This is a genomic window from Vibrio sp. B1REV9 (genome assembly GCF_905175395.2).
GTDB classification, from domain to species: Bacteria; Pseudomonadota; Gammaproteobacteria; order Enterobacterales; family Vibrionaceae; genus Vibrio; species Vibrio alfacsensis.
Genome location: NZ_HG992745.1, coordinates 1,613,320 through 1,728,662, shown reverse-complemented (window position 1 = coordinate 1,728,662; position 115,343 = coordinate 1,613,320). Strand labels below are relative to the sequence as shown.

General features: G+C 44.1%; 105 protein-coding genes, 2 pseudogenes, 1 riboswitch and 1 other annotated feature (2 of these 109 only partly in view). Of the genes and pseudogenes, 47 read left to right on the top strand and 60 right to left on the bottom strand.

The window, feature by feature from the left end; genetic code table 11:
• Together ushA and KHN78_RS13470 are read left to right on the top strand one after the other, a co-directional pair.
• Nucleotides 1-367, top strand: the 3' portion of a protein-coding gene (ushA, locus tag KHN78_RS13475) for a bifunctional UDP-sugar hydrolase/5'-nucleotidase UshA (RefSeq protein ID WP_211916414.1). Its footprint begins 1,337 nt before the window's first position; only the last 367 of its 1,704 coding nucleotides appear in the window; its start codon lies beyond the left edge, outside the window; its stop codon occupies nucleotides 365-367.
• Between the two features lie 485 nt (nucleotides 368-852).
• Entirely contained in the window at nucleotides 853-1,074 is a 222-nt protein-coding gene (locus tag KHN78_RS13470) for a hypothetical protein (RefSeq protein WP_211916413.1), read from the top strand.
• Between the two features lie 233 nt (nucleotides 1,075-1,307).
• Here KHN78_RS13470 and KHN78_RS13465 read toward each other — a convergent pair whose 3' ends face one another.
• Nucleotides 1,308-1,556 carry a DUF1289 domain-containing protein gene (locus tag KHN78_RS13465; protein WP_211916412.1) on the bottom strand — a complete coding sequence of 83 codons (249 nt, stop codon included), beginning with the start codon at nucleotides 1,554-1,556 and terminating at the stop codon, nucleotides 1,308-1,310.
• Nucleotides 1,557-1,775: 219 nt separating this feature from the next.
• Between KHN78_RS13465 and KHN78_RS13460 the strand changes: the two genes are divergently transcribed.
• Complete coding sequence (locus KHN78_RS13460) at nucleotides 1,776-2,222, top strand: META domain-containing protein (protein WP_211916411.1); 447 nt, start codon at nucleotides 1,776-1,778, stop codon at nucleotides 2,220-2,222.
• Between the two features lie 53 nt (nucleotides 2,223-2,275).
• Here the strand turns inward: KHN78_RS13460 and KHN78_RS13455 are convergent, their stop codons facing one another.
• The gene (locus KHN78_RS13455) at nucleotides 2,276-2,878 is read right to left on the bottom strand and encodes a response regulator transcription factor (protein WP_211916410.1); all 603 of its coding nucleotides are present in this window, start codon (nucleotides 2,876-2,878) and stop codon (nucleotides 2,276-2,278) included.
• Nucleotides 2,868-4,673: a sensor histidine kinase gene (locus KHN78_RS13450; protein ID WP_211916409.1), complete on the bottom strand. Its 1,806-nt coding sequence runs from the start codon at nucleotides 4,671-4,673 to the stop codon at nucleotides 2,868-2,870. The genes KHN78_RS13455 and KHN78_RS13450 overlap by 11 nt, the downstream gene beginning before the upstream one ends.
• A 309-nt stretch (nucleotides 4,674-4,982) precedes the next feature.
• Here KHN78_RS13450 and KHN78_RS13445 point away from each other — a divergent pair, with 309 nt between their 5' ends.
• The 12 genes from KHN78_RS13445 to KHN78_RS13390 all read left to right on the top strand — a co-directional run bounded on the left by KHN78_RS13445 (nucleotide 4,983) and on the right by KHN78_RS13390 (nucleotide 19,085).
• A complete protein-coding gene (locus KHN78_RS13445) occupies nucleotides 4,983-5,966 on the top strand; it encodes a sulfurtransferase (protein WP_211916408.1) in 984 nt (327 codons plus the stop codon).
• Between the two features lie 21 nt (nucleotides 5,967-5,987).
• On the top strand, nucleotides 5,988-7,784 hold the full coding sequence (locus tag KHN78_RS13440) for an FAD-dependent oxidoreductase (protein ID WP_211916407.1): 1,797 nt from the start codon (nucleotides 5,988-5,990) through the stop codon (nucleotides 7,782-7,784).
• On the top strand, nucleotides 7,781-8,551 hold the full coding sequence (locus tag KHN78_RS13435) for a (Fe-S)-binding protein (RefSeq protein ID WP_128810678.1): 771 nt from the start codon (nucleotides 7,781-7,783) through the stop codon (nucleotides 8,549-8,551). Before KHN78_RS13440 ends, KHN78_RS13435 begins: the two co-directional genes overlap by 4 nt.
• Nucleotides 8,552-8,576: 25 nt before the next feature.
• Nucleotides 8,577-9,254: a TVP38/TMEM64 family protein gene (locus KHN78_RS13430; RefSeq protein WP_211916406.1), complete on the top strand. Its 678-nt coding sequence runs from the start codon at nucleotides 8,577-8,579 to the stop codon at nucleotides 9,252-9,254.
• A gap of 378 nt (nucleotides 9,255-9,632) precedes the next feature.
• Nucleotides 9,633-10,793 carry an ABC transporter substrate-binding protein gene (locus KHN78_RS13425; RefSeq protein ID WP_211916405.1) on the top strand — a complete coding sequence of 387 codons (1,161 nt, stop codon included), beginning with the start codon at nucleotides 9,633-9,635 and terminating at the stop codon, nucleotides 10,791-10,793.
• Between the two features lie 9 nt (nucleotides 10,794-10,802).
• On the top strand, nucleotides 10,803-12,512 hold the full coding sequence (locus KHN78_RS13420; protein WP_211916404.1) for an ABC transporter permease: 1,710 nt from the start codon (nucleotides 10,803-10,805) through the stop codon (nucleotides 12,510-12,512).
• Complete coding sequence (locus KHN78_RS13415) at nucleotides 12,478-13,125, top strand: ATP-binding cassette domain-containing protein (protein ID WP_211916403.1); 648 nt, start codon at nucleotides 12,478-12,480, stop codon at nucleotides 13,123-13,125. The genes KHN78_RS13420 and KHN78_RS13415 overlap by 35 nt, the downstream gene beginning before the upstream one ends.
• Nucleotides 13,118-13,729, top strand: a complete 612-nt coding sequence (locus KHN78_RS13410) for a CDP-alcohol phosphatidyltransferase family protein (protein ID WP_211916402.1) — start codon at nucleotides 13,118-13,120, stop codon at nucleotides 13,727-13,729. Before KHN78_RS13415 ends, KHN78_RS13410 begins: the two co-directional genes overlap by 8 nt.
• Nucleotides 13,730-13,934: 205 nt before the next feature.
• The gene (locus tag KHN78_RS13405; RefSeq protein ID WP_211916401.1) at nucleotides 13,935-14,411 is read left to right on the top strand and encodes a glycine zipper 2TM domain-containing protein; all 477 of its coding nucleotides are present in this window, start codon (nucleotides 13,935-13,937) and stop codon (nucleotides 14,409-14,411) included.
• Between the two features lie 180 nt (nucleotides 14,412-14,591).
• Nucleotides 14,592-16,118: a nitric oxide reductase transcriptional regulator NorR gene (gene norR, locus KHN78_RS13400; RefSeq protein WP_211916400.1), complete on the top strand. Its 1,527-nt coding sequence runs from the start codon at nucleotides 14,592-14,594 to the stop codon at nucleotides 16,116-16,118.
• A gap of 177 nt (nucleotides 16,119-16,295) precedes the next feature.
• The gene (gene hcp / locus KHN78_RS13395) at nucleotides 16,296-17,957 is read left to right on the top strand and encodes a hydroxylamine reductase (protein WP_211916399.1); all 1,662 of its coding nucleotides are present in this window, start codon (nucleotides 16,296-16,298) and stop codon (nucleotides 17,955-17,957) included.
• 84 nt (nucleotides 17,958-18,041) lie between these two features.
• Entirely contained in the window at nucleotides 18,042-19,085 is a 1,044-nt protein-coding gene (locus tag KHN78_RS13390) for a hybrid-cluster NAD(P)-dependent oxidoreductase (RefSeq protein WP_211916398.1), read from the top strand.
• Nucleotides 19,086-19,218: 133 nt separating this feature from the next.
• Here KHN78_RS13390 and KHN78_RS13385 read toward each other — a convergent pair whose 3' ends face one another.
• The 4 genes from KHN78_RS13385 to KHN78_RS13370 form a co-directional block, all read right to left on the bottom strand.
• Complete coding sequence (locus KHN78_RS13385) at nucleotides 19,219-20,151, bottom strand: class I SAM-dependent methyltransferase (RefSeq protein ID WP_211916397.1); 933 nt, start codon at nucleotides 20,149-20,151, stop codon at nucleotides 19,219-19,221.
• A 70-nt stretch (nucleotides 20,152-20,221) separates the two neighbouring features.
• Entirely contained in the window at nucleotides 20,222-20,914 is a 693-nt protein-coding gene (locus tag KHN78_RS13380; protein WP_211916396.1) for a TIGR01621 family pseudouridine synthase, read from the bottom strand.
• Between the two features lie 49 nt (nucleotides 20,915-20,963).
• Nucleotides 20,964-22,577: a methyl-accepting chemotaxis protein gene (locus tag KHN78_RS13375; protein WP_211916395.1), complete on the bottom strand. Its 1,614-nt coding sequence runs from the start codon at nucleotides 22,575-22,577 to the stop codon at nucleotides 20,964-20,966.
• A gap of 228 nt (nucleotides 22,578-22,805) precedes the next feature.
• The gene (locus KHN78_RS13370) at nucleotides 22,806-24,236 is read right to left on the bottom strand and encodes a sodium-dependent transporter (RefSeq protein WP_211916394.1); all 1,431 of its coding nucleotides are present in this window, start codon (nucleotides 24,234-24,236) and stop codon (nucleotides 22,806-22,808) included.
• 373 nt (nucleotides 24,237-24,609) lie between these two features.
• On the opposite strand from KHN78_RS13370, the gene cls reads away from it, so the two are divergent.
• On the top strand, nucleotides 24,610-26,064 hold the full coding sequence (gene cls / locus KHN78_RS13365) for a cardiolipin synthase (RefSeq protein WP_211916393.1): 1,455 nt from the start codon (nucleotides 24,610-24,612) through the stop codon (nucleotides 26,062-26,064).
• Nucleotides 26,065-26,250: 186 nt separating this feature from the next.
• Complete coding sequence (locus KHN78_RS13360) at nucleotides 26,251-27,456, top strand: cystathionine beta-lyase (protein ID WP_211916392.1); 1,206 nt, start codon at nucleotides 26,251-26,253, stop codon at nucleotides 27,454-27,456.
• A 59-nt stretch (nucleotides 27,457-27,515) separates the two neighbouring features.
• Here the strand turns inward: KHN78_RS13360 and KHN78_RS13355 are convergent, their stop codons facing one another.
• From KHN78_RS13355 to pspA, 7 genes are all read right to left on the bottom strand, one after another.
• Nucleotides 27,516-28,052 (bottom strand): DNA-3-methyladenine glycosylase I, encoded by a 537-nt coding sequence (locus tag KHN78_RS13355; RefSeq protein WP_211916391.1) that lies wholly within the window; start codon nucleotides 28,050-28,052, stop codon nucleotides 27,516-27,518.
• Between the two features lie 96 nt (nucleotides 28,053-28,148).
• Entirely contained in the window at nucleotides 28,149-31,253 is a 3,105-nt protein-coding gene (gene vmeI, locus KHN78_RS13350) for an efflux RND transporter permease subunit VmeI (protein WP_211916390.1), read from the bottom strand.
• The gene (locus KHN78_RS13345) at nucleotides 31,250-32,335 is read right to left on the bottom strand and encodes an efflux RND transporter periplasmic adaptor subunit (RefSeq protein WP_211916389.1); all 1,086 of its coding nucleotides are present in this window, start codon (nucleotides 32,333-32,335) and stop codon (nucleotides 31,250-31,252) included. Before KHN78_RS13345 ends, vmeI begins: the two co-directional genes overlap by 4 nt.
• Before the next feature lies 1 nt (nucleotide 32,336).
• Nucleotides 32,337-33,368, bottom strand: coding sequence for an efflux RND transporter periplasmic adaptor subunit (locus KHN78_RS13340; protein ID WP_211916388.1), 1,032 nt, complete (start codon nucleotides 33,366-33,368; stop codon nucleotides 32,337-32,339).
• A gap of 208 nt (nucleotides 33,369-33,576) precedes the next feature.
• Nucleotides 33,577-33,966, bottom strand: coding sequence for an envelope stress response membrane protein PspC (gene pspC, locus KHN78_RS13335; protein WP_211916387.1), 390 nt, complete (start codon nucleotides 33,964-33,966; stop codon nucleotides 33,577-33,579).
• Complete coding sequence (pspB, locus tag KHN78_RS13330; protein ID WP_211916386.1) at nucleotides 33,959-34,192, bottom strand: envelope stress response membrane protein PspB; 234 nt, start codon at nucleotides 34,190-34,192, stop codon at nucleotides 33,959-33,961. The genes pspC and pspB overlap by 8 nt, the downstream gene beginning before the upstream one ends.
• A gap of 14 nt (nucleotides 34,193-34,206) precedes the next feature.
• Nucleotides 34,207-34,878 carry a phage shock protein PspA gene (gene pspA, locus KHN78_RS13325; protein ID WP_128810658.1) on the bottom strand — a complete coding sequence of 224 codons (672 nt, stop codon included), beginning with the start codon at nucleotides 34,876-34,878 and terminating at the stop codon, nucleotides 34,207-34,209.
• A 229-nt stretch (nucleotides 34,879-35,107) separates the two neighbouring features.
• Here pspA and pspF point away from each other — a divergent pair, with 229 nt between their 5' ends.
• The 6 genes and pseudogenes from pspF (at nucleotide 35,108) to KHN78_RS13295 (ending at nucleotide 41,548) form a co-directional block, all read left to right on the top strand.
• A complete protein-coding gene (pspF, locus tag KHN78_RS13320; RefSeq protein ID WP_211916385.1) occupies nucleotides 35,108-36,118 on the top strand; it encodes a phage shock protein operon transcriptional activator in 1,011 nt (336 codons plus the stop codon).
• 198 nt (nucleotides 36,119-36,316) lie between these two features.
• A pseudogene (locus KHN78_RS13315) lies at nucleotides 36,317-37,938 on the top strand (ABC transporter substrate-binding protein).
• On the top strand, nucleotides 37,938-38,900 hold the full coding sequence (locus KHN78_RS13310; RefSeq protein ID WP_211916384.1) for an ABC transporter permease: 963 nt from the start codon (nucleotides 37,938-37,940) through the stop codon (nucleotides 38,898-38,900). Before KHN78_RS13315 ends, KHN78_RS13310 begins: the two are co-directional and overlap by 1 nt.
• Nucleotides 38,887-39,774 (top strand): putrescine export ABC transporter permease SapC, encoded by an 888-nt coding sequence (sapC, locus tag KHN78_RS13305; protein ID WP_211916383.1) that lies wholly within the window; start codon nucleotides 38,887-38,889, stop codon nucleotides 39,772-39,774. The genes KHN78_RS13310 and sapC overlap by 14 nt, the downstream gene beginning before the upstream one ends.
• Nucleotides 39,774-40,769 (top strand): oligopeptide/dipeptide ABC transporter ATP-binding protein, encoded by a 996-nt coding sequence (locus tag KHN78_RS13300; protein ID WP_128810654.1) that lies wholly within the window; start codon nucleotides 39,774-39,776, stop codon nucleotides 40,767-40,769. Before sapC ends, KHN78_RS13300 begins: the two co-directional genes overlap by 1 nt.
• Nucleotides 40,766-41,548: an ATP-binding cassette domain-containing protein gene (locus tag KHN78_RS13295; RefSeq protein WP_128810653.1), complete on the top strand. Its 783-nt coding sequence runs from the start codon at nucleotides 40,766-40,768 to the stop codon at nucleotides 41,546-41,548. Before KHN78_RS13300 ends, KHN78_RS13295 begins: the two co-directional genes overlap by 4 nt.
• Nucleotides 41,549-41,713: 165 nt before the next feature.
• Here KHN78_RS13295 and KHN78_RS13290 read toward each other — a convergent pair whose 3' ends face one another.
• Both KHN78_RS13290 and KHN78_RS13285 read right to left on the bottom strand, forming a co-directional pair.
• On the bottom strand, nucleotides 41,714-42,103 hold the full coding sequence (locus KHN78_RS13290) for a DUF2750 domain-containing protein (RefSeq protein ID WP_211916382.1): 390 nt from the start codon (nucleotides 42,101-42,103) through the stop codon (nucleotides 41,714-41,716).
• A 75-nt stretch (nucleotides 42,104-42,178) separates the two neighbouring features.
• A complete protein-coding gene (locus KHN78_RS13285) occupies nucleotides 42,179-43,084 on the bottom strand; it encodes a manganese-dependent inorganic pyrophosphatase (protein ID WP_211916381.1) in 906 nt (301 codons plus the stop codon).
• Nucleotides 43,085-43,291: 207 nt separating this feature from the next.
• Here KHN78_RS13285 and KHN78_RS13280 point away from each other — a divergent pair, with 207 nt between their 5' ends.
• Entirely contained in the window at nucleotides 43,292-44,506 is a 1,215-nt protein-coding gene (locus tag KHN78_RS13280) for a putative manganese transporter (RefSeq protein ID WP_211916380.1), read from the top strand.
• Nucleotides 44,507-44,577: 71 nt separating this feature from the next.
• On the opposite strand, the gene KHN78_RS13275 is transcribed toward KHN78_RS13280, so the two are convergent.
• The 4 genes from KHN78_RS13275 to torE form a co-directional block, all read right to left on the bottom strand.
• Nucleotides 44,578-46,317, bottom strand: coding sequence for a glycoside hydrolase family 36 protein (locus KHN78_RS13275; RefSeq protein ID WP_211916379.1), 1,740 nt, complete (start codon nucleotides 46,315-46,317; stop codon nucleotides 44,578-44,580).
• A gap of 201 nt (nucleotides 46,318-46,518) precedes the next feature.
• A complete protein-coding gene (gene torA, locus KHN78_RS13270) occupies nucleotides 46,519-48,981 on the bottom strand; it encodes a trimethylamine-N-oxide reductase TorA (RefSeq protein ID WP_211916378.1) in 2,463 nt (820 codons plus the stop codon).
• A gap of 26 nt (nucleotides 48,982-49,007) precedes the next feature.
• Complete coding sequence (torC, locus tag KHN78_RS13265; RefSeq protein ID WP_211916377.1) at nucleotides 49,008-50,192, bottom strand: pentaheme c-type cytochrome TorC; 1,185 nt, start codon at nucleotides 50,190-50,192, stop codon at nucleotides 49,008-49,010.
• Nucleotides 50,193-50,242: 50 nt separating this feature from the next.
• Complete coding sequence (gene torE, locus KHN78_RS13260; RefSeq protein WP_005450728.1) at nucleotides 50,243-50,422, bottom strand: trimethylamine N-oxide reductase system protein TorE; 180 nt, start codon at nucleotides 50,420-50,422, stop codon at nucleotides 50,243-50,245.
• 462 nt (nucleotides 50,423-50,884) lie between these two features.
• Between torE and KHN78_RS13255 the strand changes: the two genes are divergently transcribed.
• Complete coding sequence (locus KHN78_RS13255; RefSeq protein ID WP_211916376.1) at nucleotides 50,885-51,697, top strand: ABC transporter permease; 813 nt, start codon at nucleotides 50,885-50,887, stop codon at nucleotides 51,695-51,697.
• Between the two features lie 230 nt (nucleotides 51,698-51,927).
• The gene (locus tag KHN78_RS13250; protein ID WP_211916375.1) at nucleotides 51,928-52,065 is read left to right on the top strand and encodes a hypothetical protein; all 138 of its coding nucleotides are present in this window, start codon (nucleotides 51,928-51,930) and stop codon (nucleotides 52,063-52,065) included.
• A 157-nt stretch (nucleotides 52,066-52,222) separates the two neighbouring features.
• Here the strand turns inward: KHN78_RS13250 and focA are convergent, their stop codons facing one another.
• Nucleotides 52,223-53,083 (bottom strand): formate transporter FocA, encoded by an 861-nt coding sequence (focA, locus tag KHN78_RS13245; protein ID WP_128810647.1) that lies wholly within the window; start codon nucleotides 53,081-53,083, stop codon nucleotides 52,223-52,225.
• 431 nt (nucleotides 53,084-53,514) lie between these two features.
• On the opposite strand from focA, the gene KHN78_RS13240 reads away from it, so the two are divergent.
• Entirely contained in the window at nucleotides 53,515-53,748 is a 234-nt protein-coding gene (locus tag KHN78_RS13240; RefSeq protein ID WP_128810646.1) for a TIGR02647 family protein, read from the top strand.
• Between the two features lie 130 nt (nucleotides 53,749-53,878).
• Here the strand turns inward: KHN78_RS13240 and KHN78_RS13235 are convergent, their stop codons facing one another.
• Complete coding sequence (locus KHN78_RS13235) at nucleotides 53,879-54,301, bottom strand: PACE efflux transporter (protein ID WP_128810645.1); 423 nt, start codon at nucleotides 54,299-54,301, stop codon at nucleotides 53,879-53,881.
• 88 nt (nucleotides 54,302-54,389) lie between these two features.
• Here KHN78_RS13235 and KHN78_RS13230 point away from each other — a divergent pair, with 88 nt between their 5' ends.
• From KHN78_RS13230 to KHN78_RS13220, 3 genes are read left to right on the top strand one after another with little or no spacing between them, the layout of a single operon-like run.
• Nucleotides 54,390-55,262, top strand: a complete 873-nt coding sequence (locus KHN78_RS13230) for a LysR family transcriptional regulator (RefSeq protein ID WP_211916374.1) — start codon at nucleotides 54,390-54,392, stop codon at nucleotides 55,260-55,262.
• Nucleotides 55,263-55,290: 28 nt separating this feature from the next.
• Nucleotides 55,291-56,118, top strand: a complete 828-nt coding sequence (locus KHN78_RS13225; protein ID WP_211916373.1) for an NAD(P)H-binding protein — start codon at nucleotides 55,291-55,293, stop codon at nucleotides 56,116-56,118.
• Nucleotides 56,115-56,753, top strand: coding sequence for a YdcF family protein (locus KHN78_RS13220; RefSeq protein WP_211916372.1), 639 nt, complete (start codon nucleotides 56,115-56,117; stop codon nucleotides 56,751-56,753). Before KHN78_RS13225 ends, KHN78_RS13220 begins: the two co-directional genes overlap by 4 nt.
• Nucleotides 56,754-56,926: 173 nt before the next feature.
• Here the strand turns inward: KHN78_RS13220 and KHN78_RS13215 are convergent, their stop codons facing one another.
• On the bottom strand, nucleotides 56,927-57,505 hold the full coding sequence (locus KHN78_RS13215; protein WP_211916371.1) for a thymidine kinase: 579 nt from the start codon (nucleotides 57,503-57,505) through the stop codon (nucleotides 56,927-56,929).
• An 87-nt stretch (nucleotides 57,506-57,592) separates the two neighbouring features.
• Nucleotides 57,593-58,975, bottom strand: coding sequence for a cysteine--tRNA ligase (gene cysS, locus KHN78_RS13210; RefSeq protein WP_211916370.1), 1,383 nt, complete (start codon nucleotides 58,973-58,975; stop codon nucleotides 57,593-57,595).
• Between the two features lie 204 nt (nucleotides 58,976-59,179).
• Here cysS and KHN78_RS13205 point away from each other — a divergent pair, with 204 nt between their 5' ends.
• The 4 genes from KHN78_RS13205 to KHN78_RS13190 all read left to right on the top strand — a co-directional run bounded on the left by KHN78_RS13205 (nucleotide 59,180) and on the right by KHN78_RS13190 (nucleotide 62,355).
• Nucleotides 59,180-59,674: a peptidylprolyl isomerase gene (locus tag KHN78_RS13205; RefSeq protein WP_128810641.1), complete on the top strand. Its 495-nt coding sequence runs from the start codon at nucleotides 59,180-59,182 to the stop codon at nucleotides 59,672-59,674.
• Nucleotides 59,675-59,735: 61 nt separating this feature from the next.
• On the top strand, nucleotides 59,736-60,473 hold the full coding sequence (gene lpxH, locus KHN78_RS13200) for a UDP-2,3-diacylglucosamine diphosphatase (RefSeq protein WP_128810640.1): 738 nt from the start codon (nucleotides 59,736-59,738) through the stop codon (nucleotides 60,471-60,473).
• Between the two features lie 100 nt (nucleotides 60,474-60,573).
• Complete coding sequence (locus KHN78_RS13195) at nucleotides 60,574-61,788, top strand: EAL and HDOD domain-containing protein (protein WP_211916369.1); 1,215 nt, start codon at nucleotides 60,574-60,576, stop codon at nucleotides 61,786-61,788.
• Nucleotides 61,789-61,839: 51 nt separating this feature from the next.
• On the top strand, nucleotides 61,840-62,355 hold the full coding sequence (locus KHN78_RS13190) for a YchJ family protein (protein ID WP_211916368.1): 516 nt from the start codon (nucleotides 61,840-61,842) through the stop codon (nucleotides 62,353-62,355).
• Nucleotides 62,356-62,745: 390 nt separating this feature from the next.
• Here the strand turns inward: KHN78_RS13190 and hisIE are convergent, their stop codons facing one another.
• From hisIE to tet(35), 9 genes are all read right to left on the bottom strand, one after another.
• Nucleotides 62,746-63,381, bottom strand: a complete 636-nt coding sequence (gene hisIE / locus KHN78_RS13185; protein ID WP_128810638.1) for a bifunctional phosphoribosyl-AMP cyclohydrolase/phosphoribosyl-ATP diphosphatase HisIE — start codon at nucleotides 63,379-63,381, stop codon at nucleotides 62,746-62,748.
• Entirely contained in the window at nucleotides 63,378-64,151 is a 774-nt protein-coding gene (gene hisF / locus KHN78_RS13180; protein ID WP_004749837.1) for an imidazole glycerol phosphate synthase subunit HisF, read from the bottom strand. The genes hisIE and hisF overlap by 4 nt, the downstream gene beginning before the upstream one ends.
• The gene (gene hisA, locus KHN78_RS13175; RefSeq protein ID WP_211916367.1) at nucleotides 64,133-64,870 is read right to left on the bottom strand and encodes a 1-(5-phosphoribosyl)-5-[(5-phosphoribosylamino)methylideneamino]imidazole-4-carboxamide isomerase; all 738 of its coding nucleotides are present in this window, start codon (nucleotides 64,868-64,870) and stop codon (nucleotides 64,133-64,135) included. Before hisA ends, hisF begins: the two co-directional genes overlap by 19 nt.
• Before the next feature lie 12 nt (nucleotides 64,871-64,882).
• Entirely contained in the window at nucleotides 64,883-65,497 is a 615-nt protein-coding gene (gene hisH / locus KHN78_RS13170) for an imidazole glycerol phosphate synthase subunit HisH (protein ID WP_211916366.1), read from the bottom strand.
• Between the two features lie 26 nt (nucleotides 65,498-65,523).
• The gene (gene hisB, locus KHN78_RS13165) at nucleotides 65,524-66,597 is read right to left on the bottom strand and encodes a bifunctional histidinol-phosphatase/imidazoleglycerol-phosphate dehydratase HisB (protein ID WP_211916365.1); all 1,074 of its coding nucleotides are present in this window, start codon (nucleotides 66,595-66,597) and stop codon (nucleotides 65,524-65,526) included.
• A 70-nt stretch (nucleotides 66,598-66,667) separates the two neighbouring features.
• On the bottom strand, nucleotides 66,668-67,708 hold the full coding sequence (gene hisC, locus KHN78_RS13160) for a histidinol-phosphate transaminase (RefSeq protein WP_211916364.1): 1,041 nt from the start codon (nucleotides 67,706-67,708) through the stop codon (nucleotides 66,668-66,670).
• A gap of 12 nt (nucleotides 67,709-67,720) precedes the next feature.
• Complete coding sequence (gene hisD, locus KHN78_RS13155) at nucleotides 67,721-69,049, bottom strand: histidinol dehydrogenase (RefSeq protein ID WP_211916363.1); 1,329 nt, start codon at nucleotides 69,047-69,049, stop codon at nucleotides 67,721-67,723.
• A gap of 5 nt (nucleotides 69,050-69,054) precedes the next feature.
• Nucleotides 69,055-69,951, bottom strand: coding sequence for an ATP phosphoribosyltransferase (gene hisG / locus KHN78_RS13150; protein WP_211916362.1), 897 nt, complete (start codon nucleotides 69,949-69,951; stop codon nucleotides 69,055-69,057).
• Between the two features lie 52 nt (nucleotides 69,952-70,003).
• Nucleotides 70,004-70,141, bottom strand: a sequence feature (His leader region).
• Between the two features lie 181 nt (nucleotides 70,142-70,322).
• The gene (gene tet(35), locus KHN78_RS13145; RefSeq protein WP_211916361.1) at nucleotides 70,323-71,924 is read right to left on the bottom strand and encodes a tetracycline efflux Na+/H+ antiporter family transporter Tet(35); all 1,602 of its coding nucleotides are present in this window, start codon (nucleotides 71,922-71,924) and stop codon (nucleotides 70,323-70,325) included.
• A 109-nt stretch (nucleotides 71,925-72,033) separates the two neighbouring features.
• A riboswitch (Lysine riboswitch) is annotated at nucleotides 72,034-72,214 on the bottom strand.
• 808 nt (nucleotides 72,215-73,022) lie between these two features.
• On the opposite strand from tet(35), the gene KHN78_RS13140 reads away from it, so the two are divergent.
• Nucleotides 73,023-73,430 carry an H-NS family nucleoid-associated regulatory protein gene (locus KHN78_RS13140; RefSeq protein WP_211916360.1) on the top strand — a complete coding sequence of 136 codons (408 nt, stop codon included), beginning with the start codon at nucleotides 73,023-73,025 and terminating at the stop codon, nucleotides 73,428-73,430.
• A gap of 301 nt (nucleotides 73,431-73,731) precedes the next feature.
• Here KHN78_RS13140 and KHN78_RS13135 read toward each other — a convergent pair whose 3' ends face one another.
• Both KHN78_RS13135 and KHN78_RS13130 read right to left on the bottom strand, forming a co-directional pair.
• Nucleotides 73,732-75,036 (bottom strand): inosine/guanosine kinase, encoded by a 1,305-nt coding sequence (locus KHN78_RS13135; protein WP_211916359.1) that lies wholly within the window; start codon nucleotides 75,034-75,036, stop codon nucleotides 73,732-73,734.
• A 117-nt stretch (nucleotides 75,037-75,153) separates the two neighbouring features.
• Nucleotides 75,154-75,423 carry a hypothetical protein gene (locus KHN78_RS13130; RefSeq protein WP_211916358.1) on the bottom strand — a complete coding sequence of 90 codons (270 nt, stop codon included), beginning with the start codon at nucleotides 75,421-75,423 and terminating at the stop codon, nucleotides 75,154-75,156.
• Nucleotides 75,424-75,611: 188 nt separating this feature from the next.
• Between KHN78_RS13130 and mnmA the strand changes: the two genes are divergently transcribed.
• The 3 genes from mnmA to purB all read left to right on the top strand — a co-directional run bounded on the left by mnmA (nucleotide 75,612) and on the right by purB (nucleotide 78,887).
• On the top strand, nucleotides 75,612-76,736 hold the full coding sequence (gene mnmA / locus KHN78_RS13125) for a tRNA 2-thiouridine(34) synthase MnmA (RefSeq protein WP_211916357.1): 1,125 nt from the start codon (nucleotides 75,612-75,614) through the stop codon (nucleotides 76,734-76,736).
• Between the two features lie 10 nt (nucleotides 76,737-76,746).
• Nucleotides 76,747-77,364, top strand: coding sequence for a high frequency lysogenization protein HflD (hflD, locus tag KHN78_RS13120; RefSeq protein ID WP_128810630.1), 618 nt, complete (start codon nucleotides 76,747-76,749; stop codon nucleotides 77,362-77,364).
• Nucleotides 77,365-77,516: 152 nt separating this feature from the next.
• Nucleotides 77,517-78,887, top strand: coding sequence for an adenylosuccinate lyase (gene purB / locus KHN78_RS13115; RefSeq protein WP_211916356.1), 1,371 nt, complete (start codon nucleotides 77,517-77,519; stop codon nucleotides 78,885-78,887).
• Nucleotides 78,888-78,977: 90 nt separating this feature from the next.
• On the opposite strand, the gene KHN78_RS13110 is transcribed toward purB, so the two are convergent.
• From KHN78_RS13110 to htpX, 9 genes are all read right to left on the bottom strand, one after another.
• Nucleotides 78,978-79,499, bottom strand: coding sequence for a DUF3833 domain-containing protein (locus KHN78_RS13110; RefSeq protein ID WP_211916551.1), 522 nt, complete (start codon nucleotides 79,497-79,499; stop codon nucleotides 78,978-78,980).
• 14 nt (nucleotides 79,500-79,513) lie between these two features.
• Entirely contained in the window at nucleotides 79,514-80,110 is a 597-nt protein-coding gene (locus KHN78_RS13105) for a chalcone isomerase family protein (RefSeq protein WP_211916355.1), read from the bottom strand.
• The gene (locus KHN78_RS13100; RefSeq protein ID WP_211916354.1) at nucleotides 80,070-80,582 is read right to left on the bottom strand and encodes a DUF2878 domain-containing protein; all 513 of its coding nucleotides are present in this window, start codon (nucleotides 80,580-80,582) and stop codon (nucleotides 80,070-80,072) included. Before KHN78_RS13100 ends, KHN78_RS13105 begins: the two co-directional genes overlap by 41 nt.
• Nucleotides 80,583-80,587: 5 nt before the next feature.
• Nucleotides 80,588-81,844 (bottom strand): SAM-dependent methyltransferase, encoded by a 1,257-nt coding sequence (locus KHN78_RS13095; protein WP_211916353.1) that lies wholly within the window; start codon nucleotides 81,842-81,844, stop codon nucleotides 80,588-80,590.
• Nucleotides 81,838-82,656, bottom strand: coding sequence for a DUF1365 domain-containing protein (locus tag KHN78_RS13090; RefSeq protein WP_211916352.1), 819 nt, complete (start codon nucleotides 82,654-82,656; stop codon nucleotides 81,838-81,840). The genes KHN78_RS13095 and KHN78_RS13090 overlap by 7 nt, the downstream gene beginning before the upstream one ends.
• A 1-nt stretch (nucleotide 82,657) precedes the next feature.
• A complete protein-coding gene (locus tag KHN78_RS13085) occupies nucleotides 82,658-83,968 on the bottom strand; it encodes an NAD(P)/FAD-dependent oxidoreductase (RefSeq protein WP_211916351.1) in 1,311 nt (436 codons plus the stop codon).
• Between the two features lie 11 nt (nucleotides 83,969-83,979).
• Nucleotides 83,980-84,705 (bottom strand): SDR family oxidoreductase, encoded by a 726-nt coding sequence (locus KHN78_RS13080; protein ID WP_211916350.1) that lies wholly within the window; start codon nucleotides 84,703-84,705, stop codon nucleotides 83,980-83,982.
• Entirely contained in the window at nucleotides 84,702-85,121 is a 420-nt protein-coding gene (locus tag KHN78_RS13075) for a nuclear transport factor 2 family protein (RefSeq protein ID WP_211916349.1), read from the bottom strand. The genes KHN78_RS13080 and KHN78_RS13075 overlap by 4 nt, the downstream gene beginning before the upstream one ends.
• Nucleotides 85,122-85,347: 226 nt before the next feature.
• Entirely contained in the window at nucleotides 85,348-86,217 is an 870-nt protein-coding gene (htpX, locus tag KHN78_RS13070) for a protease HtpX (RefSeq protein WP_128810625.1), read from the bottom strand.
• Nucleotides 86,218-86,521: 304 nt separating this feature from the next.
• On the opposite strand from htpX, the gene KHN78_RS13065 reads away from it, so the two are divergent.
• The gene (locus KHN78_RS13065) at nucleotides 86,522-86,689 is read left to right on the top strand and encodes a hypothetical protein (protein ID WP_010449198.1); all 168 of its coding nucleotides are present in this window, start codon (nucleotides 86,522-86,524) and stop codon (nucleotides 86,687-86,689) included.
• 95 nt (nucleotides 86,690-86,784) lie between these two features.
• On the opposite strand, the gene bioD is transcribed toward KHN78_RS13065, so the two are convergent.
• From bioD to bioB, 4 genes are read right to left on the bottom strand one after another with little or no spacing between them, the layout of a single operon-like run.
• Complete coding sequence (gene bioD / locus KHN78_RS13060; RefSeq protein WP_211916348.1) at nucleotides 86,785-87,468, bottom strand: dethiobiotin synthase; 684 nt, start codon at nucleotides 87,466-87,468, stop codon at nucleotides 86,785-86,787.
• Entirely contained in the window at nucleotides 87,465-88,271 is an 807-nt protein-coding gene (bioC, locus tag KHN78_RS13055; protein WP_211916347.1) for a malonyl-ACP O-methyltransferase BioC, read from the bottom strand. The genes bioD and bioC overlap by 4 nt, the downstream gene beginning before the upstream one ends.
• Nucleotides 88,271-89,422, bottom strand: coding sequence for an 8-amino-7-oxononanoate synthase (gene bioF, locus KHN78_RS13050; protein WP_211916550.1), 1,152 nt, complete (start codon nucleotides 89,420-89,422; stop codon nucleotides 88,271-88,273). Before bioF ends, bioC begins: the two co-directional genes overlap by 1 nt.
• Nucleotides 89,409-90,461 (bottom strand): biotin synthase BioB, encoded by a 1,053-nt coding sequence (gene bioB / locus KHN78_RS13045; RefSeq protein ID WP_211916346.1) that lies wholly within the window; start codon nucleotides 90,459-90,461, stop codon nucleotides 89,409-89,411. The genes bioF and bioB overlap by 14 nt, the downstream gene beginning before the upstream one ends.
• Nucleotides 90,462-90,590: 129 nt before the next feature.
• Between bioB and bioA the strand changes: the two genes are divergently transcribed.
• On the top strand, nucleotides 90,591-91,868 hold the full coding sequence (bioA, locus tag KHN78_RS13040; RefSeq protein WP_211916345.1) for an adenosylmethionine--8-amino-7-oxononanoate transaminase: 1,278 nt from the start codon (nucleotides 90,591-90,593) through the stop codon (nucleotides 91,866-91,868).
• Nucleotides 91,869-91,987: 119 nt separating this feature from the next.
• On the opposite strand, the gene KHN78_RS13035 is transcribed toward bioA, so the two are convergent.
• The 6 genes and pseudogenes from KHN78_RS13035 to lrp all read right to left on the bottom strand — a co-directional run bounded on the left by KHN78_RS13035 (nucleotide 91,988) and on the right by lrp (nucleotide 99,810).
• Nucleotides 91,988-92,254 carry a DksA/TraR family C4-type zinc finger protein gene (locus tag KHN78_RS13035; RefSeq protein WP_211916344.1) on the bottom strand — a complete coding sequence of 89 codons (267 nt, stop codon included), beginning with the start codon at nucleotides 92,252-92,254 and terminating at the stop codon, nucleotides 91,988-91,990.
• 196 nt (nucleotides 92,255-92,450) lie between these two features.
• A pseudogene (gene serS / locus KHN78_RS13030) lies at nucleotides 92,451-93,757 on the bottom strand (serine--tRNA ligase).
• A gap of 90 nt (nucleotides 93,758-93,847) precedes the next feature.
• Nucleotides 93,848-95,203: a replication-associated recombination protein A gene (locus tag KHN78_RS13025; RefSeq protein WP_317984248.1), complete on the bottom strand. Its 1,356-nt coding sequence runs from the start codon at nucleotides 95,201-95,203 to the stop codon at nucleotides 93,848-93,850.
• Nucleotides 95,204-95,830, bottom strand: a complete 627-nt coding sequence (lolA, locus tag KHN78_RS13020; protein WP_211916342.1) for an outer membrane lipoprotein chaperone LolA — start codon at nucleotides 95,828-95,830, stop codon at nucleotides 95,204-95,206.
• A gap of 73 nt (nucleotides 95,831-95,903) precedes the next feature.
• Entirely contained in the window at nucleotides 95,904-99,164 is a 3,261-nt protein-coding gene (locus tag KHN78_RS13015) for a DNA translocase FtsK 4TM domain-containing protein (RefSeq protein ID WP_211916341.1), read from the bottom strand.
• 151 nt (nucleotides 99,165-99,315) lie between these two features.
• Entirely contained in the window at nucleotides 99,316-99,810 is a 495-nt protein-coding gene (gene lrp, locus KHN78_RS13010) for a leucine-responsive transcriptional regulator Lrp (RefSeq protein WP_005437169.1), read from the bottom strand.
• A 156-nt stretch (nucleotides 99,811-99,966) separates the two neighbouring features.
• Between lrp and ald the strand changes: the two genes are divergently transcribed.
• Nucleotides 99,967-101,091, top strand: coding sequence for an alanine dehydrogenase (gene ald, locus KHN78_RS13005; protein ID WP_211916340.1), 1,125 nt, complete (start codon nucleotides 99,967-99,969; stop codon nucleotides 101,089-101,091).
• A gap of 92 nt (nucleotides 101,092-101,183) precedes the next feature.
• Here ald and KHN78_RS13000 read toward each other — a convergent pair whose 3' ends face one another.
• Nucleotides 101,184-102,380: a methyltransferase gene (locus tag KHN78_RS13000; protein ID WP_211916339.1), complete on the bottom strand. Its 1,197-nt coding sequence runs from the start codon at nucleotides 102,378-102,380 to the stop codon at nucleotides 101,184-101,186.
• Nucleotides 102,381-102,436: 56 nt separating this feature from the next.
• Nucleotides 102,437-103,411 (bottom strand): HTH-type transcriptional regulator CysB, encoded by a 975-nt coding sequence (cysB, locus tag KHN78_RS12995; RefSeq protein ID WP_128810614.1) that lies wholly within the window; start codon nucleotides 103,409-103,411, stop codon nucleotides 102,437-102,439.
• A 346-nt stretch (nucleotides 103,412-103,757) separates the two neighbouring features.
• Here cysB and KHN78_RS12990 point away from each other — a divergent pair, with 346 nt between their 5' ends.
• The 5 genes from KHN78_RS12990 to KHN78_RS12970 all read left to right on the top strand — a co-directional run bounded on the left by KHN78_RS12990 (nucleotide 103,758) and on the right by KHN78_RS12970 (nucleotide 108,659).
• Nucleotides 103,758-104,522, top strand: coding sequence for a DNA repair protein (locus tag KHN78_RS12990; protein WP_211916338.1), 765 nt, complete (start codon nucleotides 103,758-103,760; stop codon nucleotides 104,520-104,522).
• A gap of 133 nt (nucleotides 104,523-104,655) precedes the next feature.
• Nucleotides 104,656-105,426: a tRNA isopentenyl-2-thiomethyl-A-37 hydroxylase MiaE gene (miaE, locus tag KHN78_RS12985; protein WP_211916337.1), complete on the top strand. Its 771-nt coding sequence runs from the start codon at nucleotides 104,656-104,658 to the stop codon at nucleotides 105,424-105,426.
• Nucleotides 105,427-105,934: 508 nt separating this feature from the next.
• A complete protein-coding gene (locus tag KHN78_RS12980; RefSeq protein ID WP_211916336.1) occupies nucleotides 105,935-106,405 on the top strand; it encodes a YhcH/YjgK/YiaL family protein in 471 nt (156 codons plus the stop codon).
• 338 nt (nucleotides 106,406-106,743) lie between these two features.
• On the top strand, nucleotides 106,744-107,463 hold the full coding sequence (locus KHN78_RS12975) for a FadR/GntR family transcriptional regulator (RefSeq protein ID WP_211916335.1): 720 nt from the start codon (nucleotides 106,744-106,746) through the stop codon (nucleotides 107,461-107,463).
• A gap of 317 nt (nucleotides 107,464-107,780) precedes the next feature.
• Complete coding sequence (locus KHN78_RS12970; protein ID WP_211916334.1) at nucleotides 107,781-108,659, top strand: DMT family transporter; 879 nt, start codon at nucleotides 107,781-107,783, stop codon at nucleotides 108,657-108,659.
• Nucleotides 108,660-108,717: 58 nt separating this feature from the next.
• Here the strand turns inward: KHN78_RS12970 and KHN78_RS12965 are convergent, their stop codons facing one another.
• From KHN78_RS12965 to KHN78_RS12955, 3 genes are all read right to left on the bottom strand, one after another.
• A complete protein-coding gene (locus KHN78_RS12965; protein ID WP_211916333.1) occupies nucleotides 108,718-109,170 on the bottom strand; it encodes a MarR family winged helix-turn-helix transcriptional regulator in 453 nt (150 codons plus the stop codon).
• 219 nt (nucleotides 109,171-109,389) lie between these two features.
• Nucleotides 109,390-112,551: an efflux RND transporter permease subunit gene (locus KHN78_RS12960; RefSeq protein ID WP_211916332.1), complete on the bottom strand. Its 3,162-nt coding sequence runs from the start codon at nucleotides 112,549-112,551 to the stop codon at nucleotides 109,390-109,392.
• A gap of 2 nt (nucleotides 112,552-112,553) precedes the next feature.
• The gene (locus tag KHN78_RS12955) at nucleotides 112,554-113,690 is read right to left on the bottom strand and encodes an efflux RND transporter periplasmic adaptor subunit (RefSeq protein WP_211916331.1); all 1,137 of its coding nucleotides are present in this window, start codon (nucleotides 113,688-113,690) and stop codon (nucleotides 112,554-112,556) included.
• Nucleotides 113,691-114,144: 454 nt separating this feature from the next.
• Between KHN78_RS12955 and KHN78_RS12950 the strand changes: the two genes are divergently transcribed.
• Nucleotides 114,145-114,768 (top strand): transcriptional regulator, encoded by a 624-nt coding sequence (locus KHN78_RS12950; RefSeq protein WP_211916330.1) that lies wholly within the window; start codon nucleotides 114,145-114,147, stop codon nucleotides 114,766-114,768.
• Between the two features lie 469 nt (nucleotides 114,769-115,237).
• On the opposite strand, the gene KHN78_RS12945 is transcribed toward KHN78_RS12950, so the two are convergent.
• Nucleotides 115,238-115,343, bottom strand: partial view of a methyl-accepting chemotaxis protein gene (locus tag KHN78_RS12945; protein WP_211916329.1) — the 3' portion only. 1,532 nt of this gene lie beyond the right edge of the window; 106 of the gene's 1,638 nt are visible here — the last part of the coding sequence; its start codon lies off the right edge, out of view; the stop codon is at nucleotides 115,238-115,240.

The window sequence follows — 115,343 nt, the reverse complement described above, 5'->3', positions numbered from 1 at the left end:
CGTTCAGTATTTAAATGTTGTCGCAAACAAGCAAATCGATTCTGGTGCTTACGCTCAGTTTGCAGGATTAAACATGACGGTCGATTGTAAGGCGATGACGGTTGATATTCACCAGATCAACGGTAAAGCTTTCGATACCAATGCGATCTACAAATTTACGGTACCAAGCTACAATGCTGGCGGTGGTGATGGCTATCCTAAACTCGATGCAGTCGATACCGGTAACGTTGATGCTGCTGTATTAAAAGACTACATGGAAGCGCTCAGTGTCATCAACGTGGCAAACTACGAGCCACAAGGTGAAGTCGTTTACACCAATACTGATGATGGTAATCTTGGTGGCTGCAAAGTTAACGTAGCACCTTAAGAACATATCGTTCTTGTTTCAATAAACTATTGAGAATCAGCGGAGCTTTAACAGCTCCGTTTTTTTATGGTCACGTCTTTAAACCAAATAACCCCTCACTCGCGTTGCAATTTACAACTCCGCCTAAGTACGCAAATCATTGGCTAAACAGACTAATGATTTCCCTCTATTCGCTAACTCTCTGAAAACAAACCACAGCAATAAAGAGTTCAAAAAATGTTCATTTGTACTGTTGACGGTGATGTGCTTGAGTTCTATGTTTGATAAAGCCTTTCACAAAGACACATTCATTTTCGGCTTTTTATTTTTTTCCTGGGACGAGAATATGACTATGAAAGGTAGAAATGGCGTCGTAAGCACTGCTCTCACACAATTTGTCTTTTAGACTTCAAACGAAGACGCGGCACCTCAACGTGTACGTCAATGAGCAGCGATCTGAGCGCCACTGTGTTCAAACTGCTGCCATCGAGTTCTGGAGGCCAAAAATGAAACGAGCCAGCAATAGCTACCGCCTACAAATGATTAAAGAAGTGGTAACACGTAGAGAGCGTGAAGCCTGTACCGACCCTATGGCAAAATACATTCACAAACTGATGGATGAACGGCCAACAAGCACGCTAGAGGTGGAGCAAAACCACCGATTTTCAGGCAACCATTTCGACGAACAAGCTGGAGGCTGGGTTAGCGATCTTTGGTCAATGAAATGAATGGTCAACGAAATAAGGCCGAGACCTAATTTAGGCATATATCGGCACGAATATCCCGGCTGCCAGAGCTCGCTCCAAGAGCCGGGGTTCTCCTAATATTTATATTACCTTAAGCGTTTGCATTGTCTTACTCATTTATATAGGAATTAAGGCACTAAAAAATCAGCGATATAGCCTAGCCATTACACTAATAGAAAAAAGACGATAAACCGCTGCCATAAAATGCGATACGTTTAAAACAAGTCTTGTTGAGGAGAAGTCGACTCTTCTGGTGCTTGCGGTTTCACTTTTCCAGCGAGCATTTTTCGTCGATATCTTTGACGACATAATTTAATCACATGCAACTGCTGTGCAGAGCTAAAACTCAACCAGTTAAACCGCTCTTCTCTTTTGCGCATGCATCCCTTGCAGTAACCCTTTTCGTCTGAGGTGCATACACCAACACAAGGGCTTGGGACATGAAAAAACTCCAATTGTTCCATGCTAAAACCATTCTATAATTAATCTATCGTCAACCGATACTTTGATAATCGGATAACTGTAAGAAAGTTCAACGTTTTCGGTAGATATCAATATCGGTGATGAGATCTCTGTTATAAAATACGCCGTGTCAAAAAACATACGAAACCATAACCGTATACTGACAAAAACAGTGTTTTATTACTTATACTTACCACGTTACTAAAAACGGAGTCTAATACATGAAGCTTAGCCTAAAAACGTTAGTCGCAGCTATTTCACTACCAATTCTAATGACAGCATGCGCTAGCAACGGTGACGATGTGAAAGATATTACCGCTAAAGACTTGCAGCATCACAACTGGGAGTTGATTAAAATTGATGGCAAAAGCATCGCTATTGAAGATGCTGAATATGGCCCACGTCTAGAGTTAGGTGAGAATCTAACTGCAAACGGAAATGCTGGCTGCAATGAGTTCTTTGGCCAAGCTGAGCTGAAAGGCAATCAACTGCGCATCGAGAAAATGGGCATGACCATGAAGATGTGTATGGATGATCAAATGAAAGTTGAGAAAGTGATGGCAGATACCCTAACTCAGTGGAGCGATATTACACTGACCAATGAGGGACTTGTGCTAAAAAATGCTGACCACACACTTACTTTCGTATTACGTGACTGGGTAAACTAAGCGCTGACCCGTTCTGATATTAAAAAAGCAGCCAAATATGGCTGCTTTTTTGTTTATGCATCAATAAGATGCCCGACTTTACGTATCAGCGCGGCAACATTATCAGCACTCAATTTCTTCATTACGTTTGAACGATGTACTTCAATCGTTCGTAGTGAAACACACAATTGATTCGCCATTTCCTGATTTTTCATGCCTTTAACAACCAAGTTAAGCACTTCTTGCTCGCGCTTGGTCAAACCCTGTAGTGCTTGTTTTGCTCTTAACTTATCAAAGCAGTTTAACGATTTCTGCATAGCGACATCTATAGCAGCAACGATCGCATTACCATCGACGGGTTTTTGAAAAAAGTCTACCGCTCCATCTTTCAAAGCTTCTACCGCCATAGGAATATCACCGTGCCCTGTTAAGTAGATCACGCTGATTGGGCTAAACTGTTCATTCATGCTCTTATGTACGTCTTGACCACGTAATTCAGGCATACGACTATCAAGCAAAACACAACCGGACTGTGACAAATCTGCACTGTTTAAAAATTCCGTACCACTCGAGTACGTTTGCACGTTATACCCATACCCCTCTAGCATAAACGCCATGGACTCTAATACGGGTTGCTCATCATCAACAATATATAATGGACAAAGGTTACGACTCATGACAAGTCTCCTGATAAGGTAAAATAATGGTCACTTGGCAACCTGTAGGATCAACGGTTCTAAAACGAAGACTGCCATTGTGGGCATCAATGACATCACGGCAAATTGCTAACCCCAACCCAAGGCCATTTTCTTTGGTGGTATAGAACGCCTGATCAAGGGGGATCTCCTGCCCCTGAATGCCGATACCATTATCAGCAACATCGATAATAACCATTTCATCACAATAGCTTACGTGTAGGTCAACGAACAAATTTTTGCGTTTTGGCACATGACTGAGACAAGCATCTTTGGCGTTATTGAGTACATTTAACATCACCTGTTGCAATCCCGTCACATCCGCATAGATTGGCTGTGGCTCGCCGGAATACATCACGCCAAGTTGAATACGGTGGCGTTGAAACTCGTAATCGACTAACTTCATTGATTCGGCGATTAAACTCGGTAAGTCGACCCATTTTTTCTCAATCGGATTCCTATGAATTAGACTTCGCAAACGCTGAATAATGTCACTTGCGGATGTCACCTGCTGCTGAATTTTCTCTAAGATCGGCAACATTTCTTCCGTTGTTGCCCCTCTCTCCATACGCACTTTTGCGCCTTGGCTGTAGTTCTTTATTGCCGCCAGAGGTTGGTTGATCTCATGAGCTATGCTGCTGCCTAGCTCCCCAACAATGGTGATACGTTGAGCGTGTTCTAACATCGTGCTTTTTCGACGTAAGTTGTTCATTGTCTTTTTCAGCGCTTCACGGCTTCGCTTAAAGCGCCATTGCAACCAAAAGTGATAGCCAGTGAGTAATAGAATGGTAACGAGCGAAGCCATCGCGATTGCCTGATTTTTGTATAACCAATCTTTCGCTTTCTGACTCAACGACTCTTGAAGTGGGTGCATATCAAGATGCTTGTACACTTTGTCGAAAGTAACACTCGCGGCCGGCAGCATCCACCCTACATTGTTCGCAGCGACAGCTGCTGGATGATCTTTCGGCATCACAAATAGAGTTTGAGCTACCATCTGCCCAACCTCTGGTGGCACTCGTTCTGTCATTGCCATTGTCCAGTTTGGGTATAATGGCGTACTCACGGCACAAACTGAATTTGATGGTCGCTGCTCGTTAAGTACTCGCAAATTATGCAATTGAATATGCCCCTCTTTAGCCATATTTTCTAACGTACACGCAGGAACGATCGCGACGTCTAGATCGCTTTCAACCACATCTAAAATCAACTGATCGGTTGGCGGACCTGTAAATTGAATTTTCTCAAAAAATGAAGAGTTAAAATAACCGAGTTTATCGAGCTCATATCGCAAGGCAAGAAAACCACCAAAAGCCTTTTCAGAGACGGCTGCGACCCTCGCCTCATGAATATCTTTTAAGGTTTTGAAAGGAGACTCTCGACGCACCACTACAACAGAAGCTATCGATTTGTTTGATTCACCACTGTACGCCGTTTTTTGGGTTGCTAACCAGTTAATCGGATACTCACGAGCGAGTTTGGTCGCTTGGCCTGGACTCGTAAGAATAAAGTCTAACCTGCCGTGCAAGAACGCATGTTCTAACTGGTCAAAATCATAAGTATGTAAGTTAAATTGATAGCCTGGATTCTTTATTGCCAACCAATCCAATGTCGGCTCCCAGGCTTGCCTTGCGTGTGCATGCCCTCTCAATGCCAACACGCCGACTTCATAGTCTTTTCTTTGGTTTGTAGGCTCGTTCGCAAATGACACATAAGAGAACACTGCTGAAATAATAAAAATAAACAGTTTTATTTTTTGAGAATGGTTATTAATCACTTACGAAATAATATTAAAAATTGTTTGTAGCACATTTTACCATCACTCCCCCCAATAAGTTTGTTGCTTTAGATCAAGTTGGCTTCATTATTGTGGAAAACCACAATACCCCCTAAGTGTCAATTTACTCAAAATACTTACCAATTAAGGGCTAGATGAAAATTCACTCGTTTAAGAGTGTTAATGCACCATGAACACTTATGAAAAATTACTAAGTTTATGTGTCTTCTTCCTAGCTTCAATCAGATTCTAACTGCCGAGCTAAGTGACTCGTCAGCAAAACTTTAAATTAAAATATGGAAGCAACTCATGAAAAAGTCGACTATTGCGTTGGGTGTACTTGCGGCTGTCGCAGCCGTTGGTTACTCAACGTACAATACGATGTTCTCTGCTGAGGCTGTCACTGTGGATGCTGCTGCACAAGAGCAAAAGTTCACAGAATACGCTCACCCAGAACATTTCATTTCAGCTCAACAGTTAAAATCACTGATGGACAGTGACCAAGACGTTGTCGTCATCGGTGCGCTAAACCCTATCAAACCGGATAGCCCTATTTCTGGTTCTTACACTATGTGGCGCAACGATTACTCTGCAACGGAAGGTGTTTACGACTTTGAAGGCATGAGCAACAGCGTTGAAGAAATGGAAACCATCCTTGGTAGCTTCGGGGCAACTGCAGATAGCACGATCGTGGTTTACGCTGCAGGTTCTCATCACGATGCTGCTCGCCTTTACTGGCAAATCTACAACTTAGGCCATGACGACATTCGTTACCTAGATGGTGGTTTAAATGCTTGGTTGGGTGCAGGTTTCCCTACTGGTTCCGCAAATCCAAGCGTTGCTGCTACCCAATACGACGCGCCAAACGCGAAACAAGAAAACAATGCACTAGCAACGCTAGACATGGTTATTGCAGCGCAAAACAACCCTGACTGGGTAATCCTAGATACTCGCGGTAATGACGAGTTCAACGGTGAGGTGGCAGTTTCTGGCGCATTCGGCCCTGGTACAATCCCGGGCAGTGTTCACATCAACTGGACCAAAGCGTTAAACGAAGACACCACGCTAAAATCAGCAGAAGAGCTGCAAGCTCTATACGGTGACATCATTAAAGGCAAGAAAGTCATTGCTTACTGCCAATCTGGTGTTCGCTCTGCCCACACCACTATGATTCTCACTGAAGTATTAGGCGCAGAAGGCGTCTACAACTACGACGGCTCATGGATCGAGTACAGCCACGCTCACTACGAGCAGAAGAATCCTGAAGTGAACGTTATCAACGGCAAGAGCTAATAAAAACGGAAATAGCAGTCAATGAACAATGTAATTTTTAGCCAAAAGTTATACGACACCGCCCAGATGATCGTCGATGGTTGTATGGGTGATGCCGATCCTGCATGTCAAACCGCATGTCCAATGCACACTGATGTAAAACAATACGTTCGCATGGCGGGTGAAGGCGACTTTCAAGGTGCGTTAGATCTTATCCGAACCAAACTATTCCTACCTCAAACGCTTGGCCGTATTTGTGCACACCCTTGTGAAGCGGCTTGTCGTCGTAACACAGAGTTCGGTCAGCCGATCAGTGTTGCGGGTATCAAACGTTTTGTTGCTGAGAAGTTAGATAACCAAGACCATTGGGATCTTAACATCGCTCCACTAACCAACAAGCACATCGCTATCATTGGTGCAGGCCCTGCTGGTGCTCAAGCAGCAATTGAGCTTCGTCGCCAAGGCCACGAAGTAACGATCTACGAAAAGTTAGACGTATACGGCGGTATGATGCGCGTGGGTATTCCTGAATATCGTCTACCTCGCGATGTGATCGACTTCGAATACAGCTACTTAGGCATGTTAGGCATTAAGACCCGTTTTGGCGTTGAGATCGGCAAAGACATCAGTTTTGAAGCGCTGCGCAGCGATCACGATGCGGTGATTCTTGCTCATGGCGCACACGTCGGTTCAATCATTCCACTGCCAGGCCACGATAACGATGGCGTATTCTCTGCGGTTGAATACTTGAAAGAGATTTCTGAAACTCGTCAATTCCCTCGCGCTGGTAAACGCGTGATGGTTATCGGTGGTGGTGACGTAGCGATGGACTGTGCGCGCTCTTCTTGGCGCATTGGCGCAAGCGAAGTGTACCAATGTTCTCTAGAGAGCATGGAAAACCTACCGGCTAGCCAAATCGAAATCGAAGAATCGCTAGAAGAAAATGTAGTGTTTAACGCAGGCTGGGGCCCAGTTTCTATCGAACACGAAAACGGCAAAGTGACTGGCATCACAATTAAGAAAGTGTTGTCTATCTTTGACGAGCAAGGCAACTTTGCACCTCAATACAGCGACGAGACTAAGACTATTGCAGTGGATACAGTAGTATTCGCAACAGGTCAAATCGTCGCTGACATTACCGATGGCGCACTAGAGCAAACTCGTGGTGGTCGTTATGTTGTCGACAAACAAACTCTGGCTTCTAGCCTTGAAGACGTATTCGTAGCAGGTGATGCTTGTGGCGGTAACATCGTAATTGAAGCGATGGCACTAGGCCGTAAAGCAGCAATGAGTGTAGAGCGTTTCCTAACGTCTCGCCCACTGACTGAAGGTCGCGATTTCGAGCAAGAATACAGCTACCCATCTCGTCTAGATGTACCACTTCCAAAAGGTACAGTAGATACCCCTCGCCTACACGGTGAATTACGTGACGCTGAAGAGCGTAAGCAAGATTTTGCACAAGTGGATTTAGGCTTCACTGAAGATCAAATCAAACAAGAAGCATCTCGCTGTCTGCAATGTAGCTGCAAGCTATGTATGACAGAGTGCATCATGATGAATGATTTCGGTGACTGTCCGAAGACCATTTTCTCAGACTTCATTGATAACAAATCAATGGATCCACTGATGGCTTACTCATGTAATGCCTGTGACCAGTGCACCATTGTGTGTCCAAAAGACTTCCCAATGAAAGAAATGTTCCTCGGCTCTCGTGCTGATTTTGTTAAGGCAAACAATGGTGAATCACCGATGCCGGGTCACAAAGCGATCAACATGCACCAAAAACTGGGCTTCTCAAAACTCTTCACTATGGCAAAACGAGCGGTATCAACAAAATGAGTAATAAAGTATTTATGCCAGGATGCAGCTTACCATCCTACTCACCAGAAGGCGTAGCAGCAATCGCAAGCTACCTCAAAGAAGTATTCCCAGAGATGGGCGCGGTACAAAAGTGCTGTGGTAAGCCAACGGCAGCTATCGGTCAGACTGAGAAGTTCAAAGAGCGTTACGGTCAGCTTCAGGCAGACTTCGACAAGCTAGATGCACAAGAAGTGATTGTGGCATGTCAAAGCTGCTACGGCATGATCAAAAAATCTGGCGGTTCTCAAAAACCCGTTTCACTATGGAAGCTACTTCCTGAAATTGGTCTACCAGAAGAACTACGTGGCAAAGCAAAAAACAGTGATGTGGTATTCACCATTCATGACTCTTGCTCAACTCGCTACGAGAAAGAGCTGCAAGACGGTATCCGTTGGATCTTAAACGAGCTTGGCTACAAGACTTCCGAGCCAGAACACACACGCGAAAACACACGCTGTTGTGGTTTTGGTGGCATGGTTGTACCAGCAAACCCAGATGTAGCAACACGCGTAATCAAACGTCGTGTTGAAGAATTTGAAACAGACTACGTAGTGGTTTACTGCTCAGCATGCCGTGCATCGATGATGGGCGTTGGCACAAAATCTTGGCACATTCTTGATCTGATGTTTGGTCCAGTGATCATGCAAGGTGATGAGCCACCAGTAAACGTACTAGCAAGCCCTGTTAAAGCTTGGTTCAACCGCTACAAATCAAAAGCGGGTCTAATCAAGTGTATGTCTGTGTGATAACGGTTTAAGTGAAGATAATATAATGAAATTCGTAAAATTTGGTCTAATTGCAGCAGTCATCGCACTGACGCTATTTGCTGCAAAGCAAACTGGTATTCTTGAAATCATCACGGATATCAAAAGTCTACAAGAGTGGATCGCAAGCTTCGGTGTGTGGGGTTACGCAGTATTCGTAGCAGCATTCGTGTTTGCATGTGTGTTCCTACTACCGGGTAGTGCGTTCACCATTGTAGCGGGCATCGTATTTGGTCCTATCAAAGGCGGTGTATTAGCGCTGTTTTCTGCGACGCTTGGTGCAGTGGTAGCATTCATTGTGGCACGTTTCCTACTACGTAACACAATCATGAAAAAATTTGGTGATAATCCAATCTTCAAAAAGATCGATGACGGCGTTGCAGCAAACGGTACCAGCTTCTTGATCCTAACGCGTCTTGTTCCTGTATTCCCATTCAGTCTACAGAACTATGCTTACGGTCTAACAAGCCTAAACCTTGGTACTTACGCTTTGGTTTCTCTACTAACCATGGCACCAGGTGCATTTATCTTTGCATACATGGCGGGTGACATTGCCACCAATGGTGTCTCTGCGATGCTGCTTGTTAAGTTTGCCGCGGCAGGTCTAATTCTGTTTGGTATGTCTCTAATTCCAAAATACATCGCGAAGAAAAAAGGCATCAACATGGAAGAATTGGCTAAGTAATCCGGTCTATCCATATTGAATCGTTAAGAGTGCGGCTTATCGGGAGACGCACTCTTTTTCTTTTATGGCCTAACTGACACAGAGATAAGATTCCATGCCGACCAAAGGGAAATGCCCTGATTAAACTTCACACCAGTTTTGATTAAGTTTAAGTCTAAAATAGAGCATTGATTGGGAGTACTTCACAAGGCGTGAAATTCCCTAAATCTATTGTCAAATTCGAATTGATAATAGAACCAGATAGATTACTATCCACCATGAGGGAAAGGGGCGTCTATACTGTTAATTCACTATGTTAATGGCCAAAAACAAACGATTCGTAACGCATAGAAAACCAAAGCTCCAAAATAATTACAAAGATTAAAATACGGATTACGCATGAAAAAGCTACTTAGTACCATTGGCATTTTAGCCACCACTTTTGCCGCTTCTTCTTTTGCCACCACATCTGCGGTAGAGAGTTGGCAAAAAATCGAGCAACAAGCGGATGGGCAGACGATTTACTTCCACGCTTGGGGTGGAAGCCAAGAAATCAACCGCTACATCCAATGGGCAGGAAAAGAGCTAAAGTCTCGTTATAATGTGACGCTTAATCATGTAAAAGTCACCGACATTTCTGAAACCACTACACGTCTCATTGCAGAAAAAGCCGCAGGAAAAAACAGTGGCGGCAGTGTCGACATGGTTTGGATCAATGGTGAAAACTTCAAATCAATGAAAGACAACCAGCTATTGTTTGGCCCTTTCGTAAACGATTTACCAAGCTGGCAGTACGTCGATAAAAGCTTACCGGTTGATGTGGACTTCTCAGAACCAACAGATGGTCTAGAAGCGCCTTGGGGTGTTGGTCAACTGGTGTTTATCCACGACGAAGAAACACTGAATAATCCTCCACGTTCTTTCTCAGAAATGCTGAGTTACGCCAAAGCGTTTCCAAACCGCTTAACCTACCCGCGTCCACCTGAGTTTCACGGAACTAGCTTTATTAAAGCATTACTGATGGAAGTGACAAACAACGCAACAGAACTTCAACAACCCGTGACAAAAGAGGTATTTACTCAAGTCACGCAACCACTTTGGCGCTATTTAGATGAGTTCCATCGTGTGGCATGGCGCGGTGGTAAACAATTTCCTGCTGGAACGGCAGAGAGCGTGCAATTGCTGGATGATGGACAAATTGATCTTGCTGTGACATTCAACCCAAATGCGGTGTTTTCTGCACAATCAAGCGGCAACCTTGCTGAAAGCACTAAAGCATACGCAATGGATGCTGGTGCACTATCGAATATCCACTTTTTAGCGATTCCATGGAATGCAAATGCAAGTGCGGGTGCACAAGTTGCGATAAACTTTTTATTAAGCCCTGAAGCGCAATCTCGCAAAGGTGACATCAACATCTGGGGTGATCCTTCGGTGCTAAACAGCCAGTACTTAACCGGTACGGCGAAGAATACACAACAATTTAAATCTATCGCAGAGCCTCACCCAAGTTGGCAGGCAGCGCTAGAAAAAGAATGGTTGAAACGCTACGGGAATTAATACAAGCACATGTTAAGAGCGCTGTATCTAGTTATTATCGCAGTATGTATTTTACCGACTATCCCTGGTTTACTCGGGGTAGTCGTTTCTGCGCTCGGTTACGTACCGCCTATCGGTTTGAACCACTTCTCTCTAGATGGCTTCAATGCTGTCTTTGATTGGGAAGGCGTTTGGACGTCAATTAGCCTGACTTTTTATTCTGCTATTTTTAGTAGCTATCTGGCTTGCTTGATCACGTTTGCGATTTTACAAGCTTCTTGGGGCAGCAAATTTTGGCGTAAAATTGAAGTCAGCCTTTCTCCACTTCTTGCGATGCCTCACGTGGCTTTCGCGATTGGTTTTGCGTTCCTATTTGCTCCGACAGGCATGGGGATACGTGCACTCAATCAATTGTTTGGATATGATCCAAACGCGCAAACCGTTAACGACTTAGCGTTGCTGATTAAAGATCCTCATGCGCTTGGCCTTATCGTTATGCTTGCTTTTAAAGAAGTGCCTTTTCTACTTCTGATGAGCATCCCTATTCTTCAGCATTTGAAAGTTGAAAAAATAGAAAAAGTCAGCCATTCCATGGGCTACACTTCTGCACAAGCCTGGTGGAAGTGCGTGTTCCCACAATGGTTTGCAAAGCTACGCTTTCCTATGCTTGCTGTCATCGCTTACAGCTTATCCGTTGTTGATGTCGCACTGATAATCGGCCCGACAAATCCTCCAACGTTTGCGGTGCTTGTTTGGCAATGGTTCAACGATCCAGATCTTTCATTACTACCTAGAGCCGCCGCAGGTGCCGTGGTGCTCTTTGCAATCGCCAGCATTTTGATTGCTCTTGCTCGTGCAATTGAATGGAGTATCACAAAAGGCTTTAAACGTTGGCAGTATTCGGGCCGTAGCGGTTTTGCTCTACCAGGAAAAACGCTGTTTTCAGTCATTGCCCTACTCGCCATTTTGATGGTGCCATTAATGGCTATTTGGAGTTTTGCGCAACGATGGCGTTTCCCTGATTTGCTCCCAAGCCGTTATAGCTTGCGTTTTTGGGAATACGAATGGCAGAGTATTCTTGGCACGCTGGAGCAAAGCATGATAATTGCCATTATCTGCGCGTCTATTGCTCTTATTCTTGCACTGATTGCACACGAATACCGATTACGTTATCGCTGGCAGATCCCGGGGTATATCATTGCTGTGCCCATGTTGATCCCACAACTGTCAGTGCTGTTTGGCATGCAAGTCGCAACACTTTACCTTAACAGCAACGCTCATTTTTTCTGGGTATGCTGGGCGCATATATTCTTTGCGTTCCCATTTGTCTATCTATCGCTAGATGGTCCTTGGCGCAGTTTTGATAATGGGTTAACGCGCGTTGCTTTAAGTTTAGGTAAATCCCCATTGCAAGCTTGGTTCAAAGTGAAGTTGCCGATTCTACTGCCTGCCATCGCTTTTGCTTGGGCAGTGGGCGTGAGTGTCAGCTTAGCGCAGTACTTACCTACGCTCGTATTGGGGGCCGGCCGTATTAGCACCATCACCACCGAAGCGGTTGCCCTTTCCAGTGGCTTTGACCGCCGAGTCACCGCAATTTATGCGATTTGGCAAGCTCTGTTGCCGTTACTGTTCTTTTCATTTGCGATTCTACTTAGCCGTTTACACGTCAAGTATCGCCGGTTATCTATTAAAGGTTTACTACCGAATGAGTCTTTGTCTCGAAAACCTCGCCATCCGTAAAACCAATGGCGACACGCTCTTCTCTTCATTCACAATGACGGTAGAGAAAGGTGAAATTGTTACCCTGATGGGGCCAAGTGGCTGCGGAAAATCCACATTATTGGACGCGATAGCCGGGCACTTATCTACCGAGTTCGACTATTCAGGCTCTATTACACTAAACCATCAAAAACTCGATTCCTTACCTGCTCACAAACGTCAGGTTGGGATTCTGTTTCAAGATGATTTGCTCTTCCCGCACTTAACGGTATGGGAAAACCTCGCCTTTGCAGTACCAAATAGTGTGAAAGGAGCGGAACGTAAAGCACAAGCAATGCTCGCATTAAAACACATCTCGCTGACGAAACTGGCCGATTCATTTCCAGACCAAATATCTGGTGGTCAGCGTGCCCGCATTGCATTAACTCGAATGTTATTAGCCAAACCGAAAGTCGCATTGTTGGATGAGCCCTACAGCAAGTTAGATAAAGACTTGCGCGTGCAATTTAGAAACTGGGTTGTCGAGCAACTTCAACAAGCGAACATCCCCGCGTTGATGGTAACGCACGATGAGGAAGACATTCCTGAGGGTAGTCGCTGTCTTACATGGCCTTGGGAGGCATGCCATGCTTGATAGTTTCAGCATTAAAGTTATCCGTTGGCCATTAACGCAAAGTGCAAAGCTACTCGATAAGTGTGGTGTGACCGCCAATCAAACAACAATATTTGGGTTTGTACTCGGTTGTTTGGCGTTTCCAGCTCTTATCGGCGAGCAATATTTACAAGCAATGGTTTTCATTCTGCTCAACCGGATTTGTGATGGTTTAGATGGTGCCCTTGCTCGGATTCAAGGCATTACTGATGCTGGCGGCTTCCTTGATATCAGTTTGGATTTCCTGTTTTACTCTTTGATTCCTTTTGGTTTTATCCTGGCAAATCCAGACCAAAATGCCATTGCTGGTGCTTTTTTGATTTTCTCTTTTGTCGGCACAGGTAGTAGCTTTCTTGCTTTTGCAATCATGGCAGGAAAACGTGGTATTGATAACCCAGTGTATAAGAACAAATCGCTCTACTACATGAGTGGTTTAACGGAGGGAACGGAGACCATAGGCTGTTTCATCTTGTTCTGCTTGCTCCCGCAATATTTCGATACCATCGCGTATATTTTTGGCGCAGCATGCTGGTTTACAACGTTTACCCGTATTTATTCTGGCTTTCATACTTTGAATACACAATAAAAACCCACCGGCCCCTCATTTTAAGGTGCTTTAAACAAACAATAAACAGGGGTCTATTTGAGCCCTCCTAATTGTCGCTAACTCAATGAAATTTCTGCTGTGATATTTGGGAGTCAACACCTAATATCACAGCAGAATATCCGAAGCGCTTCTATACTGTTCAGAAAACACACTGTTCAATTAAGCAAACATGCTTGGAGGCGACATGACACAGCACGTCAATCTGCATTTCATCCTATTTCTTTCCATTGCAACACTTGCCGGGTGCACCTCGCCGAACCCATACGGTGATGCCTATGGCTCACAAGAAACCCGCACCGTTCAACAGGTTTACTACGGCACTATTGATAAAGTCGCTCCTGTCACCATTGACGCATCAACACAAACCAATGCGATTGGTACTATTGCAGGCGCAGCCATTGGGGGTATTTTGGGGTCAAAAATCGGTGGCGGTTCAGGCTCAGACATCGCTGCCATTGGCGGTGGCTTGCTTGGTGGTTACGCAGGTAGCGAGGTCGCAGAGAAAGCGGGTAAACGTAACGGTGTAAACCTGACCATTCGCTTAGAAGACGGTAAAATTATCTCCATTGTACAAGAAGCGGACCCGAATATGATTTTCCAACCAGGACAAGCCGTGCAAGTTAACGTCAGTGGTGATACAGCAAGAGTGGTTCCTCGTTAAGCCTAAACTGAATGATGTTTAATACGTTTCACTTCATGAGACCAGCAGTCTGAGAATTGGCATGATTTTTTGCCTTTGAGATTGCTGGTCGTCCTTAATACAACACTTTATAAAATTATCGATGTAAAAATTACATCACCCTGTTAATATGAACGCCGGTTTCACTAACAGTACAGCGTTATGCCTCCAATGATCGATCAAGTCTTGCTTAATATCGCCTTAAACTTGAGCTCTAACCTCTCCCATGAACAACAATATCAAGCGATTATCGATGGCGTGTCCACCGTATTTCCTTGTGACGCAAGTTGCTTGTTTATTTTTGATAAAGACGGATTCCTAACGCCTGTTGCTGTACAAGGTTTATCTAAATCGGTACTAGGTCGCCGATACTTCCCCAAAGCCCATCCTAGATTGGAAACCATCATTCAAACCCGAGAACCCGTTCGTTTCGATTCTGACTGTCCGCTTCCCGATCCTTTTGACGGCGCTCTCATGGCGGAAGATCAATGTATTGATGTTCATGATTGCATGGGGTTCAGTTTATATGTGGATGGTCAACTCGTTGGTGCATTAACGATGGATGCACTCGCTATTGGTGCGTTTAACAATATCGACCCTGTTGCCATTGAAACCTTTGCCGCACTCACTGCCGCGACACTGAGAAACATCGCACAACTCAGAGCTCTCAAAGCACAAAATCAAAAGCAAAAGAATGTCACTCAGACGTTGATCCAACAAGCTCGTTCACAGCACGGAGAAATGATTGGCTTCAGTCCGCAAATCAACCAATTACGAAATAACATCGCAACGGTAGCGCAATCTGACTATGCGGTGCTGATTACTGGTGAAACGGGCACCGGGAAAGAGTTGGTAGCACATTCTGTTCATGCTCAATCCCACCGCTGTGATAAGCCTATGATTTATGTTAACTGCGCCGCCCTACCTGAGGGACTTGCTGAAAGTGAGCTATTTGGCCATGTAAAAGGTGCGTTTACCGGAGCAAACAGTCACCGTGCTGGTAAATTTGAGCTTGCGGATGGCGGGACAATTTTCCTCGATGAAGTAGGTGAATTGCCGTTGATTTTGCAAGCAAAGCTATTGCGTGTAATCCAACAAGGTGAGCTACAACGCGTGGGCAGTGATAAGCATTTAATGGTCAACGTACGTATTATCGCGGCGACCAACCGTCAGCTAGAAAACGAAGTTGAGTCAGGTTCCTTTCGTGCGGACTTGTTCCACCGTTTGAATGTATTCCCCATTCGCGTCCCTTCGCTTCGATCTCGTGAGGGCGATATTCCTGTTTTAGCGGGCTATTTACTCGAGAAAGTGCGCCAACAATTTAATGCACCAAATCTACATGTTCATCCTAAGGTATTACTGCAGTTAGAGTCCTTACCTTGGTTGGGAAATATTCGAGAACTTGAACACACGCTAACACGAGCTGCGCTGCATGCCATTCAACAAGGAGCAAGCACGATCATGTTGAACCATTTTGATGCTTCGCTTACCTTTGATGATGTCAAAAGCACATCACAATATCTACCCAAAGAAAGTCAATCAATGCGTGAGTTGGTAGAGCACTATCAGCGTGATTTAATTGAGCATGCTTTAAGCCAGTCTGGTGGAGTTTGGGCAAAAGCAGCTGAGTTTTTACAAATGGATCGTGGAAATTTATATCGAATGGGCAAAAAGCTCGGGGTTAAATAGTAGACTCTCGACTATTAGTTGATGTAATAAACACATCATAAGCGTTGTATTTATTACATCAACACAACTTTTAAAATGAAATAAAACCTTTAATTTTCAATAAGATAATAAATGGCACGCATCCTGCTCTTCTGTGATTAATAAAATGACTATTACTACAATCACTGGAGACCCCATATGTTCTGTATTCAATGTGAACAGACAATTCAAACCCCAGCAGTTAAAGGCTGTTCTTTCGCACAAGGCATGTGCGGTAAAACGGCAGAAGTATCCGACTTACAAGACGTGTTGGTTTACACTCTGCAAGGGGTTTCTTTTTGGGCATCACGCGCACTTGAATTCAATATCATCAATGATGAAATCAACCAGTGGGCACCAAGAGCATTCTTCTCTACATTAACAAACGTGAACTTCGATCCTGAACGCATTCTAGAACTCACCTCTCGTGCAGAAGCTTACAAATCATTGCTAAAAACCGAAGTCACTGCAGCAGCGATGCTTTCAAACACGTCTCTTGGCAATATCCCTGCGCTCGCCAATTTTGAGCTGCCAACCTCTATTGAAGAGATCTTAACATTCGCTCCTCAAGTCGCGGTTAACCGTGGCAAAGATCAAGTACACGAAGATGTCATTGGTCTACGCCTGTTATGTCTCTATGGCCTAAAAGGCGCTGCGGCTTACATGGAACACGCGCGTGTGCTAGAGCAAACGAACAACGATATCTACGCGGAATACCATGAGATCATGGCATGGCTAGGCACCGATCCTGAAGATCTTGGTGCACTGCTTGATTGCTCAATGCGTATTGGTCTAATGAACTATAAAGTGATGGAGATGCTTGATCTTGGTGAAACTGTGACATTTGGTCACCCAGAGCCGACAACAGTCAACGTTAAACCAGTAAAAGGCAAGTGTATCCTTGTTTCTGGGCATGACCTGCATGACCTAGAGAAAATTCTGCAGCAAACCGAAGGTAAAGGCATCAACGTTTATACTAACGGCGAAATGCTACCAGCACATGGATATCCAGAACTTAAGAAGTACTCTCACCTAGTCGGTAACTACGGCAGTGCTTGGCAAAACCAACAAAAAGAATTCGCGAACTTCCCTGGAGCTATCGTGATGACCTCAAACTGCCTATTGAATCCAAATGTGGGTCAATACGCGGACCGTTTGTTCACTCGTAGCATCGTTGGTTGGCCGGGTGTCGCTCACCTTGAGGGAGATGACTTTAGTGCAGTGATCGAATGTGCTCTTGCACTGGAAGGATTCCAATACGATGAAATTGAACACAATATCACCGTTGGCTTTGGTCGCAATGCACTCATGAATGCCGCTCCTGCTGTTATTGACCAAGTGAAACAAGGCAACATTAAACACTTCTTCCTCGTGGGTGGTTGTGATGGTGACAAGTCTGAACGCAGCTACTACACGGACTTCACAACTGAAGCACCAGAAGACACCTTAATCCTAACGCTTGCGTGTGGTAAGTTCCGCTTCAATAAAAATACATTTGGCGATATCAACGGCATTCCTCGTTTATTAGATGTAGGCCAATGTAACGACGCGTACTCAGCAATCCAGTTAGCTCTCGCTCTTGCAAAAGAGTTCGACTGTGACATCAACGAACTACCACTGACATTGGTTCTTTCTTGGTTCGAACAAAAAGCGATAGTGATTCTGCTAACGCTGTTTGCTCTAGGTGTAAAAGGCATCTACACCGGTCCTACTGCGCCAGCTTTCCTAACGCCTAACTTGATTGCCATTATCCAAGAGAAGTTCGATATGCGCAGTATTGGCAACGTTCAAGATGATTTAAAAGCGATCCTAGCAGCCTAATCGAATGCCCACTCACCGCCTTCCACTATTGGAGGGCGGTTGTATTTGAAAGATGTAGAAATACCCAACACCAAAGAGATTATTATGTTTTTTGAATGGCAAGGCACACAACCTGTCACGCTACGCTGCATTGATAAGTATCATGAGGCCAACGATACAGTAAGCGTAAAATTGGCCGAATTATCAGAATCAATGCTATTTGAGTTTAAAGCAGGCCAGTTCATTAGCCTTGGTATCGAAATCGATGGGAAAATGGAGTTTCGCGCTTATTCATTGAGCTCACTGTCTGGCGAGGATTGTCTTCAATTGACGATAAAACGCGTCGACGGTGGCAAAGTTTCTAACTACATCATCGACAAATTACTGATTGGCGATACGGTTCAAGCGCTACCCCCAGCAGGAGAATTTAACTGTATCGACCACCCTCCAAGAATACACAATGGCAAGCAAAAAGCACTCCTGATAAGCGCTGGTTGTGGTATTACCCCTGTGTTTGCGATGGCAAAACAATGGCTGAGCAATGAGCAAAGCGTCGATATCGAATTTTTGCATATTGCACGCTCTCCACAAGAGACTATCTACTTCGACTTACTTGAGACTTACCACTCTGTCTATCCTGATTTTAACTTGAAATTGCTGCTTAAAAATCGTGGCGAAACGTTGTATCCAGAAGGGCGTCTGAATGCAGATTGGTTGCAAGAGTTAGTACCTGACTTTCACGAGCGCACGGTTTACCTGTGTGGGCCGAGTCAGTTTATGTTGGATGTTCATCGTTATTTAAGCGACCTTGATTTTGAAATGGCGAACTTTTATCAAGAAAGCTTCACGCCAACAGACACTAAAGAGGCTGATATTTCTAACGAAAGCGCGCAGATCTTTGTCCCAGACTTCGCGAAAACCCTTGATGCCCATCAGGGTGAAGTATTGGCGGATGCGCTAGAAAACGCAGGCTTACCACTCATCATTGCCTGCCGCAGTGGCATCTGTGGCTCATGCAAATGTAAAGTCAGTAAAGGAAGTGTGTCATCTACCAGTTATGAGACACTGACACCTGAAGAAATCGAACAAGGGTATGTACTTGCTTGTTCATCTACGATCGAGTCTGATCTTGAAGTGCAGATTGGCTGACAATGAGCAAAAGTTGATAATTAACTAAATTTGAGAATTAACTAGAGCTCATAAAACGATAAAAGCGCCAATGATTGAATAGGTTCAACATGGGCGCTTTTACTCGATACCACGCGATATGAAGACTTTCGTTCTAGCTAAACAACAACACTTTTAGTGCGGCTTCACTATCCACATCCATAAATTCAGGTGGGTTAGCTAGACGCTCACGAAATGTCAGTTGAGGAGCTTCCTCTTTCATACTTTCAATTAAGAATTCACTGGTAACCGATGGTGAGTTCACACATGCCAATACCTGACCACCTGGCGCGAGCAGTTCCGCAAGACGACGAAGAATCTTCTTGTAATCTTTGGTCAAAGCAAAGCTACCTTTTTGGAAAGACGGTGGATCAATCACAATCAAATCATACTGACCCGCTTTTTTGATTTTTCCCCACGACTTGAAGATATCATGCCCCAAGAAGCTAATTTGATTAATATTGTGGTCATTTAGCTTATGGTTTTCGCGCCCTTTTGCGAGAGACGCTCTTGCCATATCCACGTTGACGACCTTGTCTGCGCCACCAGCGATAGCCGCTACGGAGAATCCACATGTGTACGCAAACAAGTTAAGGACATTTTTATGCTTGGCATTTTCACGAACCCAATCACGTCCATAGCGCATATCTAAAAACAAGCCGAAGTTTTGATTACGTCCGATATCTAACTGATATTTTAAACCACTCTCTTCTACGATAGGTCGAGCATCTAACTCCCCCACAAGCACTTCTGATGGCGCGCCATCTGCATAGCGGTGCTGAATAACGATCGTACGCCCCTGCTTTTCAGACCACAATTTAGATTCAGATAACGCGATCGCGCCTTGTTTCAGCTCTGATAAAAATGTTTCATCCACTTCTTTGAACAAATTGATGATCAGCTGCCCTTGTAACCAATCACAAGTAATTTGCTCTAACCCCTCAAAGTGACGGCCACGGCCATGAAACAATCGACGGACTTCGTTGGGTGCCTGAACGAGTTCAGACTCTAAATGCTGAAAAAACAGCGGTAGTTGTGATGCTTGCATCGAATTCTCTTATTTGGTGTTCTTAGTAGCGGTGCTTGGATAGTCGGATTGCGACCTTTCTTTCCGTTGTCTATTTGATGGTAGGCCAATTGAGTTCCCATGGCGATAACCACGAATCAATACCATGCGATACAATTTCATTGTGCCATTTACTGCCAAGCGCTGAATGCTCTCTCGGGTCACAGACAAATCGATGTATCTCGTTTTGGTACGGGAAACAAAGTGAAAATGCGTGCAAATATCCACGGTCAGATTCACTGCCAGCATTATAAATTGGGTCCCCGACAATCCCAGAACCCACTGACTTCAGGGCGACACGAATTTGGTGTGTTTTCCCCGTATAGGGTTTACACAAAAAAAGTCGCTCACCAGGTTCTGCCGCAAGCGAGAAAAATTGCGTCACGGCTGGGTTTTGTTTGCTATTGACGAGCTTCCAAGAAGAACGACGCGAACGCTCCATATCTCCCATGACCAACCCTTGCTTTTTCTTTGGTTTTTTTGAGCCTATCGCCATATAGAACTTTTCAACTTGGCGATCGGCAAACGCTTGAGATAACGCACTTGCTGCTTGAGCATTGCGCCCCAAAAGTAAAATACCAGAAGTCATCTTGTCGAGACGGTGAATAAGGTATAACTGCTCATCACCACTCTGTTTAGCCACTTCTTGTAGTAGCATGGTGTCACCGTCATCTTTGTGCACGGAAACATTGGGATGCTTATTGATGATCAGAAAATCGGGATGGGTATGAAGAATGTCGAACATAAAAAACTGGCTCCACGTTTGGAGCCAGAAGTATACCTTTTCTCAGTAATTAGGCGAGCTTAAACTTACCTACCAACGCTTCTAGCTGCTGAACTTTTTGGTTTAGACTATTCACACTTTGCGAGCTGTCATTTGCAAGCTCTAATGAACGTACAGAAATATCGCTGATCGACGTAATGTCCGTCGCAATCTCTCTTGTTACTGCCGTCTGTTCTTCGGCAGCGGTAGCAATTGAGTTCACCATACTTTGAACATTCGCCGCTCCCGAGACAATTTCTTCAAGAGAATCTACTGCGCCAGAACTTTGGCTCACACCGATTTCTACCAGACGACAGCCATCTTCAGTGTAAGTCACGGCTTCTTGGGTGCCGACTTGGATCGCTTGAATGATCTCACCAACTTCTTGCGTTGCTTTTGTCGTGCGTTCTGCAAGGGCACGAACCTCATCGGCGACCACTGCAAACCCTCGACCAAATTCACCAGCTCGAGCCGCTTCGATGGCAGCATTTAGTGCCAATAAGTTAGTTTGTCCCGCGATGTCTTCAATCACCTTGATCACAGCGCCAATTTTTTCACCGTGTGAACCGAGATTGTTCATTTGGACTGACATGTCTGTCATTTGTTGTGAAACTTGCTGGATGCTTTCTACCATATCAACAATAACACCACGGCCTTGTTCTGCTGTGGCCTCAGACTTTCGAGCTTCTTCAAAGGTCGCCGCTCCCTGCTCGGCAACTTGGGAGATGGTCAAGCTGAGTTCTTCTGCTGCTGTCGCAATTAGATTCGCTTTATCAGATTGCTCTCGCGCTCCAGAGACAATGTCTTTACTCACAGATGATAATTCACCTGTTACTGATTTCACCTCATTTGATACGCCAGAAATAGAACCAATCAGCGTCACCAAAGACGCTTGCATTTTATTTAATGAGTTCGCAAGGTTTGTCAGTTCATCGCCTGATTTATCTTCAATCTGAGCAGTGGTTAAGTCTCCATCAGCAACGTGCTGTGCAAATTCATCCAATTTACTTAAACGGTGAGTAATTGAATTAGACAACAAATAGGCAATAATCGCAGTCGATAAAAAGGCAATAGTCCCAAGCACTGTGATCGTCAATTCAATACTGTTGAATGAATCGGATAAGTTCAATAACGCTGTACTTGTGCTTTCTTGTCCCTCTGTCGAGGCCTCATCAAGAATGAGCTCCAACGGAGCCAAGTTCGTATTGTATAAAGTACGAAGACGGACAATATTATCCTCAACATTATCCAATCCAAGGTTCGTCAATATTTGTGATTCAAAACCTTCAGTAAATGTCGCCATATAACGTTCTACACGCTCAACGTTACGATAATCCTCTCCACCCACAGTTTCCAACGTTTTTACTTGTTCAATTGCATCTGAAAACTGTTCCAAGTTCGCTTTATAATCCTGGTGAGCGCCTGGGACATTGACAATCGAGCCTAATGCGTCTCGGTACACGTCGCCAGCTTCATCAATCAATATTAGGTATTGAACAGTCTCTGGAACATCGTCTGTCCTAACTTCATCCGCGACCTCATGCGAGTTCAATACTTCAAATATAATAATCCCTATCATCACTAACATGATTGTTAAAATGGCACCAAAACTGGCGTATAGCTTGTTTCTAACCGACATAGCCATGAATCACTTTCCTTATTGTTTTTGCGCTTTATACACGCATATTCAATAAGGCTATCGGTTAATAAGCTTACATGTTTAGTACATTTTTTTGTGATCTATAGCTCAATGCGAGTGAGTTCACATTATTAACATACATTTAGCACGATTATTCTTAAATCTATAAATTTCAAAAAAAAGCAGGAGCCATTTAGACTCCTGCTTATCATTTGGAACGGTTTTTTTAATTGGTTATAACTTCTTAGAGAAGATGCCAGCCAATGCAATAATCACGATGCCTAGGACCATGATTTCGCCCTTACCACTATCGAAACCAGATTTAATACCCATGACCGCAACGACAGCGATAGCGACAGGAATGATGTACTTAACTAGGTTGTACCATAAGCCAAACAGAGGGAAAGATACTTCACCATCGTTGGTGATTTCTTTCTCTAGATCTGCACGGTTTAGACGCCAGCCTGCAAAAATACATACCAACATACCACCAACTGCTAGGAAGATTTTATCCGTCAACAAATCGAAGATATCAAACGCGCCAGTGCCAAAGAGTGTTGGACCAACGCCACCAAGTGATAGTGATGCAAATACACACAGTGTGGCCATTACAACGCTTGCTGATATTACTGCGGTTGAACGCTTCAAACCTTTTTCATCAATTAGATAAGAAACCACCACTTCCAATAGAGATACTGAAGAAGTCAGTGCGGCTACTGTTAAACCAACAAAGAACATCAGAGCAAATAGCAGCCCAATGACACCGCCCATTTCAGCAAACAGCTGAGGCACGACAACAAACACGAGACCAGGGCCTGCTGCAGGCTCCATGCCAAATGCGAACATTGCTGGGAACATGGCAACACCGGCAAGGATTGCAACGCCCGTGTCCATAGCTGTAACCATACCTGTGGTTTGTACAAGGTTTTCTTTCTTCTTCAAGTAAGAGCCGTAAGTCAACATACAACCCATACCCAAACTCAATGAGAAGAATGCTTGACCAAGCGCAGCTAAAACAACACTGCTGTCTACTTTAGAGAAATCAGGCATGAACAAGAATTCTAGACCTGCCATTGCCCCCGGAAGCATAAGCCCTTTCACTGATACAACGATCAAGATAAGGAACAATAAAGGCATTAAGATCTTGCCTGCTTTCTCAATACCACCAGAAATACCTTTCATCACGATAACGATATTAAGAAATAGGTAAATACCCATCCACATCAGTGGTTGTAGCGGGTTAGAAATAAAACTGCCGAAGCTATCACCAATTGCTTCTGGTGCGCTTAATAGGCCACCACCCACTTTAAAGATGTATGCAAGTGCCCAACCACCAACGACTGGATAAAAACCCATAATCAGTAGGCCACTAAGAACACCCATAACGCCAGTAAATGTCCAACGTCGATCAGTAGACTTAAATGCGCCTACTGCTGATAGACCTGTCTTTCGGCCAATAGCGAACTCTGTCAACATTACGCTAAAGCCAATAAAAATAACGAAAATAAGATAGATGGCAACAAACGCTCCACCACCACTCTCACCTGCTGTGTAAGGAAACTTCCATATATTGCCCAAACCGACAGCGGAACCCGCTGCTGCCATAACGAAGCCTAGTTTAGACCCCCACGTATCACGTGGTGCTGCTGTATTAGTTGTAGCCACGCTTTTTCTCCAAAAACTATTGTTGTGTGTGCATGCAGGTAGGCGTCTAAAATATGTGCGTGTAAATTTAAATATACACTTTATAAGATGTTTAAGTGACGCTCTACATATGGTCAGTAAAACAGTTTCAATTTAAAATTGGAAGCCCCATTTAGCACATTTATCGAACAAATGTAGCAAAATTCACTCTAAATGCTGCTTTAATATCCAATCGTTAACATATCTTCTAGTTATTTACCTTTCCATAACACAAGCTACCGCTATTGATTCACATTGGCAACACAAAAGTTCCGTTTTCCCACTGTATGAAAATAGTTTCCAGATCCGTCATTTACGCTTAATATCCATATTGGACCAACAATCTTGAGCGTATATGGACAAGTTCTATCATTTTCTAACTTTAACTGGCATCGGCCTATATTGGTTTTTAGTTGCTGGTGTCACTATTCGTGTCGTTTTAAAACGCCGGGCGGTCAGTGTTTCTCTGGCTTGGTTAATGATCATCTATATTCTTCCAGTCTTAGGTGTTGCGTGCTATTTCTTGTTTGGGGAGCTAAATCTAGGTCGCAAGCGTGCAGAGCGAGCAAAGGTGATGTTCAAACCTTTTCAACAATGGTTCACTCAGCTCAACGATTGCAATGCCCACACCCCTGAATCGATGGGACGCCATATCTACCGAATCGATGAACTCTGCAATAACCGCCTTGGGCTGCCAGCATTAAGTGGTAACACGCTGTCACTGCAGCAATCGCCAAATGAGATCCTGCACTCAATTATTGAAGATATCGAAAATGCGCAACACAGTATTCGGATGGTTTTCTATATTTGGCACCCAGGTGGATTAGCAGACTCTGTTGCATCGGCATTGATTCAAGCATCTAAACGCGGTGTCGATGTTAAATTGCTCTTGGACTCTGCGGGCAGTCCACGCTTCTTCCGCAGTCCTTGGTACAAAATGATGAAAGATGCGGGCATCGATGTTGTCCAAGCATTAGAAGTAAAAATGTGGCGTATGTTTTTGCGTCGTTTAGACCTAAGACAACACAGAAAAATTATCGTCATAGACGATGAGATTGCCTATACCGGCTCCATGAATCTAGTCGACCCAGCTTTCTTCAAACAAAACAGTGGTGTTGGCCAATGGATTGACATTATGGTGCGCCTAACAGGGCCTACTGTGAACGTGCTAAGTGCAATCCATTGCTGGGATTGGGAGGTTGAGACCGGGGAACGTCAGTTACCTAAGCACCCTGAATGTCGTATTGATGCACATGAGTTTCAACATCCGATTCAGGTGGTGCCATCTGGGCCTGGGATGCCAGAGTACCTTATATATCAAGTGTTAACCTTAGCGATTAACCAAGCCAATCGGTCTGTGAGAATAACAACGCCCTACTTTGTTCCTAGTACGGATTTGCTTGAAACACTCAAGATGACCGCACAACGTGGCATTGACGTTGAACTGATCATACCTCACAAAAATGATTCAATGATGGTTCAATGGGCTTCTCGTGCGTTTTACAGCGAATTGATGGTCGCAGGTGTGAAGATTTACGAGTTCTACGGTGGACTATTGCATACAAAATCAGTGGTGATTGATGACCAGTTTTGCCTTGTTGGCACCGTAAATATGGACATGCGAAGTCTATGGTTGAACTTTGAAGTCACGCTTGCCGTTGACGATGAAGAGTTCACCAAACAAATGTCGTGGCTACAGGATACTTATATCAAGCAGTCACATACTGTCGATCCAGAAACATGGGAAAAGCGTAGTATTTTTTCTCGTTTCTTAGAGCGTGTTTTCTACCTGTTTAATCCATTGCTTTAGACCCTTTCACACCCCTGCGATGATTTAAAAGCCGACAGCCTTAAACTGTCGGTTTTCTTTTTCTAACCAATTTACACTCCGTTATGCTCTGATGAGTCACTTGGATCCGACTTTTCCCTTGCAAAGCACATCTGCTCCATGTTTTAAATAATAAAAATGATTACGTGAATTACACAGGGAATATCTATGTCAGAGGGCAAAAAGACGCGGTTGATTACTGCTGGGCGTGACAAAAAGTGGACCAATGGTGTGGTAAACCCACCAGTACAACGCGCTTCTACCGTGGTATTTAATACTGTAGCCGAGAAGAATCAAGCAACGATCCATCGCACTAACAAAACGTTATTTTATGGACGTCGAGGCACGAATACGCATTTTGCTTTTCAAGATGCCATGGTTCAAGTTGAGGGTGGTGCGGGCTGTGCGTTATACCCATGTGGCACCGCTGCTATTTCCAATGCCATTCTTTCTTTCGTCGAAACTGGCGATCATATTTTGATGGTGGATACTTGTTACGAACCAACTCGCGATTTCTGTAACACCATCATGAAAAAGATGGGCATAGAAACAACGTATTTTGATCCTCTTATTGGCAAAGATATCTGCGACCTTATCCAACCAAATACCAAGATTATCTTTTTAGAGTCTCCAGGCTCTATCACCATGGAAGTGATGGATGTTCCTACCATCGCACACATTGCTCACGAGCGAGATATCATCGTTATGCTAGACAACACTTGGGGCGCGGGCGTTCACTTCTCTCCTTTTGAACACGGCGTTGATATTTCAATCCAAGCCGCGACCAAATATATCGTTGGACATTCAGATGTGATGTTAGGTACGGCGGTTGCCTCAGAGAAATACTGGGATCAGTTGCGTGAACAAAGTTATCTAATGGGCCAGTGTGTCTCACCAGATGACGCCTACCTTGGTCTACGCGGTATTCGCACTTTAGACGTGCGCTTACGCCAACATGCTGAAAATAGCTTAAAAGTCGCAAATTGGCTTGCTCGTCGTCCCGAAGTTGATCACGTTCGTCACCCTGAACTCGAAACCTGTCCGGGGCATGAATTTTTTAAGCGTGATTTTACAGGAGGCAACGGCCTGTTCTCTTTCGTCCTAAAATCTTCATACCCAAAAGCAACCACTGCACTACTTGATGGCATGAAGCACTTTAGTATGGGATATTCATGGGGTGGTTTTGAAAGTTTGATTCTCGCTAACGAACCAAAAAGCTTTAACAGCCTACGTACGGTTGCACACCCAAACTTCGATGGAACACTAATACGTTTGCATGTTGGTTTAGAAGATGTTGAGGACTTAATTGCCGATCTTGAGGCAGGATTTACACGATACAATGCGTTGATTCTAGAAAAAGAAGCTTCCCTCTAATTTCTCCTACTTCTTTACTAAATGAACGGTAACCGCGCCCTCAACAAGAGGGCGCATCACTAATCGCTTACTTTCTTTGGACAGCCAACAATGTGGTCATCGACCATGCCGACTGCTTGCATAAACGCATAGCAAATGGTTTCGCCGACAAACTTAAAGCCTTTCTTTTTGAGGAATTTACTCATCGCTTTGGACTGTTCTGTCGATACTGGGACTTGGCTCATGTCAGTCCAGTGGTTCACTATCGGTTTTCCATCGACAAATTGCCACAGAGCCGCAGAAAGGCTGCCGTATTCTTCTCTCAACTGCTTTGCCGCTTTGGCGTTGCTAAACACCGAGTTAATTTTCCCTCGATGTTTAACCACATCAAAGTTTTCCACAATGTATTCCGCTCGCTCCTCATTACGTTGAACTAACTTGTCCAAGTCATAGTCTTCGAACGCTTGACGATAGCCATCGCGCTTTTTAAGAATCGTGATCCAACTTAATCCTGCCTGTGCCCCTTCAAGCGTAATAAATTCAAACAGAATCGTATCGTCATAAACGGGAACACCCCATTCTGCATCATGATATTCACGTTCGAGAGGGTGATTCATCGCCCAAGCACACGTTTTTTTGTTCCATATATCATCCTTACAAAAGCGCCTCTGGTGATGAACCAGAGGCGCGTTAAACTCGATTAAACTCAATCGTTATTTGGGTACGGCTACCTTGTGGAATAGGCGATACAGAACTGGTACAACGACAAGTGTCAGAACCGTCGCAAAACCTAAACCAAACATAATCGTAACGGCCATTGGTTTAAAGAAGATATCCGGTAGAAGTGGGATCATGCCAAGAATGGTTGTGATCGCTGCCATACAAACTGGTCGCACACGACTTACTGCTGCATCAACAACCGCATCATAAGCCTCTTTACCCGACTTCATTTCAATCTCTATTTGGTCTAGTAGCACGATGCCGTTTTTCAGCACCATACCGGACAAACTGAGGAAACCAAGTAATGCCATAAATCCAAACGGCGTATTAAGTACCAACAATCCGGTTGTCACACCAATCAATGCAAGCGGTACCGTGAGCCAAACGATCAATGGTTCTTTGATCGAGTTAAACAAGAACACTGTGATCAAGAACATGAACAAGTATCCCATTGGCATTGTCGTGAAGAGTGATTCTTTCGCGTCACCAGAAGATTCATACTCCCCACCCCATTCCAATGCATAGCCAGGTGGTAGTTCAATCGCTTCAATTTGTGGCTGCAAACGTGCTTGCAATGTCGCAGCGGTTTCTTCCCCTAGTAAGTCTGGATCTGCCATTACCGTTAGCATGCGTTTACGATTTTTACGAACGATGATTGGGTCTTCCCAACGCATGTCATATCCCATCGTAACTTGCTGTAGCGGAATAAACTCACTTTGAGCCGGACTCCAAATCTTCATCCCCTCAATATTCCGAATATCAATGCGTTCATCCTCAGGCAGACGAGCAACAATAGGCATTAAGGTGGTTCCGTCACGGTAGAGGCCAATGTTCATACCAGAGAAAGACATCGATAAGAAATCATCAACATCTGATTTCGTAATCCCGTAACGACGTGCTTGGCTCTCATTAAATTGAGGTTCTAGCACCTGAGTCCGCTCTCGCCAATCATGACGAACGTTAGTCGCGTTTGGGTCTGCGTACATAATATCCATAACTTGAGCTGCAATAGTACGAAGCACCGTAGGATCAGAACCAATAATGCGCGCTTCAATCTTCGCACCACCACCAGGGCCTAATTCAATTTGCTTAAGCTTGTAATTAATCTCTGGATAGTTCGCTTTAAGGTGTGCTCTAAAACGATCCATCAATGGCGCTAGCGCTTCATAATTATCAACACGTGTTGTGATCTCACCATAAGCTGCGTAGCTTTTTTCTGGTGCGTACGTCAACATAAACCGCTGTAAACCTTTACCTGCGGTCGTCGTAATGTGGTCAACGTGATCTTGTTCAGCCAACCAGCCTTCTAGCTCTTTTAGCTTATCGTTTGTTGCACGGATATCAGTGCCTTCCGGCAACCAGACATCTAACTGGAAAATCGGTGTTGTTGATGATGGAAAGAATGCTTGTTTCACGTGAGTAAAACCATACAAACTTGCGGCAAGCCCACCAATCAATACAACAACAGTAAACCATGCACGACGCATACAAAATTCTAAGAATTTCTTGTACATCACAAACACGATACCGTTATACGGATCGTTTTCTTCCCCCTCGCCAGCTTTGATTTTTTGCCCTTTAAAGAAGATATCAGCAAAGAATGGCGTAAGAGAGATCGCGGTAAACCAACTTAGCATGAGTGAGATAAGCAGTACGGTAAACAAAGTGCCACAGTATTCACCGGTAGAGTCTTCAGAAAGACCAATCGGGGCAAATGCCGTTACGGCAATGACCGTTGCACCCAATAGTGGCCATTTAGTTTGGGTCACGATATCGGTCGCAGCTTGAAGCCTTGTTCGCCCTTTCTGAGTTCCAATGAGTATCCCTTCAACCACCACAATGGCGTTATCCACCAGCATACCAAGCGCAATAACCAACGCTCCCAATGAAATGCGTTGCAAATCTATGGCCAGATATTTCATGAAAATGAAAGTACCCAAAACGGTCAGCAGAAGAATAAGGCCGATCAATAGACCAGAACGAAGCCCCATGAAGAACAGCAGTACGATGATTACGATGCCAACCGCTTGCGCTAAGCTGATTACAAAGCCACTGACTGATTTATCAACTTCTTTGGGTTGGCTATAAATTTCAGAGATTTGAACGCCAACGGGTTGTTGGTACTTAAGCTCGGCAAGTCGACGGTCAAAGGCTTTTCCAACTTCAACAACGTTCACTCCTTGTGAGAATGACACACCAACATTAAGCGCCAAACTGCCATTAAAGTTAATGATGTTTGTTGGTACTTCTACATACCCTCGCTTGATCGTCGCAACGTCTTTCAAAAAGATGAGACCTTGTGCGCCGGATTCGGTGATCAACAAATCGCCTAACTCATCAACACTTTGAAATTCGCCCGTCGGTTGAATACGAATATACTCATCACCAATACGAATTGCCCCTGCATCTGACACGACATTTTGCGTTGATAAAAGGTTAAATACCGTAGTCGGAGACAAACCTAGGCTGCTGAGTTTTTTCATAGAAATTTCTATAAAAACTTGCTCTTGCTGCTGGCCAGAAACCGACACTTTGCTAACACCATCTACAAGCTCCAACTCACGTCGTAAATAATCAACATAATCCAAGAGCTCTTTGTAGCTGTATCCATCACCCGTGACCGCAAGCAAAATGCCATAAACATCGCCAAAATCATCGATTACGGATGGGTCGTTCACACCTGGAGGTAGAGTACCTTTGAGATCATTAACTTTTCTTCGCAATTCATCCCAAATTTGCGGCAGATCATCTGGACCATAGTTGTTTTTCATCGTGACCGTGATTTGAGATAAACCACGACTAGAAATCGAGTTAACTTCATCCACATATGTCAGTTGCTGAATCGCTTTTTCTATTGGATACGTCACCTCTTCTTCGACTTGTTGAGGCGTAGCACCGGGATACGACGTTACCACCATCGCATCTTTGATTGTAAAAGCAGGGTCTTCTAAACGACCTAAACCAAAGAATGCCGCAACACCACCAATCAAAAATATTAACGAAACCATCCAACTGATGACGCGGTTTCGGATGAAATACGCCGCAATACCCGTTACGTTTTCATCATTCTGAGGCGCACTATTATTTTGTTCGCTCATTGACGTGCCTCCTGCTTCACTACTTCCACTGTAATGCCATCTCTCAGCCGAGAGACACCAGCAATAACGACTTTATCGTCAAGATCTAAACCATCTAAAATTTGAACCGACGTTTTTGATGCTTTACCTGCCACAACCCGTTTACGAGTAACGGTGTTATCTTCATTCAATACCCAAACAAATTTGTTTTCTCGGCCAAGCTCATCGCCATCAGCGTTAAAAATCGCTTCAATTGGAACATCGATTCCAGAGTTAAGCTCCAAACCAACGTTTTCATCTTTCGAGGTCACATCAACGGCCATACCGTCAAGAATGTATTCTTCTTCTGGCATTGGCAGTGATAGTGTCACCGTGAAAGTACCCGTATTAGGATCCGGCTCGGTCGTAAACTCTTTAATACTGGCATCGTATTCATTCCCACTTGGTACGCGAACAACCGCATTAATGGATGTCAAACGTTCTTCTGTTGGTGGCTGGTTTACATAGAGTCGATCAGGCAGTTGTATCAGTACTTCGACACGATTCACACTATGTATATTCACAATATATTGACCCACTTGAACATTCTCAAACTGATCCGCGTTCACACGTGAGATAATGCCGTCAACCGGAGCTTTTAAACTGGTAAATGAAAGACGCAATTTTGCTAATTCCAACTCCGCAAGCGCGATTTGTCGTTGAGCGGCGATTTCATCAAATTGTGACTTTGCCAATAGCCCTTTTTTAACCAAGGGTGCCGAACGACGATATTGGCTATCGACCACAGAAAATCGAGCCGATGCATTGTCTACATCTAATTGATAATCTGATGGGTCAAGAGTAGCGATTACATCGCCTTTACTGACCTTATCACCTTCCCTAACAAGTACGCGGCTTATCTCGCCAGCAACGCGAAAACTCAGGTGTGAACGATCGGCAGCGTTCGCAATCGCAGGAAAATATAAGTTGTCATCAACGCGCAGCCCTTCTAATGAAGCAACACGAACACGGGGAATCTCTACTTCTCTTTCTGGGCCTTTTTCACTACAGCCTGCAAGTAACACGGCAGAGCAAAGCGTGGTTAAAGCGATAATTCCTTTCATACTATAATCCTCGCTCCTTAACCCACTCACGAACCTTAATACCCGGCTCGATGACATTAACACCAGAGATGATGATTTGGTCTCCATCCTCTAACCCTTTTTCAACTTGCTGTTTGTCATTCAATGTCACTGAGACTTTTTCAACAATGCCTTGGTCATTAACGCGCCACACGTACGTTTTTCCATCCTCTTCGAATAACGCGGAATCTGGAATTTTTGTTGCACCAGCGCTTGAAGAAACCAAGTGGGCATTACCGGACATGCCTGGCAATATCCCTACATTCTCAGGACGCTCCATCACCATGGTCACTTTATAACTGCCGGTTTTCGGGTCAGCTTCGGTGTCAATTTCTTGGAAAGTAAGTTCAAACGACTGTTCAGGAAAGGCATCAAACGTCATCGTAGCGGAAGCATCCGCCCCCTGAGTAAAACGTCTTAGCAAATGATCGGGCAATTGAAATATCACTCTCATGACCTGATTGGTCTGAATATTCATAACGCCAGCTTTGGCCGCGACATATTCATGGTTTTCTGCCGGGAGGTACGAAATGGTGCCATCGTATGGGGCAACCAGTTTGGTGTATCTTAAGTTTGCTTTCGCTTGATTCCATTGCGCTTTAGCAGAGTTATGATTTGCCTTTGCCGCATCAAAGTCTTGTTCGGAGACCACTTGCTCTTTACGCAACTTTTTTGCTCGTTCGTATTGAACATCAGCAAGGGTATAGTTCGCTCGAGCTTGTTTTTCTAACAGAGAATACTCATCAGGATTGAGTACCGCGAGCACATCGCCTTTTTTCACGACTTGCCCAGCATTGACTTCGATTGATTGAAGCAACCCAGGGACTCGAAATGCCAAAACGGCTCTATCCCCTGCTTCGGTTGTCGCAGGAAAATTACGCTCAAACTGAGCATTACCAACGGAGACGGTGAAAAGTTTAGCGGGCCGAGATTCAGGCTCAGGTACGGGAGGCAGTTCTTTACCACAACCAGAAAGAACCGACATAACAGCAATTGTAATGAGCGCTTTTCTCATGTGAATCCATCCATTTATTCTACATTACCTTTAAAGTAGATGAATTCCAGCCATTCTTCTAGCGCTTTTTTCTGCATTTTTGCTTTAAAATGAGCACTTTGTGATATGCCAAGCCATATTTTATGCCCAGTTTTTAAACAATGCTAATAACCCGGTTCGATACGAAAAAGCGGACTGATGCCCGCTTTTAAAAATACTCAATAATGGATTAGAGCTTGTTAAACTCTCGGTTAACTCGATATGCATCCGACGTAACATACGCTTCCATTCCTCGTATCTTTGCGTCGAGCTTATCGAAATCACCCTCTAGAACACTCAATAATTGATCTGGGCTTTGTCCTTTCTGCCAAGGCTTGCTCTTCAACGTATGTTCTTGCTGCGACTTGATATTTTCTGAGTATGTCATTGGCTGCTTTTCAAGCATAAATGCCAGTGCGACATAGGCCAATAACACCAAAAATGTCCCACCAAGTAACGCTGCTGAAATCACGACAATACGAATCAACCAAACTTCCGCGCCAAAATAGTTTGCGATTCCGGCACACACGCCGGAAATTTTGCCATTTTGCGGATCACGATACAGTTCTCGTTTATTCATATTTTCGTCTCCACGTTGGGGATTCTGCATCTAGGATACGCTCCAAGGTTTCAACTCGAGACTGCATCGCTTCTGCTTTTTCAGATAGCACCTGAAGACGCTCTAGATCTTGGCTCGACAGTGCACTACCTGCTTTGCGTTTGCTGCGATAGTGTAAGAAGAGCCATAGTGGAGCGACAAAGATTAAAAAGACAATCAATGGTCCAGTAATAATAAATGTCGACATAAATGGCTCCTTTCTTATTTATCTTTTGATGACATCTGTTCTTTCAGCTTTGCCAACTCTTTTTCAATTTCATCTTGTGCTTGTAGCTCAGCAAACTCTTGATCTAGCGATTTAGCATTACCTGTTTTCGCATAAATGTCAGCTTCTGCTTCCATCTCATCAATCTTACGAGAGTATTGCTCAAACTTTGCCATCGCTTCGTTAGTGCGTCCGGCATGAAGCTGTTTTTGTACATCACGACGGTTTGAAGCGGTTTGGTTACGAATTGCGAGTGCTTGCTGTTTCGCACGTGTCTCTGTAATTTTGGCTTCTAGCTTACCAATTTCACCCGTCAATTTCTCGATGGTTTCTTCTACAAGAGTTTGCTCAGTGTGCAAGCCTTTGATTACGTGCTCAAGTTTTTGCTTCTCAATAAGCGCAGCACGAGCTAAATCTTCACGCTCCTTAACTAATGCTAAGCTGGCTTTCTGACCCCATTCGGTGATTTGGTCTTCTAGCGCTTCTACTTTGCGAGCAAGCTCTTTTTTGTCAGCAATTGCTTTCGCCGAGTTAGTTCGAACCTCGACTAATGTGTCTTCCATTTCTTGAATGATAAGACGGATCATTTTTTCAGGATCCTCTGCCTTGTCTAGTAATGCGCTGATGTTTGAATTAACGATATCTGCAAAACGAGAAAAAATACCCATAACGGAACTCCTCTTTTTCCTATTTAAACTCGACAAGGTGATTTACCTTGTGTCTCCCTTATAGCTATAACAAGTAACGTGCCAACTTTTATTATCTTTCATAAACAAAAGGTTAGCGAGTTCATTGTTGTTTCTCAACATTATGCTATGATGGTTTTTACCAACTGTTGGTAAATTTCACCAACTTCAATACTGTAAATTGTCGACATACAGAAACAAGAAGGATCTTATGAAGCAAAACCTCATTGGTGAATCACCCGCTTTTCTCGCGGTATTAGATAAAGTATCACAACTCGCGCCAATTGAGCGACCAGTACTCATTATCGGAGAACGAGGAACGGGTAAAGAGCTAATTGCACAACGTTTACACTATTTATCAAAGCGTTGGGATAAGCCACTCCTTTCATTAAACTGTGCCACGTTAAGCGAGGGCTTAATTGATTCAGAACTGTTTGGACATGAATCAGGATCATTTACAGGGTCCAAAGGCAAGCACAAAGGTCGCTTCGAACGTGCTGAGGGTGGCACTTTATTTCTGGATGAATTAGCCACAGCCCCACTGCTAGTGCAAGAAAAACTGCTACGAGTGATCGAGTACGGTGAATATGAACGAGTCGGTGGTCATACCGCCCTAACGGCAGATGTTCGTTTAGTATGTGCAACCAATGCAGATTTGCCTCAATTGGCCAAACAAGGAGACTTTCGTGCCGATTTGCTCGATCGTTTAGCTTTCGATGTCATTATGCTTCCACCGTTACGCGAGAGAAAAGAAGACATCCTTTCTTTAGCTCAACACTACGCAATAAAAATGTGCCGTGAGCTACAATTGGAATACTTTGTCGGCTTTACAGAAGAAGCACAGCAATCATTACTTGATTACCATTGGCCAGGAAACGTACGTGAACTTAAGAACGTGATCGAGCGTGCTATCTATCGTCACGGATTAGACGCCGATCCTATTCACCACCTTGTTTTTAATCCATTTGAAGCCGGATGGGATAATTCACTTGGTCATTCATCCAACCAAACCGAACCTGACCAGACAGAAACCGAGCGACACGAACACATTAAATTTCCATTAGACTATAAACAATGGCAAGAAGAACAGGACATTAAGCTGTTAAACTCTGCATTAGAAGAGGCAAAATTTAACCAAAGACAAGCCGCCGATTTGCTTGGTTTAAGTTACCATCAATTAAGAGGGATGGTGAGAAAGTATGGTTTAGTTGGCCAAAATTAAGCACAGCACATCAAGATAAATAACCAAACTATCGGTGCATTTAACATCCAAGCGCGTCTAGGTTGAGGTAATACTCTGCATTGTAACGATTTTATGTTTGGAGCGTGTTCACAAAGGTGATAAATTAGCGGGATCATTTTCGCTTGTCACTCTTTTGAACGATCAAAAGAAACAAGCAAGATCCAATGACCATTCCATATGATGAAAGCTTTTTTAAGACTATCGCTAGGCCTACTCGGTATCGGCTTACTCACCGCCTGCGGTGAAGACATAGACCATCAAGACGTTCGTGAAAATCGATTTGTTTTTTGTGGGCATGGTAAACCAAGTACGTTTAATCCTCAGCTCGTAGACAGCGGCATTACAGCAGAAGCACTGAGTCCTCAGTTGTATGACACGCTACTCACCCTCAATCCTGAATCTCATCAACCCGTTGCTAGCATTGCTGAAAGCTGGACTGTGAATGATGCTGGTACTGAGTACACTTTTAAAATTAAGGACGGCGTTTCGTTCCAGACCACTCCTTGGTTCACCCCTACTCGTCCACTCAATGCACAAGATGTTGTGTTCAGCTTTAAGCGAATCATTGATGTAAACCATCCGTATCACGATATCGGTGGTGGTTTTTATCCATGGTTTGCCGGTTTGGACTTCCAAAATCTGGTGCAGGATGTGATTGCACTTGATGATCAAACCGTGAAGTTCGTTCTTTCTCAGCCAAACTTTGCATTTCTGGCCAATATTGCCACTAGCCACGCGGTTATTTTATCTAAAGAATATGGTAATGAGTTAATTACTCATGACGAAAAGGCTTTAATTGACCAGTTTCCTATTGGTTCTGGACCGTTTCAACTCAAAGAATATCAACCAAATGATTTGATCCGTTTAGAGCGTCATCCGGCCTATTGGAACACACAAGCAAAAATGAAACAGGTTGTCTTCGATATCTCTCATCGAGGCACTGGCACCTTAGCTAAGTTGCTAAGAATGAGTGTGACGTTCTGGCATCACCTATTTCTAGCCAGATCCCGATTATTCAAGAGAGTGAGCAGCTTGAGATTGATGCTACACCTGCAAATAATGTCTCATTTATCGCCATCAATACCGATCACCCTGCGCTAAGTGATGTGCGTGTTCGCCAAGCCTTGAATTTAGCTATCAACCGCCAAAATATCCTCGATTCGGTTTATTACGGAACCGGTACGCAAGCCTATACTCTCTTACCTCCGAACTCTTGGGCTTACCAAAAAGACAGTGTAAAAATTCGCTATGACAGGAACTATGCGATCGCCTTGTTGCGAGAAGCTGGATTTGAAAAAGGATTGAACCTAACGATGTGGGTTCCTCTAGAGCCGCGCGCCTTTGACCCAAGCCCGCGCAAAACCGCTGAATTGATTCAAGCAAGCTTCGCTGATATTGGGGTGAAGCTTGAGATTTTAACTAATGACCGTTTTGACCGAACTCAACTCGACTCTATCAACAGTATCGACTTATTACTGACGGGGTGGATTGGCGATACCGGCGATCCCGACAATTTCTTCAGACCGCTTCTTTCTTGTGAATCTGAACGTGTTGGTTTGAATGTATCCATGTGGTGTAACGAAGATTTCGATTTCTTGCTTGATCTTGCTTTAGAGACTCAAGAGCCTCGCTATCGCTTAAATTTGTATCGCCAAGCTCAAAACATTCTTAATGAGGAATTTCCTGTTATTCCATTAGCCCATGGCGTTCAATTTCGTGTGCATAATAAGTCACTGACCGGTTTTAAATCTAGCCCGTTCAACGCGCAACCATTTGATAACGTTGAGAGAATTCACTGATGTTTTGGTACACTATTCGACGCTTTAATTTATTTTTCATCACCTTGATGATTCTCACTTTAGTGGGCTTCTCACTACTGCGTTTAGATCCTACGTCTCACTGGGCCAACGTGGAATTTTGGTCTGGCTGGCAAAGCTATTTGGTTGAACTATCCACGTTAAACTTTGGCTTAACCAAAAGTGGCATTCCTATTTACGATGAACTGGCCGTTGTCTTTCCGGCTACGCTCGAGTTGTGCTTTTTTGCATTTTTAGTGTCGCTACTTATTGGTATCCCCCTTGGGACAATTGCAGGCATGAAGCAAGGGAAATGGTTAGATACCAGCATTTCTTTTATTTCAATGTCTGGCTACTCTGCGCCGATCTTCTGGGTAGCATTAATGCTGATCATGGTATTTTCACTGCAATATCATGTATTTCCCGTTGCTGGCCGCTATGACTTGCTTTATGAAATCGATCACGTGACAGGCTTTGCCATCATCGATGCTTTTTTGTCTAAAGGTGAATATCGCGCACATGCCTTACAAAGTGTTATCGAGCACATGATTTTACCGTGTTTGGTATTGGCTCTCACACCAACGACACAAGTCATTGGCCTTATGCGCGCATCGGTTGCTGAAGTCATGAGCCAAAACTACATTCGTGCGGCACGCATCAAAGGTTTATCTAATCGAGAAATCGTGACTCAACATGTACTTCGTAACGCGATACCTCCAATCATTCCAAAGGTAGGGGTGCAACTCTCGAGCATGATTACGCTTGCGATCATCACTGAATCAATTTTCAACTGGCCAGGCATAGGTCGTTGGCTATTAGATGCACTTGGAAATCAAGATTATGCATCTATTCAAGCGGGTGTCATGGTATTGGCAACCCTTGTTCTAACCGCCAATATCTTCTCAGATTTGATTGGTGCCATGATTAACCCTCTGGTGAGAAAGGAATGGTATGCTAACAGATAACATTTACCAGGAAGAGCGCATTCCAACGCAGTTTGAGCGGTTTTGGCGCAGTTTTCGTGCCAATAGCTTAGCGATGTTTGGGCTATGGTGCCTTGGTCTGATCATTATCGTCACGCTGTTAGCGCCGGTTTTAACACCCTATGACCCACAAGCACAGTCAGGTGAACTACTTGTGCCGCCATCATGGGCGCCTGCAGGCAGTGTTGACTATTTCTTAGGGACAGATGATCTTGGGCGAGATATTCTCTCTCGTTTAATCTCAGGGTCTCAACTTACGTTTGGTGCCGCCGTTATCATTACAGCAATCTCTGCTCTAATAGGTTGCTTCATTGGTGTCCTCGCAGGAATGACGAAAGGGCTGCTTTCAAGTACCCTAAACCACCTACTCGACACCGTTATGGCTATTCCGTCTTTGTTACTGGCCATCATTTTTGTTGCCTTTCTTGGCTTTGGCGAATTCAACATTTTGCTTGCTATCTGTCTTGCGCTTATCCCACGCTTTATTCGTTCTGTTTACATTGCGGTGCATACAGAAGTCGAAAAAGACTACATCATGGCTGCCCGCCTCGATGGGGCGAATGACTTCTACTTGCTGTGGAATTCTATTCTGCCAAATGTGCTAACCGTTGTGGCGGCTGAGATTACTCTCGCTCTGTCTGTAGCGATTTTAGATATTACTGCCCTTGGTTTCTTAGGTTTAGGAGCTCAAGCACCAAGTACCGAATGGGGCGCGATTCTCGGTGATTCCGTAGAGTTGATATACATTGCACCTTGGACCGTGACTTTGCCCGGCCTTACCATTATGTTCACTGTTGTTGTTCTAAACTTAGTGGGTGAAGGTGTACGCCAAGCACTCAATGCGGGGATCGAATAATGCCGTTATTAGATATTCGACATTTGACCATTGAAATTGAAACACCATCAGGATTGGTTAAAGCAGTAGACCGGATGAGTATTACTCTAAACGAGGGGGAGATCCGTGGCCTCGTGGGTGAATCTGGATCAGGTAAGAGCTTAGTTGCAAAAGCCATTGTGGGCGTATGTAAGGACAACTGGAAAGTAACCGCAGACCGAATGCGCCTTGGTAACATTGACTTACTGCAGCTAACGCCAAAAGAACGCCGCCGCGTGATAGCTCGTGATATCGCGATGATATTCCAAGAACCCTCTACCTGTTTAGATCCATCAGAAGAAGTTGGTAGACAGCTGATCGAGTCGATTCCATCACGCTCTTTTGAAGGGAAATGGTGGGAGCGCTTTAAATGGCGTAAGAAGCAGGCAATCGCCCTGCTCCACAAAGTCGGGATTAAAGATCACAAACGCTTAATGGGGAGTTACCCATACGAGCTGACTGATGGTGAATGTCAAAAAGTCATGATCGCGATGGCGATTGCAACCAAGCCAAAAATCTTGATTGCCGATGAACCGACTAACGATCTTGACCCGATTACACAGTCACAAATACTGCGTTTATTAAGTCGTATGAACCAGATCAATAACACCACCATCGTGTTGATTGGACACGACTTGACCACCATTACCCAATGGGCAAATCGAATCACGGTAATGTATTGTGGACAGTCAGTAGAATCCGCTGATACTGCGAAAATTGTCGCAGCGCCAAAGCACCCATATACTGCTGCGCTACTTCAAGCGATGCCTGACTTCAATGATTGGATTCCGCACAAGCAAAAATTACATTCGCTTCCAGGGTCAATTCCCCCGTTGCAACACTTACCTATTGGATGTCGATTAGGGCCTCGCTGTCCCTACGCTCAAAGGCAGTGTGTCGAAATACCGCATACAAGACGAATTAAAAACCATAAATTCAGCTGCCACTTCCCATTGAACACGGAGAAACATTCATGAGTGCGCTACTAGAAGTCGATAACCTATCGAAGCAGTTTGTTACGCGCTCAGGCTTGTTTAAACGAAAAGTAAAAGAAGCGGTCAAGCCGGTTAGCTTTACACTCGAGCCCGGCCAAACTATCGGTTTTATTGGCCAAAATGGCTCAGGTAAGTCTACCTTAGCCCGCATGTTAGCTGGTGTGGTTGAACCAAGTTCCGGTGAAATTCGTGTAAATGGCGAGCGACTTGAACACAAAGATTATTCAACTCGTTGTAAGTTGATTCGTATGATCTTTCAAGATCCGAATACTTCGCTGAACCCTCGTATTCAAATTGGCCGTATTTTAGAGGGACCTCTAAAGCGAAATACAAACATGCCACCCGATGCACGAATGAAACGCGTAAAAGATACATTACTACGTGTCGGTTTATTGCCAGAGCATGCCTACTTCTATCCACAGATGCTTGCTGCCGGTCAAAAACAGCGTGTGTGCCTTGCTCGTGCGTTAATTCTACAGCCTTCTATCATCGTGGCCGATGAGGCTTTAAACGGTCTAGACATGGCAATGCGCTCGCAGATCATCAACTTGTTCTTAGAACTCCAAGAAGAGATGGGCTTGTCTTTTGTTTACGTGTCTCAGCATATCGGAATTGTAAAGCACATAACGGATAAGGTAATGGTGATGCATGAGGGCGAGGTCGTAGAATCTGGAGATACGAACCAAGTGCTGACCAATCCACAGCATGCTATTACGCAGCGATTAGTAGAGAGTCATTTTTATAAGGCACCAAACCACTAATGTTCGAAGCGTTAGGTTCATAAGCGACTAAACTCTTAGCTCTTAGCTCTTAGCTCTTAGCTGATAAAATCATAAGTCTGAACAAATACGACGAATTTTCGAAATGAAAAAGCCTGCTATCTGAAGCAGGCTTTAATTTTTTCGATTGAGCATAGTGAGCTGTAATTAACGACGGCTTACTTGTTTACGCAGTTCGAAATCAAACTCATCTGGAAACAAAACCACACCCTCTTCATTCTGGTTTGGGAAAACCACAACAGACAACTCATCGTCCTCTAGGCCTGACGTCCAGCGACTGTGCCATTTGTTCAAAGAGATTGCTTCCGGCTCACACTCTTCCCAGTCACCCGTCGCCCATTGCTGTGCGAATTCCTCATTTGGCCATACTGGAACACAGTCGTCATCTTCGGTGTTTAGCATAACACAGCCGTGTTCATCTTTTAGAATCCACACTTTGTTATTCGCTACGATCTCTTTTACACAGTATTTCAAACGCTGTTCTTCATTGTAGCGGTTGATCGTGTCCATTTGCTCTTGGGTTAATGTTTCAGACATGTTTGTCTCCTGTTTCCCATAGAAAAATGCCCACCTGATGGCGGGCATTTACAGTATATGCTCGTAATGCAGAAATTACGCAAGCTCAGTTTGAAGCCAAGGCCAGCCTTGCTTCTTACGGCTTAGTGTATTTTCCATCATTAGCATGCCATCTTGCTCATGCTTAACAAGTTTCTCAGCCCACTCACCTTTGTAAAGAAGACGAGTTTGCGCTGTAGTGATGTCGGTTAGCATAACTGCAGCAAATGCTAGGTTGTCGTTCGCACAACGAGCTTCTAGATCCGCTTCTAGTGCTTCGATCATACCGTCAACTTGCTCTAGAGTTGCAAGTTCAACCTGACCTACTACTACATCACGACCGTTGAATGGGTAACCTTTAAGGTCTTTTTCAACAAGTTCAGCTGCAGATAGACCTTCGATGTTTGTCTTAGCGATTAGAAGATCTTTAGTAAATGCGTCAACATCTTGTACATCTGCGATTGTTGCTAGCTCAGCTACTGCATCTTTGTCCTTTTGAGTACAAGTTGGAGAAGCGAAACCTACTGTGTCAGAAAGAATCGCTGACATCATTAGCTTAGCGATTTGAGGCTTGATCTCGTGACCTTCAATCTTGAACATGTTGAACAGCACTGTGTTAGTACAACCAACAGGCCAGATCCATGCTTCCATTGGGTTTACTGTCATCACGTCACCTAGACGGTGGTGGTCAACAATTCCAGCAACTTCTGCTTCAGCAATGTCGTCAGGTGCTTGCGCTAGATCTGAGTAGTCTACTAGCCAAACAGTTTCACCCGCTACTGAAGTGCGAAGTTCAGGAACTTCTGCGCCAGCAACATCAAGGATGTGCTTGGTTTCGCGGTTGATTTCGCCTTGGCGGATTGGCATTGCTTCAACGCCACGCGCCTTTAGAAGTTCAGTTGCAACTAGTGCACTACAAATGCTGTCACTGTCTGGGTTCTTATGACCTACAACTAGAATCATGTTTCTTCCTATTCAAGTCAATTTGATACGCTTCCGAATGAGGTGAATTTCGTATTGAATGACACCTTGGAAACGAGTTTGCTCACAAAGGCCGATACTTTACCTGATTTGAGATAAATTGACACGCAGAAAAGTGGTTATCGAGTATTGCGAATAATTCTCAATTACATACAATGAGAATTATTCCCATTTGCATTTGAGCCATCTATGAACATGACCACGATTCTTAACTCAGCGCATCAGTTTCTGCAGCCCACTCAGTTTCGTCTGGCTTATAGACGGTTATTATTGCCTATCGCACTGCTCGCACTCTTAGTAAATGAAACGACGAGAACGATCACCGTCGCTACCCTATCTGATTCTTTCTGGGCGGTTTCTTGTTATGTTGCTGCAACACTGGCTATCTACCATTACCTTGCGAACTTCATGTCGAAGAGCAATCGATTGACCACGCTCTATCACCGTTCACGTAATCATCAGGTTTTGTTTGCTGCACTCCTTGGCGCACTACCCGGTTGCGGCGGGGCGATCGTTGTCTCTACTCAATTTATCAGTAGCCGTGTCGGTTTTGGGGCGATTGTCGCAGTGTTGACCTCCACAATGGGTGATGCGGCTTTCCTTTTACTTGCCGCTAAACCGGCAACAGGGTTGGGTGTGATTGGATTAGGCGTTGTCGTTGGTGCAATATCTGGATGGGTCGTTAATGCATTGCATGCCGATGATTTTTTGCGTCCAAAACAAAAAGAAGAACCAACTCAGGCTCCATGTTGCAATAGCCACGGGGATACACATACCCCAATGGAACAAAGCGCTATCAACCTCCAAGGTACATTCTGGAAATGGCTACTCATACCTGCGAGCATCATTGCCGTACTAGGTTCGTTCCAAGTAGATTTGAACCCACTGTTGGGACTGAAAGAAAACAACATAGAATGGCTAGGGGCAATATTTGCTGTCGTCGCAATGTTTTTATGGGCGATGACTAAAGATTTGGGTGATTACCAATCAACAGTATCAGAAGACGATAAAATCATAAGCTCTCATCCCATTCAAAAAGCAGCGCAAGACACCAACTTTGTGAGCGCTTGGGTTATTTTGGCATTTTTAGGCTTTGAGTTAACAACTTATTTCTCTGGCTTAAATTTTGAGCTCGCGTTCTCTGGCTGGGGAATTTGGATGCCACTTATTGGTTTGGCTGTCGGTCTGCTACCCGGCTGTGGTCCACAAATTTTAGTCACCAGTTTGTACCTTTCGGGTGCAGTGCCGATGTCTGCTCAATTATCCAATGCAATTTCTAATGATGGTGACGCCCTCTTCCCTGTCATCGCAATGGCTCCAAAAGCAGCAGTCATTGCAACTATCTATTCAGCAGTACCAGCACTGATTGTCGGCTATGGTTACTTCTTCCTATTTGAACACTGATATTTAAATTGAATCGCGTTCGGATACAAAAAGAGCCTCGATAGAGGCTCTTCAATTTTCCATTACACAAATTATGCGGTGACAATCGCTTTCGCATTGAGCCCTTTATCTAAGCTAACAAGCAACAGCTGGCACGGGTCTTGGTTGAGTTTTTCTCCGGTCCAGTAGTCATACCAATCTGTTGGTTGATCAGCTGTCAGCGTGAACTCTGTCGCATCATCATTGGCAAAATTAAACAAACAGTGCAGATCATTTTTGTTCGTCAAAGACAGAAATGCATGGTTGAGACTAAGCGCTGTAAATTTTGCTGCCGCTTGATTTCTGTGCTGACGAAGCATTAACTTCGACAACGTTTTACTCGCAAATGGTGTTATTTCAGGCAAAGGGTCGCCAGAGAGAAGCAAACCACCACAAGCAAGCAACACATTGCGATGGAACTGATAATCTTCACGCGACGCTGCTTGGTTCGGTAACGAAGTAAACGTCGCGCAGTCTGGGTCGATCTGCCATAAATTGCGATGCTGCCAACTGCGGAAGAATGTTTCTTTCGCGATCTGTTCAAAGCGATGGCTATGACGTTCCACATCATCCGAAACACGCATGGCATCGACTAAACCCAACGATGGCCACATTGGAGCATTACAGCCTAGCAGCCACGCATCTCCTGCGCCTTTAGCTATCGCTTCCATACCCATTCTATAGGCTTCAACACCGGTAATACCCGATTGGCTGCGCTTGCCTTTTAGCGTGCCCCAGTAGTTGGCATCTAGTTTGAATAGCTCGACACCCCAATCTTGACGCATGACACTAACAACATGGGCTAAATGATCTTGTACTTCAGGGTTGGAAGTATCGAGAATGTACCAAGGTGTGCATCGCCATCCTCCATAAGTCACATCTTCGGCTTTCAACAAACTTCCGTCTTCATGACGTACGAACCACTCTGGGTGTTTTTTGAAGATCTCAGATTCTGGTTGTGCAATAAAAGGTGCCATCCAAATAGCAGGTTTTTTCCCTTTAGCACGAATGTTATGAATCAGCTCTTTCACGCCACCAGAGAATTTGTCTGACGGAGTAAGCCAATCCCCCATGAACGCTTGGTAACCGTCATCAAGAAGTACCCATTCTAAATCTGATAGCTTATCTTGCATGCACTCAACATTCTCGAGAATGTTATCTTCGGTGACTTCCGCATAGTATGCGTACCATGAACACCAACCAATAGGAGCATCTTTAAGAACACCACTACGCGCAGGATGATGCTCTGCAATCATCTCGCTGTATTGCTTATAAAGATCAGACAAAGAGTCACCGCGCAGGACCGTTACCGATTCAAGTGTATTGTGCACCCAATCCGAAACTTGAGTTTCTTCGCCATCAATAGAAGCAGATAGAAGCCAATGCTCCCCATGCTGAACGACGTCAAAATAGCCAGCAAAACGACGACAAGAAGTAAATCCAAATAAGGTATAACCTGAGGAATCTTCGATCACCAAATAGTTGTAGTAACGCTTCGGGCTGTTTTCAGGATAGATTCGATACGATGGGTTATTGTCCGGACAGCGGCCAATATCGACCGGTTGAGAAATAGTCCCGGAGGTTTGAGCAAGCATTTGAAAACCATCACCAATTACGGTCGCCCCTTGCTCATATAAAAAAGGCATTTCAAAAAGGACTTCACGATCAGTAAATGTTTTGTTATGTACCCCTGCAAACGAAAAATGCACTTGATTGCTAACGATCTCAAATTGAAGATCGTTATCACGCACTGAGAGTTCAGTGTGATTGGCCAGTTGAATGATTTGAGCCATTGAGAACCTACTCACTTGATTATTTTTGTATTGTCTCTCCTATTATCGTTTGCTTCTCTCTCCCAATTCGTTATCAGCGTCACGAAACCACATCCAGCTCAACTAAATAAAATGAGCATTGAGAGAATGCTCACTGAAATTTTGGTCAAAAAAAATACCAGCCTGAGGGCTGGTATTTGATTTAAAGCTTAGTATGCCTAATTAAGCAACTTCGATTGGACCACCGAATGAAGTCACTGGTGGAACTTTACCAGTGAATTTCTCAAAGTCTACGATACATGTGTTCGCAGAAGTCGCCTGTGCTAGCTCAGAAGAACCGATATCTTGAGTTAGTGTGTTAGGATCACCGAAAGTACAGATTGCACCTACTTTCTCGTTTAGAGGACCATACCACGCACCTTCTTCGATACGCACAACACCACGTGGGTAGCTGTCAGTAAGCACAGCACCAGCAAGAAGTTGACCACGGTCGTTAAATACGCGAACTAAGTCACCATCTTTGATGCCTTTTTCTTTAGCATCTAGCGGGTTGATGTAAACAGGCTCACGACCTTGAACCGTGTAAGTTGCACGGAAGTCATCAGATTCACACATCTGTGAGTGCAGACGCTTGTCTGGGTGGCAAGACTGTAGCCAGTACGGGTGTTTATCTGAGCCAGGACCACCGTGTGAACGTTCTGATTTTTCGAACCACATTGGGTGTTCTTGACAGTGTTCGTAACCGTAACGGCCGATCTTACGAGAAGTAATCTCGATAAAACCAGAAGGTGTACCCAGTGGGTTGATTTCTGGATCTTGACGGAAGTCAGCGTGACGAACCCAAGGTTTACCTTCACCGAAGTCTAGTACGCTCTGTTCCCAGAACTCTGCGAATTCTGGCATTTCGAACTTACCTTCGTTCGCTTTCTTACAATCGTTGTAAAGGCTTTGGATCCATTCCATCTCGCTCATGCCACGAGTGTACTCGTCGCGACGACCAAAGCGTTGAGTCAGTTCACTCATGATTTGGAAGTCTGGCTTAGATTGGAACAATGGGTCCACTAGGCGATGCATAGCAATCAGACCTTTGTTCGAGTAAGAACCGTATACGTCGATATCGTTACGTTCCCACTGAGTACATGCTGGAAGCACGATATCAGAGAAACGACACGTTGCCGTCCAAGCGAACTCAATCGTTACTACTGTTTGTAGCTTCTGGAATGCTCGCTTCATACGGTTACGATCTTGGTGGTGGTGCCATGGGTTACAACCCGAGATCACCATCATCTTGAAGTCTGGAAGCTTAACTTTACCACCGTTGTAGTTGATCTCTTTGCCTGGTTCTAGCAGACAGTCGATCCAACGAGCAACAGGGATAGTACGGCTGTAGCCGTTAAAGTCATTGTTGTCCCACTTCGGCTTCATACCTGTATCTAGGTTACGAGGGAAACCACCAGGGCCCGCGAAACCAGTTGAAGGTACACCGATACTTGAGTAGTGGTGACCGTAAGAGATACCACCGCCAGGTAGACCGATTTGACCAACCATTGCTGCAACTACTGCTGCTGCCCAGTATGGCTGCTCACCGTGCTCTTGACGTTGGATACACCAACCCATAAGGATCTGTGTACGACCGTTCACTAGCATGCGTGCGAATTCACGAATCTTGTCCGCTTTCACGCCACAGATAGGTGCAGCCCACTCAGGTGTCTTAACAACTTTATCTTTCGTTTCACCTTGAACGTACTTGATGAAATCTTCGAAACCTAGACAGTAAGTTTCAATGAACTTCTTGTCGTACAGGTCTTCGTTGTACAGCACGTGCGCGACAGCAAGCATGAATGCTACGTCTGTTAGCGGGTTAATATATAGGTGATCGTTCTCTAGGTAACGTTGAGTCTTGTTCTTAACTGGGTCTACAGAAAGAACATTGATCTCGCCTTTCGCTACTTTTTCCTTCAACTGCGCTAGGTAGTTGAAAGATTCGTGCGTTTCACAGTTCCAACCTACTTGTAGGTTTTTCACTGGGTCGTTTGCCCAAAGAATGATGTTGTCTGAGTTCTCTAGAATTTCTGACCAAGACGTACCTTGTGCATAAACTTCTGTTGAACCAAGTACGTAAGGCATGATGGTTTGACCTGCACCCGTCGAGTAGTCACCTACTTTAGTGATGAAGTTACCGTGCATACCTACAGCACGTTGCATGTGTGCCGTACAGTTGTTGAACGCACCAGTTTGGTTCCAACCAGTTTGACCCGCGTGCAGAGCCCATGGACCGTATTCTTTCTGAACACGCTCTAGCTCACGGTAGAACAGGTCTAGAGCTTCATCCCAAGTTACACGGATGAAACGGTTGTTACCGCGCGTCTCAGCGCTGTATTTGTGCTTCTTCAACCAATCTAGACGAACCATTGGGTAACGAACACGTGATGGGCTGTAGATGATGCCCTTGATGCCGTTCAACATGTCTGTTGGGTTCTTGTCAAGTTCTAGCGGTTTGATCTCTTGAACTTTACCCGCGTAGATGTGGGCGCGAAACGCGCCCCAGTGTGAACCTGTTACTTTCCAAGTACCAGTAGACTCAGCTGCGCTTGCAGATGCTGAAGCCAATAAGCTTGGACCGATAACTGACGCTGCACTTGTGGTTGCTACACCTTTAAGAAAACTTCTTCGTGTAATAGCCATTTATAATTACTCCAATCCGACGCTTATTAGTGGTGACCTTCAGCGAAATCTGAAGAGTGCATTTGTAGATACTTCAGAATCAATGCTTCGCTGTCTGTGTCTAGGTTAACGAATGCAAGCATACCGTCAAACATACCTGGCCAAGTGTTCGCATCAAAGTGCGCTTCAGCAGGTTGCGTGTGACATACTGAACAGTTAGTTTTGTATGCTTCAGCTGATTTTTCCCATACAGGCGTGATGTCGTTTAGCATAGACTCTTTCTTGATCCATACTTTCGCTGCCACTTTTTCCCATGGAAGACCAGTTAGTTCGTCAACTTTCTTCTCACCAGCAGTCACAACATTGCTGTCTGTTGATGCTTCCTTAAGAAGAGATGCCACTGCGATGTTCTTACCAAAATCAGCCTGGATTACACGACCAAAGCCTTTCGCTTTACGCCAGCCGTCAATTTCGATTTCTGCGTAGTCGCCTTTGTCTGCAATCACTTTTACGCTAGACGCTGGGTTAAGAAGACCCGCTTCTTTCTCGCCTTTATCGTCGAAGTAGATTGGTAGGTGACGAACACTCACAAGTGTTTGACCAACATCATAATTGGTGTTTGAAGCAAGCGCTTCTAGGTCGCCAACAATACCGCCGATGCTATCCATACCAGCTGGTAGGTTGTGCGCGATACCTTTGTGACAGTCAACACAGCTCTGATCTTTTTCCGCTGCTTGTTTCATTTGGATACGAGCTGTTGGAGACATTTGCTCGAAATCCATAGAGTCGTAGTTGTGACAGTTTTTACACTCTAGAGATTTGTTTGCAGAGAAACGATCCCATTCGTGTTTAGCAAGCTCGATACGGCGCTCTTCGAAAACACCAGGTTCATCGTAGTTACCAAATACTTGTGCAAATACTTCTTTAGATGCTTGCATTTTACGAGCGATCTTATCTGTCCAGTTATGTGGAACGTGACAGTCAGGACAAGTAGCACGAACACCAGAGTGGTTTTTCCAGTGAACTGTATCTTGTAATTCGACGTAAACATTGTCGCGCATTGTATGACAGCTGATACAGAATTCTTCTGTGTTTGTTGCTTCTAGTGCAGTGTTAAAACCGCCCCAGAAAATAACGCCAGCGATGAAACCGCCCATAGTCAGCACACCAAGGCTGATATGAACTGCCGGGCGCGTCATTGTGCGCCACAGTTTAATAATCAATGATTTCATTATTTGCTCTCTTAAAATCTTTTCAAAAGTGTGGTTGTGAGCTCACTGGCTTACATGCCATGCGCACCAGGAGGACCAAAGAAGAACACTTGAAGTGCCCAAACAATAAATCCGTAGCCACCTACGAAAGCCACACTCAGAATTGGGAAGAGAACAACTGCAATGAAGAGGAAAGATTTCCACTCCAGTGAGCGTTTTTCACCACTCTCAATTTTGTTAACATCACTCATACATTTGCCTATTTTGTATCTAGTGTTATTGAATAGCCTGTATTACCAAGCTTAAGTTTTTACAATCTCTATTAGAAAATGTTAGACCATACTAACGGTAAGGTTCAATTAATTCCGCCGCTTCAGACGTTGTTATTCCACACTTTTTTGAGCTCATCCAAACTTGTGTTTGATTGCTAGTTTTTATTAACAAATATTAATAGATGTATAAAAATAAGTCTTTTGCGAAGTTGTAAATCATACAACAAAACATCAACACATTTCACATTTTATTGGGTTTTTTCGTGCCACTAAATTGTTTATTTTTCGACTAAATACAGCGTATTGTGAACTAATTGTTAAGCAAATGCACAAAAATGTCAGTTCTTTACCCGACTTAAGATTGGCGGAAAGTTAGACTCTATCGTTCATAAAATGAACGCAATTCGTTAGAATCATCCTGACAATTTCAGGAGTAAATACATGAATCAAGTTGTAGATATTAATTGGTTAGATTTGGCGATATTTAGCTTGATTCTCTGCATACCATTATTCATCAACATGCATTACAAACTTGGACTTGCCAAAGATTCCGTTGTCAGTGTTATTCGGATGACAATCCAACTGTTTTTGGTGGGTCTCTATCTTGAATATTTGTTCCAACTAAACAGTTTTATGATCAACGTAGCGTGGCTTGTCATCATGATTGTTGTTGGTGCGAGCGCTATCGTCAACAAAGCGAACTTACCCCAAAATGCGCTCATACTCCCCCTTATCGCAGGGCTCACATGCAGCCTATTTCCACTACTTGCTGCTATTTCATTTGGTCTAGTCAAGCCGCAACCATTTTATAACGCGCAGTACATGATCCCATTGGCCGGCATGCTACTTGGTAATAGTCTGAGCAGTAATATCGTCGCACTACAAAACCTGTTTACCGCATTCGAACAAAGAAAACCCGAATACGAAGCTGCGATCTCTCTTGGTGCTTCTCCTAAATACGCCTCATTTCCGTTTGTTCAAGAAGCACTGCGTAAATCCTTAGCTCCTATCCTTGCATCCATGGCTACAACCGGATTAGTCACCTTACCCGGCATGATGACAGGGCAAATTCTCGGTGGCGCGAGTCCAATGATCGCAATCAAATATCAGCTCGTCATTATGCTGGCGATTTTTGTTATGCTTAGTGTGTCTGTTGCGTTGACTTTAGAATTGACTTTACGCTGTGTACAAACAAAAGAAGGGCGTATTACCGTCAAATTTACCCCGGAAAAACGTTCAAAAAACACCCAATAAAAGAACTCGTAAGCACTTAATTTTGTGTAATTTTTTTTGCCCTAAAAGATACTCACGATCTTTGAGCTAGGTTATCCACAGAAAATGTGGATAACCTCCAAAAGCGATAAGCAACAAGCACCATAAGCTCGTCACCTTAAGACTCACCAACACTTAAAATGGTCATATCTTATTCATCCTTTTGACACAACCTTGCCCTAGAGTGTTTTCAAGAATTAATTGTGCTTGGTATGGATATGTTAACTATGCAAGAGAAATGTGACGACGTTGTCGTAGAGAACCCGTTAAATTGGTTAATGGAAGAGCCCAAAGAAGTGACGTCACTTTGGCAACCAAGTGAGTTAAAGGCTAACGAAGAGTTACTGTGACCCACCAAAACTCATTCACAGTAGGTGAAAAGTACAACGTGATAGCAAGTTAGTGCGGTCGTCTCTTTCCCACGAACACCTCTTTCCCACAAGCAACAATGAACTCACTGATTTTTCGATATAAAAAAGGCAAGCCCTTAAGCTTGCCTCTACCGCATTATTTCAAATGCTTGTCTTCATCACGAAGGTAAATCATCCAGTACCACATACCAACAAACACACCGCCACCGATGATGTTGCCAATAGTTACAGGGATTAGGTTATTCACAATAAAGCCAATCATATTCAGGTCTGCATAATCTGCAATATTAGCCCCAGTCATTTGCCAAAATGATTCCGGTGCGAAGTATTTAATACCGATAGCCATAGGCACTTGGAACATGTTCGCAATACAGTGCTCAAAACCTGCAGATACAAACATCGCCACAGGAAGAATCATTACTGCGATTTTGTCTGTTAACGTGCGGCCGCTAAATGTCATCCAGACCGCAATACACACGAGTACGTTACACATAATGCCAAGTGCGACCGCTTGGAAAAAACCGTGATGCAATTTATGTTGTGAAATCGCCATGGCATTTAAGCCCACCTGGCCGCCATCAAACATATATTGTTTGGTCACCAACATACACCCTACTAGCAGAACTGCACCAACTAGGTTACCAAAGTAAACAACAAACCAGTTTTTAACTAACGCTTTCCATGAAATCTTACCACTTGCTCTCGCAACAAGCGTCAAGACCGAGCTTGTAAACAGCTCACCGCCAGTAACCACAACAAGAATAAGACCCAAGCTAAATGCCAAGCCACCAATCAAACGAGTAATACCCCAAGGGATGTCACCGGCGCCTGTTGTCACCGTGGTATAAAAGATGAAAGCGATACCAATATGAATACCTGCTGAGATAGCCAGCAAGAAAGACTTCATTGGCGCTTTAGTCGCCTTGCCAACACCAACTTCAGCCGCACGTTCAGCAGCCTGAGGTGGTAAGAGTGAATCAAACTGATTGAAGTTCATAAAAGTGTAACAATTGGAAACAATTAAGGAGGCGCGGATAATCGCTCCATTTCCTGACTTTTTCAAGGGCTAATTTTAATGTTTACAAAAAATGTTGGTGGTGAGAACTCAATCAATAAAAAATAACTATAATTTCGGCCTCCTCTCATCACCAAATAGTGCTAGTTAGTAAATTTCGATCTGAACCGTTCTGTAGACAATTCGCACTCATCCTGCCTCATGTTGACAACCCTGTCGTGCGCTAAGCCTATTATTCCTTTTTTCAGCATTGGTTCTCCGCCCCTATTATTGCGTTTCAAACGTTTACTATCGAACAAAGTTTCTGCGGAACAGCACTGTGATAGCGCGGTAGTTAACACTTCTCGCGATTTTGTATTGCCCTACCTCTGTTTTCCGACTAGCTTGGATAAAAAAGTGCAAAGGAATTATCTATGAAATTTTCAGCTGACCATATCGCAGAACTGAACCTACTTCTTCAATTTGATTTAAGCAGTGCAGCTACTGGTATTAAGGTTCATACAGACGCATCACAAGAGATGCAAGCAGCGGTCACTCGCCTTTATGCAAAAAGTCTATGCACACAACCCGATGGCGGATATTTAACCGATGAAGGCATTGAGATCGCAGAACATGCCGACAAGATTCTTCGTGTTCTTTCTGCTTGATAGTATCCCAGCATAACAATCATTGTCGGAATACTGCATCGTTCTCGTAATGATAAAGCCCCCAAAGAAATTTTTCTTTGGGGGCTTTTTAAAATCCACTTGGTCAATGTGCCAATATCAATCACTTATATTAAGCCATTAAGTTTCTCATTTTCCCAAATGGTTGCAGTTTGTCATATGCCCAGTTAAACCCTGTAGCATAGAACAAGAAAAAGACTAAGAACCCAGCTTCCAGTGCAAGTGCTTGCAACAACGTGATTTGCAGGAACCATGCAATCACTGGAATCGTAATGAAGATTAAGCCACCTTCAAAACCAATGGTATGTCCAATTCGCATTCCTAAACTTCGTTCTTCACGATTAGACCCAAACCATCTATCAAAGTACAAGTTGTAGATGTAATTCCACACGACGGTGTACAAGCTCAACCCAATACCAACGACAGCTAAATCACTCGAACCTTTCCCTGTAATTAGAGATGTAACAGGTATGATGATTGCCAAAGCGATCAGTTCAAATAGGATTGCGTGAAAGATACGTTCGTTACGAGTCATGATTTTTACCTAAATAGCTCTACTCAATAGCCACCATTTTATCTATCATTAAGATAAGTAAAAGTTAGATACCATCGGTTTAAACGATATGTTTACGATTGAACAATTACAAGCGTTTGTGGCCACGTCCGAGGCAGGTTCATTTTCTGCTGCGGCTCGACAATTGGGCAAAGCACAATCAGTGATTAGCCAGCACATCATGAATATGGAACTCGATTGCGGCGTTGATCTATTTGACCGATCTGGCCGCTATCCAAAATTAACGACACAAGGCCAAGAGCTCGTTCCCTATGCGCTCGCAACACTCAGTCAGCTTGATCGGTTAAACAACAAAGCCGCTCAGCTATTTTCACCATCAGAGACTAAACTTGTCCTCGCAGTTGACGAGGGGATCCCCTTAACGGGTTTGCCTCAAGTTCTTAAAAATTTAGAGCTTAAATTCCCTGACCTTCAAGTGGAGTGCCTCACAGCCTCAAGCCCAGACATCATTGACTTAGTCAACACAGAACGCGCGACAACAGGTATCATTCTCAGCGACTTACAAACACCAAGGAACATTGATTTTTCAAATTTGGGTCATATTGGGTTTGATGTCTATGTCTCTGTAGATCATCCACTTGCTAACCAAAAAGTCAGTCATATTGATGAACTGAAACAACATCGTCAGCTTGTTATTCGTTCAAAAAATAAATACGTCAGCGGCCTGAATCAGGCCGTGAGCCCCGACATCTGGTACGCTGACAACTACTTTATTTTATCAGAACTAGCGAATAATGGGTTTGGGTGGACGTTCCTTCCCGAACACTTGGTCTCGCATGCACCTAACACACTTGTAAAAATTAACGACGAATTTACAAAACTAGCATGGCAGGTCAATATAGATTTAATACAACATCAAAAATGGCATACCGACCCTTTGCACCAACAAGTCAGAGTAGAATTACAAACTCTATTTAAATAACACGTAGAAACTTACGGTAGGAAAACAGATGGCAAATACATTGATCGTAGGCGCAGGTTGGCTTGGAATGCCGCTAGCGCAAGCTCTCGTTAAGCAAGGTCACCAAGTCACGATTACACGCCGCTCACAAGCGAGACTGGATGAATGTTCTCTTGCATCGGTCAACACTGCGCTACTTGATCTTGATACAGCTGATTCCGTTCAACAATTGGCAGAACTGATCAAACAACACCATATCGAACGTGTTGTGGGCGCTTTCCCTCCTGGCTTTCGTAAAGGTAATGGCCAGGAATATGCGCAACAATGGTGTCAATTAGTTGAAGCGGCAAAACAAACTGACATCCAAAAACTCTTGATGGTAAGTTCAACGACCGTTTACCCAAATCGAGCGGTCGAAATGATAGAAGCAGATGCAACATTGGAATTAGCACAGAATGATACCAATTTTTCTGAGAATGCCCGCATCATGCTTCAAGCAGAACAACACGTAATTGATTCTGGCATTAACTATGTCATCGTACGATGCAGTGGTCTTATCGGCTCTGACCGCCATCCATCTCGCTTTGCCATGCGCCTTAAACAAGTCAGCAGCAATGCGCCAGCGAATATGTTGCATCAAGACGACGCAGTGGCAGCGACGGCTTTCGCTCTCAATAACATCGACAATGACGTCGTGAATGCCACGACACCCACTACCGTCAGCAAAGCCGAATTTTACCAAGCGGCAATTTCAAAAAATAATTTAGATATTTCCCTACCGCCAATCACAGATACGCCAGATAAGCGTATTCTCGCAGACAAGCTCATCAAGCTTGGTTACCAATTTCAGTTTAAATCAACATTGGATGCACTATGAAGCTTTATCAACATATCGAAACGTTGTGGGACTACATGCAACTCAAGCATGTTTTAAAGCCCGCCGAATGCTTATTTGTCATGTGCAGTAATGACCTACGCGTTGCCGAGTATGCCGCTAAACTTTACCATCAAAATCTGGCGAAATTGATTGTATTCTCCGGTGGAGAGGGGCGCTTTACAGACGGGTTATTTGAGAAAAGCGAAACTGAAACGTTTGCAGAAATAGCAAGGATCGCGGGGGTACCAAATGAAGCAATTTTGGTCGAAACACGTTCGAGCAACAGTGGTGAAAACGTTCGTTTTACCGAGCAATTGTTGAAAGAGAAAAGGATTCATTGTGAATCTCTGATTTTAGTTCAGAAGCCATTTATGGAGCGACGTGCCATTGCAACGTTTGAAAAACAATGGCAATCCCCTTATTCACAACTTCAGGTCACATCCACTGCCCATCCTTTCTTTGAGTACATCAATGAAGAAATGCCACTGATGATGGTGCTAGAAGCTTTGATGGAAGATTTTTCTCGTGTAAAAACCTACCCTGAAAAAGGTTTTCAAACCGAGCAAGAAATTCCTGCTCATGTTGAATCCTCTTACCAAGCGCTGCAAGAAAAATTTGGATTTGGTCAAGTGTGATGCCAATCTTCGTAATTAACTTTAATCGTAGTAAATAACTGTAATCGTGGTAAATAACTGTAATCGTAGTAAATACCTGGCCGTTCTAGCTTGTTAGAATTCCACGCATAGTACTCAACTATCACGCAATAAAAAGCCACCTAATTCGGTGGCTCTTTCATCTCTAAATCCGTTTATTTGCCAAGTGCTTCTTTGTAATGCTGGCGACAAACGGATACATAACGATCGTTGCCACCGATTGCAACTTGGTCACCCTCTCGGATTGCCACACCGTGTTCGTCAGTACGAATTACCATGTTTGCCTTACGACCACAGTGACAAATAGTCTTCAGCTCAACCAGTTTATCTGCCCAAGATAGCAAGTACTTGCTGCCCTCAAAAAGTTCGCCTAGAAAATCAGTACGAAGGCCATAGCAAAGTACAGGAATATGGAGTTTATCGACCACTTCTGTTAATTGATACACTTGCTCTTTTGATAAGAACTGGCACTCATCAACCAAAATACAGTGGCGCTTTTCTATTTCATTCAGTGCTGCAATTTCTTGATACAGGTTAGTATCTTGACGGAACAGCTGCGCGTCTGATTGCAAACCGATACGAGAGCTCACTTTTCCTATACCGTAGCGATCGTCTAGCGCAGCAGTAAAAATCACTGGCGTCATACCGCGTTCTTGATAGTTAAATGAAGATTGAAGAAGAGTTGTCGATTTACCCGCGTTCATTGCCGAGTAATAGAAATACATCTGAGCCACAGAGCACTACCTTCGTTAGAGTTTAGAATTTATACAAGCCTGTAAAGAAAAGGGCTGAATCATCAGCCCCTTTTTAAGATTCAATCGTTATTTACGACGCCACGTTGTGCCTTCAGGACCATCTTCAAGGACGATCCCCATTTCAGTCAACTTATCACGTGCCATGTCTGCGTTTGCCCAGTCTTTTGATGCACGTGAGTCGTTACGCAGTTTAATGAGCGCTTCGATCTCAGCAACTTCATCATCGTTACCTGCATCGCCTTTTAGAAACGCTTCTGGATCTTGATGTAAAATACCAATCACGTCCGCTAACTCACGCATTAATGCACCTAGTTCACTCGCTTTTTCTACGTTTTCTGTTTTCAGACGGTTTACTTCTCGCGCCATATCAAACAGCACAGAGTATGCTTCTGGAGTGTTGAAGTCATCGTTCATCGCCGCAGTGAAGCGAGTTACGTACTCTTCACCACCAGCAGGTGCCGCGTTTAGATCTAGACCACGTAGAGACGTATACAAACGCTCAAGGGACGCACGAGCTTGGTTTAGGTTATCTTCACTGTAGTTTAACTGGCTACGGTAGTGACCAGACATTAGGAAGTAGCGAACCGTCTCAGCATCGTAGTGACCAAGAACATCACGGATAGTAAAGAAGTTGCCTAGTGATTTAGACATTTTCTCACGGTCTACCATCACCATTCCACTGTGCATCCATGTGTTCACGTATTGTGTGTCGTGTGCACAGCATGATTGCGCGATTTCATTCTCGTGGTGTGGGAACTGAAGATCAGAGCCACCGCCGTGAATATCAAAGTGGTTACCTAAAATTGAAGAGTTCATCGCAGAACACTCAATGTGCCAACCTGGACGACCAGCACCCCATGGTGATTCCCACGTTGGCTCACCAGGCTTAGACATCTTCCAAAGTACGAAATCTAGAGGGCTGCGTTTTGCGGTTTCGATATCAACACGCGCACCCGCTTGAAGCTGATCAAGGTCTTGCTTAGAAAGCTTGCCGTACTCATCAAATTTACCCACTTCAAACATAACGTCGCCGTTATCTGCAACGTAAGCGAAACCACGTTCAATTAGTTTTTCAACTAATTCGATGATTTCCGCAATGAACTGCGTTGCACGAGGTTCAACATCTGGGCGTTTCATATTCAGAGCATCAAAGTCTGCATGCATTTCGCCAATCAAACGTTCAGTCAGAGAATCACATGATTCACCGTTTTCTGCTGCACGTTTGATGATTTTGTCATCGATATCCGTGATATTACGTACGAATGTTAGATCGTAACCAAGGTAACGTAAGTAGCGAGAAACGACATCGAAAGAAACAAATGTACGACCGTGACCGATATGACAGAGATCGTAGATGGTAACTCCACAGACATACATGCCAACTTTGCCGGCTGTAATTGGTTTGAATTCCTCTTTCTGTCTTGTGAGTGTGTTATATATCTTTAACATGATCTCTATCTATGATTGTGAATGAATAACAAGTAAGCCGAGTATATCAACTCCAACCATATTACGTAATAGCAATTAACGGATAAAACGATAATCGGCTAAACTTCAAGCATAAAACGTTTATTTTCATGATCCTGAGTTTTGCATGCGTTATAACTTAGGCTAGAATCCCAACTTCAATACAACACAGTAAAGGAAAATAGCATGATCACCCTTCACACTAATTTTGGTGACATCAAGATTCAACTAAACGAAGAGAAAGCGCCAGAGACAAGCGCAAACTTCCTTCAGTACTGCCGCGACGGTTTCTACGACAACACTCTTTTCCACCGTGTTATTGATGGCTTCATGATCCAAGGTGGTGGTATGGAGTCTGGTCTACGTGAAAAAACATCACGTGCACCAATCAAGAACGAAGCAAACAACGGCCTAAGCAACAAAGTGGGTACACTTGCTATGGCACGTACAATGGAACCGCACTCAGCAAGCTCTCAGTTCTTCATCAACGTAAACAACAACACTTTCCTAGATTTCCGCAGCGAAAGCCTAGATGGTTGGGGTTACTGTGTATTTGGTGAAGTAGTAGAAGGTATGGACATCGTAAACAAGATCAAAGGCGTGAGCACTGGTTCTTACGGTATGCACCAAGACGTACCGCTAGAAGACGTAATGATCACTGGTACTACAATCGAAGAGTAATTCGTTAGAGTTGCTACACAATAGATAAGTTTGTGGGGAGGCGAAGCCTCCCCTTATTTCTATGACAACATTATTTATATCTGATCTTCACCTCACCCCTACTCGCTCTGATATCACAGAGTGTTTCGTCACGTTTATGCGAACAGAAGCCATTAAAGCTGAAGCGCTTTATGTACTCGGTGATTTGTTCGAATTCTGGGTTGGCGACGATGATAAAACGCCATTTGCCGACCAAATCCGCTCTGAATTCAAAGCCTTAACGGATACAGGTGTTTCCGTATTTTTCATTCAAGGAAATCGAGATTTTCTACTTGGTAAGCGTTTTTGCAAAGAGACAGGCGTCACACTGCTCGATGATGTATGTAAAATCGAACTTTATGGCCAAAATGCCGTTATCTTACATGGTGATACGTTGTGTATTGACGATGTAAAATATCAAGAGTTTCGTAAAACGGTTCATAAACCTTGGCTTCAGTGGTTATTTAATCGCATTCCTTGGTTTATTAAGAAAAGAATTGTTTCCAAAGTTCAGTCGGACATCCGAGATGACAAGCAAATGAAGTCACTCGATATCATGGACGTAAACCAAAAAGAAGTTGAACACGTTTTATCTACAAACAATGTCAACCTAATGATTCACGGCCATACGCATCGTCCTGACATCCATAACTTTGTTATCGATGGGGAACAGAAAACACGTATCGTACTCGGTGACTGGTACACTCAAGGCTCCGTTTTGACGGTCAATCCTAGTGGATTTGATTTACAAATCCGACCTTTTGGAAAAAGTTTGCACTAGAGCAACTTTTACAATTAACAGAATACTGTATATCCCATAGATCTTTTGACAGAAATCGTTATTATCATATTACTAAGTTAATCAGAACCAGTATTACCCATTGAAGTATTCATACGTCGCTCGTCAGCCAATTTTGGATAAACAGAAACTAACCATTGGTTACGAGCTTCTCTTTAGAGACGGCCCCAAAAACACATTTCCAGAAGTTGAACCAGAGCTAGCAACAAGCCGGTTGCTGTCTGACCACTTCTTGTCTATGCATTACAGTACATTGGGCAACAAACTGGGTTTTGTAAACTTCCCATACACGAGTTTAGTCAATTTGGTTCCTACGCTCTTTCCAAAAGACTCATTAGTGGTTGAAGTATTGGAAGATTGCGAACCAACTGACGAACTCCTCGAAGCAATACAGCATCTTAGTGAATCAGGCTACACCATTGCCCTTGATGATTTTATTCCCACTAAAGCATGGAAACGCTTTCTCCCTTACGTTTCAATTATCAAATTCGATATCCGTTCTGTTCCAATTGAAAAAGCCGCGATTTACATTCAGTCACTGTCCCACTTTGATATTCGTTTCTTAGCCGAAAAAGTTGAGACCTATGAGGAATTTGAGAAAGCTATGGATGCGGGCTTTCACCTCTTTCAAGGCTATTTCTTTAGTAAACCTGAAATGATTCAAAAAAAACGACTTACCCCAGGTTTTCTTACTCTAGTTCAGCTGTGTAAAGAAATCGCTGATAAGCCCATTGATTTTAATGAAATTGAACGTTTAATTTCGACTGATGTTACCCTGTCATACAAATTGCTCACTTTCGTCAATTCTGGATATACACTGACAACTAAAATCACGTCATTTAGACAGGCGCTTATCTATCTTGGAGAGGAGCGACTTCGACGCTTCATTTCTTTGGTTGCCATCGCATCTGTCCACGAAGATAAACCGGACTCTCTCTATTCACTGGCCGTACAACGCGCGCGTATGTGTGAGTTACTCTACAGTGAAATGAATATCAATAGCGATCCTGGGCAGGCATTCTTAACAGGTATGTTTTCTCTGTTGGACTCATTGCTTGATCAACCTCTCGCTAATGTGATTGATGATATTCCAGTTAAAGAAGAGATAAAGCTCGCATTGACTAAGCGACAAGGTGTTTTAGGCTGTTTGCTTTCAATGATCATTGCCTACGAGAAAGCCGACTGGGAAACCACAGAAACCTATTGCCGCAAACTGAAACTGACGGAAGCACAGCTAGCAAAGGCCTTTGGTCAATCCACGGCTTGGACTCAAGAACTGCTGTCTCAAACCGCCTAACTCGTTATAATGCGGACTGTCTATATTTCCTAATTTAACGAGATTTCGTTTATGGCTACTTCTTGTCCTTGTGGTTCTAACCACCCCTACCCGCAATGTTGTGAAATTGCACATAAAAATCATGGCGATGTCACCACGCCAGAACAGTTGATGCGCTCCCGCTATAGTGCTCACGTCCTTGGTTTGGTGGATTACGTGGTGAACACGTACCACCCAAGCTGCAACGCAGAAGACCAACGCGAAGACATTGCTCAATCTATCGACAGTGGTTGGGCCAAACTTGAAGTAATAAAAACAGAAGCTGGCACTAACGAAACAGAAGGCTTTGTCGAGTTTAGCGCTTATTTTGATGAAGACGGCAAACGCTACTGCATGACTGAACGCTCTCGCTTTGTGAAAGAAAATGGCCTTTGGTATTACATTGACGGCACATTTCCTGAAGAAGAGCCAGAAGAAGAGCCAGAACAAGACCCGCGTCTTAGCCAGCCAGTGAGCAGCCTAAAGGTTGGTCGTAACGATCCGTGTATCTGCGGAAGCGGTAAGAAATTTAAGAAGTGTTGTGGGTAAGAGAAAGGTTCTAGGTAAAACAAAGGTCCTAGGATCCTAGGGTTTAGGCCTAAAATTACGGATTACGGATTACGGATTACGGATTACGGATTACGGATTACGGATTACGGATTACGGATTACGGATTACGGATTACGGATTACGGATTACGGATTACGGATTACGGATTACGGATTACGGATTACGGATTACGGATTACGGATTACGGATTACGGATTACGGATTACGGATTATTTTTCGTACACTTAGCGGGTATGTCAACCATTTCCGTATTCTGTAAGCAAAGCGCTCTGTATTCCATAACACTTTCTAAAATAAATGAAGTGCACAAGGCTCCCCGCGCACTCCATCTAGGATCTAGGTCCTATAACCTAGGACCTTTAACTTCCCTTACTTATGACGCTCTTTCAGTTTGTTCACTACATCATTCATCGATAAGCCTTGGTCTTGAAGCAATACCATTAAGTGGTAAATCAAATCTGCTGATTCACACACTAACTCCGCCTTATCGCCCGACGTCGCCGCAAGCGCGACTTCAACGCCTTCTTCGCCCACTTTTTGCGAAATACGCTTGGTGCCACGGGCATAAAGACTGGCGGTATAAGAAGAATCTGGGTCGGCACTCTTGCGGGCAGCCAGTAGCTGCTCAAGTTGATGAAGCCACACCATTTGTGACTCCTCTTGAGGGTCACTATCCCAACAGGTCGTCGTGCCTGTGTGGCAAGTGGGACCAATGGGATTCACTTTCACCAGTAGCGTATCGTTATCGCAATCAAGCTGCATGTTCACCAATTGCAATACGTTGCCGGAGGTCTCACCTTTCGTCCAAAGACGCTGCTTGGTACGAGAGAAAAACGTCACTTGACCCGTTTCACCCGTTTTTGCCAACGCATCTTGGTTCATGTAACCCATCATCAGCACTTGGCTTGATTGAAAATCTTGTACGATGGCAGGTACCAGACCATCCACCTTTTCCCAGTTGATTCGCTCAGCTAGCGAACTTACTTCGGCGGCTTTTACACTCATAGTCGTACCTCAATGCCTTGTTGTTTCAAATACTGCTTTAGTTCACCAATATTGATGACTTGCTTGTGGAATACCGATGCAGCAAGCGCGCCATCCACATTGGCTTTTTGGTAGGCTTCTGCGAAGTGCTCCATGGCACCAGCACCACCCGATGCAATCAATGGTACGTTACATACTTCACGCACCATATTCAGTTGTTCGATGTCGTAGCCGTTACGCACACCATCTTGGTTCATCATGTTCAGTACGATTTCACCAGCGCCGCGTTTTTGTACTTCTTGCACCCAATCACGCGTTTCCCATTGGGTCGCTTTGGTGCGTTCTTCATCACCCGTAAACTGGTAAACCTGATACTTGCCTGTCTCTTTGTCGTAGTATGAATCGATACCAACGACGATACATTGCACACCAAATTTATCAGCAAGGTCAGTAATCAACTGAGGGTTCGCCAGTGCAGGTGAGTTAATCGACACCTTGTCTGCACCAAACTCAAGAATGCGTGCTGCGTCTTCTGCTGATTTAATACCACCAGCGACACAGAAAGGAATATCAATCACTTCTGCAACGCGAGCGACCCAACTTTTATCGACGACACGACCATCACTTGAAGCGGTAATATCGTAGAACACAAGCTCATCAGCGCCTTCTTCTGCATAACGCTGCGCCAGAGGAACGATGTCGCCAATGATTTCGTGGTTGCGGAACTGCACGCCCTTCACTACTTGTCCATCACGAACATCAAGACATGGAATTATTCGCTTTGCCAACATGCAAATGCCTCCTCTGCTGTGAACTTACCATCTAACAGCGCACGACCAACAATTACACCAGCCACACCGCTGCCTTTTAGCGCTTCGATATCTGCTAATGAGCCAATGCCACCTGAAGATTGAAACTGCACTTGTGGATACTGTTTACATAGGTCGACGTAAAGCTCAACGTTTGAGCCCTCTAGCGTACCGTCACGAGAAATGTCCGTACAAAGCACGTGCTGTAGACCGACCGTTAGGTAATCGTTGATTAGAGCTTCGATGGTCACGCCTGAGTCTTCTTGCCAACCAGATATTGCCACTTTACGCGTGCCGTTTTGGTCGATGTTAATGTCTAGCGCGAGAACGATTTTCTCTGCGCCGTATTTTTCCATCCAACCTTTCACAAGCTCTGGTTGTTTTACTGCTGTAGAACCAACGACAACTCGTTGAGCACCGGCTTCTAGCAGATCCATCACGTCTTGCTCTGTACGTACACCACCACCGATTTGGATGTTCGCTGGCGTGCTTGCTAGTAGCTTTGCAATCAAGTCAAGTTGACGTGCTGTCGTGTCTTTCGCGCCAGTTAAATCCACTAAGTGCAGCCAGTTGGCACCTGCTTGGTGGTACAAGTTGAACTGCTCTGCCGGGTCGACTTTGTACTCGGTTACTTGGCCGTAATCACCTTGATAAAGGCGAACCACCTGTCCTTCAATTAAATCAAGAGCTGGAATAATCACACTAAATCCCTTTTATAATTCTAAGAAGTTTTGAATAAGCTTCGCGCCCGCTTTTGAAGAACGCTCAGGGTGGAACTGCACACCGTAGTAGTTGCCACTTTGTACTGCGGCTGTGAACGGGTTGCCGTATTCACATTCAGCAATCGTGTAATCCCCAACTGGCATCGCAAAGCTGTGCACGAAGTAGAAGTACTCACCTTCTTCAATACCTTTGAACAGTGGGTTACCTGCTTTTGCAGACACCGTGTTCCAGCCCATATGCGGCAGCGGTAAGTCGCCGGTCTGTAGCAACTTCACTTCGCCGTCACAAAGTCCAAGACACTCAACTAACTCGTCGGCTTTCTGCCCTTTTTCTTGAGACACTTTGCCCAACAATTGCATGCCTAAACAGATACCTAGTAGCGGCTTCTCTACCTGTTTTACCAAGCTGATAAGATCACGCTCTTCTAGGTTCTTCATCGCTTCACTGGCGGTTCCCACTCCCGGTAGGAATAGTTTGTCTGCGGACAGCACCACTTTTGGGTCTTTTGAAATGGTTACGTCATAGCCCAAACGTTCAATAGCAAACTTCACCGAAGAGACGTTGGCACAGCCAGTATCGATAATGACCACTTTCTGTTCTGTCACTGTTTTTCTCCTTGATAACGTTAGCTTTAAAGAACGCCTTTACTGCTTGGTAGCTCAGTGCCTTCTACTTTGATTGCTTGGCGCAGAGTGCGACCAAACGCTTTAAATAGACTTTCAATGATGTGGTGGTCATTGTTGCCCGCAGAAGACAGGTGCAAAGTACATGCTAATGTGTCAGTCAGAGAGCGGAAGAAGTGAACTACCATCTCTGTTGAAAGGTCACCCACTTGCTCACGGCTAAACTGCGCGTCAAACTTAAGGTAAGGACGACCAGACAGGTCTAGTGCACATTGTGCCAAACACTCATCCATTGGCAGACTAAAGCCAAAGCGGCCAATACCACGTTTGTCACCCAGTGCTTCTTTCAATGCTTGACCCAAAGCAAGAGCGGTATCTTCCACTGTGTGGTGATCATCGATGTGTAGGTCACCTTCCACTTTGCACACCATTTGGAATCCACCGTGCGTCGCGATTTGATCCAGCATGTGGTCAAAGAAACCAAGACCTGTAGAGATGTCATTGCCGCCTTGTTCATCAAGATTAACGAGTACTTTGATGTCCGTTTCTTTTGTGGTGCGAACCACTTCAGCAACGCGTGCCTTCACTGTTAGATCTTTTAGGATCTGTTTCCAACCCATGGTTTCTGGGTTGTATTGAATACCACGAATTGCCATGTTTTCTGCGAGTTGAAGATCGGTTTGACGATCGCCAATCACAACGGAGTTTTGAAAATCAACTTTGCCCCCTTGAAGGTACTCTTTTACCATGCCCAATTTAGGTTTACGGCAAGAGCAGTTATCTTCATTGAAGTGAGGACAAATCAGAACATCATCGAACTTCACACCCTGAGATTCAAAGATCTCCATCATCATATTATGTGGTGCATCAAAGTCTGCTTGTGGGTAACTGTCTGTGCCCAAACCATCTTGGTTCGTTACCATCACTAAGCGGTATCCAGCATCCTGCAACGACAGCAAGCTTGGGATTACAAATGGCTCTAGTTTTAGCTTATCTAAGCGATCTACTTGAAAATCAATCGGCGGCTCAACAATTAAAGTGCCATCGCGGTCGATAAAAAGGATTTTTTGTTGTTTGCCCACTCGAACTTCCTTATTGCTATTCTTTTTGGCGCTCCCGCTATTGAGCGAGAGCGATTCATTCTTTCTTGAACTACGCGTAGTAATTTCTAATAAAACCGAGTGTTTTTTCACACTCGTCACGGTTACCTACGCTAATACGTACGCAATTCTCAATTGGCGAATTACGCAAAATAATGCCAGTATCCCAAGCGGCTTTGAAAAGAGCATTACCATCCGGGAATTTAACCAACAAGTAGTTACCCCACCCCTCGAAAATTTCCAAACCCGGAATCATCGATAGACCAACTTGCAGATAAGCACGGTTTGCATTCAAATCGAGCACTTGATATTTCGCTCGGGCTAACCCCGCTTCAGACAGCGCTTGGATGGCAATTTCTGCGACAGGAACAGGTACTGGATATGGAGCGATAACCTTAAGAAGTACATTAATCAACTCTTCGTTCGCAAGCGTAAATCCGCAGCGTAAACCCGCCAACGCAAAACCTTTCGACAGAGTACGTAGAATGGCTAAGTTTGGGTATTGCGCGAGTAAATCCACCGTGGATGCTTCTGGGCAAAAATCAATATACGCTTCATCCATCACCACAATGGCACGGTCTTTTGTCATCTCAAGCAGAGAGACAATATCTTCACGTTTAACCAAGTTCCCGGTTGGGTTGTTTGGCGAACAGACGAAAACCAATTTAACGTCGTCCAAATTGGCTTCAATACCAGCAAGATCAAGTTGCCAATCTGACGTTAACGGAACGGTTTTGCGCTCCACACCAAAAGTTTCCGCACTGATCGCGTACATACCGTAAGTCGGTGGGCAAAATAAAATTGCATCTTCGCCCGATTCACAGAAAGCGCGAATTAATAGCTCAATCCCTTCATCTGCCCCGCGAGAAGTGAGCGTCTGCTCAGGTTTCACGCCTGCATACGCAGCATAAGCGGAAATCAGTTCTTTCGGCTGACATTCGCTGTAACGATTAAGACGAGCAAAGTCTGTTTTGTATTCGTTGTTGAATGGTGATTCATTCGCATTCAGCCATACATCCCCCGTACCACCGATTCGGCGAGCCGACAAATAAGGGGTAAGTTGTTGGATTTGTTTGCGCGCTAGCTTTTCCATCTCGTTGTCCTCTTACTTTGCTGCCTGGTTTTCGGTACAGGTTAAGGTTTCTGCACGGGTTAACTTTTCAGTACGAATCGTCACGGCACGTTTGTGTGCGTCCAGACCTTCCGCTTCTGCCATGGTAACGACTGTTGGCGCAAGGTTCTTTAGGCCGTCGGCCGACAGCTCTTGTACTGTCATACGCTTAGAAAAATCCGCTAAGCCCAAGCTTGAGTAAGTACGTGTGTAGCCGTAAGTAGGAAGAACGTGGTTAGTGCCTGATGCGTAATCCCCGGCGGATTCTGGCGACCAATCACCAAGGAAGATGGAACCTGCATTATCTAATAGGGGCAGCAGTTCACGAGGGTTCTTGGTTTGTACAATTAAGTGTTCGGGGCCGTAGTAATTTGAGATTGAAACCGCTTGAGTAAGCGATTCAGCAATAATGATCAGACTCGATGCTAATGCTTTTTCAGCAATATCAGCACGAGATAACCCTTTAAGTTGGCGTTGGACAGCATCTGTCACTTGGTCTGCAATAATTGGTGATGGTGTCACCAATACCACTTGTGAATCTGGGCCATGCTCGGCTTGGCTTAAAAGGTCCGCAGCAATGAAGTCTGCATCTGCGGTTTCGTCTGCGAGTACCAATACTTCTGATGGACCCGCAGGCATATCAATCGCTGAGCCGCGAAAGTCATTACTTACCTGACGTTTTGCTTCTGTTACGTACGCATTACCTGGACCAAAGATCTTATCGACTTTCGATACGGTCTCAGTACCGTATGCCATCGCTGCAACGGCTTGACCTCCACCGACGTTATACACTTCATCGATGCCACACAGTTTCGCTACATAAAGGATCTCGTCAGCGATAGGAGGTGGAGAACAAAGCACTACTTTGCGACAACCTGCAATTTTTGCAGGGACACCAAGCATCAAAACCGTTGATGGTAATGGCGCACTGCCACCAGGGATGTACAAACCCACTTTTTGAATTGGGCGTGTCACTTGTTCACAAAGCACTCCCGGTTGAGTTTCTACTTTTATTGGCTGTGGCTTTTGCGCTTTGTGAAACTTTGAAATATTCTCATAAGCTTGCTCCAATGCGCTTTTCATCTTGTCAGAAAGACGCGCTGAAGCTTCATCAATTTCTTGAGCCGATACGCGTATCGATTCCGGCTTCACGCGGTCAAACTTCTCGGTCAACTCAACTAATGCGGCATCACCTTCTTTACGAACTTTCGCAATAATTTCTGAAACTGCAGCGGTAATACTCACACCTTCCGTTATCGCAGGACGTTCTAGAATCGAATCTTGTTGCGTTTCACTCAGCGATTGCCATACAACTGTTCTCATCGCTATTACTCCATCATTTTTTCAATTGGCAATACTAGAATTGAGCTTGCACCTAATTCTTTTAGCTGTTCCATCGTTTCCCAGAATAGGTTTTCAGTACTCACCAAGTGAACAGCAACTTTTTGCTTATCTGCAGACAAAGGTAAAACCGTTGGGTCTTCTGCACCAGGTAACAGGGCTTTAATTTGATCCAATTTATCCGCAGGTGCGTGCAACATGATGTACTTCGACTCTTTTGCTTGCTGTACGCCTTGCATGCGTGTCAGAAGTTTTTCAATAAGAGCAACTTTATCCGCATCAAATTCACCAGTGCGTTGAATCAACGTCGCTTTTGATTTGAAGATAACCTCTGCTTCTTTTAGCCCGTTCGCTTCTAATGTCGCCCCCGTAGATACCAAGTCAGCGATTGCATCGGCAAGGCCCGCACGGGGAGCCACTTCAACAGAACCAGTCAGCATACACGTTGAAAACGAGACGCCTGATTTGTCCATATATGCTTTTAATAGCTGCGGATAAGTCGTTGCAATACGTTTACCAGCAAGATCTTGAGGCCCGTTATATTCTTCGTCTTTATCGATAGCAATAGACAAACGACAACCACCAAAATCAAGACGACGAAGTTGAACAAACTCGCTAGGCTCGCCTAATGCTTTGCGATCCAGACGAACTTCTTCAAGTTCATTTTCACCAATAAAGCCTAGGTCGACCACACCATCCATAATTAGGCCTGGAATATCGTCATCACGAACTAAAAGTAAGTCAATTGGCATATTTTCTGAATGAACGACCAATCGCTCACCCATGATATTGAATTTCACGCCACATTTTTTCAGTAGAGCTTGGCTCTCTTTACTAAGGCGACCTTTTTTCTGAATGGCAATTCTTAAGCGTTGTGTTTGCATTACTTTATCCCTGTGCAAATTCGATATTTGAAATATTTTATAAATCAGTAAAACTAAAAAACCCTCGGGAGAAGTTAGTCTCCCGAGGGTTTAAAATCTGTGTTTAATTTGATTTTACCTCCGGGAGTTTCCTATCTCCCGGGTATGCGTGCATCTCCCGAAAGACTAGGCTGGGTGATGATGGTGATGAATGTTCATTCCTAAATTACGCATACTTATTTCAAGGCTCTTCTCTATTGCTTTGTTAGTATCCACACTAACCAAGCTGATTACTTTTTTCAACCATTAATTTAAAAAAATTCTAATTTGTATAATACAAATAAAAAAGGGAGGCCTAAGCCTCCTATTGTTTTAATCTTTAAATCAATTAATTACGCATTCTGACACGATGTCATTTTAGACTTAGAAAGCCATGACAATACTGTACAAACGACAGCAAAAGTGATCGATGCTGCAATGAAAGAGAATGCGATAGATGCTGTCATGCCTAGAACAATGAAGCCTACACATGAAACCAACGCAACAGATAATGCATAAGGCAACTGAGTCGATACGTGATCAATGTGGTTACAACGCGCACCTGTCGATGAAAGAATGGTCGTGTCCGATATTGGCGAACAGTGATCACCAAATACGGCACCAGCAAGCACAGAACTTAGCATAGGTAGCATTAATGCAATGTCTGTTGCCCCCGCCATATCGCCCGCGATAGGAAGCATAATGCCAAACGTACCCCATGAAGTCCCCGTTGAGAACGCCATTAGGCCAGACAACAAGAATAGAATAACAGGCAGCCAATGAGGGTTGATGTTGCCTTGCGCCATTGTCGATAGGTACGAACCCGTCTTCATGTCACCGATAACAGAACCGATGGTCCAAGCAAATACAAGAATGAGAATAGCACCAAACATCGACTTTGCACCAATCCAAAGCGTGCGAGCGATCTCTGCCATTGGAATGCCTTGCTTAAAGACCGTAAATAGTGCAACAGCAAGCCCAAGTAAACTACCGTAGACGAGCGACGTACCAACGTCGGTATTCTCAAATGCACCTAAAAGTACAAATTCTTTGCCATCAGCTGCTAATGCTTGACCACCCGTGTAAAGCATAGCGGTAATAGTTGCGACGATCAGCGTGATGATAGGCAGCACGAGGTCTGAAACCTTACCTTTCTCGCTTTCACGGATATCCAACTCTTCGTTTAGCTCGTGTGCTTCTTGAGTGTCGTTTTCTTTGTCTTTGTCGAAACCGCGACCTTGAGACGCTGCGATTTCGTGATCGCGCATTTTACCGATGTCTAAACCAAACCATGCAACTGCAAACACCATTAATAGTGCGAATACAGCATAAAAGTTCATTGGAATTAGACGAACGTAAGCACCTAGCGCCGAGTACTCAGTCACGCCGTGAGAAACTAAAATACCGCCGATAATCGTGATGATGTAAGCACCCCAGCTAGAAGCAGGCATAATCACACACATTGGCGCTGCCGTTGAGTCTAGAATGTAGGCAAGTTTAGCGCGAGATACATAGAAGCGGTCTGTTACCGGACGAGAGATCGCACCAACAGCAAGGCTATTAAAGTAATCGTCGACAAAAATGAATACGCCTAAGAAAGCTGCAAGAAGTTTAGAGCCACGTTTACTTTTTACTCGAGTTTGTGCCCACTCAGCGAAAGCGCGTGTGCCGCCAGAAAGTGTGAGCAAAGCCGTTGTCATACCTAGCAGGATTAGGAAAGCGACGATACTCATGTTCCAAGTGTTAATACCGCCATCTTCAATAAAGACAGAAGAAACTTGTGAACTCACATAACCTATCGTGTTACCGACAGACCAATCGTTAAGTAGGATCGCTCCGAGAACGATACCCACACCAAGAGAAACTAATACGCGTCGAGTTAAAATCGCCAGTGTCAGTGCGACAATAGGCGGCAATAACGAAACAGGAGAATGTGCAAAATCTAATAAATTCATGATCTTCAAAAACCAAAGTTTGGCTAGAGATCTACTGCAGACAAGACACGTGGCATACGGCACGTGCTCATGTTGAACTTAGCGACAGGGAAGCGAACACTCCACCCAACCCTACAGTAGCGCTCCATAGTTTAATGTTAATATACTATGGCAGTGTTGTTCCTTTCGGAGTCAACCCCAGCAAGTGGGTTCGATAAACCACTTACTTCGGCAATCTTCGCCTTCCACTATTATTCATTGGCATCACCCCAATAATAGCTACTCTTCGAGACTGCACCTCTACGGCAACAACAAACAATCAACCATTAATTATACAAATTAACAACATTTTGTCTGCAACATTGCATCAGGTAACAGCCATTGTACTCATGAAGACCTACAATGCAACACATCAATCTAAATTTAGTGAATAGTTAATTGCCCTTATGATTTACCAATGAAATATAAGAAGCTGATATACCCAACACATGCTTACAACCGCTCACATGTTTATAGCTATTGGTATAGGTTATATAGCTAACGGTATTCGGCTATATGGCAAAGTACTCATAAGATTGAGCTGATTTTTTGACATTTGTGTATCTCTTGCTGATAAGCAACATTAATACCTACTCTATGAAGCCAAAATTAGCCCTCTTAGTTCCAAGCTCGATGTATTTCTTATTCGACCTGCTAATTTGAGATCGCAACACTATTTTTTATGAAACAAAGTAACTATCTTTCACACGTTAGTTTCTAACCTTGAATTAAATGGGTAGACAGTACAAAGATAATTCGCTGCTATTTCTTGTAACTAAGTGTGATTTTTTCTTATTACTAAGCTTAATTTTACCACTCAACCGCGACACACATGATATACAAAATGAGTACTACCCCTATCTATATAGAGCATTTAGGCCTATAAACCGTAAAGATTTTCTACTATTCCAATTTAATATTGATTTATTGCTAAAAAAAACAATCTAAATCTCAAATTAGTATTTGCACATATTCTAAAGATAACGTTAAATATAAAGACTGTTTTTATTTATCGTTCGGCATTTGTGAATCATAAAGATTCCCAATGCTTGGCAATCTCACCTATTAATAGGAATCGTTATGTCTGAGCTGACTAAAACACTTCTAAATATCCGTAGCCTTCGTGCATTTTCTCGTGAGCTGACTCTAGAACAATTGGAAGAAGCTCTAGATAAACTGACTATCGTTGTTCAAGAGCGTCAAGAATCTGAAGAAGCTGATCGCGCAGCACAAGCTGAGCAAGAAGCGAAAATGGCTGCAATTGCAGAACAAATCGCAAAAGATGGCATCGACGTTGAAGCTCTAATCAGCGCACTAGCTGGTGAAACTAAGACTAAAGCAAAAGGTAAACGTGCTCCACGCCCAGCTAAATACAAATACGTAGATAGCAACGGTGACGAAAAAACTTGGACAGGTCAAGGCCGTACTCCATCAGCAATCCAAGAACAACTTGATGCTGGTAAATCACTAGATGAATTCTTACTTTAAATGTGATTAAAGATTTAAAAGGCTTCCGATGGAAGCCTTTTTTTATACCCATTCAAATAATAGTATTCTCGCTGTGAGAGCTAATGCTACTGATAGTTTCATTATATAGATTGAAACTAGATGCATTGGTGTGAATTTTCATTCAACCTCTATAAGAAGTTGTCTTACCAAGAGATTGAATAACTATTTATCTGAATCCATGATGGGTTTTATAAAACAATAAAAATGGCGCATTAAAAAATGCGCCATTTTCATCTCTGATACTTTTTACAATCAAAAGCCATCGAACACTCTAAGAGTATTAACGCTCCCAGTATGCTTCTTCCAAGCTATCTTCACGCTCAGGAAGACCACGAGAAAGACGTGGAGAATGCTGCACTAACACTTCGTAACTCGCGCGGTTTGCGTATTTACAAACTTGAGAGAACGAAGAGTAAGTTAAATACTCATTGCTGTGCTTGCTTGAGTTAGGCACATTTTCTTTGTGGTATTTATTTGCGGCCATATCGTGAAGTACTGCTGATAGTGCTGCATCGCCTGCACCATTGGTGTTCTTGATTTTCTCAGGACCACCCATGTATGGAGAGATATGTGAATAAACTTTAATTGCATTTTCACAAGCTTCTTTCTTAGCAGGACGGCTGAATTCGTAACGGTTAAACTCTGCAACAGAACCAGGAAGCAGTGGCAATGAGGTTTCGCGTTTCGCACTATCTTCAGTGTAACCCGCCATAAATAAACCAACAGGGCCCGCGGTACATAAAACCAAATCTGCCCACTCTAGTGTCTTATCTGACGCAGCTAGTGGATCTGACTCACCTGTTAGTGCTTCTGCTTCATCTTCGTTCATCGCAACCACAGAAACATGGTCACGAATAAATTCTTGCCAGAATGTAGGATCATCTTGAATGACAAATTTGGTGCCCAACGTTAATACGACAGGAACATCATGCTTTTTCGCGAAGTCGATCGCACGCATGGTTGCTTCAGGCATTGGATCACCTTCTTTGCAACGAACAAGGTATGCCGTCAAAACAAGTGCAGAGGCACTTTTGAAAATTTTCTCAGGAATATTGTCTGGGTGAAGTTGGTTCATTTGACCTTCGCTGATCGCAAAAGTACGCTCACCATCTTCGGTAATTAGCGCAAAGCAGCGACCGATTGCACCCTCGACGCCCTGTAGGTAATTCAAATCCATACGGCTTGAGGTGTTACATAGGTAACGGTAACCGTAGCTGCCAATTTTGATATCCTGACTCATTACCCCTAAAAGTGTCGAGCGGTCATCCGCTAGCACAGAGTAGTTGTGTAACGTGTTACCGATCGTTCCGCCTGCATACTCATTAGTAATTAGGTTTTCTTCTTTTAATTGTTGATAAAGCGCTTCAGCAGTCGCATCATCAATAACCAACGAGTGTCCTTTACTCAAACCGTACTTTTCAATCACATCCGTTGTAACTTTCGCTTCAATATCTACCAAGGTCTGATCAATACCGATGATGTGAGTGCGCGTCATCTTCTTGCTTTCTTGTGCTTGGCTCACCAAAGGGTCACGAGCATGAACAGGAAAGTAGTGCTTCGATTTGCGTTGTCCAGGAAATTTCATATTGTTAGTCTGAGTCAGGGATGAAAAGGAGAACGGATTCTATACCGCAGACAATAAAGCAGCAATAAAAGCAATTATAGCAAACGTTTGCCGCTTATATTTTTGTTCTCTGGCCCGTTATTCGCCCTCCATAAAGCCCAAATCAGGCAATTGATTTAGATGTTCTGTATAACGTTTTAAATTAAACTCACCGTCATTTTTCATGACATCAAATACCTCAATTGACATTGCACAGGCCATCATCGCCACTGCATCTTCACGTGGTGTACCTTTCATCATTAAGCGCATTAAGGTTTCTTTTACTTTTAGTGGGTTGCCGTCTTCCAGTTGATTCTCAACAATTTCGATCAACTCAGCTTCTTGCATAAATTGGTTTTCTTCCGTCATTTGAATTTTCCTCTTGGATTTTGGCCAACTATGCCATATATACCCACTCTATACTTATGAAATTACCGACTCGTGATGCTATTAGCTTAAAATGTAGCAAATCGAAGTGTGATTTCGATCTCGGATCTGTCACCGGCCTGTGGATTCTGGTAGAATCTGCGTCCCGTTTATTTAAGTGGTGTTTAGTAATGTCTGATAACAGCCAAAAGAAAGTCATCGTCGGTATGTCCGGCGGCGTTGATTCATCTGTTTCTGCGTATCTTCTAAAGCAGCAAGGCTACCAAGTGGAAGGCCTGTTCATGAAGAACTGGGAAGAGGATGACAACGAAGAATATTGTACAGCAGCAGAAGATCTTGCTGATGCTCAGGCAGTATGTGACAAGCTGGGCATTCACCTACACACCATCAACTTTGCTGCTGAATACTGGGACAACGTATTTGAGTATTTCCTTGCAGAATACAAAGCAGGTCGTACACCAAACCCAGATATTCTTTGTAACAAAGAAATCAAGTTCAAGGCATTCCTAGAGTTCGCTGATGAAGTGCTTGATGCGGATTACATTGCAATGGGTCACTATGTGCGTCGTTCTTTCCCTGAAAACGGTGAAAAACCACAAATGCTACGTGGTCTCGATGGCAATAAAGATCAAAGCTACTTCCTCTATACACTGAGCCATGAGCAAATTGCTCGCAGCCTATTCCCTGTTGGCGATTTAGAGAAACCTGAAGTACGTCGAATCGCAGAAGAGCAAGGCCTGATTACAGCGAAGAAAAAAGACTCAACGGGTATCTGTTTTATCGGCGAGCGTAAATTCACTGAGTTCCTTGGTAAATACCTGCCAGCTCAACCTGGCAACATTGAAACACCAGAGGGTGAAGTTATTGGTCAACACCAAGGTTTGATGTACCACACGCTAGGTCAGCGTAAAGGTCTGCATATTGGTGGCCGTAAAGGCGGTGGCGGTAACGAAGATCCATGGTTCGTTGGTGAGAAAGACCTAAAACGTAACGTTTTGATCGCAGTACAAGGTAAAGATCATCCGATGTTGAAATCAGAAGGTCTACTTGCATCACAACTTCACTGGGTCGACCGTGAGCCAATTCGCGATGTTATGAAGTGTACAGTGAAAACACGTTACCGTCAGGAAGATATTCCTTGTACAATCATCCCTATCGATGATGAAAACATTAAAGTGATCTTTGATGAACCGCAAATTGCTGTTACACCTGGTCAATCAGCGGTGTTCTATAAAGATGACGTATGCCTAGGTGGCGGCATTATCGAGCAACGTATTAAATATTCTCAAGCTTAGGAGTCGTTACGTGGCGAATACACTTTATGACCGTACTATCGCTTTTGCAGGTATCTGCCAAGCTGTTGCATTGGTTCAACAAGCAGCGAAAAACGGACATTGTGATCAAGATGCCTTTGAAACGTCAATTAAAGCCATTATCAATACAAACCCAGCGAACACCATCGGTGTTTTCGGTCGCGAGGCCGATTTAAAGCTGGGGCTTGAATGCTTAGTGAAAGGGATTGATAGCACTCCAGCTGGAAGTGAAGTTACTCGCTACATCATTAGCTTAATGGCATTAGAACGCAAGCTAACGAGCCGCAATGATGCGATGTCACAACTTGGTGATCGCATCAAAATGGCCCAGCGTCAAACGGAACATTTTGAATTGCTAGATGATCAAATGATCAGCAACTTAGCAAGCATTTACTTGGATGTTGTCAGCCCTATCGGACCGCGTATTCAAGTAACCGGAACACCATCTGTACTGCAACAGACCTCTAACCAACACAAAGTTCGTGCGTTGTTGTTATCAGGTATTCGCTGCGCAGTACTTTGGCGTCAAGTTGGTGGCAAGCGCCGCCATTTGATCTTCGGCCGCAAAAAGATGGTCGAGCAAGCTCAAATACTCCTTGCTCGCATGTAAGATGGTTCGGAACAAGCAGCTCGCGTTTACCGCGAGCTCATTTTTTTGACCAAAACAAATCTCGCGCAAACGATTGCGCAATATTCGTGACAATTGCCACAGTTATTGGTATAAAGCTCACGAAATTTAGAAACCCAATTCAGGAGAACATCATGGAACTGTCAGCATTGACTGCTGTTTCACCAGTAGACGGCCGTTACGGAAGCAAGACAATTGCGTTACGCGAAATTTTCAGTGAATACGGTTTATTGAAGTACCGTACTATCGTTGAGATCCGCTGGCTTCAAAAGCTTGCTGCTACTGCTGAAATTGCAGAAGTGCCAGCATTTAGCGCGGAAGCAAATCAATTCCTAGACGACCTTGCTGCAAACTTCTCTGAAGAAGACGCGCTACGCATCAAAGAGATCGAGCGTACAACAAACCACGACGTTAAAGCGGTTGAATACTTCTTAAAAGAAAAAGTAGCTGACGTTCCTGAACTGCACGCTGTAAACGAGTTCTTCCACTTTGCATGTACTTCTGAAGACATCAACAACACTTCACACGCTCTAATGCTTAAAGAAGCGCGTGAGACAGTGATTCTTCCAGAAATTCGCAATCTAATTGATGCAATCAAAGCACTTGCTGTTGAATACCGCGATATTCCTCTTCTATCTCGTACACACGGTCAGCCAGCATCTCCATCTACGATGGGTAAAGAAATGGCAAACGTGGCGTACCGTATGGAGCGTCAATTTAAGCAAATCGAAAACGTTGAAATTCTAGCTAAAATCAATGGCGCGGTAGGTAACTACAATGCGCACCTTTCAGCTTACCCTGAACTAGATTGGCATAAGTTTTCTGAAGAGTTCATCACAGAGTCTCTTGGTGTAACTTGGAACCCTTACACAACTCAAATCGAACCACACGATTACATCGCTGAACTGTTCGACGCGGTTGCTCGCTTCAACACAATCCTGATTGACTTCGACCGTGACGTTTGGGGTTACATTGCACTAGGCCACTTCAAGCAAAAAACCATTGCTGGTGAGATCGGTTCTTCAACAATGCCTCACAAAGTTAACCCAATCGACTTTGAAAACTCAGAGGGTAACTTAGGTCTTGCGAATGCAGTATTCGGCCACCTAGCACAGAAACTGCCTATCTCTCGTTGGCAACGTGACCTAACGGATTCAACGGTTCTACGTAACCTTGGTGTGGGTGTTGGCTACGCAATCATCGCTTATACTTCTACGCTTAAAGGCATTAGCAAACTAGAAGTAAACCGTGAAGCGCTTCTTGCTGAACTAGACAGAAACTGGGAAGTACTAGCAGAGCCTGTACAAACCGTAATGCGTCGTTACGGCATCGAGAAGCCATACGAGAAGCTAAAAGAGCTAACTCGTGGTAAGCGTGTAGACGGCGAAGCAATGCGTAATTTCATCGACGGTCTTGAGCTTCCTGAACACGAGAAAGCTCGTCTTAAAGAGATGACGCCTGCGAACTACATCGGTCAAGCAATCGAGCTTACCGACAAGCTATAATCTCCGGATGCTAGCTTAAATAACAAAGGTTGACGTTTTCTCGTCAACCTTTTTTGTTTCGTACATCACATATTGAGACCGTTAGTGGCATTAACGCTGTTTTTGGAAAAACAACGTGATTGTCCCTACCTCGACGCCAAACTTTTTGATTTTGGTAAGGTTAAATACATGGTGCTCGTCTTGACGATAGAGCCAATCATCAAACGACACGGTAATGGTCGAATCATCCAACTTTAGCTCGAAATCGTACTGCCACTGTAGCGCGTTACCCACCTCTTTACCGGTGGCGACACCGATAATGTCATCGGCTTTGCCTTGATAGCGTCCGTTTTCTAGTTTGGTTATCACCCAAATGCGTTGGTCTAGCTCGCCATCATCGAAAACAAAATCTTCCACAAGCGTCAATTCTCTGCCATCGACCGTGCCTACTATTTCAACTTCGAAGCGACGAGTTTGCTTCTCGGTATAGTCTTGTACCATACCCCATGCTTTTACATTCCCCTCAAAATAGCCAAACAAGTCGAACGTTGGCGCAGCTGCCTGGTAATTATCAATGTCGGCTGAACAAGCACCCAATAATATTGCAGTGGCGACAACCGATGTTTTGATCATTCGTTTAAATAGTTTCACTGCCTAACCTGCCCGATGAGTTGTTTGCGAAGTCTAGGAAATTCTGTTTGTGGAGATAACCAAATGGAAAGAAATGCATCATTAAGACGCTCATCATTAATATAACCCACCGTTTGGTATGGCTTGGCACCCGCTTGACGGTATATAAGTTGCCCTGTTTTACCGTCTGTCAAATAGGTTAGTTCGTCACCTTTATTGATATTTGGAAACATAGTAGTGAGTTCCAAAAGCCACTGCTGGCGAAAGGATTGCGTGAAACCTAATTTCTGCCACTGCTCGTCTGTCACATCCAAAAGTTGTTGTTTACTTATGTCACGCTGATAATTGATTTCTAAAGCAAAGGCATGTGGCGAGACATCGCTCGATACCAGATACTGACCATCTGGCGCTTTCAATGTTGATTTATATACATCAAAAATGAACCACGTTAATTGTGCTTCTCCAACGGTTTGCCATTGTTGCCAATCAGGTTGAACGCTCTGCTGGCGATTGTCCGAGATAGTCTGGGCTTGTAAAGACGTCACACCAAGTAATAACGTTAACAACACTCCATCAGTCAGTTTCTGTTTCCAATTTCTTTTCAAGCTCTTCATTTCCGTACACCTTGAGTATCACAAGTATCATCACACACCATTGTGCAAACAAAATGGCGAGAGTAACGCTCGTGCTGAATCCAAATTCAACGGCTTGGAGTTTAAAACCAGCAAAATAACTGATCGTTCCTCCGATACCACCTACTAGTGATACGTAGGGTTTGGGGAAACGGTACAAAATGGACTTGAGTTGGTACGAATACCAAGAAAACATGACCCATAGGCATAACAGCCAAATCGGTAGCCATTGTGTTGAAAAAACAAGAATTGAGAATTGTTGGTTTATGGTATCAAGCACCAAACCAGCCACCGTGATGATACTGATACTTTTCAGTGAATGTGCATCCGCTCTAATGCAGTAAATGAGGGTCACCAAAGTAAGTATCAACGTTAGCCACTGCCATTGATAGGTTCCAAGCACGGCAGCGAACCAGCAGAGTTGGAACCATGTCGAAGCAAGCAACAATTTCATGACGACTAAGGGCGCTGAAATGTCATGTGTACTGCACTGATGGTACGAGCCAAAAAGCCGCCCTCGCAATAGCTTAAGTAATAGCGCCACATTCGCACAAAGCGATCATCATAACCAAATGAGCGTACTTCGACTTCCGCCTGGTTAAAGCGGTAATGCCATGCATTGAGTGTTTTGGCATAATCTAAACCTATATCGAACAAATCCCGTACCACTAAATCACTGTATTTAGTTGAAGCTTGTGTCAATGAAGTAACGGATGGTAAGAACCCGCCAGGAAATATATATTTTTGAATAAAATCGACATTATTACTGTAATAATCGTATCGTTGATCGGCAATGGTAATTGCTTGTATTGCCATCAGACCGCCCGATTTAAGTAAAGATTCACACTTCTTAATATAAGAGGGGAGAAACTGTTTCCCAACCGCTTCGATCATCTCTATCGATACCAATTTATCGTAGGTTCCAGTGAGATCTCGATAATCTTCTTTCAACAAAATAATCTTATCGGATAACCCTCGCTCAATAATTTGCTGCCCCGCATAAGCATGTTGCTCTTCTGAAATCGTCGTTGTCGTCACGCGGCAGCCATATTGTTCTGCCATATAAATAGCCATCGCGCCCCAACCTGTACCAATTTCTATCACATGATCATTTGCGTTTAATTCGAGTTGTTGACACAAACGGTCCATCTTGTTGATTTGCGCCTGCTCTAAAGAGTCTGAGGACTGATTATAAAGAGCGGAAGAATAAAGCATGTTGGGATCAAGAAACGATTTATACAGATCGTTACCCAGATCGTAATGCGCATGAATATTTTTGCGTGAGTTCTCTTGTGAGTTGCGATTGGTCCAATGGCTAAATTTATAGAGTATTCGAGTAAGCCAGTTCCCCTGTTCCTCTAAACGATCCAGTGCCCGCATATTCAGCGCCATCAGTTTCATCAAAGCTGTCAAATCTGGGCTGTCCCACCAGCCATCCATGTATGCTTCTCCTGCTGCGATGCTTCCGCCTTGAAGTATTCTTGAGTAAAACCCAGGGTGTTTTACTTCAATCGTCGCAGCTATCGGGTCTCCTTTGTATTCCCCATTTGGTGTAGAAAAGCGTTCACTGCGCTCCGTCGTTTCTGTTTTAAAGCTTTCAATTACCGTCAGGCAGCCTATTTCCATTTTGTGTAAACATTGAAATAGAACTCCGCGAGCCGCTTTTTGTGTCGTTGTTAGTTCACGCGGCATTGCCATAGAAGTTGTATTTAACATGCAGAGTTCTCCTTATGCTTTTTCTTTTTATCATCAACTACCGTTTCATTACTTTCTGCTTCATCCGAATTTTCAAATTTGGGGTGAGAGTAAAACGGTACGCCTTTAATCCATAATTTAAGAGCGTGCCAATAAATGCCAACCATTACTTTTACCGTCTGGATTGGCGTAACGATCAAGCATTTCAATAAGGTTTTGCTAGAAAGTGGCTTGGCTTTCATAGCCATCGTCGCATCGAAGTGTTTTTTCCCCTTGTGACATTCAAGATGCACATTCAGCTTGTCTGTCAAAGGTCTAATCTTCCAGCGGTAAAGTTGGTCAATCGGATTGAATGGCGATACATGGAACGCTTTATCTTGTTCCCAGCCAAACTCTTCATCGTCTTTATCTGCCGCTATCGCGTAATAATGTCGTTCATTCCAAGGGGTATTACTCACCTCAGCAAGAAGATATTTCCATTCGTCTTCCTTGCTATAAACGTAGTAGAAATTCACCGGGCTGAAATAGAGCCCTAAATAACGCAGGTGACATACTGCGATAACTTTGCCGGTACAGCGAACTCCTGTCAGTTGCTCCACTTTGTTTTGCACTGCCGACTTAACGCAACCCTCGCCAATATAATCACTTCGCTTAAAGCGTGCCCAGTGCCACCAGTGTGAACCAAAACCCCAGACTTTCTTCTCTAGGGCATCAAGCTCGTCCAAATCAATGGCAGGCATAAACAGTGAGTAGTTCAACTCATGATTCACAGGAGTAAATCGGCGATGGCGAACATTGCCTATAAACAATCGGCTGTTCATTCGACTCTCCATATCACGCAGCACCTTTCTCAAAAGGAACGATATTTTGCTCGCGGTACTTGTCTTCTAGCCCTTTCACGACGTCAACGGCGCTTCGTACACCATCTTCATGAAAACCGTTGAACCAATATGCACCACAAAACCATGTGTTTCGTACACCTTGTATTTCTTCTTTCCGCTGTTGGGCTGCTATAGATTCCGTGGTGAAGACGGGATGATGATACGTAAAAGCGCGGAGGATCTTGCCTGATTCGATGGATTCAGAACTGTTTAACGTGACACAGAAAGTGTGCTCGGATCGTATATGCTGAAGAATGTTCATGTTGTAAGTCAAAGCCGGTAATCTTTGCTGCTCATCATTGCTCCCGTCCAGTCGGTAGTTCCAAGAAGCCCAAGCAGCCTTGCGTTGAGGGAGCACGCTTGTATCAGTATGCAGGATGACCTCATTAGCTTGATAAGCCATGTCGCCTAAAATGCCTTGCTCCACCGGGCTAATGTCACCGAGCATTCGCATCGCTTGATCACTGTGGCAAGCTAAGATCACATCGTCAAACCACTGCATCTGACCGTGAACCTGAACACCAACCCCTTTCTCGTTGCGAACGACTTTTTCAACCGGGCTGTTCAGACGAATGTTATCAGCAAAACCTTGAGTCAACGGCGGAATGTAAGATCGGGAGCCTCCTTTAATGACATACCATTGAGGACGATTGGTGATATCCAACAACCCGTGATTGAGGAAAAAGCGCAGGAAGAACATTAATGGGAACGCACGCATGTCTGCCAATGTCGAAGACCAAATCGCAGCCCCCATCGGCAAAATATAGTTATCAGTAAAAAATTCGCTGAAATGATGCTCATCTAAGAACTCCCCCAACGTTTGGGAATTCGAAGCCCCCTCACTTGCAAAAGCTTTAGCTAGCTTATTGAATCTCAAAATCTCGAAAATAAACCGATAGAACTTAGGGTTCGCCCAATTGCGTTTTTGTGCAAATAAGGTCGACACCGTATGACCGTTATATTCCAATCCGTTGCTGTCGTTTCTCACGCTGAAGCTCATTTGAGTCGGCAGCCCATCTACGCCAATCTCGTTCATCAAGCGAATAAAGTTGGGGTAAGTACGGTCGTTGTACACAATAAAGCCCGTATCAATGGCGTAATCCCGACCGTCGACGTTGACATCCACTGTTGCGGTATGGCCCCCAATATAATCATTGGCTTCGAATAACGTTACGTCATGGGCTTTATGCAAGTAATAACCACATGCTAGACCCGATATTCCCGTTCCGACGATCGCAATTTTCTTTCTTTCTACTGTATTCATGCTTTTTCCTCTTAGGATACGAGTTTTGCGGTTAACCGGGCTTGCCAGCTATAGGGAAGCAACGAGATCAAGCGTAAAATACCGGTAAATCTCGCGGGGAAATAAATGTGACTCTTGTTGGCGTTGAGTTGATTTCGAATTGCTTCTGACGCCTGAACAACTGAAACGATCATTGGCATGTCAAACGTGTTTCTATCGGTAAGAGGGGTTTCAACGAATCCAGGAAAAACCGTCACAACGTTGATACCTTTAGGCTTCAAATCGACAGCCAAGGTTCGGGCAAAGTAACTTACTGCTGCTTTCGATGCGCCATATGCCTCTGCTCTAGGTAAAGCCACTTCCGACGCAATAGAGCCGACAATGACAACGCGATGCCCTCGTTGAAACTGGGATTGACATGCTTCAACACAGTTTGCGATGCCAATGACGTTCACGTTCATTACTCGCGCCATAAGTTTCGCATCTACGACTCCGTTATCCATATACTCGCAGTCACCTGCGTTAAAAAACCAAGTATCTGGTGTGAATGGTAAGGTGGATAACGTTCTTATCGTCTCGTCATAGTCGGTCACATCGAAACGCAAGGAGACGATGTTATGTGATGTCTCTTCTAACTCAGACAGCACTTGTTGATTGCGCCCACAAGCAAGCACTTTCCATCCCTGTTTAGCGTAGTCCACAGCAAGCTGCTTCCCGATCCCAGAGGTCGCGCCTGTAATGAGGATCGCACGACTCATTGCCCCAACCTCTGCTTAATGGTTTTCACTACCGATCCAAGCAAAGGGAGGTTTTCATACAGCATTTCTCCCAAATCAAAGTAGTCTCGATGGTAAATCACCTGACCCTCATCAAATTTGAGATGCGATACCCCATTCACTGAAATCGGGGCGCCCTTTTGAAGTTTGGGATGCTGAAGATCCATCGTCCACGTTAAAAATCCAGTATCACCAACCTGTTGGTGGTCATGAATAGTAAAGTCACAACGAATCACATTGGTGTACAAAGATTGAAAATAATCAGACAGCGCAGGCCATCCCTCGAGGCGATGAGCGGCGTCTTCAAACACGACATCTTGATGATAAACCTCTTCAAGCAAGTGCAAATTCGCCTTACTTAAATTCTGGTAAATATTGCCAACTGATCGAATATCCATTTCAATGCTCCTACTTTTTGCCAGTAGTTGTACAAATTTATTATATGTACAAGATAGTTTAGCTAATAAAGTTGTACAAAATTATTTTTGTATAACTTTGTTTCTGTAACTTGATACGCAGTGGCGTCGCTCAGAGATCAACAGATACAAAAAAGGCTTGGTTAAAAAACCAAGCCTTTTCAGAATATTATTAGTTAGTATAGGCGATTACTTTGCAAAAAGTATCTTAGTACTGCTGGCTACGTAATGCCGCAATACGCTTGTCTAATGGAGGGTGGCTCATTAAAAGCTCTGTCATAGAGCGTTTACCGTTGATACCAAATGCCATCATAGTACCGTCGAGTTGAGATTCATGACTCATTTTCAAACGTTCTAATGCAGCAATCATTTTCTCTTTACCTACCAATTTCGCCGCACCCGCATCTGCGTAAAATTCACGATGACGGCTGTACCACATGGTTAGGAAGCTCGCTAGGAAACCGAATACCAGTTCAAGCACCATAGAGACACCAAAGTAAACCATCATGTTTGTACCTTGACCTTCTTCATCATCATTCGAAGCAACGATGTTTGCGATGAAACGAGACAAGAAGATAACAAATGTGTTTACCACACCTTGCATCAGCGTCATGGTTACCATATCGCCATTAGCAATGTGGCTGACTTCGTGTGCCAATACCGCCTCTGCTTCATCGCGCGTCATGTTATGCAAAAGACCGGTTGAAACCGCCACTAATGAATCATCACGTTTTGCTCCCGTGGCAAATGCGTTGATGTCAGCTGCATCATAAATAGCGACCGTAGGCATACCGATGCCCGCTTGTTGAGCTTGACGACCGACTGTTTCTAGCAGCCAATGTTCTGTTTCGTTACGCGGGGTTTCGATAACCATACCGCCAACAGAGCGTAGTGCCATACCTTTTGACATCATCAAAGAGATGAATGCACCACCAAAACCAAATACCGCAGCCATCACTAACAAGCCAGAAAGGCTGCCAGGTTGCATTCCAGTTACAGCGTAAACAATATTCAGAACAACACTAAGCACAAGCACTACGGCTAGGTTAGTTGCTAGGAATAACATAATTCGCTTCATTACTTTTCTCCGAGGAAGCTTATAGTTTTATGAAGCTCAAAATGGATTCGAGCTTCGTTGCGTTATAGATATAGTCTAGCGCGGTTAAAAACAAGGTTAAGCAATAAATTGCAACATTTGTTTTCGAGAATGAAATAAAACTTAAAATTAACTCGCTCTAAAAACAGTATGTTAGTGCCAGTATAGACTTTGGTCTTATTGTGCGACTATCTGTACGTGCTAGATTCAGCTTAGATGAACGATACGGGACGAGCTTTAAGGACAATAAAGCCGTTCCAAACTTCCATGTCTTGAGGGAAAAATCATGGTAGAAACTAACGACTATCAAATGGCTATCGACCTACTTTGTTGTCATCTAGGTATCTCAGAGGATGAGGCAAAACAACAACTTGGTATTTCAACTGACGCTCACATGTCAAAGCGCGTTGCTGAAACACAGCAAGCTTTGATGGGGCTTAGCCAAGAAAAATAAACTGAGCGTCGGATCTTACGATTAGACACAAAAGTTTACATGAGAAAAGGGCTGCATTGCGCAGCCCTTTTTGTATTTATTGAATCGCGAAGCCTTTAAGCGTTTAGCAACGGCTCAACGTTAATGTATTTGCCTAGATCTTTACGCTTCGCGCTTGGAATATAAGGGATTTCGCCAAGTTTAGGTGCATCAAGGCGATCTTCTAGCATATCGATAATCTCAGCATAATGCTCGGTACCAGGGTTTACTCGGTTTGCCACCCAGCCAACGAGATTCAAACCATCCGCTTTGATGATCTCTGCGGTTAACAGTGCGTGGCTCAAACAACCCAGCTTGATACCTACAACCAGAACGACCGGAAGCTGTTCTTGCTGTACCCAAGTCGAAAGGCTATCTGTATCTGATACAGGTACACGCCAACCACCAGCACCTTCAACAAGAACGATGTCTGATTGTTCTTTGTGTTGAGCGAGCTTTTCACTCAGCACTTCATATTTGATTTCTACATGTTCGTGCTTTGCTGCGATGTGAGGAGAAGCAGGTAATTCCAAAGCGTATGGATTCACATCGTCATAAGCCACCTCTAACGTAGCTGCATTTTGTAAATGCAACGCGTCAGAGTTTCGTAAACCTTCGGCAGTTTTATCACTGCCTGATGCTACTGGTTTGTAACCAATAGTATTTAATCCTTTTTCTGCTAATGCTTGCAGAATAGCTTTCGACGCTACCGTTTTACCAACATCAGTATCCGTACCAGCAATAAAAAAAGCATCAATCATAGATGTATTACTCCAAAACAAACCTGATAACTTGCAGGTAAAAGACCTTGATCGTTTCTAAATGCTTGGTACGCATGCTCAACTTGTAATAATGTGCGACGACTTGTCAAACCATGTGAGCGTCCACTTACGTGATTTGCACCAATGCCTTTGAGATCACGCATTACAGAAAACGCTGAATCATACCAAACTGTGATGGTGGTCAAGTCTAGATGATGGTTGTGGCACCAAGATTGCGCTAACGCAATTTTTACCTGATTGATGCTAACAAAGTTATTCACGTGTTGATATGTATCAATTTTTGACCACGCCTCACGCAACTCATACAGGGAACCATCCACTAATGTCGTAAAACATCCCTGCCCTCCCTCCTTTAAGACTCGGCGAATTTCTCTTAAAGGGGAACTCAAATCCACACACCATTGAAGCGCAAGACTCGAAAATACATAATCGAAACTATCATCATCAAACGGCAAATTCTCTGCATCAGCCAGCTCATAGTGCATTCGTTCCTCACCACAACGCTGCTTTGCCTTATCGAGCATAGCTTGAGAGATATCCGCACAAACAACTTCTGCTCCGCGTTCTCTCAGAAGATGAGAAAAATATCCAGTGCCACAGCCTAAATCCAAAATCCGCTTATTGGACAAATCGCTCGGGAGTTTATCGAGCAGGCGACATCCCACATCGCGTTGAAATGCAGCATGCTTATCATACGTTTCGGCAGCTTTACCAAAAGATGTGGCAATGGCTTCTTTATTCATATGATAATTTTCAAATGCTATACGTTGTGCATTTTCCATTATCGCTCTCCTAATGCTTGTTTTAAGGCGATTGAAAGCGTTTTTATTTGTTCTTTACTGTGATTTGAAGTGAGCGTGATACGAAGTCTTGATGTGCCTTTTGGCACTGTGGGAGGACGAATAGCCGTGACCCATATTCCGTTATTTCGACATAATTTTGCTACATTCAATGTTAATTCCGGCTCACCAATAACAAACGGTTTGATGGGAGTCTGCGTGTCGACAAAGCCGGATAATTCCCCCAGATACTCTTGGTAATACTGGCTAAGCTCTGTCAACTTTTCTCGACGCCACGACTGCTGCTGAACCATACTCACGGCATGTGTTAGTGCGTAGGCTTGGGCCGGTGGCATCGCGGTAGAATACACATGGTGTTTTGCAAACTGCGTTAAATAATCCCCAGTGCTTGCACCACACAAAATTGCCGCACCCGACATACCAAAGGCTTTACCGAAAGTAACGACTAAGATCTCGGGTTTGATATTCGATAACTCACAGGAGCCTCCTCCCGATTCTCCTAACACTCCGATACCATGCGCATCATCTACCGCTAACCACGTATTGGGCGCTTGAGTGACAGTAGCGATGTCTTTGAGTGGCGCGCAATCCCCATCCATACTGAATACACCCTCCGTCACAACCAAATGATTACTTTCACAATCAAGCATCGACTCAAGGTGTTTTATATCGTTGTGTTTAAAGCGCTTCATCTTCGCTGGAGATAACGCACCAGCCTCCATCAGAGAGGCGTGGTTCAATCGGTCTTGTATCAGTACGTCAGATTTATCTAATAACGTAAATAGTAGAGCTTGATTGGCACTGAACCCTGAGCCAAATAGGATTGCCCTCTCATAACCAAGCCATTCGGTAAGTGCCGCTTCAAGATTACTATGAGCTGCGCTAAATCCTGTCACCATGGGTGATGCACCACTGCCACTGCCGTAAACACTGAGCCCTTGTTGCCATGCATGGACGAGCGCCTGATCATTCGCTAATCCTAAATAGTCATTACTGGAAAAATTGATGTAGCGTTTTCCATCATTTTCCAAAATCGATTGGTTACCAGAAAACACCACATTCATGGTTCGGTTAAGCCCCGATTTTTTTCGCTCAGCAAGTGCAGACTCAATACGATTCTTAAACGCTGGCATCGTAGAACAAATCGTCTTTTGCTGGTCTTGCTGCGACACGCTCTACCACGCGATCGAGCAATTCGTTTTCTTCAATTTCATCCGGTTTTTGGGAGACCTCTTGACGGTTGATACCCAGTTTACTGAATAACATCATGTCTTTATCTTCTGATGGATTTGGTGTTGTCAGCAGCTTACAACCGTAGAAAACCGAGTTCGCTCCCGCCATAAAGCACAGTGTTTGCATTTGCTCGTTCATATTTTCACGACCTGCCGATAAACGAACAGCCGATTGAGGCATCATAATTCGGGCGACAGCAATTAACCGAATGAAATCAAACGGCTCAACATCTTCGACTTTCTCTAAAGGCGTGCCTTTGACTTTTACTAACATGTTGATTGGGACACTTTCAGGGTGCACTGGCAAGTTCGCCAACTCGACAAACAAACCTGCACGGTCATTCACACTTTCTCCCATACCAATGATACCACCGGAACAGATCTTCATACCCGCATCACGAACATGAGACAGGGTATTCAAACGATCTTGATAGGTGCGTGTGGTAATGATGTTGCCGTAAAACTCCGGCGAGGTGTCCAGGTTGTGGTTGTAGTAATCAAGGCCTGCCGCCGCAAGTTGATTCGCCTGATCTGGCGTTAACATACCAAGGGTCATACATGTTTCTAAACCCATCTCTTTCACGCCTTTGATCATGTCTGTCAAATGTGGCATGTCACGCTCTTTAGGGTTCTTCCACGCAGCCCCCATACAGAAGCGCGTCGACCCAGCATTCTTGGCTTTTAGCGCGGCATCCAACACGCGCTCAACCTCCATTAGACGTTCTTTTTCTATGTCGGTGGTGTATCGAGCACTTTGCGGACAGTACTTACAGTCTTCCGGACAGGCACCAGTTTTAATTGATAGGAGCGTACTTACTTGAACATGGTTGGCTTGTTGATATTGGCGATGAACAAGCTGAGCTTCAAATAGAAGATCCATGAAAGGTTTTTCCATCAGTTCTCGTACTTCAGCATGCGTCCAGTTATGACGAACTTCCACGTGTATTCCTTTAGTCACTTTTGTTGTTGTGTTGACAGTCTACTGAGTCTCGATAAACTGTCAACACAACAACAAATTGTAAAGTTTACACTTGCTTGTTTTTTAATCTACACATTATTGGAATAGCACATGGATCTCGCGTTCGATCGCCAGCACATCTGGCATCCCTATACTTCAACACTAACACCTCTGACCTGCTACCCTGTTGCTTCCGCACACGGTGTGTACCTAAAACTAGAGGATGGAACAGAGTTGATAGATGGCATGTCGTCATGGTGGTCAACCATTCACGGCTACAACCATCCACATTTAAACCAAGCCGCGCATCAACAAATTGATCAGGTTTCTCACGTGATGTTTGGCGGCATTACCCACCAACCCGCCATTAACTTGTGCAAAAAACTTCTTTCTCTGACACCAAGTAACCTTGAGCATGTGTTTCTTGCGGACTCTGGCTCTGTTGCCGTGGAAGTAAGCTTGAAAATGGCACTGCAATATTGGCATGCGAAACGCGAACGCAGACCAAAATTTCTAACTTTGCGACACGGCTATCATGGTGATACGTTTGCGGCCATGTCGGTCACCGACCCGGACAACTCCATGCATTCGCTCTACAAAGGCTTTCTACCTGAGCATATTTTTGCCGAGTCACCTGCATGCGGGTATTGGGATGAGTGGCAACCAGAAGACTTACAAGATTTCGAACAGGAGATCACACAGCACAGCCATGAACTTGCTGCCGTAATCCTAGAACCTATCGTGCAAGGTGCCGGTGGAATGCGTATTTACCACCCAGAATTCTTGAAAGGTGTCCGTCGGCTTTGTGATAAACACGGGCTATTACTGATCGCGGATGAAATCGCCACCGGGTTTGGTCGTACAGGAAAACTGTTTGCTTGTGAGCACGCCAATATTCAGCCTGATATTCTGTGCATAGGTAAAGCGCTGACAGGCGGCTATATGACACTCTCCGCCACACTTACTAGTAAGCATGTGGCAGACACAGTATGCGGGGGCGAGGCTGGTTGCTTCATGCATGGCCCAACCTTTATGGGTAACCCACTTGCTTGCGCCGTAGCGACAGCAAGTTTAGAGCTCATAGAACAAGGGGAATGGACACACCAAACAAAACAAATTGAAATGTTGTTTTCTGAGTTATTACCGAAGTTAGAGCAATACGATTTAGTTAAGAATACGCGCTGGCTTGGTGCTATTGGTGTAGTGGAAACCCATCGTCCCGTGAATATGGAAACCATCCAAGCTCTCTTTGTTGAGCATGGTGTTTGGATTCGTCCATTTGGCAAACTGATTTACATGATGCCGCCATTCATCAGTCATCCGAACCACATTGAGAAGTTGGTGAATGCCATTGATGCTGCACTTCAACGTAAAGATTGCTTTGCCTAATTCGTTCTCATTAAATTCAAAAAATATGTAGAAAAGATTAAAACAAGAACGGTTTGAGCATGTCACTCAAACCGTTTTTTGTCAGGCCACTTGTCTAATTATTAAATAGGTAATTACAACTATCGAAGTTGACTGTCTTTACTCGCTCGTCGATTGAATAATGCATGACGCTCAGACACCAGTTCTAGTGTGGATTGGCACTCGATACATAAACGAACGCCTTTCATTGCAGTTCGACGCGCATCAGGAATCTTATCGCCGCATTCATCACAGTAATGGGCACTTTCGCCCTGGTGGATACTGCACCGAACACGTGATATCTCATCGTCTATGGTATTTTGAATTTGTTGGCTGACGCTATCGTCATTTGCCCACCCTACGGCCATAAGCCCTCCTCGTTACTTGAATGAGAAAATCTACTTACCGTGGTAAGGTGGATGATTATATCGATTACAAATAGCAAAATAATTAGAGCAAATTCAAAAACACTATTACCTATTTGTAATAGTTAACCTTAACTCGACACTGATAACAAAAAACCCAGCACGGAGGCTGGGTTTTGGTGTTCTAACGATTAATAAATTAACCGATGTGCGTTGCGCCGCCCATGTATTTCTGGAGTACTGTTGGGATTGCAATGCGGCCGTCTGCTTCTTGGTTGTTTTCTAGGATTGCAACATGGTACGACCTACCGCTAGACCAGAACCGTTTAGCGTGTGCACAAGTTCAGGTTTCTTCTCGCCTTTACGACGGAAACGCGCTTGCATACGACGAGCTTGGAAATCACCCATATTAGAACATGATGAGATCTCACGGTATGTACCTTGAGCAGGAACCCACACTTCTAGATCGTAAGTTTTGTGAGAACCAAAGCCCATATCACCCGTACATAAAACCACTTTACGGTAAGGAAGTTCTAGAAGTTGTAGAACTTTCTCAGCGTGACCTGTTAGCTCTTCTAGCGCGTTCATTGAATCTTCTGGCTTAGTGATTTGTACTAGCTCAACTTTATCGAACTGGTGCATACGAATCAGACCACGAGTATCACGGCCGTAAGAACCCGCTTCAGAACGGAAGCATGGCGTGTGCGCTGTCATCTTAAGCGGTAGATCCGCTTCGTCAGAAATCGTATCACGTACTAGGTTGGTTACAGGCACTTCTGCTGTTGGGATCAAAGACAGCTTACGAGGCTCTTCATCGTTCACTTTTTCAACTAGTGGCTCAGTGTGGAAAAGATCTTTACCAAACTTAGGTAGCTGACCAGTACCAAATAGGCTGTCAGAGTTAACTAGGTAAGGTACGTACATTTCTGTGTAGCCGTGCTCTTCTGTGTGAAGATCAAGCATGAACTGAGCAATTGCACGGTGTAGACGAGCAAATTGACCTTTCATCACAATGAAACGCGCGCCAGTGATTTTAACTGCGCTTGCAAAGTCTAGACCGCCACCCATTTCACCTAGGTCAACGTGGTCTTTCAATTCGAAATCGTAAGTTTTTGGCTCACCCCAACGAGAAATCTCTACGTTGTCATTTTCATCTTTACCATCTGGCACTTCATCTGCAGGGATGTTTGGTACAGAAAGAGTGAACTCATCAAGTTGAGCCATAACTTGGTCAAGCTCAACTTTCTTCGCATCAAGATCGCTACCTAGCGTACCGATTTGTTTCTTGATTTCTTCTGCGCCTTCTTTATCGCCAGCCGCCATTTTCTGGCCGATTTGCTTGGAGATGGAGTTACGCGTGGATTGTAAATTTTCAACTTCTACTTGAATGGACTTACGTTGTTCTTCAAGTTTACGAATAGTCTCTACGTCTAGCTTAAAGCCACGACGCGCCAGTTTAGCAGCTGTTTCATCCAGCTCTGTACGAAGTAATTTAGAATCCAGCATTGTTAATCCTATGCTTTTTGTTGTGAAATCACGCGCCTTATCCGAACAGGCACGCTTTAAAATTTATCGAATAAATGTATCCAAAAACGCCTACTTTTCATAGCGCTTTTGTGGGCTATTTGCATCTAAAGTAGCCAAGTAATCTAACTTTTCGCCAATTTTGGTCTCTAGACCACGATTTGTTGGCTGATAATACTTACGTTCGCCCATTTCTGGTGGTAAATATTGCTCACCAGCCGCGTACGCCCCCGGTTCATCATGTGCGTAACGATACTCAGCACCATACCCCATGTCTTTCATTAAGTTCGTTGGGGCATTTCGTAAGTGATGCGGCACTTCATATTCAGGGAGGTTATGAGCGTCTGTGAGCGCTTGTTTCCACGCAACGTATACCGCATTGCTCTTTGGTGCACATGCGAGGTAGACAATCGCCTGAGCAATGGCACGCTCACCCTCAGCCGGACCAACTCTCGTAAAACAATCCCATGCAGAGAGTGCCACTTGCATTGCACGAGGATCCGCATTGCCGACATCCTCAGATGCAATCGCGAGTAATCGACGTGCAATATACAATGGGTCACAACCTGCCGCTATCATACGCGCCGCCCAATAAAGCGCCGCATCTGGGTTAGAGCCACGAATCGACTTATGCACGGCAGAAATCAGATCATACCAAATGTCACCTTTTTTATCGAAACGTGACACCTTTTCACCTGCCACTTCCGCAAGCAACTTTAATGTGATCTCTTTTTCGCCTTGCGCATTGTCTTCAGCCATATCATAGAGTAGCTCAAGATAATTAAGTGACATGCGAGCGTCACCGTTTACCAATTCAGCTAAGCGCTCAAGTACATTGTCAGCAAAGTGGGCTGGCGTATCACCTAAGCCACGCTGCTTATCATTGATAGCTTGATTGAGAGCTAATAAGATTTCATCTTTGTCTAACGAAGTGAGTTTATAAACACGGGCGCGAGACAATAACGCGTTATTCAATTCGAAAGATGGGTTCTCTGTTGTCGCACCAATAAATGTCACCGTGCCATCTTCAATGTGCGGCAAAAACGCATCTTGCTGTGATTTATTGAAGCGATGCACCTCATCCACAAATAGGATTGTACGACGGCCTGCCATTTTATTTTCACGTGCTTTCTCGATAGCAACACGAATTTCTTTCACACCAGAGGTTACCGCAGAAACACGCTCCACTTCGGCATTGGCATAATTTGCCGCGACTTCCGCAAGAGTGGTTTTCCCAGTACCGGGAGGCCCCCAAAGAATCATAGAATGAATATGCCCTGCCTCTAACGCACGACGCAGTGGTTTACCCGGCCCAAGAATATGCTGCTGGCCAATGTATTGTTCAATGGTTTCCGGTCTCATACGAGCAGCAAGGGGACGAAAATCATCGTCCCCAGAGAAATCTAACGTGTAATTACTCACTAGCAATTAGTTCCTTTGGTCATCCACTTCCACACCATCTGGGATTGTGAATGTAAATCTGTCTGCTTTAGGCTTACCGAGTTTTACGTTGCTGAACTCAAACAGGCCTTTTTGGCCATCTTGCTCAATCACATTGAACCCGTTAACCACACCCTTTGTATCAATATTAATCTGAAATTGACCTTGCGTGGAGTCAATTGCCGTTGGAACAAGGGTAAATTGATCGCCTTTTTGTGAAATCGTGTAATTATCCCAGTCGCTAGCGCGATTGCGGGTAAGCAAAACAAAAGGTGTTTGTTCGGTCGCTTGCGCTTGATCGTAGATACTCACTTGCTCAATAAACGGGCTGTAATACCACAACGACTTACCATCGGATACCAACAAGTTTTCATCTGGGAAAGTTGTGCTCCAACGAAACAGACTCGGACGAGCGATTTCAACTGAGCCCTCCCCTTCCATAATGGTTTCACCCTCTGGGCTGATCACCTGTTGCGAGAAGTCTGCACTGAACCCCTCATTCATCGCTAGACGCTTATTGAGTTCATCTTTTGCTGAAGCTGCATGTGCTGTAGAGAAGAGAGACAAGCTCAATACGAATACGGAGAAAAATGTCGCTGAAAATCGTTTTTTCATTCAAATACCTATCATTGGGCCAAAGACCTAAATAACTCACCTCATTTTGACTGAAGTGAGTTAGACAAGTTCATTAATCTTTTGGTGGCGCTGGCGCTAGAACTTCACGGTTACCGTTATGACCAGGAGCACTAACAATACCTTGTGCCTCGAGTTGCTCTACAATGCGAGCGGCGCGGTTGTAACCGATTTTGAAGCGACGTTGCACACCCGATACAGAACCTCTTCGAGACTGAACAACATGCTCAACAACTTGGTCGAACAATGGATCCATCTCTTCATCAGATTCCATTTGCTCTCCTGGGAGTAAACTCTCAGGGCCTTGATCACCACTGATAATCTCATCGATGTAGTTTGGTTTACCACGCGCTTTCCAGTTATTCACTACGGCATGAACATCATCATCTGAAGCAAACGCACCGTGCACACGCGTTGTGTGGCTAGAGCCAGGTGGTAAGTAAAGCATATCACCCATACCCAACAATGATTCTGCACCACCTTGGTCTAGGATGGTGCGCGAGTCGGTCTTGGTTGATACCGTAAACGCAACACGTGTTGGAATGTTTGCTTTGATCAAACCAGTAATAACGTCAACTGATGGGCGCTGAGTCGCAAGGATTAAGTGAATACCTGCCGCACGAGCTTTCTGTGCCAAACGCGCGATCAGTTCTTCAACTTTCTTGCCCACAACCATCATTAGATCGGCAAATTCGTCAACCACTACTACGATGTAAGGCAATTTTTCCAACAACGGCGGCTCAGTATCCATGCTGTCGCCTTCTTGCCAGAATGGGTCGTGAATTGGGTGACCAGCTTCCGCTGCCATTTTCAGCTTCTCGTTGAAGCCTTTCACGTTACGCACGCCCAGTGCTGACATCAGTTTATAACGACGTTCCATTTCTCCCACACACCAACGAAGTGCATTGGAAGCATCTTTCATGTCGGTTACAACTTCAGCAAGAAGATGAGGAATACCCTCGTAAATTGAGAGTTCCAGCATTTTCGGGTCGATCATGATAAAGCGCAGATCTTCTGGTGATGCCTTATAAAGCATACTCAAGATCATAACGTTCACACCTACCGACTTACCTGAACCGGTTGTACCCGCGACGAGTACGTGAGGCATTTTCGCGATATCGGCGATAACGGCTTCACCCGCGATATCTTGACCAAGCACTACCGTTGTAGGCGATGTCGCTTCTTCAAATTGTGGGCTGCTGATTACGTCAGAAAGATAAACCGTTTGACGACTCATATTTGGCAATTCTAAACCAACATAAGGTTTACCCGGAATCACTTCAACGACACGAACTGCCATTGCAGATAGTGCACGAGCTAAGTCCATAGACAGGCCTGAGATTCGACTTACTTTCACGCCTGGAGCCAAGTCCAATTCGAAGCGGGTGATCACTGGCCCTGGGTAAATACCCACCACATCCGCTTTGATCTTGTAGTCGGCCAGCTTTGTTTCCACCAAACGTGCAACTTGTTCAAGCGCTTCTCGATCAATGAAATTCTCGCGTTTTTCTGGATGATACAAGAGCTCTAGCGTCGGTAAAGGCTCTTCAGGCACCGGCAAGTTATGTTCTTTCTGTACTAAGAATGGGTTTTGCTGAGCGACCACTTTCGCTTGAGCATTCGAAACTAAGTTCTGGAATGCCGCCACATCCTGGTCACACTCTTGAACCTCTTCAATTTCTACCGCATTTTGAACAGGTTCAAACACGGCAGTCGGCGCTACAGGCGAAGAAGATGATGCCGTGTTCGACGCAGGCATAACGGGTGCAGTCATGGCTGATTGCGCAGACTCCTCAGAAGACGGCAATGACGAATGTAAATGTGATTCTGAAAATTGCTCAGTGTCAGCGACAGAAGGTTGAGAAGTGACTTCTGCTGGATGCAGTCGTTGTTCAGTGACATAGTCGTCTTCATCATCCAATACATCTAAATTTGATATCGTAGGTTCAATATGATGACTAGGTTCTGTTTGCTCACTGATCTGAGTTAACGCCTCTGGATCAATGGCAGGTTCATGCTGTGGCGCTGGCTGTTGTTGCACCGATTGCTGTTGTGCAGATTGAGGCGGCACAGATTGAAGCGGTGCATTCTGCCCATGATAAGCTTGTTCCGCTTCATACTGATCATAATCAGAGTAGTCTGGCTCATTCATGGACAACGGGTCGAGGTGTTGTTGATCGGATACAGACGCCACATACGGTGAGGAATGAGCCGGCGTCGATTGGATCGAGTGCTCGTGTGAAATACTCGGTGCAGCAAATTCGTTTACAGCTTGAGGCTCATTTAAAGGTTGCGACTCATCTGCCCAGTCGTCCGCTTGTTGCGCTGCGGCTTCAAGCTCTTCAATCGTGACGTTAAGTTGCTTAGTACGCTCAATGCTTGGGTCTACATTCCCCGCAATAGCGTGATATGCAGGAGCAACCGTAGGTTCTTGCTGAGGGACGTGTGCAGTCGCTTTCTGCGCAGAATTAACGCTCGCAGGCTGCTCTACTGCAGACTGAGGCACATAAATTGGGTATTCATGCGTCGTAGAAGCCTCTTTTGGCTCCTCTACCTCATAAGCCGTCATATGTGGCAATGGTTCATCATCAAGCTCATCGTTGACTCGCTTGGTAACAACTCTATCTTCTGCAAATGCATTGAGTTGAGGCTCTAACGTTTCTTGTTCTGTTCCACGCGCTTTATTCGTCACTGCTGCAATCACACTTAACGCACGATCACCTAACCACTCCACAATCGTCAACCATGAGATACCGGTAAAGAGTGTAAAGCCCGCGCCCCACAAAAAGAGCAGAACAAGCGTGGTGCCTAAGACATTCAACGTTGGAAGCGCAAGATTCGTCAGCACGTCACCAACAATGCCACCTGATGAGAAATACCAGATATCATCAAAGTTAACGTCTGCAAGGCCACAACTTGTCAGAATAAGGATGGTTAAACCAAGTAAACGCGTTCCCCAAAGCATGAAGTCAATAGGATCGTCTTCTGAACGCTTACGGCAAATCACCCAAGCAGCGATAGTGAGCAACACTGGTAATGGGTATGCGAGAGAGCCAAAAGTAAAAAACAAGGTATCGGCTAACCAAGCACCAAATAGACCGCCAGCGTTATTGATCTCTCCTCCCCAAGCGGTTTGGGACCATGATGGATCGGCTGGACTGAAAGTAAATAGCGCAACGGCAAGCAATATTGAGCTAAGAACGCCAACGATAAAGCAGCACTCTTTTAAGCGTTGGAAGCCATTTAGACGTGAAGACTGAGGCTCTTCACTCGTTTTAATGATCGTTTCGACTTTCTTTGCGTTCTCTTTGAACATAAATCAACTTGAATATGGGAATGAAATAGGGATAAACAAAACATTCCGAGCGGCATAAGCCGCTCGGTAAATTGATTTAACCATATCAAAGAGAAAAACCCAATGAATCTATCGCGAAAGCGGTAGGTTATTCCGCTTTCTTTGCAATAAATTAACGCGTTTTAATCACAAGCTGGTTAGTTTGCTTAACTTCTTCCATAACGACGTAGGTTCGAGTGTCATTTACGCCTGGTAGACGTAACAGTGTGTCACCCAATAGTCGACGGTAAGCCCCCATATCAGATACGCGGGTTTTTAGAAGATAGTCAAAGTCACCAGAAACAAGGTGACATTCTTGAATATCGTCAAGTTTTTGAACGGCTGCATTGAACTGTTCAAATACATCTGGCGCACCACGGTTAAGTGTTATCTCTACAAACACCAACAACGATGCATCAAGAAACTGCGGATTTAGTAACGCAGTATACCCAGTAATGTAGCCTTGACGCTCAAGTCTACGTACACGCTCCAAACATGGCGTTGGAGAAAGTCCTACACGTTTTGAAAGTTCAACGTTTGAAATACGACCGTCTTTCTGCAGTTCATTAAGAATGTTGCGGTCGATACGGTCTAGTTCCTTGGACGGCTTTTTATAGTTGTCTGCCATTTTTTATTCCACCTTATTACTTCCTTGCAAAAAAATATACTACAACTTTTTAATATTTAGTGCCAAATTTTACAATTCAACAACTATACTAGTTGTTAATTCGACAATAACACCCTACAAACAGTTAATACAACCATTTTAGAAAGAGGATACAGGATGATCATTGGCGTACCAAAGGAAATCAAAAACCACGAATACCGAGTGGGCATGATCCCAGCTAGCGTGAGAGAGCTTATCTCACATGGTCACCAAGTTTATGTTGAAACCAATGCGGGTGCCGGCATCGGTTTTTCAGACGATGATTACATCGCTGTAGGCGCATCCATTCTTCCTACTGCTGCTGACGTTTTTGCCAAAGCAGACATGATTGTAAAAGTAAAAGAACCTCAATCAGTCGAGAGAGCAATGCTCCGCGAAGGGCAGATTTTATTTACTTATTTACACCTAGCACCAGATTTTCCACAAACTGATGAGCTAATCAAGAGCAAAGCTGTCTGTATAGCCTATGAGACTGTAACAGATAATATGGGTCGTTTGCCACTGTTAGCACCAATGTCAGAAGTGGCAGGTCGGATGTCTATCCAAGCAGGTGCTCAAACGTTAGAAAAATCCCATGGTGGCCGAGGTTTATTACTCGGTGGCGTACCTGGTGTGGAACCTGCAAAAGTCGTCGTCGTTGGCGGTGGTGTCGTTGGTGCGAACGCAGCTCGTATGGCGGTCGGTCTTCGTGCTGACGTGACTATCCTAGACCGCAACGTCGATACACTGCGCAGACTAGATGAAGAATTCCAAGGTCGTGCTAAAGTGGTTTATTCTACTGAAGACGCTATCGAGAAGCATGTTCTAGAAGCAGACCTCGTTATTGGCGCGGTTCTTATCCCAGGCGCTGCGGCACCTAAACTAGTAACCAAAGAACACATCGCTAAAATGAAACCCGGCGCCGCCATTGTTGACGTTGCAATCGACCAAGGTGGTTGTTTTGAGACCTCTCATGCAACAACCCACGCCGATCCAACTTACATCGTTGACGAAGTCGTACACTACTGTGTTGCCAACATGCCGGGTGCGGTTGCTCGTACCTCTACATTTGCGCTCAACAACGCGACACTTCCTTACATTGTTAGGCTTGCAAACAAAGGCTACCGTGAAGCACTTCTTGAGGATAAAGGCTTCCTTGAAGGCCTAAATGTTATCCATGGGAAAGTGACTTGCAAAGAAGTTGCAGAGAGCTTTGACCTTGAGTATGTAGAGCCAGCACAAGCCATCGCAATGTTCAATTGATGACAAAGTAACACATAAATTGTCACGTTTTATTTACAAAAACCCACTTTTTAGTGGGTTTTTCATTTATATCCATTAAATATAAATAATAACTATTTCTTATATGAGTTAATTAAAATATTGCGAGGCGTAACACTTTTAGCGCAAAACTCTGTTAATCTAACACGATAACCACGTTCTTCAAGATAAAGTGCTTTATCCAATGCAAGCCAAATTTCCAGTGGACGCTGAAACACAAGTTGCACCAAACTTATGCGCTCCATGTGCCAAAATCGTTGCTCGGCCTCTCTCTCAAATTGTGCAAAATCTACATTTGCGGGTAACACCCAATCTTTCTGTTCTGCCGCCCAATGGCACAATGATTCAAACCCATCACTTAGTTGAGACTTACGAATGCTTGGAACCGCTTGGTATTCCTTAAATCCCAAAACTCGACGAGTCATTAGGTCAAATCCCAATCTAAAGATCATCTCTTGCTGACGATGACGGCGAACGCGTTCTCCCCCTGTGACGGTTTGCTGCAATGGAATGCGAAGCTCTGCCTTGGAAAGCAACAAAGATGATGCTCTACCCTGTTGCGACAAAGCTTGGTAGTGATTGCCTTGAATCAAATGATAACAACACGGCGAAATGGTCATCGCTGCGACGCCGCATTCACTGCCATACTGCATTAAGCGAACATGCAGGTCACCACACGCATGCAGCGCGACCGCGTGATGACTTGGTTTAAATACCGCCTTGGCTTGCAAATCAAATGCATCGCCTTGAATAAACGTCATCTTCCAATCATGTTCATCTGCCGCCTGTTGGCCTGCTTCACACAACGCCTGTTGAAATTCGAAACTCGTGACAGGTTCACCCGTTTGAGTGGTCAGAATTCGCCCTAAATACCCTTTTCCAGAACACCACTCAAGCCACTCTTCACCTTGATGCTGCTGAATGGCCGCCTCTCCCATCGCACTAATTTGTTCGAGTTTACGACCTGGAATACCACTGTCTAACCCGCGTTCTAAATGCAGACCGTTTAAAGGAAGACGCTCAAGAAGTGTCATCTCTGTAAGCAATTTGATTTCAGGCATCAAAGTGCTTACTTTTTCCAATACCTGCTCAGGATTTGCTTTAAGCGTTTCTATTTGAGAGGGGATCAATGATTCTAGCCAGTGACAAAGTTGCGGGTATTTTGCTTGCCATGGTAATGATGATTCAATGCTGCTTTTGAATGGCTCAAATCGCCACAATGATTGATGCTCAATTAAGCAATCATTAATGAATTGAAATCGCGTTTTCATAACTCCCCCTACAACTTGTGGTGGATTGTAGGAGGAATTGCAAATTGAATGAAGTGTTATCTGACTGGAAGCTCAATATCCTTAAACATCTCTTCTATCTCTGCATTAGATTTTAGAGAGGTCGCTTGCTCAACTACTGGGCGCGTTAAGTGAGGTGCAAAACGCTCCATAAAGTCATACATATAAGAGCGTAAGAATGTGCCACGACGGAACCCAATACTGGTGGTACTCGCACCAAACAGATGGCTTGCATCTATAGCAACCAGATCGCTGTCTTGGTCTTCATCAACCGCCATGCTTGCGATCACACCAACACCAATACCCATACGAACATAAGTCTTAATAACGTCAGCATCTGTTGCTGTGAATACAACACGAGGAGTTAAACCTTCACGGTTGAATGCGGTATCCAATTCCGAGCGACCCGTAAAGCCAAACACATAAGTAACTAATGGATAAGCAGCCAAGTCATGAATCGTAATGGTATGTTTCTTCGCAAGTGGGTGGTCTTTAGGCACAACGATCGAGCGATTCCAGTGGTAACAAGGCAACATGATTGCATCTTGGTACAGATGAAGGGCTTCTGTCGCAATCGCAAAATTCGCCGTTCCCTTAGCGATAGCTTCCGACATCTGTGACGGTGTGCCTTGATGCATGTGAAGCGAGACTTTTGGATAGCGCGCAGTAAAACCTTTAATCACATCCGGCAGCGCATAACGCGCTTGAGTGTGAGTGGTTGAAATATTAAGCGTCCCCATCTCTGGATGAGTGTGTTCACCTGCCACTGCTTTGATGCTTTCTACTCGTGCCAATATCTCTTGAGAAATCCGAACGATCTCTTCACCCGCAGGCGTTACTTGAGTGAGGTGTTTTCCACTTCGCTCAAAGACTTGGATACCGAGCTCATCTTCAAGTAAACGAACTTGCTTACTAATACCCGGCTGTGAGGTATATAAACTCTCTGCCGTAGCAGATACATTTAAGTTATGGTTCACAACTTCAACAATGTACTTCAGTTGTTGCAGCTTCATCGTAATCCCTTACTCATAATCAAAACAAAGACGACTGCTATCGTAAGGACTAACTTGCACAAAATACACGTAGCCACTTTCGATATAATGATAAGTTATAACGCTTTAGCAACGATATGAACAGTATTTTCTAACTTATAGCTTAAACACATACCAGAGCTTCCTAACTTATGCATTTCGCTGCACTTGTTAATTCAGATGAACACATCATGGTTCTATGGCAATTTAACCATTGATGTAACAAAACGTGTTTAGAGCAAAATAATCAAATAAATTTACTGCCGACTATGTCAAGTTTCATGTATTCTTGACCGCTAGCCGTAAAGTAACAAGCAGACGCAAAGACATGAATATTGGTTTAATAATTGCTTTGGTAGCCATACTACTGGTCCTGATCCTTGGCTATAACATTATGTTGCAGTACAAGTTGAAGATCGAAACCGCGAAACGACAGGAGTCGGCGCGCTATGTGGCCCTCATTGATGGTACAGAAGAGTTGATTGGCCATGCACACCATATTCCTTTCAGCAAGGAGTTACTGCTGTGTCTAAACAATCGCATTCTCGATGCTCTGGAGAGCATGCTTGATCTTGATCCAAAGAATAAGCAATTGTCCCAGCGCATCACGAACTTAAAACAGCAAATTGAACAGCTCAATGAAAACGGTCAAGATGGCGAAAGCACCAAGTTCAAACTGCCGAGCAGCGATAAGCAAGCCATCATGATGCTTAAACTGGTTAAGCGTCTGCGTGATACCATTCGCAATGAGCACAATAAAGGCCGTATTGATACGCAAACTTACGTCATCGAAAATGGACGCCTTGAAACTATTCAAATTCGCATCAACATTGAAAACGTCATTAAGCGCGCTAACGATTCGATTGCACGAGGCCAACCAGGCACCGCACTACAGTTGCTACGCAAAGGCATTGATGCGTTAAGCACAAAAAATGACCCTTACTCAATCAGAGCAAAACAAAAACTTGAAGAAATGCTTGGCGACTTAGATAAACGACGCCAAGACAAAAGTGATGCTGAAATGCAACAAATTGTCGATAAAGAGCGAGACAGTGATATGGAAGCACTCTTCGGTGAAAAGAAAAAGTGGTAAACTCCACACAAGCTTTCTGTCCTATCCCATTAAAGGCTGCATTTGCAGCCTTTTTTATATCTTAGTTTTGTGTCTTCGTGGATAGAACACAAGTAGGACAATCCAAATTCGAATGTAAAGTACTAATAATTAAATGATTAATCTCGACGCCTATCAGGACCTTTTGGCTCCAATTAACCAATTCTTACAGTGCAGCACCCCAGATGAATGGGTTGAACAAGCCAAAAAACCAGAAAATCTGCCAACCATTTTACTCGATCATCTGCTTTGCGAATTAAAAGCGGGTCAATCTGCTATGTTCCTCATTCGTAAATACGCAGTCGACAAAGCAAGCTCACATACCCTGCTCGATTGGTTCAAACCTTATGAAGATTTCGCTTACCGCAAAACAGGCTCATTAACGACGTTAAAAGGCAAAAGCAATATATCAAAATCGATCATGGCAAAGTCAGACTCGCCCTACAGCCAAGATCTAATCGACAAAATGGTATTGCTGATCAAAGAAGAGTTGCATCACTTCTACCAAGTACTGGAAATCATGGATAGCCGAGGAGTGGAATACAAAAACATTCCGGCTAGTCGCTATGCAAAGACGCTCATTTCCCACATGAAAACACATGAGCCAGACACTCTCATTGATAAACTCATTATCGGTGCTTATATTGAAGCGCGTTCTTGTGAACGTTTTGCGAAACTGGCGCCACACATGGAAGAAGACATCGCTAAATTCTATGTCTCTCTGCTTCGTTCAGAGGCTCGTCATTACCAAGATTATTTAGTACTAGCGGAGCAAATTGCAGGTAAAGACATCAGTGAAAGAATAGCTTACTTTGGACAAATAGAAGCAGAGCTGATCTCAACACCGGATTCTGACTTTAAGTTTCATAGTGGTATTCCAGCCTAGTCACAGTCTATTTGATCGCTACGTAATCAAGACCCACTCTTCAGAAATACAACGCCGAGCATTCCAAGCTCGGCTTTAATAATATAAAACAGACTACAGTGGTTGAACTCATTTTCTCAGTGAGTTACTACTCTTTTATACCACCACTCAAAAAATAAGATCCCCTATCGAACAGAATTTCTGGAAAGTCAGTACGTATTCCACGAATCGCTTATAAAACGCCATAAAAAAGAAACTATCCGTTCAATTTCGATAGCTCTGAAAGCGTAAATTCAACTATTCAAAGGCCTTAGCGGTATACAATGATAATTTGAGTACTGCGTCAAATTTATGGATATTCTCGACAGGCTCAATTAGTAATACAATACCATTATTGTATGCCATCGGACTCGTAATGCTTCCAAGTAGTGAATTGTCTGTCACTCGTTTAGCTGCGACATAAACTGAATAGAAAACTCATCACTGAACAATGAATCAGTGATTAATTAGATGAAGATTGAGGATCATTGTGATTAAAGGAAATTTGTCTAACGTAAGCAACTGCCCTGAGCTACCACACAAATTGTTAGAGGTCATTAATGTGGTTAAAGCACAGCTCAATAACACTATTGAGAATGGCCGATACAGTATAAAGGGAGAGGATGTATTCTTTTTCGTTGTAGATGATCATACTCAATCATTGCAAGAACGAAAATCAGAGTGCCACCGAAAATACGTAGATGTACAAATACTCCTATCAGGAGAAGAACGGTTTGGCTACAGTTTAGAATCTTTTGGCAGCATTGCTGAAGATAACTTCGAATCTAATGACGTGGCATTTAGCGAGGATATCATTGACGAAAAATTTGTCGATCTACAGCCATTAGACTTTGTTGTTTTTACTGTACAGCAACCTCATCGTCCTCTTGTTGCTATAAACCAAGCAATGGCAGTGCGAAAAGCCATTATCAAGGTATCTAACGATTGGTTGGCGGCATAGTTCACTACTTCCAACAAACAAAAAACCAACAAGACTTCTACCAATCACAGTGCATAAGTGACCAGAGTGCTCACCAAAAACGCACTAGCTAAGACGACTAGCTATTTTCTACGATTGGCGCCACTAATATTAATCTTCAAATCCCCAAGTCAACTTACATTCCAAGTGACTTGGGAACAAATCAAAACCCACTACATTGGGACCTATTTGCTTTGGAAACCAACAAAATGTTGTTCTAGATGCACTGATATAAGACACCTGCATCCACTTGGTACGAGAATATTCAAGTGTTATAGTAGTGATTAAATAATACATTTTTAACAATTAAGTGAAGATTTATGGCTAACGAATTTCGCTCTATCTCTGGCTCGAAGCGCAGCCTTCATGTGCAAGTAGCACGTGAAATCGCACGTGGAATTTTATCAGGAAAACTGCCTCAGGGTTCAATTCTTCCAGGCGAAATGGCTCTATGTGAGCAATTCGGTATTAGCCGCACAGCCTTGCGTGAAGCAGTAAAGTTGCTAACCTCAAAAGGACTACTTGAGTCTCGCCCGAAAGTGGGCACTCGCATTATCAATCGTGAATACTGGAATTTTTTGGACCCCCAACTAATAGAATGGATGGATGGTCTCATCGATACAGATAAGTTTTGTGGGCAATTTCTTGGCTTGCGACGTGCTATCGAGCCCGAAGCCTGTGCACTTGCAGCAATTCATGCGACAGCGGATCAACGCATAGAACTCTCTGAAACTTTTCAACAAATGGTCGAAGTAGCAGAGGCAGATGAATTCGATCAAGCACGTTGGATGGAAATAGATACACGTTTTCATAGCCTGATCTTCAAAGCTACAGGAAATGATTTTTACCTCCCCTTTGGTAATATATTGAACACCATGTTCGTTAACTTTATTGCGTATTCATCTGAGGATGGTAATACATGCATAAAAGAACACCGTCAAATTTACGATGCGATAATGGCGGGCAATGCAGACAAAGCGCGTCTAGCATCCACAAACCATTTGTTAGATTCAAATCATCGATTAGCTGCAATTAGCTAATATTTCCTGCCCTCAACTTTCAAAGCACGTTTTCGACACGTGCTTTTTTGTTTTCTATCTATTCCATATAGAAAACCTTTTGCTTTCAATAAAGATACACACCAACACATCATTGATATATAATAATACATATTAATTTTTTGTTATGTTATGACCAAGTATGACTTCAGCCATAATTTTTTGTAATTTAATTACACTCGACAAGAAGTTAACAGCGACATTTCGTCAGCTTGCACAGCAAACATGACTTTTCCCAAAGGAGAGTCACCACCTAAATGCTATATCGTCCTAATTTCATTTACGAATAAATCCAACATATGAAAAAAACTGATGTTTCTAGCGCCATTTTCCTCTTAGTGGTGGCGAATTTGGTTGCGTCTCTTTCTGATGTATCGCTCAAAATGCTAAATGGCGAAGTTCCGACTTTTCAATATGTTTTCATTCGTCAATTTATTAGTTTGCTTCTTCTACTCCCGCTGTGGTTTCGTTTAGAAAAATCAGAACGCCTAATGGGATGTGATTGGATAACATTTTGGCGAGCTCAGCTGATCTTATTGGGGAGTGCATGTGCCATGGTTGCAATTACGCACTTACCGCTTGCTACTGCCAATGCGATCTTTTACGTGGGCCCTTTGCTCGTTCTACCACTCTCTATAATGTTCCTAAAAGAGCAACCATCGAAAGGAAAAATTCTCGGTACATTAGTTGGCTTTGGCGGTGTATTAATTGTTCTTCGCCCGGAACACTTTCATTGGGCAGCAGTGATTGCATTAGGGAGTGCGCTGGCTATTGGAGGTGGGAATGTTCTAATCCGACGTATGCCGCAAAACCAACCGTTGGTCTGTACTCTATTTTGGACAACGCTGATGACATTGCCGATCGCCTTATTACTTGCTTACCCTCAATGGACTGACATTACATTGGAACATTTGATGTGGATTATCGCGATTAATCTTTTTGTATTGGCTTACCATGCTTTAGTCGTTAAAGCGTTTAAACGTGCTCCAGCAAGCCAAATTGCACTTGCGGAATATTCTGGCCTTGCCTTTGTTACGCTATTTGGAGTGATGTGGTTTGATGAAATTCCTGATATTCTCACCGCCCTTGGCATTATGTTGATCGTGTTACCTATGATGCCTATTAACTGGCGTAAATTCTTCAGAATTAAACGAACAAAAACGCGCATTGTGGCTTAATAAATTGTCGCTTAATAAATAGACCGTTTTTAATTTAATAGCGTCATTGTTACGTTAATTAGTGATGATTCGCCAACGTCATCTTTCTTACTAAACGGAAGAACTCTGTCGATTCTTTATCGGATAAGCATGAAAAAAAGTCTTTTTGTAATTGGTTCATAATCCGATGCACTTTTCTAACTTCTTCCGTCCCCTCTTGAGTTAAAGTCAGAATTTTGAGCCGTTGGTTCGCTTCACTTTTTGATACTTGAACAAACCCTCGCTTTTCTAAGTTATCAACCATACGTTTCGCAACGCTGCGTTCAGTGAGAACCGCATCCGCTAGTTCTTGTTGGCTCATTGGCTGAAATTCTTCCAGCGCTGCCAATGCACTTGCCATTTCTAAGGTAATCAAGTTTTGGCGTGACAATTCTGATTGAGCACGATTTCGGTACATCCGCTGCATCACACCGCAGACGAACATTGGGCTTTGATCCAAAATAGAGATCGGAGAAATCTTCTTTTCTTTCATGTTTGCCTATTCTGTTTTCGGCTTAATGTTTATTTGGGTGCTCCTGCGTTGGCAAGAGGTTCCTGACTGCGTTCATTCGTCGCTTTCGGGAATGATGAGAAACATAACCTTAGGAGCATCAAACCAAACGGTTCACTTGAATGCAAAAATAAAGGACGCCGAAACGTCCTTTTCTTGTACTTATTCGTAATAGTATAACTTAGTCTATTGAGCTAAGCCTTACTCTTGGCTCACAGCAGGCTGTGAATGAGATGCCATTTGTTCTTTTTGTGCTTCTTTCTGTGCGCGGCGATCAAACAAGCGCTCTACCACAACAAAGAGCACAGGAACGAAGAAGATACCCAGCATCGTGGCACTGATCATGCCACCTAGTACACCTGTACCTACGGCATTCTGACCTGCTGAGCCAACCCCTGAACTGATTGCAAGTGGCACAACACCTAGACCAAACGCAAGCGAAGTCATGATAATTGGACGCAGGCGAACACGTACTGCATGTAACGTCGCGTCAATAAGACCTGCACCTTTTTCATAGTATTCTTTCGCAAATTCTACGATAAGGATCGCGTTCTTCGTCGCTAGACCAACGGTAGTCAACAAACTCACTTGGAAGAATACGTCGTTGTCCATGCCACGTCCCATCACCGCAAGTACGGCACCAAGAACGCCCAGAGGAACAACCAACACAACCGCCAGTGGCACTGACCAACTTTCATACAAAGCAGCAAGTACAAGGAAGACAACCAAAATTGATAGACCGTATAGCATTGGCGCTTGGTTACCAGACAAACGTTCTTCATAAGAAATGCCGTTCCAGTTAACCGTAAAGCCTACAGGCAGTTGCTGCACCATTGCTTCGATTTCTTCCATCGCTTCACCAGTACTCACGCCCGGAGCTGCCCCACCTTGAATGTTCATTGCTGGCAAGCCATTGAAACGTTGTAGCTGTGGTGAGCCATACGTCCATTCACCCGTAGCAAACGCAGAGAACGGTACCATTTCACCTTGTGCGTTACGAACGTACCATGAGTTGAAATCTTCAGGCTGCATGCGATGCTCAGCATCACTTTGTACCATTACTTTCTTTACTCGGCCGCGGTCGATGTAATCGTTAATGTAAGCACCACCCCATGCAGATGATAGGATTTGGTTTACGTCATTAATGCTTACATCCAATGCACTGAGCTTGACGTGATCAATATGAACTTGATACATCGGCGCATCAGCCTGACCATTTGGACGAACACCCACAAGCTTCGGATTTTGCGCGGCCATACCAAGTAATTGGTATTGAGCAGCAACAAGCGCATCATGGCCTAAGCCACGTGAATCTTGTAGGTAGAAGTCAAAGCCCGTTGAGTTACCCAACTCCTGAATCGCTGGTGGCGAGAATGCAAACACCATTGCTTCTTTGATGGTTGAGAAGTACCCCATTGCACGGCCAGTCAGCGATGCAGCATCAGAACCTGGAGCTTCACGTTCAGACCAGTCTTTTAGACCGATAAACGCCATACCCATGTTTTGACCTTGGCCCGCAAAACTAAAGCCTGCAACTGAGAACACCGACTGAACGTTGTCTTTCTCTTGCTCCAAGAAGTAAGTACGAACTTTATCTAGGGTCTTTTCTGTCTGCTCTTGTGTTGAGTTCGGTGGCAAAATCGCCATCGAGAACACCGTACCTTGGTCTTCATCTGGCAAGAATGATGTCGGTAGGTTTGAGAACAACCAACCTGCACCCACACTCATTGCTAGGAAAACCATCAGCATACGACCAGTACGCTTAAGCATCTTCGCGACGCCAGCTTCATAGCCTGCGGTCATCGAATCAAACTTACGGTTGAACCAACCAAAGAAACCTTTTTTCTCAGAAAACTCTGCATCGCCTTTTTTCAATAAGCTTGCACATAGAGCCGGAGTTAGAATGATCGCCACCAATACCGACAACGTCATTGCGGCTACGATAGTGATCGAGAACTGACGGTAAATAACCCCTGTAGAGCCAGACATAAATGCCATCGGTACAAACACCGCAGAAAGCGTTAAACCAACACCAACCAATGCGCCCGTAATTTGGCCCATTGATTTCTTGGTTGCTTCTTTCGGTTCTAGACCGTCTTCATGCATAACACGCTCAACGTTTTCAACCACAACGATCGCGTCATCCACCAGCAGGCCGATCGCAAGTACCATCGCAAACATGGTTAACGTGTTAACACTAAAGCCCGTTGCATAAAGAACCGCAAATGTGCCGAGCAATACCACCGGAACCGCAATGGTAGGAATCAACGTTGCACGGAAGTTCTGCAAGAACAGGTACATGATCAAAAATACCAGTACCACCGCCTCTAACAACGTTTTCACTACTTCTTGGATAGACGCTTCCACAAACGGAGTCGTTTGGAATGGATACGCAATCTTTAGGCCCTCAGGGAACGTTTCACTGATCTGGCCCAAACGCTCTTTCACCGCTTCTGCGGTTTCTAACGCGTTGGCACCAGTACCTAGAGAGATACCTAAACCAGCTGCAGGAAAGCCGTTGTATTGACCATTGATGTCATAGCTTTCTGCACCACGTTCTACGCGAGCAACGTCTTTTAGATATACGTTCGAACCATTCGCTTCTGACTTAAGAATAATGTTCTTAAATTCAGCTTCACTGGTTAAACGGCTTGCCGATGAGATCGTCGCATTAAGCAATTGACCAGTTTGCGCCGGAGCTGCGCCAAGCTGGCCAGAAGACACTTGAGCGTTTTGCGCACGGATCGCGTTCGCAACATCAATTGCAGTTAGATTAAATTGCGTCAATTTGAACGGGTCTAACCATATGCGCATCGCATATTGAGAACCAAACGCCTGAACCTGACCCACACCGCTTACACGACTGATTGGGTCTTGAATATTAGTAACAACAAAATCACCGATGTCATTACCGGTAAACTCTGGGTCTTCAGAGTAAACGGCCACAACCATCAAGAATGAGGTGTTAGATTTGTTCACCACAATACCTTGACTTTGTACTTCCATTGGAAGTGAAGTCATGGCCAATTGCAGTTTGTTTTGCACCTGAACCTGCGCGATGTCTGGATCAGCTTCGCTATCAAACGTCAGCGTGATCGTTGCGTTACCAAACGCATCACTGCTTGAGTTCAAGTAACGTAGGTAATCAAGACCCGTCATATTCTGCTCGATAACCTGAGTTACCGAGTCTTCAACTGTTTTTGCAGACGCACCTGGGTAACGAGCATTAATTGAGATCGTCGTAGGTGACACCGTCGGGTATTGCGACACTGGCAAGTTGAACAGTGACATCACACCGGCCAACATAGTCAAGATCGCAAGTACCCATGCAAATACAGGGCGATCAATAAAGAAACGAGCCATGATTATACCTGCTGACCTGCTTGAATCGTTACAGGGCTACCTGGACGCACTTTTTGGATTCCCGTAGTAATCACTTTATCGCCAGGTTTCAGGCCATCTGTAATACGCCATTGGTTATTGATTGACTCCGCCGTCGTAACTGGGGTAACAGAAACTTTATTGTCGACACCGACAGTCAATACAGACGCTTTACCCGTAGAGTCACGCGTCACGGTATTTTGAGGAATTAGGATGGCATCAGGATCGACACCTAACGTTACTGTTGCACGTACAAACATACCAGGTAGTAACAAACCGTCTGGGTTCGCAAACTCAGCGCGTAGCGTTACACTACCGGTGCTTTCATCTACGTTAACTTCGGTAAACTTCATGATGCCTTTGTGGGCATACGTTGAACCATCTTCCAGTTTCAGCGTGACTTGCGCAGACTGATCTTCTTGAAGTTGGCCTTGTGACAGTGCCGACTTCAAACGAAGTAACTGAGAAGACGACTGAACGATGTCCACATTGATCGGATCTAACTGTTGGATTGTCGTCAGCGTTGCCGCTTGGTTAGCCGTTACAAGTGCACCCGCAGTCACATTCGATTTGCTGATCACACCACCGATTGGCGCTTTAACTTGCGCATAAGACAAGTTGATTTTCGCTGTGTTAATTCTTGCTTTCGCTACTAGCACTTGAGCTTTCGCTTCTTTGTAAGCTGCTTCTGCTTCATCTAAGTCTTGTTGACTGATCGATTTCTTCGTGATCAAGGCGCGGTAACGCTTCACTGTGGAATACGTAGATTCTGCTGCCGCTTGCGCGCGGATGAGCTCAGCCTCAGCACTCAGTAAATCCGCTTGGAATGTCGAATCATCAATCTGGTATAGAGATTGGCCCTTCTTAACTACACCGCCCTCTACAAAATTACGCTCAGAGATAATGCCTGTTACCTGTGGGCGAACTTCTGCTTCCATATAAGCACGGCTGCGGCCTGGTAGTTCAACCGTAAGTGCTTGACGAACAGGTTCTACTGTCATTACCGTCACTTCTGGTGTCGGCGCCGGTCCCATCTGGGCTTGGCCCTCTTGACTCTGCTCACATCCAACCAACAGTAGGCTGGAAGCGATGAGCAGAGATAGCGTAGTTCTACGTGTCATGAAACTTCTCTCTTGTGTATATACGCGAGCCCGATATAAGGGCCTGCAAAATTAGTCGGGATAATAGTGACTAGATGTTGTACATACAACAAAATTTACCGCTCTTTACGATAGATAAAACTGTTTGTATCAAAGCTGCTATTGATGTCTCAAAGACCACTTATTTTAATTGGTAATTTTTCCATTCTGTGAACACAGAAAAGGTGATTTTTCGTAATAAAAACGGCATAAACTCCTAGACAAATTCAAGCAATTAGTAACAACCAAAAGGAACGATAACTGCCAGTAATGCTATGCATTCAGAGCACAAGGCTACTCAATACAATAAAGTCAATGTGATAGGCGAAAGCGATATTGAAACAAAGATATTTTGTAACAATTTGCATTGATTTATCACTTCAATTGCTTATAATCTGCCCCCCCCTTAACCCCCAAAATACAAAATCAATTTGTTATGAGTATCGACAATATTCTAGTGCTAGGGAATTTTACTTGGGACAGGACGACTCATTACTTAAAACCACTGGATCCAAATGATCATAGCGAAGACCCAAAAACGCTAACCAACAAGCAGAGAGCGCTACTCTCGTGCCTGGCTGACGCGCATCCAAACACAATAAGCAACACTGAGATTATCAAGAAAGTTTGGGGCAACGAGCATATCTCTCAAGAGAGTTTACCTCAGCTCATTAACCGTACTCGGCGAGTACTAGAAGATAGCCAAAAAAACATTCTTGTTAACAAACCAGGTATTGGCTACTCACTTAACTTTGAGTTTGCGCCAAAAACTCTGGCTGACAATAACGTAGAAAGTCTACCGCCACAGCAACAAAGCCAAGGCGCAAAAAAGAGTCACAGTAATCAGTGGCGCGCTGTGGCTTTAGTACTCACACTCGTCACCGTGTTTAATGTTTGGCATACCGCTCAAGCGCTCTACTATAAAATGGATTTCGAGCGTGTTCTCCATGCAGATCCGTACTCAGAGATTAAAAAGGATGAGAACGGCAACGTAATCGTGACCATTGATAACCATGAATGCATTTACCACAAAGATCAGCTCCTTCTGCAATGCCCATAAATTTTTGCTCATAGTGTTAGTTCTGATACTTAATATCGTTTTGCTGCTTATTGAACAGGCCTCATTCGTCAGGCTCTTTGGCAAAGTAGAAGCGCTCAATCATCGCTGGACAACCTATACAGAGCTGCATCAAAATCATATCCAATCGAGAATCCATTACTCACGACTCGATGCAACAGAGTCTGAATATAAAACTCTCGAGTACGACTACGAATACTCAAAATCCAAAGGGCGAGAATACATTGTTCTAGGAACAGATAAACCCGTATCAGTCCGACACAACCGAGTGTATTACCTTGATGAACAATGCAGTCTGGTTTTCAGTGGCATCTCTAAAATGACATTGCAAAATTTCTCATTTCGCTGTTTGTACTAATGCCATAGCTTTTTTGCATTGCGATTGTTTTACGCAATGTAAAAAAGCCCGCATCACTGTGCGGGCTCAAAAACTAAAATTCAGATCGTGTTACTACACTCGAAATTGACTCACTTGTTCGTCTAGCTGCTGAGTTTGCTCTGATAACATCACCAATGACTGTTGCGCTTGATTAACCACACCGACAATTGACGTGCTG

Coding starts and splice junctions, on each gene's coding strand:
- KHN78_RS13470 (WP_211916413.1), top strand. CDS start 853: ATGAAACGAGCCAGCAATAGCTACCGCCTACAAATGATTAAAGAAGTG.
- KHN78_RS13465 (WP_211916412.1), bottom strand. CDS start 1,556: ATGGAACAATTGGAGTTTTTTCATGTCCCAAGCCCTTGTGTTGGTGTA.
- KHN78_RS13460 (WP_211916411.1), top strand. CDS start 1,776: ATGAAGCTTAGCCTAAAAACGTTAGTCGCAGCTATTTCACTACCAATT.
- KHN78_RS13455 (WP_211916410.1), bottom strand. CDS start 2,878: ATGAGTCGTAACCTTTGTCCATTATATATTGTTGATGATGAGCAACCC.
- KHN78_RS13445 (WP_211916408.1), top strand. CDS start 4,983: ATGAAAAAGTCGACTATTGCGTTGGGTGTACTTGCGGCTGTCGCAGCC.
- KHN78_RS13440 (WP_211916407.1), top strand. CDS start 5,988: ATGAACAATGTAATTTTTAGCCAAAAGTTATACGACACCGCCCAGATG.
- KHN78_RS13435 (WP_128810678.1), top strand. CDS start 7,781: ATGAGTAATAAAGTATTTATGCCAGGATGCAGCTTACCATCCTACTCA.
- KHN78_RS13430 (WP_211916406.1), top strand. CDS start 8,577: ATGAAATTCGTAAAATTTGGTCTAATTGCAGCAGTCATCGCACTGACG.
- KHN78_RS13425 (WP_211916405.1), top strand. CDS start 9,633: ATGAAAAAGCTACTTAGTACCATTGGCATTTTAGCCACCACTTTTGCC.
- KHN78_RS13420 (WP_211916404.1), top strand. CDS start 10,803: ATGTTAAGAGCGCTGTATCTAGTTATTATCGCAGTATGTATTTTACCG.
- KHN78_RS13415 (WP_211916403.1), top strand. CDS start 12,478: ATGAGTCTTTGTCTCGAAAACCTCGCCATCCGTAAAACCAATGGCGAC.
- KHN78_RS13410 (WP_211916402.1), top strand. CDS start 13,118: ATGCTTGATAGTTTCAGCATTAAAGTTATCCGTTGGCCATTAACGCAA.
- KHN78_RS13405 (WP_211916401.1), top strand. CDS start 13,935: ATGACACAGCACGTCAATCTGCATTTCATCCTATTTCTTTCCATTGCA.
- norR (WP_211916400.1), top strand. CDS start 14,592: ATGCCTCCAATGATCGATCAAGTCTTGCTTAATATCGCCTTAAACTTG.
- hcp (WP_211916399.1), top strand. CDS start 16,296: ATGTTCTGTATTCAATGTGAACAGACAATTCAAACCCCAGCAGTTAAA.
- KHN78_RS13390 (WP_211916398.1), top strand. CDS start 18,042: ATGTTTTTTGAATGGCAAGGCACACAACCTGTCACGCTACGCTGCATT.
- KHN78_RS13385 (WP_211916397.1), bottom strand. CDS start 20,151: ATGCAAGCATCACAACTACCGCTGTTTTTTCAGCATTTAGAGTCTGAA.
- KHN78_RS13380 (WP_211916396.1), bottom strand. CDS start 20,914: ATGTTCGACATTCTTCATACCCATCCCGATTTTCTGATCATCAATAAG.
- KHN78_RS13375 (WP_211916395.1), bottom strand. CDS start 22,577: ATGGCTATGTCGGTTAGAAACAAGCTATACGCCAGTTTTGGTGCCATT.
- cls (WP_211916393.1), top strand. CDS start 24,610: ATGGACAAGTTCTATCATTTTCTAACTTTAACTGGCATCGGCCTATAT.
- KHN78_RS13360 (WP_211916392.1), top strand. CDS start 26,251: ATGTCAGAGGGCAAAAAGACGCGGTTGATTACTGCTGGGCGTGACAAA.
- KHN78_RS13355 (WP_211916391.1), bottom strand. CDS start 28,052: ATGAATCACCCTCTCGAACGTGAATATCATGATGCAGAATGGGGTGTT.
- vmeI (WP_211916390.1), bottom strand. CDS start 31,253: ATGAGCGAACAAAATAATAGTGCGCCTCAGAATGATGAAAACGTAACG.
- KHN78_RS13345 (WP_211916389.1), bottom strand. CDS start 32,335: ATGAAAGGAATTATCGCTTTAACCACGCTTTGCTCTGCCGTGTTACTT.
- KHN78_RS13340 (WP_211916388.1), bottom strand. CDS start 33,368: ATGAGAAAAGCGCTCATTACAATTGCTGTTATGTCGGTTCTTTCTGGT.
- pspC (WP_211916387.1), bottom strand. CDS start 33,966: ATGAATAAACGAGAACTGTATCGTGATCCGCAAAATGGCAAAATTTCC.
- pspB (WP_211916386.1), bottom strand. CDS start 34,192: ATGTCGACATTTATTATTACTGGACCATTGATTGTCTTTTTAATCTTT.
- pspA (WP_128810658.1), bottom strand. CDS start 34,878: ATGGGTATTTTTTCTCGTTTTGCAGATATCGTTAATTCAAACATCAGC.
- pspF (WP_211916385.1), top strand. CDS start 35,108: ATGAAGCAAAACCTCATTGGTGAATCACCCGCTTTTCTCGCGGTATTA.
- KHN78_RS13310 (WP_211916384.1), top strand. CDS start 37,938: ATGTTTTGGTACACTATTCGACGCTTTAATTTATTTTTCATCACCTTG.
- sapC (WP_211916383.1), top strand. CDS start 38,887: ATGCTAACAGATAACATTTACCAGGAAGAGCGCATTCCAACGCAGTTT.
- KHN78_RS13300 (WP_128810654.1), top strand. CDS start 39,774: ATGCCGTTATTAGATATTCGACATTTGACCATTGAAATTGAAACACCA.
- KHN78_RS13295 (WP_128810653.1), top strand. CDS start 40,766: ATGAGTGCGCTACTAGAAGTCGATAACCTATCGAAGCAGTTTGTTACG.
- KHN78_RS13290 (WP_211916382.1), bottom strand. CDS start 42,103: ATGTCTGAAACATTAACCCAAGAGCAAATGGACACGATCAACCGCTAC.
- KHN78_RS13285 (WP_211916381.1), bottom strand. CDS start 43,084: ATGATTCTAGTTGTAGGTCATAAGAACCCAGACAGTGACAGCATTTGT.
- KHN78_RS13280 (WP_211916380.1), top strand. CDS start 43,292: ATGAACATGACCACGATTCTTAACTCAGCGCATCAGTTTCTGCAGCCC.
- KHN78_RS13275 (WP_211916379.1), bottom strand. CDS start 46,317: ATGGCTCAAATCATTCAACTGGCCAATCACACTGAACTCTCAGTGCGT.
- torA (WP_211916378.1), bottom strand. CDS start 48,981: ATGGCTATTACACGAAGAAGTTTTCTTAAAGGTGTAGCAACCACAAGT.
- torC (WP_211916377.1), bottom strand. CDS start 50,192: ATGAAATCATTGATTATTAAACTGTGGCGCACAATGACGCGCCCGGCA.
- torE (WP_005450728.1), bottom strand. CDS start 50,422: ATGAGTGATGTTAACAAAATTGAGAGTGGTGAAAAACGCTCACTGGAG.
- KHN78_RS13255 (WP_211916376.1), top strand. CDS start 50,885: ATGAATCAAGTTGTAGATATTAATTGGTTAGATTTGGCGATATTTAGC.
- KHN78_RS13250 (WP_211916375.1), top strand. CDS start 51,928: ATGGATATGTTAACTATGCAAGAGAAATGTGACGACGTTGTCGTAGAG.
- focA (WP_128810647.1), bottom strand. CDS start 53,083: ATGAACTTCAATCAGTTTGATTCACTCTTACCACCTCAGGCTGCTGAA.
- KHN78_RS13240 (WP_128810646.1), top strand. CDS start 53,515: ATGAAATTTTCAGCTGACCATATCGCAGAACTGAACCTACTTCTTCAA.
- KHN78_RS13235 (WP_128810645.1), bottom strand. CDS start 54,301: ATGACTCGTAACGAACGTATCTTTCACGCAATCCTATTTGAACTGATC.
- KHN78_RS13230 (WP_211916374.1), top strand. CDS start 54,390: ATGTTTACGATTGAACAATTACAAGCGTTTGTGGCCACGTCCGAGGCA.
- KHN78_RS13225 (WP_211916373.1), top strand. CDS start 55,291: ATGGCAAATACATTGATCGTAGGCGCAGGTTGGCTTGGAATGCCGCTA.
- KHN78_RS13220 (WP_211916372.1), top strand. CDS start 56,115: ATGAAGCTTTATCAACATATCGAAACGTTGTGGGACTACATGCAACTC.
- cysS (WP_211916370.1), bottom strand. CDS start 58,975: ATGTTAAAGATATATAACACACTCACAAGACAGAAAGAGGAATTCAAA.
- KHN78_RS13205 (WP_128810641.1), top strand. CDS start 59,180: ATGATCACCCTTCACACTAATTTTGGTGACATCAAGATTCAACTAAAC.
- lpxH (WP_128810640.1), top strand. CDS start 59,736: ATGACAACATTATTTATATCTGATCTTCACCTCACCCCTACTCGCTCT.
- KHN78_RS13190 (WP_211916368.1), top strand. CDS start 61,840: ATGGCTACTTCTTGTCCTTGTGGTTCTAACCACCCCTACCCGCAATGT.
- hisIE (WP_128810638.1), bottom strand. CDS start 63,381: ATGAGTGTAAAAGCCGCCGAAGTAAGTTCGCTAGCTGAGCGAATCAAC.
- hisF (WP_004749837.1), bottom strand. CDS start 64,151: ATGTTGGCAAAGCGAATAATTCCATGTCTTGATGTTCGTGATGGACAA.
- hisC (WP_211916364.1), bottom strand. CDS start 67,708: ATGGAAAAGCTAGCGCGCAAACAAATCCAACAACTTACCCCTTATTTG.
- hisD (WP_211916363.1), bottom strand. CDS start 69,049: ATGAGAACAGTTGTATGGCAATCGCTGAGTGAAACGCAACAAGATTCG.
- hisG (WP_211916362.1), bottom strand. CDS start 69,951: ATGCAAACACAACGCTTAAGAATTGCCATTCAGAAAAAAGGTCGCCTT.
- KHN78_RS13140 (WP_211916360.1), top strand. CDS start 73,023: ATGTCTGAGCTGACTAAAACACTTCTAAATATCCGTAGCCTTCGTGCA.
- KHN78_RS13135 (WP_211916359.1), bottom strand. CDS start 75,036: ATGAAATTTCCTGGACAACGCAAATCGAAGCACTACTTTCCTGTTCAT.
- KHN78_RS13130 (WP_211916358.1), bottom strand. CDS start 75,423: ATGACGGAAGAAAACCAATTTATGCAAGAAGCTGAGTTGATCGAAATT.
- mnmA (WP_211916357.1), top strand. CDS start 75,612: ATGTCTGATAACAGCCAAAAGAAAGTCATCGTCGGTATGTCCGGCGGC.
- purB (WP_211916356.1), top strand. CDS start 77,517: ATGGAACTGTCAGCATTGACTGCTGTTTCACCAGTAGACGGCCGTTAC.
- KHN78_RS13110 (WP_211916551.1), bottom strand. CDS start 79,499: ATGATCAAAACATCGGTTGTCGCCACTGCAATATTATTGGGTGCTTGT.
- KHN78_RS13105 (WP_211916355.1), bottom strand. CDS start 80,110: ATGAAGAGCTTGAAAAGAAATTGGAAACAGAAACTGACTGATGGAGTG.
- KHN78_RS13100 (WP_211916354.1), bottom strand. CDS start 80,582: ATGAAATTGTTGCTTGCTTCGACATGGTTCCAACTCTGCTGGTTCGCT.
- KHN78_RS13095 (WP_211916353.1), bottom strand. CDS start 81,844: ATGTTAAATACAACTTCTATGGCAATGCCGCGTGAACTAACAACGACA.
- KHN78_RS13090 (WP_211916352.1), bottom strand. CDS start 82,656: ATGGAGAGTCGAATGAACAGCCGATTGTTTATAGGCAATGTTCGCCAT.
- KHN78_RS13085 (WP_211916351.1), bottom strand. CDS start 83,968: ATGAATACAGTAGAAAGAAAGAAAATTGCGATCGTCGGAACGGGAATA.
- KHN78_RS13080 (WP_211916350.1), bottom strand. CDS start 84,705: ATGAGTCGTGCGATCCTCATTACAGGCGCGACCTCTGGGATCGGGAAG.
- KHN78_RS13075 (WP_211916349.1), bottom strand. CDS start 85,121: ATGGATATTCGATCAGTTGGCAATATTTACCAGAATTTAAGTAAGGCG.
- htpX (WP_128810625.1), bottom strand. CDS start 86,217: ATGAAGCGAATTATGTTATTCCTAGCAACTAACCTAGCCGTAGTGCTT.
- KHN78_RS13065 (WP_010449198.1), top strand. CDS start 86,522: ATGGTAGAAACTAACGACTATCAAATGGCTATCGACCTACTTTGTTGT.
- bioD (WP_211916348.1), bottom strand. CDS start 87,468: ATGATTGATGCTTTTTTTATTGCTGGTACGGATACTGATGTTGGTAAA.
- bioC (WP_211916347.1), bottom strand. CDS start 88,271: ATGGAAAATGCACAACGTATAGCATTTGAAAATTATCATATGAATAAA.
- bioF (WP_211916550.1), bottom strand. CDS start 89,422: ATGCCAGCGTTTAAGAATCGTATTGAGTCTGCACTTGCTGAGCGAAAA.
- bioA (WP_211916345.1), top strand. CDS start 90,591: ATGGATCTCGCGTTCGATCGCCAGCACATCTGGCATCCCTATACTTCA.
- KHN78_RS13035 (WP_211916344.1), bottom strand. CDS start 92,254: ATGGCCGTAGGGTGGGCAAATGACGATAGCGTCAGCCAACAAATTCAA.
- lolA (WP_211916342.1), bottom strand. CDS start 95,830: ATGAAAAAACGATTTTCAGCGACATTTTTCTCCGTATTCGTATTGAGC.
- KHN78_RS13015 (WP_211916341.1), bottom strand. CDS start 99,164: ATGTTCAAAGAGAACGCAAAGAAAGTCGAAACGATCATTAAAACGAGT.
- lrp (WP_005437169.1), bottom strand. CDS start 99,810: ATGGCAGACAACTATAAAAAGCCGTCCAAGGAACTAGACCGTATCGAC.
- ald (WP_211916340.1), top strand. CDS start 99,967: ATGATCATTGGCGTACCAAAGGAAATCAAAAACCACGAATACCGAGTG.
- KHN78_RS13000 (WP_211916339.1), bottom strand. CDS start 102,380: ATGAAAACGCGATTTCAATTCATTAATGATTGCTTAATTGAGCATCAA.
- cysB (WP_128810614.1), bottom strand. CDS start 103,411: ATGAAGCTGCAACAACTGAAGTACATTGTTGAAGTTGTGAACCATAAC.
- KHN78_RS12990 (WP_211916338.1), top strand. CDS start 103,758: ATGAATATTGGTTTAATAATTGCTTTGGTAGCCATACTACTGGTCCTG.
- miaE (WP_211916337.1), top strand. CDS start 104,656: ATGATTAATCTCGACGCCTATCAGGACCTTTTGGCTCCAATTAACCAA.
- KHN78_RS12975 (WP_211916335.1), top strand. CDS start 106,744: ATGGCTAACGAATTTCGCTCTATCTCTGGCTCGAAGCGCAGCCTTCAT.
- KHN78_RS12970 (WP_211916334.1), top strand. CDS start 107,781: ATGAAAAAAACTGATGTTTCTAGCGCCATTTTCCTCTTAGTGGTGGCG.
- KHN78_RS12965 (WP_211916333.1), bottom strand. CDS start 109,170: ATGAAAGAAAAGAAGATTTCTCCGATCTCTATTTTGGATCAAAGCCCA.
- KHN78_RS12960 (WP_211916332.1), bottom strand. CDS start 112,551: ATGGCTCGTTTCTTTATTGATCGCCCTGTATTTGCATGGGTACTTGCG.
- KHN78_RS12955 (WP_211916331.1), bottom strand. CDS start 113,690: ATGACACGTAGAACTACGCTATCTCTGCTCATCGCTTCCAGCCTACTG.
- KHN78_RS12950 (WP_211916330.1), top strand. CDS start 114,145: ATGAGTATCGACAATATTCTAGTGCTAGGGAATTTTACTTGGGACAGG.